The organism is Thauera butanivorans NBRC 103042 (assembly GCF_001591165.1).
Lineage (GTDB): Bacteria > Pseudomonadota > Gammaproteobacteria > Burkholderiales > Rhodocyclaceae > Thauera > Thauera butanivorans.
Genome location: NZ_BCUG01000032.1, coordinates 1 through 85,511 on the forward strand (window position 1 = coordinate 1; position 85,511 = coordinate 85,511).

Sequence of the window (85,511 nt, forward strand, 5' to 3'; positions counted from 1 at the left end):
CTGAAGCTTCATAAAGTCGTATGCGAACTCTCCCAAGCCAACTCGTCCTCGCTTTGCCCACTCCCAAGCATCACGATTGGCTAATGCTTCTTCCACCTGATAAATACGATGGTGGCGAAAAGCGCGTTTCAGTGGGTTGTATAGCGCACGTCCAATCTTGGCTTCGACTGAAAGTGCGTAGAGATCGAATTTGAAGTGAAAGCGTTCATGCTCTCGAAGGAATTCGTATGCTAACCGTAGTGACGACCCATACCCCGGATAAACAGTTTCAATTAATTCCTTTACCCGGTTTACACCATGCTCAAGATAGAAAATTCCCCATTTTCCGGGATAGGGGCGAGCGGCAATGTATCGACGTGATTTGTAAAAGGCGTAGACGTCGAGACCGGCTTCCCTAATTCCACCGTCGAGTAGATCACGCTCATCACCGCCAATAGGCGGTGTCTCTCTGTCGGCAAGACGTCTGGTGAGAACCTCAACCATCCATCTGTCTTCGACGGAAATTAGATAATCGTCGTCACTGGCAATCTTAGCCGGGTCGAAACCATCGTGCTCAGGATACTCTGGCCGCGGGAGATCTTGATCTGAGAGATCAGGTTGCGTTGGAATTCGGCTTGATGCTTCTTCAAAATAGCGATCAAGGATATTTGACATCTGCAACCCCTGTTGATTGGTGTTCTAGAGCCTGAGTTAAGCCGTATCGCAAAGCGGCGTCGGCTTGAATGAATTTACTCGACAAGCTTGCGTGCCAGTGCTTGAAGATGTCTTAGGGATGGAAAACGCGAATAACCAGTAAGAGCATCCTCTGGCTCGAAATACTCAAACTGTTTCCCGTCGTAAATCTCACTTGCCTTCTTCAGCAATTTCCACTCATCTTCGGAAAGAATTCTATATTCATTTGGAAGTTCTTCATATGCCTTGAAAATGTCATGCCCATACCTATATTTAACTTCTGGCTGACCCATTTTATTGAGATGAATAGACTTGATGGCTAGCTCAATAGCACGACAGAGCAAGAAATAACGAGCAGGCGAAAAACCATTGCCGGAATAATCCGCTTCGCACTGAAGGTAATGAGCAGCCCATTTCTCAAATGCATCAGGGGCTAGATCAGCGTTAACTCCTTGCCGTCTCAATTTTGCCGACTGCAGATTGCTCACAATGCTTCCCAACGTTTGTAGCACGAGTAGGATGGGTAGAGCGTAGCGAAACCCATCACCCCTGCTCCCCGCAAACGATGGGTTTCGCCTGCGGCTCTACCCATCCTACCCCGGCCGTGCGCGTCGTTCTCGAAGCACCGGTGCTTGATAGGCCATCTCGTCATACACAACTCCGCACCACCATACAGGCGCTACGCGATGAGGCTGTGTGAGTCGTGTATGACGAGATGTCTCAAACCACTTCGGCACGGCCGTTCGTTTCCAGCATAAGTATCGGGCCATGCCTATCGAATCAGATGTGAAGAAATTGGCAGTGCGGCGGATGGGCGCCACATCATGGCCCTGCATCCGAGTGCGGTGGCCCTGCCCCTGAAGCCCGACGATTGCAGCACACCAGCCTGGATGGACTTCAGGGTATGGAGAGCTACTATCACGAGGTATTACTGTGTGATGAGGAGCCGCCATGGCAACGTCTCTCAAGATCGACAACGCGCTGAAAGCTCGCGTCCAGCAACTCGCCAACCAGCGCCGCCGCTCGGCGCACTGGATCATGCTCGAAGCCATCCAGCAGTATGTCGAGCGCGAAGAATCCCGCGAGAGCTTCAAGCAGGAAGCCTTGGCCTCCTGGACTGCATACAAGGAAACTGGCCGTCACCTGACCGGGCAGGAAGTGCGCGACTGGTTGAACACCTGGGGCACCGATGATGAAAAGGCAGTGCCTGAATGCCACAGGTAATCGTTACTGAAGCCGCAGCCGAAGGTTTGGAGCGATGCCGGCGGTTTCTAAACATTTCTTTCAAGGCTGTGATCCTGCCGGGACCGGCTCGGCGGAATTCGGCGCCGCCTCCGCCGTCGGCACGGCGTTGCCGAAACCCAGGCGGCCGATCAGCGGCAGGCGCAGCGCGGGGCGGTTCAGGTCGATGCCGAAGCTGAGCCCGAGCAGGTTGAACTCCAGGCCTTCCTCGATGCCGACCGTGACCCCGAGCAGGCCGTACAGCGAGGCCTGCCAGCCGGTGCCGGAAACCGCGCGCCCGACCGGATGATCCAGCGGCCGCCAGTCCTTGCCGATCGCATTGGCCGGCATGTCGAGCTGCAGCGCCGGCACCTCGCGGCCGATGTGGGCGATGAAGGTATTGCTGTTGGGCCCGGGATAACTGCGGTAGGTGTCGGCATAGGGATAGGAGGCAACCGCGTCCTCGATGCGGTCGATCATCTCATCCACGCCCGCCCCGCGATGCTCGGCGAGCACCGTGGGCACGGCGCCGAACCACAGACCGTCGGCTACCGCATTGTTGCGCCTGACGACCGGGCCGCGGCTGCGGCCCCAGCCGGTCACTTCGTAGCGGGTGTAGGCGGTCTCGCCGCTGCGCTTGAAGATGATCCACGGATGGACGGCGAAATAGCCGCGCCAACCGTAGGTTGCGGCCGCATACACCTGCACGATGGCGGTGTCGGCGAAGGCCGCCGGATCGGGCGCCAGGCCGGCGGAATGGCGCGGCAGCGCGCGCCAGCCGCGCCCGTCCATGCCTTCGGCGCGGGGCGGGTTCGCCAGGCTGATGCCCAGCGGCAGGACCAGGATGAGAGACAGGGCGAGGGCGATACGCTTGAACGGAGGCACGGCGGGGCTCGATGGAAACGGGGCGCACGGGTCGACAGACCGGCGCGCCGGCGGCGAGTTCGCCACCGCCGGACGCGGTGCGGCTTCACGCCGGCCGGCCTAATGAAAATCATGAGGCCGCGCTCACGTTTTCCACGGCGACAGGAGCAGGCACAGGTTCTAGACTGCGGCCATCGCTGCCGCAAGAGCCGCCCGAGGAGACTTCGATCATGGCCCCCCCCTTTTCACTCAGCCTGCCACGGCCCAAGCACCTGCACTGTGCCTTGCTGTGCACACTGGCGGCAACGTCCGCCGCCGCGGCCGACGCCGAACAGACGCTCGGCACGGTGGTCATCACCGGCAGCCGCGTCGAGGCTTCGTCCTTCGACATGCCGTATTCGATCGACGCCGTGCAACTCGGCGGCGCCGCAGAAGGCCTGCGGGTGAACGTCTCCGAAGTGCTCGGCAGCGTACCCGGCGTGGTGGTGCAGAACCGCCAGAACTACGCCCAGGACCTGCAGATCTCGGTGCGCGGCTTCGGCGCCCGCGCGGCCTTCGGCGTGCGCGGGGTGAAGCTGATCGCCGACGGCATTCCCGCCAGCAATCCGGATGGCCAGGGCCAGGCCGCCACCTTCAACCTCGACACCGCCGAGCGCATCGAAGTGCTGCGCGGCCCCTTCGCCACGGTGTATGGCAACCATGCCGGCGGCGTCATCCAGTTGTTCTCGCGCGACGGCAAGGGCGCGCCGCGCATCCGCGGCAGCGTGTACGCCGGCGAGCACGGCACCTACAAGATCGGCATCGGCGCGGAAGGCGAAAAGAACGGTGTCGGTTTCGTGCTCGACGCCTCGCGCTTCGAGACCGACGGCGAACGCCGCTACAGCGCCGCGCGCCGCGACCAGAGCTTCGCCAAGATCACGCTGGCGCCGGATGAGGACAGCAAGCTGACGCTACTGTTCAGCAGCCTGCACCAGCCCGACACCGAGGACCCGCTCGGCGTCACCTGGAACACCTACAAGCGCGACGCGCGGGGCGTCGAGCCGATCGCGCTGCAGTACAAGACCCGCAAGTCGATCGACCACCTGCAGGGCGGCGCGGTGTACGAACGCCGCTTCGGCGAGGACCGGCTGCAGGTCCAGGCTTACGCGGGACAACGCAGCGTCACCCAGTACCAGTCGATTCCCGTCGCCGCGCAGGCCAATCCCCGCCACGCCGGCGGCGTGGTCGATTTCGACCGCGAGTTCCACGGCATCGGCGCGCGCTGGATCATGCAGCGCGGGATCGGCGCCGGCAAACTGACCCTGACCACCGGCGTGGACTACGATCGCGCCGAGGACGACCGCCAGGGCTACGAGAACTTCGTCGGCAGCACTTTCGGCGTCAAGGGCCGGCTGCGGCGCGACGAGACCAACACCGTCACCAGTACCGACCCCTACGTGCAAGCCACCTGGCAGCAGGGCGGCTGGGACTGGTCGCTCGGCGTGCGCCACAGCAACGTGCGCTTCGAGGTGGACGACGATTACATCGTAGGCCCGAACGGCGACGACAGCGGCTCGGTGCGCTACCGCAAGACCACGCCGGCCGTCGGTGTGCTGTGGCGCGCCACCCCACTGCTGAATTTCTATGCCAGTTTCGGCACCGGCTTCGAAACGCCGACGCTGGGCGAGATCGCCTACTCGAACTCCGGCGGCTTCAACCTCGGCCTGAAACCCTCGACCAGCCGCCAGTTCGAACTCGGCCTGAAGGCCTATGTCGGCGAGCGCACACGGCTCAATCTCGCCGCCTTCCAGATCAAGACCAGGGACGAAATCGTCAGCGCGGGCGCCATCGGCGGCCGCACCTCGTACAGGAACGCCAGCAAGACCCTGCGCGAGGGCCTGGAACTCGCGGTCGAGACCGAATTCACCGACAGGCTCAGCGCCCGCGGCGCACTGACGGTGATGCGCGCGATCTACGACGAATCCTTCAACACCGTCGACAGCGGCAACCGGATTCCGGGCGTACCCAGGGTTTCGGCCTGGGGCGAGCTGGCGTGGAAGCCGATGGCCGGACTCAGCACCGCGCTGGAAGCGGTGCATCGCAGCGCGGTCGAGGTCAACGACAGCAACACCGGCAAGGCTGCGCCGTCCTACACGCTGCTCAACCTGCGCCTGGTCGCGGAACAGCAATCCGGCCCCTGGACCTTCAGCCAGCTGCTGAGGCTGGACAACGTCTTCGACCGCAAGCACATCGCCTCGGTCATCGTCGGCGATGGCAACGGCCGCTTCTACGAACCCGGCCCGGGCAGAAATGTGTATGGTGGCGTACAGGCCAGCTACCGCTTCTGAACCCGAGTGAACACGACACGATTACTGCACCCCCGGTACCGGGATCTGCTCCGCCGCGGTACCGGGTTCTTTTTCGCCCTTTTCCTTGCCCTGCAGGCCGGCACGGCCGCGGCAGAGGCTGGTATCGTCACGCGGGAAATCGCCGGTGCCGAATTCGAGGACGTCGCCTTCGCACTCGTCGATGCGATCGCCGCCGAAGGCATCACGCCGCCGACGGTCAGCCAATTCGGCGACATGCTGCAGCGCACCGCGCCGGATCTCGGCCATTCGCCCGCGCTCTTCGACCAGGCCCGCATCTACACTTTCTGCAGCGCCAGCGCCGCCGCGCGCCTGAGCGCCGAATCGCCCCACCACATCGCCCTGTGCCCGCTGTCGATCGCGGTCTATCGGATCGCGGCCGACTCGCCGGAGGTCCATCTCGGCTACCGCCGCAGCGCGTCGACGGCGGGTGGTGTGGCGGTCGATGCCCTGCTCGAGCGCATCGTGGATCGCACCGCCGAGTCGCTGCGCTGACGCCACGCAGCGTCGATGGGTTTCGCCTGCGGCGCGACCTGCGCGGCCCGGCCCATCCGGCATTTGACGCGCAAGACGTCTCCACGCCCGACGCGAAAACCTCAACATTGCGGCGGTTAGAATGGAAGCCGCCCTGTGACCCGCCGGAGCCCACCGATGCCGAACGCCGCCCGCCGCAATCCTCTTCACTGGCTGTCCTGCCTGCTGCTGTGCGTACTGACGCTGGCCGGTTGCGCCAGCCTGGCCCACCGCGAGCCGGTGCGCATCAACGTCGTCGGCCTCGAGCCGCTGGCGGGGCAGGGCATGGAGATGCGTTTCACGCTGAAGCTGCGGGTGCAGAACCCGAACGACGCCGCGATCGACTTCGACGGTCTGGCGCTGGAGCTCGATCTCGACGGCAAGGCCTTCGCCACCGGCGTCAGCGACCAGCGCGGCACCGTGCCGCGCTTCGGCGAAACGGTGGTCAGCGTGCCGGTGAGCGTGTCGACTTCCGCGGTGCTGCGCCAGGCCCTCGGCATGATCGAGGGCCGCTCGATGACCGATGGCGTGCCCTACACCCTGCGCGGCCGGCTGGCCGGCGGCGTGCTGGGCAGCGTGCGCTTCTCGGACGAAGGCCGGCTGAACCTGCCCGACAGACTCAGGGCGCCGCGCTGAACGCCACGCGCCGCCCCCTGTCCATCCGCCTGCACTGCTTCCGGCCCTCCGAGCATGAATACCGCACCCTTCTTCGCCCCCGCCCTGTTCGACGATGCCGCCGCCGCCCTCGACCGCGTGCGCGAGATCCACGCTGCCAGCAGCCGCCACCTGCGCGATGCGCTGCAGCGCTATGTCGCCGGCGAGGACATCGGCCAGCATGTGCGCGCCTGCTATCCGCTGGTACGGATCCGCAGCAACACCGTGGCGCGGGCGGATTCGCGCCTGTCCTACGGCTTCGTCGCCGGCCCCGGCGTGTATGAAACGACGCTGACGCGGCCCGACCTGTTCGCCGACTATTACTTCGAGCAGTTCAGCCTGCTGCTGCGCAACCACCAGATGCCGCTGGAAGTCGGCACCAGCACGCAGCCGATCCCGGTGCATTTCGCCCTCGCCGAAGATGACCATCTCGAAGGCCAGCTCGGCCCCGACCGCCGCCTGCTGCTGCGCGACCGTTTCGACCTGCCGGACCTGGGCGCGATGGACGACGGCATCGCCAACGGCACGTTCGAGCCCGGCCCCGGCGAACCGCATCCGCTGGCGCTGTTCACCGCAGCGCGGGTGGATTACTCGCTGCACCGCCTGCGCCACTACACCGGCACGCGGCCCGAGCACTTCCAGAACTTCATCCTGTTCACCAACTACCAGTTCTACATCGACGAATTCATCGAGCTCGGCCGCGAGCTGATGGCCGATGCCGCCTCCGGCCACAGCTACGAAGCCTTCGTCGAGCCAGGCGAGGTGGTCACCCGCCGCCGCGGCCTGCCGCCCGGCGAGCGCGACGCGCTCGGTGCCGCGCCGCCGCGCCTGCCGCAGATGCCGGCCTACCATCTGGTGCGCGGCGACCGCAGCGGCATCACGATGGTGAACATCGGCGTCGGCCCGGCCAACGCCAAGACCATCACCGACCACATCGCCGTGCTGCGGCCCCACGCCTGGCTGATGCTCGGCCACTGCGCCGGCCTGCGCAACAGCCAGCAACTCGGCGACTACGTGCTGGCCCACGGCTACATGCGCGAAGACCACGTACTCGACGAGGAGCTGCCGCTGTGGGTGCCGATCCCGGCGCTGGCCGAAGTGCAGCTCGCGCTGGAAGCGGCGGTGGAGGAAATCACCCGCTTGTCCGGCTACGAACTGAAGCACGTGCTGCGCACCGGCACCGTCGCCAGCACCGACAACCGCAACTGGGAGCTGCTGCCCTCGCGCGGCATGGACAGCAGCCCGGAACGGCGCTTCAGCCAGAGCCGCGCGGTGGCGCTGGACATGGAGTCCGCCACCATCGCCGCCAACGGCTTCCGCTTCCGCGTACCCTACGGCACCCTGCTGTGCATCAGCGACAAACCGCTGCACGGCGAGATCAAGCTGCCGGGCATGGCCAACCAGTTCTACCGCGAACGCGTCGACCAGCACCTGCGCATCGGCATCCGCGCGCTGGAACGCCTGCGCGAGCAGGGCATCGACCGCCTGCACAGCCGCAAGCTGCGCAGCTTCGCCGAAGTGGCCTTCCAGTGACGTTTTCCGGCGGGCACCTCCCGGCAAGGCCCGCAAGCCGCCCATCACGAAAGGTGACAATTCCCGGCACTTGCGGCATGATTATTTTTCTTCAAACAAATCAAGGGCCAGGCGGGGCCGATAAAAACGGCTCCGCGCTATGAGTCAGCACTCCCTGTCGAACTCCGTTCCGCCCCCTTCCGAGCCGCCTCGCGCCGAGGATGAATCCTCGGCCGACGGCGACTCGACCGGGCGATCTTGCCCCGATCCAGCATCGCCAGCCACGGCCACCCACCGGTCGCCGTTGCGCGTCCCGCCGTATCCGGCCCGTCGGACGCACGCCCTCTCCCTGATGCAGGCCCCGCTCGCATGTCCTGCGCTGCGTGCCGCGCCGCGTGCCGAATTCCGCGCTGATTCCGGCGCCGGAATCGCTCCCCCAATGCCGTCGCTCACTGCATCCGCCCCGGCGCGGATGCACCCGCACGCCTGAACGCCGTACCGAACACTTCAATGGAAATATTCGTCCTCATCGCCCTCATCCTGCTCAACGGCATCTTCGCCATGTCGGAGATCGCGCTCGTCACCGCTCGCCGCGCGCGGCTGGCCAAGCTCGCCGAAGAGGGTGACAACGCCGCCGCCGTCGCCGTCAAGCTCGGCGAGGAGCCGACCCGCTTCCTGTCGACGATCCAGATCGGCATCACCTCGATCGGCATCCTCAACGGCATCGTCGGCGAAGCCGCGCTGGCCGGCCCGCTGGCCAGTTGGCTGCAGACGCTCGGCGTGGAACAGCGCACCAGCGAGATCGGCTCGACGGTGCTGGTGGTGGTGGTCATCACCTACGTGTCGATCGTGATCGGCGAACTGGTGCCCAAGCGCATCGGCCAGATCAACCCGGAAGGCATCGCCCGCCTGGTCGCGCGGCCGATGAACATGCTGGCGATCATCTCGCGCCCCTTCGTGCATCTGCTGTCGAACTCGACCGCGCTGCTGCTGCGCCTGATGGGCCAGCGCGAGATCAACGGCCCGAGCGTGACCGAGGAGGAAATCCGCGCGATGCTCGACGAAGGCTCGGAAGCCGGCATCATCGAGAAGAGCGAGCACGAGATGGTGCGCAACGTGTTCCGCCTCGACGAGCGCCAGCTCGGCTCGCTGATGGTGCCACGCTCGGACATCGTGTGGCTGGACGTCAACCGCCCGCTCGACGACAACCTGACGCTGATGGCCGAATCGACCCATTCGCGCTTCCCGGTGTGCCGCGGCGGCCTCGACGAAATCCTCGGCATCATCAGCGCCAAGCAGCTCTTCAACCAGACCCTGCGCGGCGCCGAAGTCGACCTGACCGAAGCGCTGCAGGCGCCGATCTACGTGCCCGAATCGCTGACCGGCATGGAACTGCTCGACCAGTTCCGCGCCTCCAGCACCCACATGGTGTTCGTCATCGACGAATACGGCGAGGTGCTGGGCATGGTCACGCTGCACGACCTGCTCGAATCCGTCACCGGCGAATTCCAGACCGACAACGCCGAGGAAGCCTGGGCCGTGCAGCGCGAGGACGGCTCATGGCTGCTCGACGGCCTGATCCCGATCCTCGAATTGAAGGACCGCCTGGCGATGAAGAACGTGCCGGAAGAAGACAAGGGCCGCTACCACACCCTGTCCGGCATGATGATGTGGCTGCTCGGCCGCCTGCCCGGCACCGGCGACATCGCCGTATGGGAAGGCTGGCGCTTCGAGGTCGTCGACATCGACGGCAAGCGCATCGACAAGGTCCTGGCCACGCCGGTGCCGGAAGAGATCGAAACGCCGCCCGGCGAAAACGCCGACGGCGAATGAGGAGGCACCAGGGAACCGCAGAAAAAGTCCGTCATGCCCGCGAAAGTGAGCATCCAGTGAATCCCGAGACCTTGAAATCAAAGTCCTTGGACTCCCGCCTTCGCGGAAGTGACGAAAAACACCGAATTGTTCAGGCTCCCTAGATGGCGCCGCCACGCCGCCGGCAGCGCCGCTCCACGTCCCGCAGCGACACCCAGGCGAACAGCAGGCCGACCGCCGCGCCGGCGGCGACGTCCAGCGCCACGTGCTGCCGCGTCGCCATCGTCGACCAGACGATGAGCAGGCAGGCCACCCAGTTCAGCCAATGAAGTGCGACCGGCACCTTCATGCCGCGCAGCATGTGCCGGGACCAGCAAGCGACGAAGACCGCCGAGGCCACATGCAGGGAAGGGCAGGCGTTGCCGCCGGCATCGATACCCTTGACCAGCGCCATGCTCGGGTACAGCGTCCAATCGATGTCCGCCGCCGGCACCTCGGTGGGGAGCAGCCAGAAGACGCCGAGGCAGAACAAGCACAGTGCGGCAACCCAGCAGCCGAAGCACACCAATGAGCGAAAACTGCCCAACAAGGCCGGCATCAAGGACACGTACAGCCACAGCGAGACATAGACCGGCAGCGCCAACTCGGTGAAGGGCACCCAGCGGTCCGGTGCCGTCACCGGCATCACCACCGCCGCGCGCAGAGGGTGCTCCAGCACGCTGAAGTAGCCCCAGAAGAACAGCGCCATGAACAGCGAGGTGCCCACCGCCTTGAGCGGCCAGAGCAGGGCGATCCGACTGGCAATCTGGCGGTACCAAGGCAACGCGCAGGTCGCGTCGGACAGTTGCAGGCGCATGAAAATCGGGCATCGGGAAGGGGCTCCATGGTAGCAAATCGAGTACAGAATTTTCACGGGTGCCGGCGCGGGTAAGTACAATCCTGGCCTGTCTTCGTTTTTTTCTGCACGTGACACGTCTGGCCCGCACCGCTACGCAGAGCCGACGGAGAACAACTGAATTCTTATTACAAACTGTTTCAGCTAAAATCCGCGCTCATGGAATCGATCGAACTCATCCGCGAATTTCTCAAGGACCGCATGGCCATCGACCCCGAAAAGGTCGTTCCGGAAGCCGTCTTGGCAGAGCTTGGCGTGGACTCCCTTAGCATGCTCGAACTAATCTTCGAGTTCGAGGATCGCTTCAAGATCGACGTCCCTGCCGATTCCGAACCGCCCAAGATCGTCGGCGAAATGGTGACACTGATGGACAGCCTGATCGCCGCTTCGCAGCAGTCCTGACGATGACGCAGCGACGCGTAGCCATCACCGGCCTCGGCCTGGTCAGCCCCTATGGCGGCGGCCTCGACGACTTCTTCGCCCGCCTGTGCCGCGGCGAATCCGCCATCCGCCAACTGGTCACCGGCGACGTGCCGCGTCCGCTGTCGATGCCCTTCGTCAGCTGCCTGGACTTCGATGCCGACGGCACGCTCGGCAGGCCGCTCGCGATCATGATGGATCGCTTCGCACAGCTCGCGATGGCAGCCACCTTCTCGGCCTGGGACGACGCCGGACTGGCACGCACCACGGATGGCGAGAACCGCGACTCCTGGGGCTGTGCCTGGGGCACCTCGCTCGGCGGCACGCTGGCCTTCGAGCGCGGCTACCGCGAAATGTGGCTGAACGGCCGCAGCCGCCTGCCCCCCTCGTCCGTCGTCATCGGCATGCACAACGCGGCCAACGCCCACATCTCGATCCAGCTCGGCCTCGGCGGCATCAGCATGAGCCATGCGGTCGCCTGCGCCTCGGCCTCGATCGCCATCGGCGAAGCTTTCCGTCGCGTGCGTTCGGGCGAGGCGACGGTGATGCTGACCGGCGGCTCCGACACGCCGCAAGCCTATGGCGTCGCCGCAGCCTGGGAAGCATTGCGGGTGCTCGCTCCCGGCGATGCCGACAGCGCTCCGCGCGCCTGCCGCCCCTTCTCCACCAACCGCCAGGGCCTGGTGCTCGGCGAAGGCTCTGCCGCGCTGGTGCTGGAAGACTGGGAGCACGCCCGTGCCCGCGGCGCCCGCATCCACGCCGAGTTGGTCGGCTACGGCACCAGTTGCGACCACAACCACCTGGTCAGGCCCAGCGCCGAAGGCCAGGTCCGCGCGCTGAACAACACCTTGGCCGACGCCGGGCTCGGCACCGCCGAGATCGACTACGTCAACGCCCACGGCACGGCGACAGCGGAAGGCGACCCGATCGAGATCTCTGCGCTGAAGACCGTTTTCGGCGAACACGCCGGCGAAGTCGCGGTCAGCGCGACGAAATCCATGCACGGCCATCTGCTCGGCGCCGCCGGCGCCATCGAGGCCATCGCCACAGTGATGGCGCTGCGCGAGCAGACCGCCCCGCCCACCGCCCACCTCGACGACATCGACCCCGCCTGCGCCGGGGTCGATCACGTCACCACTGCCAGCGCCCGTCCCCTGCGGGCCGCACTGTCCAACTCCTTTGCCTTCGGCGGCAGCAACGCAGTGCTTGCGTTCCGCGCCGTCGAACGCTGAACCCGGAAAGAAGCCCATGTCCTCGACGCCCACGCCCGAAGCTGTTGATGCCCTGCTGCCCGAAGTCGCCCAGTTGATCGTCGAAGCCCTCAACCTCGAAACGGCGGCCGAAGAGATCGAAGCCGGCGCACCGCTGTTCGGCGACGGCCTCGGGCTCGACTCGATCGACGTACTCGAAATCGCGCTGGAAGTCTCCAAGCGCTATGGCTTCCAGCTGCGCTCGGACGACGAGAACAACGTCCGCATCTTCGCTTCGCTGCACGCCCTGACGACACACATCGTCGCCAATCGAAGCAAATGAGGTCTGCGGACACGGCCGATCTGCTGCGCGGCCTGGCCATGTTGCCGCTGTTGGCCGTTTGGGCGCTGGCCTCGCATTACAGCAGCGCGGGCGATGTCCACCCCGCTTTCGGCGCCGTACTCGGCGTCGCACCGCTGGTGATCGCCACAGTGCTGTTGCTGTGGCGCATCCCGTCCGCGCCGCTGCGCTACGCTGCCTGTGCCGCTGGCGTGGTTCTGCTGGTGTGGCTGTGGCCGCAGTTGCTGCACAACATCGCGCTGCTCTATTACCTCCAGCATCTCAGCAGCCACGTCGCGCTCGGCATGGTGTTCGGCCATACCCTGATCGGCCCCGGCGAAGCGCTGGTCACTCAGCTCGCCCGCGCCATCCAGCCCGACGGCCAGCTCTCCGCACGCCAGATCCGCTACACCCGCCAGGTCAGCATCGCGTGGACGGCCTTCTTTTTCGGCAATGCGCTGCTGTCGACGCTGCTGTTCGCCTTCGCCCCCACCGCCGTATGGTCGATCCACGCCAACCTGCTGACCGGGCCACTGATCGGGCTGATCTTCCTGATCGAATACCTGGTCCGCTTGCGCGTGCTGTCGGTGGAAGAGCGCCCGGGCTTCGTTTCCGCGATCCGCGCCTGGCGCAACGCACCGCAATCGAAAACCTCCAGAACCGTTTCATGAATCACCGCCTGCCCCTGTTCACCCGCCACCATCCGGACGACATCCTGGCCTGGCGCAGCGACGGCCCGGTCAGCGTGCACCGCTTCCTCGCCGAAGCCCACGCCCTCGCGGCCAGGCTGCCTGCCGGCGACTGGCTGCTCAACGTGTGCAGCGACCGCTACCGCTTCGCCGTCGGCTTCGTCGCTGGCCTGCTGGCGGGCAAGACCAGCCTGCAGCCTGCATCGCAGACCCCTGGCACGCTGGCCGACATCGCCGCCCGCCATCCCGGCACCTGCTGCCTGCGCGACGACGGCTTCGCCGCCGCCGGCGAGCTGCCCTGCATCGACTTCCCCGAACTGGCACCTTCCTCCGCACACGAAGCCGCCGCAGCGGAAATGCCCGAGATCGACGCCGGGCGGATCGTCGCCATCCTGTTCACCTCCGGTTCCACCGGCAAGCCGCAGGCCCAGCACAAAACCTGGGGCAGGCTGGTCGCCAACGCCCAGGCCGGCGCCGATCGTCTCGGCCTGAACGAAGCGCCGATGAACATCGTCGCCACCGTGCCCGCCCAGCATAGCTACGGCTTCGAATCGAGCTTCCTGCCCGCCTTCCATGGCGGCAGCCCGTTCTGGGCCGGCAAACCTTTTTATCCGCAGGACGTCGCCAACGCACTCGCCGCCGTACCCCGGCCCCGGCTGCTGGTGACGACGCCCTTCCACCTGTCGACTCTGCTCGATGCCGGTATCCCGCTGCCGGGAATCGACGTGATCCTGTCGGCCACCGCGCCACTGTCCACCAAACTCGCCACCCGCGCCGAAACCCGCTGCAAGGCGCCGGTAATGGAAATCTACGGCTCGACCGAAAGCGGCCAACTCGCCAGCCGCCGCACCACCGACGGCCCCCATTGGACGCTGCTGGCCGGCGTGTCGCTGGCGCAGTCCGGCGACACCACCACCGCCAGCGGCAGGCACGTCGAAGGCGAAGTGCCGCTGGGCGACATCATCGAATGCCTGCCGGACGGCCGCTTCATCCTCACCGGTCGCCATGCCGACATGATCAACATCGCCGGCAAGCGCACGTCGCTGGCCTGGCTCAACCACAAGCTCTGCGCGCTGCCCGGCGTGCGCGACGGCGCCTTCTTCCTGCCCGACGTTGTGCCGGAACGGCACATCACCCGACTGGCCGCCTGCCTCTGCGCGCCCGGCATGGATCGCACCCAGGTACTGGCGGCGCTGCGGCCGCACATCGACCCGGCATTCATGCCGCGCCCGCTGATCCTGTGCGATTCGCTGCCGCGCAACACCACCGGCAAGCTGACGCGCGACGCCCTGCAGGCGCTGCTGACCAGGTCGAAGAAAGATGTCTGACACCGCCATCGTCTTCAATTGGGCAGTGCCGGCCGACCATCCCGCCTTTGCCGGCCACTTCCCCGGCAAGCCGATCCTGCCCGGCGTGGTACTGCTCGACCGCGCCCTGCTGCTGGCCGAAGCCGCCTTTCCCGGCAAGGCCATCCGGCAGATCGGCAACGCCAAATTCCTCAGCCCGGCCGCCCCTGGCGAACACCTGCGCTTCAGCTTCCGCCCGGGCGGGCGCGGCAGCATCGCTTTCGAGGTCGACTGCACCGGCCGCATTGTCGCCAGCGGCAGCCTGATACCTGCGTCATGACGGCGGGCAGCGGTGACTGGCGCCGGCAGCAAGAGCGCAGCAACCTCGCCATCCTGCGGCTGATGGTGTGGATTTCACTGACCTTCGGCCGCGGTATCGGCCGCATCGTGCTGCGTAGCATCGCCGTCTGGTATCTGCTGCTGGCGCCCCGCGCTCGCCGCGCCAGCCTGGACTACTTGGGCCGGGTGCTGGGCCGCAAGCCCGGCTGGCGCGACAGCTACCGCCACATCTTCAGCTTCGCCAGCACGATCCACGACCGCGTCTATCTGCTGAACGACCGTTTCGACCTGTTCGACATCGAAATCGTCGGAGCCGAAGCCTTGCAGGCTGCGCTTGCCCGCCAGCCGGGTGCGCTGCTGGTCGGCGCCCATTTCGGCAGTTTCGAAGTACTGCGCGCCGTGGGGCAGCGCCAAGCCGGACTCAAGGTGGCGATGCTGATGTACGAGGAAAACGCCCGCAAGATCAACAGCACGCTGAAGGCGATCAACCCACGCGCCGACGAGGACATCCTGCCGCTCGGCCGCTTCGATTCGATGCTGGCCGCACACGATCGTCTGGAACAAGGCTATCTGGTCGGCATGCTCGCCGATCGCGGCTTAGGCGACGATGCCCGCCTCCCATGCGACTTCCTCGGCCAGCCCGCTGCCTTCCCGGTCGGGCCGTGGCGGATGGCGGCGATGCTGCGGCGTCCGGTATTCTTCATGGCCGGCTTGTACCTCGGCGGCAACCGCTATCAAATACACTTCGAACCGCTGGCGGACTTTTCCGCAGTCGGGCGCGGCGAACGCGACGCGGCGATGCAGGCTGCGGCCCGCGCCTACGCCGAGCGGCTGGCGGACTTCTGTCGGCGCGCGCCCTGCAACTGGTTCAATTTCTTTCCTTTCTGGCATCAAGAATGATCAAGCTCCTGAGCACCGGACTGCTGCTGGGCCTGCTCGGCTTCCCGGCCTTCGCCGCCTTCGACATCGCGCAGTTGATGGAAGCGCTCGCCAGTCATCCGGGCGGCAAGGCCAGCTTCGTCGAAACCCGCCACCTCGCGCTGCTCGACGCCCCGCTCGTGTCCCGCGGCGAGATGCGCTATTCACCCCCCGACCGGCTGGAAAAGCGGACCCTCGAACCGACGCCGGAAACCCTGATCCTCGACCATGACCGGCTGACGCTGGAGCGCGGCAAGCAGAAGCTCTTGATCGACCTCGCCAGCCAGCCGCAGGCGATGGCCTTCGTCGACAGCATCCGCGGTACGCTGGCCGGCAAGCGCGAGGCACTGGAACGCAATTACGCCCTGCACCTGGCCGGCAGCGCAGACGACTGGACGCTGAGCCTGCACCCGAGTGACCCGCAGATCGCCGAGTTCGTGCTGCGCATCGACGTCAGCGGCAGCGGCGGCCAGGTCACCACGATCGAATACCTGCAGGCCGACGGCGACCGCTCCAGCATGCGCATCACGCCGCTCGACACACCATGAAAAGCCCCGCCCTGCGCGCCTTCCTGATCTGGCTGGCGGCAACGCTCATCGGACTGTTCATCGCCCTCAACAGCCGCTTCTCCGCCGACATGAGCTTCTTCCTGCCGTCGAAGCCGACGCCGGAGCAGCAGGTGCTCGTCGAACAGCTCAAAACCGGCGCCGTCACCCGGATGCTGATGCTCGCCATCACCGATGGCGAAGCCAGACAGCGCGCCGCGGTATCGCGCGAACTGCACCGCCACCTGGTCGACAGCGGCCTGTTCGTGTCGGTGCAGAACGGCGACAGCAAGCGCCTCGACGCCGACCGCGACCTGCTGATCGCCCACCGCTACCAGCTCAGCCCGGCCATCGCACCGGGGCGCTTCACCGTCGACGGCCTGCGCAGCGCCATCGCCGACAGCATCGGCATGCTGGCCTCGCCCGCCGGCGTGTTGCTCAAACCCTTCTTCACCCGCGATCCGACCGGCGAAGTGGTCGAACTGCTGACCGGCCTCGGCAACCCGCGCCAACCGGCCAGCCGTGAAGGCGTGTGGGCCTCGCGCGACGGCGAGCGCGCGATGCTGATCGTGCAGACCCGCACCGACGGCGCCGACACCGACGGCCAGGAAACCGCCATCAATACCATCCGACAGGCTTTCGACAACAGCGCCCAGGCCGTAGGCATCAGCGGGCTGGGTTTGACGCTGTCCGGCCCTGGCCATTTCGCCGTCCAGTCGCGCGGCAAGATCAAGCAGGAGATCTTCACCCTCAGCCTCATCAGTAGCACTGCGATCATTTTCGTACTGGCGCTGGTGTATCGCCGTCCACGTCCTATCGTCCTGAGCCTGCTGCCAATCATCAGCGGCATCGTCGCCGGCGTCGCCGCGGTCGGCCTCGCCTACGGCACGGTGTTCGGCATCACCGTCGGCTTCGGCGCAGCACTGATCGGCGAGTCGGTGGACTATTCAACCTATTACTTCATGCAGTCGGGCCGGCTCGGCCTCGCCACCTGGCGCGAGCGTTTCTGGCCGACCATCCACCTCGGCGTCACCACCTCGATCTGCGGCTTCGGCTGCCTGCTGCTCTCCGGCTTTCCCGGCCTCGCCCAGCTCGGTCTGTACTCGCTGGCCGGCGTCGGCGCCGCCGCGCTCGTCACCCGCTACACGCTGCCGCACCTGGCCGGCTCGATCGCGCCGGTCAACGTTTCGCCGCGCATCGACCAAGGCATCGACCGCGCCATCGACTGGCTGCAAAAGCTGCGCTGGCCAGTGCTGGCTCTGGCACTGGTCGCCACCGTCTGGCTGGCCAGCGAGCGCGACGAGCTCTGGCACCCCGACCTGTCGGTGCTGAGCACCGTCAACGAAGAGGAAGCCCGCCTCGACGGCGACCTGCGTGCCGACCTCGAAGCCCCTGATTCGCGCTATCTGGTCGTCGTCAACGGCCCCGACCGCGAAGCCGCACTCGCAGCCGCCGAACGTGCCGGCCGCGAACTCGACAAGCTGGTCGAGGCCGGCGTGATCGCTGGCTACGACAGCCCGGCCCGCTTCCTGCCCAGCCAGGCCACCCAGTTCGCGCGCCGCGCCGCGCTACCCGAGCCGGATCAGCTTCGCCAGCGGCTGGAAACGGCGCTGGCAGACTTGCCGCTGTCGGCCAGCCGCCTGGATGCCTTCATCGCCGACATCGCCGCCGCCCGCACAGCGCCGCCGCTGACCCGCGACGACCTCGCCGGCAGCAACCTCGCGCTCGCCGTCGATGCACTGACGCTGCAGCGCAAGCAGGGCTGGAGCGTGATGCTGCCGCTGCACCCCACCGAAGATGCCGATTTCTACATCCCGACCGAGCGCGTCCGCACCGCGCTGGCCGGCACCGGGGGCCTGTTCATCGACCTCAAAGGCGAGTTCGACAAGCTGTACGGCTCCTACCTCAGCGAAGCCATCGTGCTGTCGCTGGCGGGCGTCGCCGGCATCCTGCTGATGCTGGCCTGGAGCCTGCGTTCGCCGCGCCGCGTCGCCACCGTGACGCTGCCGCTGATCCTCGCTGTCATCTTCGTCATCGCCGGCCTGCACCTGCTGGGCGAACGCCTGCACCTGCTGCACCTGATCGGCCTGCTGCTGATCGTCGCGGTCGGCTCCAACTACACCCTGTTTTTCGACCGCGACGCCCGCCAGCCCGAGCCTGCACCGGAAATCCGCGCCTCAATGGGCATCGCCACACTGACCACCGCAATGGGCTTCGGCACCCTCGCGCTGTCGTCGGTGCCGGTGCTCAAGGCCGTCGGCCTCACCGTCGGCCCCGGCGCGATCATTTCGTTGCTGCTGGCGGCGATGTTCGTGCCGCGCTCCCAGCACTGAAGCCACCTACCATGCCCCGCCGCTGGATACCTTCCGCCATGCTCAAAGCCAGCCTCGCCGTACACGGCGGCGCGGCGCTGGGCCTGCTCGCCTCGCCCGGCCACTGGCCCTGGGCGGTCGGTGCGCTGGCGGCGAACCACGCCGTGCTCACCACCGCCGGCCTGCTGCCGCGCTCGCAACTGCTCGGCCCCACGCTCACCCGCTTGCCGCCCGCAGCGGCGGCACTGGGTCAGATCACGCTGACATTCGACGATGGCCCCGATCCCGAGATCACGCCCCAGGTGCTCGATCTGCTCGATGCCGCCGGTGCGCGCGCCAGCTTCTTCTGCATCGGCTGGCGCGCGCGCAAGCATCCCGCGCTGTGCCGCGAGATCGCCGAGCGCGGCCATCACGTCGAGAATCACGGCGACGCCCACTCCAACGTCTTCTCGCTGTTCGGTCCGGGCCGGATGCGCGCCGACATCAGCGCCGCCCAGGCCACGCTCGCCGACATTACCGGCCGCGCGCCGCGCTTCTTCCGCGCCACCGCCGGGCTGCGCAATCCTTTCCTCGATCCGGTGCTCGCTCGGCTCGACCTGCACCTGGCGGCATGGACGCGGCGCGCCTACGACACCCGCTGCGCCGACCCCAATACGGTCTACCGCCGCCTCGTCCATTGTCTCGGCTCCGGCGACATCCTGCTGATGCACGACGGCAACGCCCGCCGCGACGCCGATGGACAACCCATCATCCTCAGCGCGCTGCCACGCATCCTAGCTCGGCTGGCCGAGTATCCGCTCACCACCGTGCCACTCGGTGACGCCTACCCATAATCGTGGTGGCTCGCAGCGCGCGAGTTGTATGCTGATATCACGCCATAAGATGCGATCGCATCCATATCTTCCAAAAGAAAATGGGATGTGAAAAAATAGATACGATCCAATCTTTTTCCATGGCCATGCAAAAATCCATCCAATCCGTTGCCGACCTTGGCCTCGTATTGCGCGCCGTGCGCAAGAGCCAAGGCCTGCGCCTGGACGATCTGGCCGGCAGCGCAGGCGTGGGGCATGTGTTTGCCCGCGAGGTCGAGCATGGCAAGGAAACCGTGCAAATGGGCCGCGTGCTCCGGCTGCTTGAAGAAGCAGGTGTCAGGCTGAGCGTAGACATCTCCGTCGACGCCTTGCCCTACCTGGAAGCACTACAAGCAACCGGCCTCAAGCCCCTGAAGCCGCGAGCCCCCGGCAACCGAAAGAAAGCGCCTCGATGAGCGCCTCTCGCCACTTGCAGGTGCGTATCAACGATCAAGCCGTGGGTACGCTGCGCACGCAGGACGACATATGGCGCTTTGCCTATGCGCCACAGTGGCTCACGCACCCACGAGCATTCGCGCTGGCGCCGAGTCTATCTCTGGCGGCAGAGGAATATGTGGACGGCGCCGATCAGCGTCCGGTGCAGTGGTACTTCGACAACCTCCTGCCCGAAGAGAATCTGCGCCACGTGCTGGCCAGGGAAGCACGCATCGACGCAGCGGACGCCTTCGGCCTGCTGGCCTGCTTTGGCGCGGAATCCGCAGGCTCTTTGGTGCTGGAAGCAGCCGGCGCAACACCACTGGCCACAGGCCTGGTGCCACTTTCACTGCCGGCGCTGGACGCACGCATCAGCAACCTGCCGCGAGCCTCGCTGATGCAGGATGCGCCCAAGCGCATGTCGCTGGCAGGTGCCCAGCACAAGATGGTGGTGGTCTGGCAGGGCGACGCCCTGTTCGAGCCGAAGCCCGGCACGCCATCCACCCATATCCTCAAGCCCGATAGCCAATCCGAGAACTACCCTCACTCCGTCATCAACGAATACTTCGGCATGCGGTTGGCCTCAGCAGCGGGGCTGAACGTGCCTCGCATACATCGTCTGTACACACCGCAGCCCGTCTACATCATCGAACGCTTCGACCGCAGCGCCACCCCGGACGGCAGCTGCACATCATCGACACCTGCCAACTGCTGGGCCAGTCACGCGCCTTCAAGTATGAACGGGCCTCGCTGGATTCCCTGGCCTTGGCCGTGCAGCAATGCACCGCCAAGGCCGCCGCACGCCTACAACTCTACCGCTGGGTGCTGTTCAACTACCTGCTGGGCAACGGCGACAACCACCTCAAGAACCTCTCGTTCCACATCAGCCACGAAAGCATACAACTGGCCCCGGCCTATGATCTGCTGTGCACCGCTATCTACGACACGCAGGCCTTCAGTTCCAGGCCAAGCTGGCCCCGCGCGCCACTGGCGCTCAGCCTGGGTGAAGCCACCCGGTTTGACCAGGTGAGCCGGGTCACGCTGCTGCAGGCAGGTCAGACCCTGGGCCTAACGCCCGCCTCGGCACAGCGCGAACTCAACAGGATGCTCACCCGCCTAGCCACGCAAGCCGACCACCTGCTGGCCGAAATCGAAGCCGGCTACCCGGCCTGCATTGCCGCCAGCCCTGAACCGCAACAGGCGGCGCTACACCAAGCAGGCGAGCTGCGTCTGCTGCACGCCATACGGCATGTCGTTCTGGCCGACACCCTGGGCCGGGTGCAGGAATAAAGCCCCCATGTGCAGCAGAATTCAAACTTGAGTACCGCATCATGGCCACAAAGACCGTTCAAGCACTTCTTGATGATGTACACCTTCTCGGCAATGATCAGTACTCATTGGTCGAGTCTGTTCGCGCTCTCGTCAAGGGCCAGTTCCCGTCCGTATCGGAGGAAGTCAAATACGGCGGCGTACTTTTTTCTTCTGGCGTGCAGTTCTGCGGCGTCTTCGCCTACAAGGAGCATGTCTCTGTCGAGTTCAGCCACGGAGCCAGGATCACAGATCCCTTCGGCCACCTTGAAGGCAACGGCAAAGGCAGGCGGCACATCAAGCTGCGCACGACCAAGGACGTCGAGGCAAAGAATCTGGCTCACTATCTCCCGCTGGCGCTGGAGGCCGCAAGCCGCACTGCCTGACAGACCACTCACTACCCGTCCACTCGGCGACGCCTGCCCATGACCGATCAAGCTTTTCTGAACACCCTGCTCGACAAGGCCACCGACCGCTTCCGCGCCAGCGGCCGCTTCGCTTGGCACTACGCGCGCGGCAAGCTCTCCGGCGACTGCATCTTCCGCGAACTGCTGCGCCAGGGCATCTTCCCGGCGCAAGGGCATTTCCTCGACCTCGGCTGCGGCCAGGGTTCGCTGTTCTCGTGGCTGCTGGCCACCCGCGAGCTGTACGAACTGGGCAACTGGCCGACGGACTGGGCACCCGCGCCGAAGCCGCTGTCGCTGCGCGGGGTGGAGCTGATGCAGAAGGACGTCGACCGCGCCGCGCAGGCTTTCGGCGCGAATCATCCGGTAGTCGGCATCGTCCAGGGCGACATGTGCAAGACGGATTTCGGCCAGGTCGACGTCGTCACCATCCTCGACGCCTTGCACTACTTCGATCACGACGGCCAGCGCGACGTGCTCAGCCGCACCCACGCCGCCCTGCCACCCGGTGGCGTGTTCGTGACCCGCATCGGCGACGCCGCTGCCGGCCTGCCCTACCATCTGTGCAACCTGACGGATCACGTCGTCACCTTCATGCGCGGCCACCGCCTGCCGCGCCTGTATTGCCGCCCCCTGGCCGAGTGGGTGGCACTGCTGGAGGAGATCGGCTTCAAGGTCGAGCCGATGAAGATGAGCGAAGGCAAACCCTTCGCCAACGTCATGCTCGTATGCCGCGTGCCCGCAACCCGGGCCTGAACCGCGGCCGGGCATCCGCCCTGCGGCCCTCTGCTAAAATCCGAGCCTTCCCTGTTCCGGGCCAAGACGTGACGCCACTGCTGCTTTCTTCCTTCACCGCCACGACCTGCCTCGGCCGCGGCCTGGATGCGACGTGCGAGGCGCTGCGCCACGGGCAGAGCGGCTTGCAGCCCTGCGCCTTCGAGACCGTACAGTTGCCGACGTGGCTCGGCGAAGTCGGCGCGATCGATGACGAACGCTTGCCCGGGCACCTCGCCCATTACGATTGCCGCAACAATCGCCTGGCTCGGATCGGCCTGGAGACCGACGGCTTCGCCGGGCGCGTGCACGAAGCCATCGCCCGCTATGGCAGCAATCGGGTCGGCATCTTCGTCGGCACCAGCACCGCCGGCATCCTGCAGACCGAGCTTGCCTACCGCCGGCGCGACCCCTTGAGCGGTGCACTGCCGGCCGACTTCGACTACCGCAGGACGCACAATTCCTTTTCGCCGGCCGAGTTCACCCGCGACTATTTCGCGCTAAAAGGCATGGCGATGGCGATCTCGACTGCCTGCTCGTCCAGCGCCAAGGTCTTCGCCGCTGCCGCGCGGCAGATCGCGCTGGGCACGATCGACGCCGCCGTCATCGGCGGTGTCGACAGCCTGTGCCTGACCACGCTGTACGGTTTCGCCTCGCTGCAGCTGACCTCGACCCAGCCCTGCCGTCCCTACGACGCCGGCCGCGACGGCATCTCGATCGGCGAAGCCGCAGCCTTCGCCCTGCTCGAACGCGCCGACGAGGCCGTCGCGGGCGACATCCTGCTGCAAGGCTGCGGCGAATCCAGCGACGCCTACCACATGTCCTCGCCCCACCCCGAAGGCCTCGGCGCCCGACTGGCAATGACCGCCGCATTGCGCTCGGCGGCGCTGGATGCCGACGATATCGGCTACATCAATCTGCACGGCACCGCCACGCCCGCCAACGATGCCGCCGAAGGCAAGGCCGTCGCCGCGCTGTTCGGCAAACGCGTGCCATGCAGTTCGACCAAGGGCGCCACCGGCCACACGCTGGGCGCGGCTGGCGCGGTCGAAGCGGTCGTCTGCGCGCTGGCGCTGCAGCAGGGCTGGCTGCCCGGCAGTCCCGGTACCCGGCAGCCCGACCCGAAGATTCCGATCCAGTACCTCGTCGACACACGGCCCGCGGAACTGCGGCATGCGCTGTCCAACTCCTTCGGCTTCGGCGGCAGCAATTGCAGCCTGATCTTCGGAGTAGTGAGATGAATATGGCGACTACTAACACGACCGCGCCGTTGCGCGCCTGGGTGGACAGCATCGGCTTCATCGCCCCCGGCCTGCCGGACTGGCCTGCAGCGTGCGCCGTGCTGCGCGGCGAACAGGCCTGGCTATCCGCCCCTGGCATTCTCCCCGCGCCCGGCCTGCTGCCCCCCGCCGAGCGCCGCCGCGCCAGCCGGGTGGTCAAGCTGGCGCTGGCGCTCGGCCTCGAAGCCGCCACCCATGCCGAAGCCGACCCGGCCACGCTGGCGACGGTGTTCGCCTCATCGGGCGCCGACGGCCACAACTGCCATGCGCTGTGCGAGCAACTGGCCGGCGGCGACCGCCAGATCTCGCCCACGCGCTTCCACAACTCCGTGCATAACGCCGCCGCCGGCTACTGGGGCATCGCCACCCACGCGATGCAGCCCTGCCAGGTGCTCTGCGCCTTCGACGCCAGCTTCGGTGCCGGTCTGCTCGATGGACTGGCCCAGGTCGTCAGCGACTGCGTGCCGGTACTGCTGATCGCCTACGACAGCGAATACCCGCAGCCGCTGCATGCCAAGCGCGACACGCCCGACTGCGGCGGCGTCGCCATGCTGCTCAGTCCGGCGCCAACTGCGCACTCGCTCGCCGCCATCAAGCTGGACCCGACCGATACAGCCGCCGACCGGCTAAGCGATGCCGGACTGGAAGGCCTGCGCACAGCCATTCCGGCGCTGCGCTCCCTGCCGCTGCTGAAGCACCTCGCCTGTGGCAGCGCAGGCACGGTCGTCCTCGACTACCTGCCGCCGATGCAACTGCGCATCGACGTCCAGCCATGCTAGACCGCGACGGCATCGCCTCACGCATTCCCCATCAGGGCAGCATGTGCCTGCTGGACAGCGCCGTGGCCTGGGACGACGGACACATCCACTGCCGCGCCAGCAGCCACACCGCGGCGGACAATCCGTTGCGCGCCGACGGCCGCCTCGGTGCCGCGACCGGTATCGAATACGCCGCGCAGGCGATGGCGCTGCACGGCGCACTGCTCGCCAGCCCCGACGGTATGGCCCGCCAGGGCTATCTGGCAAGCGTGCGCAACGTGCAGTTGCATGCCGCCCGGCTGGACGATCTGCCCGGCCAACTCGACATCCGCGCCGAACGCCTGTCCGGCGACAGCGATACCATCCTCTACCAGTTCAGGCTCGAACACGCCGGCCGCAAGCTGCTCGAAGGCCGCGCCGTGGTCGTCATGGACGCCGAGCGTTCCACCCTGGAGCACTCCGCATGAAACGCGCCCTCATCACCGGCGGCAGCGGCGGCATCGGCGCCGCCATCTGCCAGCGGCTCGCCGCCGACGGCCTGCACGTCATCGTCCATGCCAACCGCAACCTCGACCGCGCCGAGGCCATCGCCGCCGACATCCGCAACAACGGCGGCAGCGCCGAAGCCGTCGCCTTCGACCTGACCGACGGCACTGCCACCACCGCCGCGCTCGAAACCCTGCTCGCGGCCGGCACCATCCAGGTGCTGGTCAACAACGCCGGCATCCACGACGACGCCGTGCTGCCCGGCATGAGCACCACGCAGTGGCACAGGGTCATCGACGTATCGCTGAACGGCTTCTTCAACGTCACCCAACCGCTCAGCCTGCCAATGATCCGCAGCCGCTGGGGCCGCATCATCAACATCTCATCGATCGCCGCCATCACCGGGAATCGCGGTCAGGTGAATTACTCGGCCGCCAAGGGCGCGCTGCACGCCGCCACCAAGTCACTCGCGCTCGAAGTCGCCAGCCGCGGTATCACCGTCAACGCCGTCGCCCCCGGCATCATCGCCACAGACATGATCGACGGTCATTTCGACCCCGATTCGATCAGAAAGCTAGTGCCGATGCAGCGCGCCGGACGGCCCGAGGAAGTCGCCGAACTCGTTGCCTTCCTCGCTTCGGACAAGGCTGCCTATATTTCCGGGCAGGTGATTTCGATCAACGGGGCGATGACCTGAAAGACAGGCGCCAGACCGTGACGGAAGCAAAGGAGCGGCTACTCAAGAACCATCCCGTCATCGAATTTCTGGTCGTCCTGATTTCCACCCTGCTGGCTCCGGGGGCCATTAGCACTGCGGCCATGTGGTTGAGCGTCAATGCTTTTACCTGGTGTTCAGTCCGGTCTCTGGGCGGCATCGGGGCCGGCGGCGGCTTTTCCATCGGCATCGATTCGCTGTTCCTCGCGTTCATGTTTGCCCTCGTGTGGCTGCAGTCATCCCTGATCGTTTTAAGTCAAATACCACCGGCAAAGCCGGTGGCTTGGATGGTGAGCGCCTCAAAGGCGCCCATGAAACCGTGAGCCGCCCTTGGCGGCTTACCCTATTTCCAGCTTCATCTGGTCGTAGCGCTCGCCCTCATCTTCCTGGTTGCGGATGTACGCCCGAACGATGTTCTCGTCCAATCCGACCGTCGAGACGAAGTAGCCCCTCGCCCAGAAATGCTCGCCGGTGAAATTCTTCTGTCGCCCGCCGAACTTGCGCACGATCTGAATCGCGCTCTTCCCCTTCAGGTAGCCCACCACATTCGACACTGCGTAATTCGGAGGAATGCTCAGGCACATGTGAACGTGATCGCCCATCAGATGTCCTTCGACAATCTTGGACTCCTTGTGCGAAGCCAGTTCGTGAAACAGTTCCCCCAAGTGACGACGCAACATCCCGAACACCCGCTTCTTGCGCCTCTTCGGTATGAACACCACATGGTACTTGCAGTCCCATCTCGTGTGACTCAGGCTCTGCTACTCTTTCATCGTGAATCTCCTTCTCTTGGCAGAGATCAGAAATTCACGCCGACCGTCGTAAAGGTCAAACCTTGGTGAGTCCCCCGGCACAGCCGGGGGCTTACCTCTATGAGTTACCGGAACGAGCCACCCTTCCCGGTGGAGCATCAGCGCCTGGCCAAGGATCTGATCGTCAGAGCCGTCCGCAACTGGATCCTGCGCGCCATTGAGGCCTTACCGCCCGTCCAGAATGCCAAACGGTAGAATCTCTCTCGGTCTTACACACCTTAAACCTCAAGGAAGCGGCGACCTTTGAACTCCCTTTTCTGAAGACCCGCCCCGCAGCCTCGGCACCACCTGCGGTACCGTCAGCATCGTGCTCGCCACTGCCATCAGCAGCAGCGCGGTGAAGGCTTCGCTGGAGATGATGTGGCGGTCGAGCAGGACGTTGCCGAAGATGATCATGATCAGCGCCTTGGTCTGCAGCAGCCAGCCGATGATCGAAGCTTCGCCCGGCGGCCATTTCAGGATGCAGCCAGCCAGTTGCGCGCCGATCAGTTTGCCGGCCACCGAGGCGGCGAGCAGCAGCGCAGCGGCGGCGAAGACGGTACCACCGCCGACTTCCCAATTCGTCCGCAGGCCGGTCGACAGGAAGAAGACCGGCATCAGCGCCAGCAGCACGTGATGGCGCAGCAGGTCCATCCTTTTCTGGTCGAACCACCTGGATTCCATCGCCGCGCCGGCCAGGAAAGCGCCGACCATGCTGTGCAGGCCGGCCCAGTCGGCGGCGAAGCCACACACCGCCAGCCAGATCAGCGCCAGATACCAGCGGTCGCGCTCGGCGACGGTTTCCATCAGCCGGCGAAACAGCCAGGTGGCGACGGCAAAGCCGATCAGGAAGATCACCTGCTTGCCCACCCGCTGCCAGTCCATCAGGATCAGCGCCAGCACCGCCCATATGGCGATGTCGTCCAGGCTGGCGTAGCGCAGGATACGCTGGCCAAGCGGCTGGCGCAGGATGTCCATCTTTTCCATCAGCAGGATCAGGATGGGCAGGGCGGTGACCGCGCAAGCCATGCCGACACCCAGCACGAACTGCCAGCGTTCCCCCTCGCCGCCGAGCCAGCCATTGCCCGTCAGCAGCATCACAACGGCCGCTGCGGCGCCGAAGACGAAGGGCACGCCAAGCGCCAGCCCCGCGGTGATGCCGCTTTCGCGGCGGTGCTGCCAGGCTTTGCCGAGGTCGAGTTCGATTCCGGCGATCATCACGAACAGCATCACGCCCCACCAGGCGATGCCGTTCAGGGTCTGCACCACCTCTGGCGTAAATACGAAGTGGTAATAGCCCGGAAAAGCCGTGCCGAGCACACCCGGTCCGAGCAGGATACCGGTCAGGATCTGGACGACAACCAGCGGCGCAAAATAGTCGGTGTTGCCGAGTCGCCAGATCAGCCACGGCACGGCGAAGATCATCGCCATGGCGATGAGGAACAGCTCGGCGGTGTTCATGCCTTGCGCCCGGTGTACTCCCGGAAGATGCCGAAGGTCAGCGCACAATCGACATCGACGAAGCCGGCGCACCGCAGCGTGGCCAAGATGGACTCCGGATCGGCGGCAGCGTCGATGGTGTCACCATAGTATTCCCACAAGCGCCGCACGTCGGCGGCCTGGCCGGACAGGCGCGTGACCATCGGTACGACACCGCCGATGTAGGCATGCAGCGCGAGTCGCCCGAGGCGGCTCGCCGGGCGGCTGATCTCCATGATGCAGACGCGGCCGCCCGGTTTCAGCACGCGGAAATACTCGCCGAACGCGGCGTCCATGTCGCCGACATGGCGCAGCGCATAGCCCATCGAGACGAAATCGACGCTTGCGTCGGGCAGCGGGATCGACTCGGCATAGGCGGTTAGAGTTTCGACGTCCAGCTTCTTCTTCAGCTCGGCCAGCATGCCCGGCGAGGGGTCGAGCGCCACCACCCGGCCTTGCGGCCCCAGCAGTTGGTGGGCTTCGACCGTGACCAAGCCGGTGCCGGCAGCCACGTCCAGCACCGCCATGCCGGGCCGCACGCCGTTCCTGCGCAGGACTTCGCGCCGATACCAGCGGCCGCTGCCGAGCGCAGCGATGCGGTCGGCCTGGTCGTAGCCGGCCGCAGCTTCGTCGAACATCTCCCGCGTCACGCTGCGCCGTTCACCTTCGTCGGCAAAATAGGCGCCCAGACGGGCATCGTCCTTGAGCGCGGAATTTTTCTTGGTCATCAGGGGAAATCTTAACGGGAAGGAAAGCGGCGCAGCAGCAGGGCGGGCAGGCGGCCGAGGAAGCCGAAGAACAGCCGCGTGTGCATGCCGGTCAGCAACACATTGTCGCGCAGGTAACGGAAATGCGACACACCACCTTCGCTGGCGCTGAGGTAGCGCACCGGTGCGTCGCGGTTGATCGGCCGCACGCCGGCCCAGCACAGGCGCACGACCGCCTCGGGGTCGAAGTCGAAGCGGCGCATCCAGCGATTGCCGCGCATGATGCGGATCAGCGGTGTCATCGGATAAACGCGAAAGCCGTACAGCGAGTCGCCGATGCCCATCCACAGGGTTTCGAAATTGGCCCACCAGTTCGACACCTTGCGACCGTTGACGCGCAGCGCCGGCGCATCGGCGCTGAACACCGGCTTGCCCAGCACCATCACGCTGGGCTCGGCCTGCGAAGCGACCATGAACTCGGGAATCAGCTCGGCAGGATGCTGGCCGTCGGAATCCATCGTCAGCGCATGGGTGAAACCCCGGGCGACAGCCTGCTCCATGCCTTCGAGCACCGCTGCGCCCTTACCGCGGTTCTCGGACAGCACGATCACGTGCAGGCCTTCGTCGTGTTCGGCGAGCGCCAGCAGGCGCTCGGCGCTGCCGTCGGTACTGCCGTCGACCACCACCCACACCGGCGACCACTGCGCGCGCGCAGCGCGCACCGTCTCCAGTACGCCGGGACCGGGATTGTAGCTGGGGATGAGGACGAGATGGGTGCACGAGGGCTGCTGCATGGTTCAGGCGCTGGCGGGTTGCGGGGCGGGCTCGGCCGTTTCGGTTGCGCCCAGTTCGGCGCGCAGGTGGGCTTCCAGCTCGGCGGTGAAGGCGCTGACATCGGTCGGCGGCGAAAAACACCGTCCCAGCCGGATACGGCAGGACAGTGGCAGCGACGGCGGTTTGGCCAGCGGCCAGGCCTTGCCCAGGTAAGGCGTGGAAAACTCGATCAGCAAGGCCTGCACCGGTGCCTTGGCTCGCGCCGCGATCAGGCCGGCGGTCGGCATGCAGCGGTCGAGCGGGAACAGGCGGGTGCGGCTGCCTTCGGGGAAGATCACCAGTTGCGCGCCTTCGGCCAGTTCCTTGCGCGCGTCGCGGATCATCTTGAAGGGCACGTCGTTGCGGATGTAGCGCGCCATGCGGGCGGCGGCGCCGAACAGGATATTGTCGAGGATGCTGGCCTTCATCACGCAGACGGCGTTGGGCAGGCGAGACAGGATCAGCACCGCGTCGAGCAGCGAAGGGTGGTTTGCCACCACCACCACCGGCCCGCCATGGCGCAGGCTGTCAAGTTCACCGAAGTCGAAACGGCAGGCACAGAGCACGCGCAGGATGATCAGATAGATGCGCAGCCCGATGAAGATCGCGTAGCGGCCGATGCGCTGGCCGATGCGCTGCGGCAACAGCGGACTGAGTACCATCGCGAAGGGCAACCAGGTCAGGCAGACCACGGCCAGTGCGCCCAGCCCGAGGCACATCGCCACCGCTTCGTAGGCGCGCCAGATGCGCGTGCGCAGACTCGTCATCGTGTCTGCAAGGCCATGGCCTCGATCTCGACCAGCAGATCGGCGCGGCATACGTCGGCTTCGAGGTAGCAGACTTCGGCCCCGCCAAGCATTTCGCGGACCAGAGCGTCGACCACCGGCAGATCCCCGGCATGACGCAGATAGGCGCGGCAGCTCAGGCCTTCCGCACGGAATGGCCCCGCCCGTGCGACACGATTAGCTTCCTCGAGCACGGTCAGAACGTTCAGCAGGCTTTCCCGCGTCTGCGCGGCGACGTCGTCGGCGTGTAACGTGCGGTGCCCGACGATGCTGGCAGTGCCGGAAATGAACAACACTTCCTGTCCCGGCGGATAGGCCAGCGCGGCGCGTGAAAAAGTCGGACTGCGCGGCCCGTAGTCCTCGGGATAACGCCAGGCGCTGATCTGGCGCGGGTTCTCGATCGGCACGATCGCTTCCCTGCCAGCCATGAAGGCGATAGACAGCGGGCCGTCCGCCAGCCCCAGCGCGCAGGCGGCCGGTATCCGGCAACCTGCGCCGCGGGCGGCATCGAACGCGTTCTGCCGCCCGATGTTGAACTGGCGGTAGCGTTCCAGGCCGCGCGTTTCGCGGTTGATTGCCGCCATGTAGTTCCATGCCCGCCACAGCTCGGGCAAGCCTTGGGCATCCAGCAGGCGGAAGATGCGGCGGTAGGCGGCCTCGGCAGCCGCTTGCAAGGGGCTGGCCGAGGCGCCGGCAAACCCGGCTTCATCCAGTTCGATCACACCATAGAGCAGATCGCCGGCCCGTCGCCAGGCAATGCCCTCGTCGTGCCCGCCGATGCAGGGTTGAAACGCCAGCCAGCACTCGCGCAGCAGTCCGGACTGGGCGGACGAGGCGGACAGCACCGCCGGCAGCGTCTGTTCGGGCCATTCCGCCGCTGTGATCGTGCCCAGGCGGGTGCCGCCCAGCACGCTGGCAGCATCGCAAGCAGGGTGAAGCGCCTGGGCTGCGGTCTGGAACGACAGGAAGCTCATGCCCTGGGTCACGCTTCGGTGTGCGGCGAAATTGGCGGAAGCGGGCGATGATACAGACATTCAGGCCGCCTCTTCCACCCGGCGGATGTTGAAGCGGCGACGCTTCCAGGCAGTCAATGCACGGCGGGGCTGGAGCACGTTGGCTACGTAATACAGCGCCTTGAAAGCCCACACCGAGGGCCAGATCGGCGTCTTGCCAAAAATGTCGCCCGCCAGCACCGAAAGCAGCGCCTCCTGGGTACGGAAGGCGTTTCGCGGCCCCATGAAGAAATCCCGCATGATCGGGTTTGTCATGCGGTAGATGAACCACGAGAACACCTTCGGTCCGTGCTTCATGCGGCGGTCAAAATGCTGCAGCGCCGCGCTCGCCCTGGCCGGTTCGCGCAGGCAGGTGTCGATGGTCTCGGACGCCATCAGCCCGCTGTTCATCGCCAACCAGACGCCGGACGAGAACACCGGATCGACGAAGGCGTAGGCGTCGCCCAGCATCAGATAATTGGGGCCGTGATTGCGCTCGGCGGCGTAGGAGAAATTGCCCGTTCCCTCAACGGCGTGTACCAGTTCGGCGTTCTCGAGCCGCTCAGCCAACGGCGGACAGCTTGCAATGCCGTCGCGCAGAAACTGCTCCAGGCTGCGCTCGCCGCGCGTCTTCATGAAGTAGGGCCAGGTCACCATGCCGACGCTGGTGACATCGTTCATCATCGGGATAAACCAGAACCAGCCGTGCTCGAACCAGAAGATGGTGATGTTGCCCTCGTCGCTGCCGCAGTTCCGGCGCGCGCCCGAGAAATGGCCGAACACCGCCGCACTGGTGTGCTTCGGGTTTCGGTTCTTGATCTTGAAGCGGTTGGCGAGAAAAGTATCGCGGCCAGAGGCGTCCACCAGGAAGCGTGCCTGCCAGTGCTGTTCCCGACCGTCGTCGTGGATCGCCTGCACCACCACACGGTCTTCGGCTACGAAATCCACCGATTTCGCCCGGCAGCCTTCGATGACTTCCACCCCGCGCCGGGCCGCGTTGCGCATCAGCACGGAGTCGAAGTCGGAGCGCAGCACCTGATAGGCGTAGGGCAGGGACTTGTTCCAGGCCTTGGAGAAATAAAAGGTCTGGGTATTCGGATGATGCGGGGAGACAAACTCCGCCCCCCGCTTCACCATGCCGATCTCACGCACCTCGTCGGCAATGCCCAGGCGCTCCAGCAAGGGCAGGTTGGCGGGCAACAAGGATTCGCCGATGTGGAAACGCGGATAGCGGTCCTTTTCCAGTACGACGACCTTGTAGCCCTTTTCCGCCAGCAGGGGCGCCGCCGTGGCTCCGGCCGGCCCCGATCCGATGACCAGGACATCGCACACACCGGATTCTTCATGCTGCATCTAGCCACTCCATCGGTAGGCCGTCCCCTTGGCTGGCCCTCGTTTGCACCAGCGGCGGAGTTTACTTCAATGCAGCCAGCGCAGCGGCGTAATCCGGCTCTTCCTTGATCTCGGGCACGAGCTGGGAATACACGACCTTGTCGTTCGCATCGATCACCACCACCGCACGCGCGGTGACGCCGGCCAGCGGGCCGGAGGTGATGGCAACACCGTAGTCGCGGGCGAAATCGGGGTTGCGGAAGGTCGACAGCGTCTTCACGTTCTTCAGGCCCTCGGCCTCGCAGAAACGGCCGGCGGCGAAGGGCAGGTCGGCGGACACGGCCAGCACCACGGTGTCGGCCAGGCTGCTGGCCTCGGTATTGAACTTGCGCGCCGATGCCGCGCACACCGGCGTATCGAGGCTGGGAACGATGTTCAATACCTTGCGCTTGCCGGCGAAGGCGTCGAGGCCGACATCGGCCAGATCGGCGCCGGTCAGCTTGAAGGCGGGGGCGGCATCACCCGCCTGCGGAAAACGGCCGGCGACATCGATCGGATTGCCGCCAAGGGTCACAGTGCTCATGCTTGTTGTCCTCTGTCTGGTATGGGATTCCACCGCCCGGCCTTGCGGCGGACCGGCGGGGACGGACAGACTACACCAAGCCAATGGCGTATGGGGCGATGGAGATCAGCGCGGCGGGCGATCTTCGCCCGGACCATCGCGCCCCGTACCTTCCTCGATCTCCACTTCGCGGATGATCTCGCCTTCGATCACCATGCCGCGCCCGGCCGGCGGATGATCACGCATCTGCTTGCGCAGCGCGCGGGTCTTCCACCACAGATAGCCCCAGGCCACGGCGCCGACGGTGACGACGACGGCGAAGAAGACGACCGAGAACATCAGCGCCACGCCGAACACGGCAACGGTGACGATCGCGGCGACGATCTTCTGCAGCAGACTGGGCGGCGTACCGCCGCGGGCGCCGAACTGGTTGAAAAGGCCTGAGAACTTCGGATCTCGATACATGGGGCATCCCATCAAGGTGTCGGGGCCGCTACGGCTGGCCGAAGCGGCAGGATACCGTCTCAGAGGCGCAGCCCGGACAAAAGATTCCGTCGCCCGCATGTTTCGCCATGCAACAGTGCGACGGCAGGCCGACGGGCGGCCTGCATCCGGTCACGGATGCCGCCAGAAGGCGAAGGACTGGAAGCGTTCCGCTGCCCACCACGCGCTGGCCGACACCCCGCGCGTGACGTTGCGTGTACCGGCCTGGGATTCGAGCGGACGCAGAACCTCGCCGTCGGCGGCATGCCGCGCTTCAGTCCCCTCCTGCTCGGGCACGACGGCGGTAATGTGGCCAGAGCTGTTGAGATCGCGGCGCTTGGCGACGATGACGCAGACTTCGCCGGCATTCGCTGCCGCCTGCAACAGGGTCAGGTCCAGTTCTCGCGCCCAGCCGAATTCGGCGCCATGCTCGTCGAGCCAGTCGTACAGGGAATTGGCGTTCAGTTCGCGCACCGTCTGGCCATAGGTCACCTCCACCGGCTCACCCAGCGCCAGGCGGCGCAGCGCGGAGTCGGTCCACCACACGCGCGGCAGGTAGGCGCCCGCCAGGTGGGCGTAATCGGTGGCGTAGATGTTGCAGAAAGTCATGCCGGCGCGCGGCTGGTAGCGCAGGTGATCGGCCTTGGCGACGTCGAGGTAATCGACGATCCGCGCCAGCCCGGCGGCACCGCGTGCGCCTTCGGGGCCACTGCGCGCGGGGCGGTCGGCCTCGCCGAGCGGGTAGGCCCGCCCGCCATCCCGCACGCGGGTGATGTCCGGCCGGTCGGCCTCCAGATGGACTGCAGGCAGCGCCGGCAGCGTCTCGGCAGCCGGTGCGGCACGCGAACGCGGGCCACCACGCGTACGCGGACGCGGCGCGTACGGTTCCAGGTAGCGCTCGGCCACCACGCCTTCGCGCACGACGCCATTGAGCAGCACCCGCACCTGTACCCAGCCCGCCACCGCGGTCGGGCCGCGCACTTCGACTTCGGTGCCCTGCACCAGCGGCGCCAGCAGGCTTGCCGGCGTCACCTGCGGCGTGGAACGCAGATTGAGCTGCAAGGGCAGGACACGATGCGTCGGCGCGAACGGAGACATCGCCGGCGCGAAAGTTCCGGCCAGCCCCAGGTCACGCAGCGCCTGGCGGGCCTTCTCGAGCAGTTCGCGGCGATCGGCAAAGCCGTTCAGGCCGCCGTTGATGCGGCGCGTCACCGCTTTCAGGTCGTCGACGTCGGCCAGCGCGTTGAGATTCTCCCGCTGCCAGAAGAACACCGCGGCATCGACCGCGAGGCTGCCGGCGACGAGATCCGGATCGGCCACCACGTCCTGGCCGCACCATTGCGCAAAGCTGCGGTAGTTGTCCTTGCCGGTCAGCTGAATCAGGCCGCGGCCACGGTAGCGCCAGCCGTCGCCGCTCGCCTCGGCGCCATTGCCCATGCGCCCGCCATAGACCTTGCAAGCGATCTTCTCCGGCTTGCGCGCACAGGCTTCCGCTTCGGCACGCGTGCCGAAATACCGCGGAAAGACTTTCAGCAATCCGTCCGCCGAATAATTGAGATTCTCGACGGTCAGCCGCAGACAGCCGGATTCGTGCATGACCTGGGCAAGAAAATGGGCGATGCGCGGCACCGTGTCGACGGCGTGGGCCACCATCGCGGCATTGAGCGCATCGACGTAGCGGTCGGCATTGGCGCTGGTCGCGCCCATCCGGGTAAGCACCTCGCGTGTGATCAACATGCTGCACCCCCTGAAAACGCCTGCCACAGGCATCCGCGCACTTTTACTAAAGTTCAGCGCGGGGCGCAATTCAAGCCGGACGACATCCCAGCCATGCACGGCATGCATAATGTTCCGCATCTCCCGAGGAGCAGAACGATGACGAAGCACCAGCCATGCCGATCGACCGCAGCGGTGATTGCCTGCCTCGCAGTGCTTGCCGCCGGCTCCGCCGTGGCAGCGGAGACCCGGATCATCTGCGCCGACCTGGACGACCCGGACCACACCCGGATCGTGCTTGGCATCGCGAGCGACGCAGCCGAAGCCGCCGGCGCGCCCCGCATCACCGGTCTGGAAATCGTCACGCCCGAATTCCTGTGGCCGGCCCCCGGCCAGCCGGAAACTGCGCGCTTCCCTGCGGGCAGCAGCGACGTGTCGCCCGACCTGGCACTGCTGGACACGGTGGCCATCCGCGCCACGGCGGATATGGACGGCATGCTGCGAATCGTGGATTTCGGCGTGCTCAGGCCCGATGCGCTCGGCCTCGAAGGCCTGCGCGGCTCACTGATGCTGCACGAGACGTGGCAGAACGGTCGGGCAATCGGCTCGCTGTACTACACCCATGAAGGCAGCCCGCCCACTGTCGCGGCGCTCGCCTGCCAGCGCTTCGACGAAGACTGAGACCGGCCGTCCCGGCTAGATCAGCCCGGCACTGCGCAGCATCATCACGCCCAGGCTGGTGGTCAGCAGCGAACCGAGCGTCGTCAGCGCGATGATGTTCGCCGCCAGCGTGGCGTTGCCGCCCATCGCCCGCACCATCACGTAGCCGGCTGCGGCCGAGGGCGCCGAAGCCATCAACATCAGGATGCCCAGCTCGAGGCCGCGGAAGCCGAGCGCCACCGCGCCCAGCGTCAGCAGCATCGGCACCACCACCAGCTTGCCGAGCGCGGCCAGCGCGGTGCTGGCGATTTCCGAGCGCAGGCTGCGGAAATCGAGCGAGGCGCCGGTGCACAGCAGGGCGAGCGGCAGCGTCATGTCGGCGATATACTGGGCCGAACTCAGCGCCAGCGCGGGCAGGCGGATTTCCAGCGCCGACACCGGCAGCGCGAGCAGGATGCCGATGATCAGGGGATTGGTGGCGATGCCGCGCACGATCCTGCCCACGCCTTGGCTGCGGTGCAACGAACGGCTGAGGGTGATGACCGCCAGCACATTGACCAGGATCGTCACCAGGCCGAGGTACAGCGAGGCCGCAGCGAGACCGGCATCGCCGTAGGCATTGACACAGTAGGCCAGACCGACGACGCCGAAGTTGGAGCGGAACGCCCCCTGCACCACCACGCCGCGGTCGCGTTCGGGCTGCACGGCGAACTTCGCCGCCCATTCCAGCACGACGTAGAGCGCCAGCGTCGCCACCAGGCCATAAGCGATCATGCCGGCATTGGCCGATTCGGCGATGCGCGTCCTGGCGATGCTGGTGAACAGCAGCGTGGGCAGGGCGATGGTGAATACCAGCTTCGAGCCGGCGTCGATGAAACCATCGGTCAGCATGCCGGTGCGGCGCAGCAGCACACCCAGGCCGAGCAGCACGAAGATCGGCCCGGTGACCGAAAAGGAAAAGCTCAGGATCGCGAGAAAGTCGGACATCGGCCAGCCTGGCACATGCCGCCCGGCGGCGGGAACCGCGGCATGCTACGCACTCGCGGCCACCACGGCAATGCTGCTCAGGGCCGCAGCAGGAACAGCAGCACCGTCAGCGTCAGCACCGACAGCAGCGTGGACAGGAATACCGCCGAGGCGACCGCGGACTGGCAGACGTTGTAGCGCTGGGCGAAGAGATAGGGCGTGATCCCGGCCGGCAGTGCCGCCAGCAGCACACCGGTCGCCACCCACAGCGGCGGCACGTCGAACACCTGGGTCGCCAGCAGCCACACCAGCAGCGGCAGCATCACCGTCTTCAATGCCACCAGCACCAGCGGCTCGCGCAGGTTGCCGCCCAGGCTGTAGCGCGTCAGCGAGGCGCCGAGCGCGAACAGCGCACAGGGCGTGGCTGCGGCCCCCAGGCCGCCGGCCACGGCATCGACCGGGCCGGGCAGCGGCATGCCCGACAGCGCGAACGCCAGCCCGCAGCTCAACCCCCAGATGATCGGCGTCGCCAGCACGCTCTTGCCCAGCTTCAGCAGCGTCGCCACCGCCGACTGCTGGCCGCCGCGCGCCGCCTCGATCAGCGCGGTGGCCGGCGGCAGCATCAGCAGGCTGTGGCAGGCGATCATGACGAACAGCGGCAGCGCCGCCGACGGGCCGTAGGCCGTCATCACCAGTGGAATACCGAGCATGCCGGTATTCGAGAAGCCGGCGCCGAGGCCGAGCACCGCCTGCTCGTCCAGCCGGCGCCCGAACAGCATCCGCCCGGCCAGCATCGCCAGCCCGAACACCACGAATGCGCCGATGTAGTACGACAGCAGGTAGCCCCAGGGCATCGCCTCGGGCAGTTCGGCCCGGGCGATGGCGCGGAACAGCATCAGCGGCAGCGCGAAGTTGAACACGAACAGCGACAGCCCGCGATTGGCCGCCTCGTCGAACACACCGCAGCGCGCCGCGACGTAGCCGAGGCCGAGCGTGCCGAAGACCGGCAAGATGATGCCGAAGATGATGTCCAAGACGGCTCTGCGGGCGGAAACTCAGGGGGTGCTCATGGTAACGCAGCCGAGCCCGGACCGATGCGCAGCGTGGCAGCCACGTTGCGGGCGGTGAGTTCGACGTTCGCCGCCGCCTCGCCCAGCGCCTCTTCGAGCGAGCAGGGACGGCAGAGCACGCTGAACACCGCGTCGATGCCATGCTCGTGCACGACGCCGACGTTCGCCCCCAGCGAGCCGGCGATGCCGATCACCGGCTTGCCGTGGCGCTTGGCGACGCGGGCGACGCCGATCGGCGTCTTGCCGTGGATGGTCTGGAAATCGATGCGGCCTTCGCCGGTGACGACGAGATCGGCATCGCGCACATGGCGGTCGAGATCGACCGCGGCGGTGACGATCTCGATGCCCGGCTTCAGCACCGCGCCGAAGAAGGCGAGCATCGCCGCCCCCATGCCGCCGGCCGCGCCGGCGCCCGGCACCTGGTCCACCGCCACGCCGAGGTCGCGCTCGACGATGCGGGCGAAGCGGCCGAGGTTGTCGTCCAGCACGCGCACCTTGTCGGGCGTCGCGCCTTTCTGCGGACCGAACACCGCCGACGCCCCGCGCGGGCCGGTGAGCGGGTTGTCCACGTCGCAGGCGACTTCGATGCGGCATTCGGCCAGGCGCGGATCGAGCGCGGAAACGTCGATGCGCGCCAGCTCGGCAAGCGCGCCGCCGCCCGTCCCCAGCTCACGGCCGTCGGCGTCCAGCAGCCGCGCGCCCAGCGCCTGCACCATGCCGGCACCGCCATCGTTGGTGGCGCTGCCGCCGATGCCGAGGATGAAGCGCCGTGCGCCGGCGTCGAGCGCGGCGCGGATCAGTTCGCCGGTACCGCGCGACGTGGTGCGCAGCGGATCGCGCTGCGCCGGCGGCACCAGCATCAGGCCGCTGGCGGCCGCCATCTCGATCACCGCGGTCGCGCCATCGCCGGTGAGACCGTAGAAAGCCGGCACGCTGTCGCCCAGCGGGCCGGTGACGGCAAGCTCCAGCCGGCGCCCGCCGGTGGCGGCCACCATCGCCTCGACCGTGCCTTCGCCGCCATCGGCCACCGGCACGAGCACGTATTCGGCCTGCGGAAAGACGGCGCGGAAGCCGGCTTCGACCGCTTGCGCGACTTCCAGCGCGGACAGGCTTTCCTTGTAGGAATCGGGGGCGATGACGATCTTTTTCATGGCAGCGGGCTCCAGACGGGGGATTGGATGCAAGACACGGCGGCACTTGCACGGCAGATGCAGATTAGAGCCGGATGCGCGCTGAAGTCTTCATAAAAATGCACAAATTCATATGAAAAATTTCATCTATTTTGTGAGTTTTACCTATCAGACAGCAAGGTGTATTCGCCGGTGGGGTGGCTGTGTGGACCTGCCAGGAGGAGATGAGCAGATAGAGCAGCAGGACGCCTGTGCATGGGAGGTGTCAGAGATCGTCCCAGGCGTCGGACCTGGGCGGTTTGCTGCACTCCCACTCCTTCAACTGCTGCAGAATCATGCGGTCGATGGCGGGGTAGTGGGGCATGTTGGCGCCGGCGATGTCATACACGGCCATCAACCCCCGGTAACGTAAGTCGCGTATACAAGTATATGCATCAGGTCGTTCGATGCCCCTGCTAAAACAGCTTCCCCATAGCCACTGTTCGCCTTGCATGTCAAGCGTGCCATCCACTGCGGGATGAACAAAATACCAGCGAGCGGAATAGGACCCAGTGCCGCTTATGAGGCGCGACATGCTGGTCACAGCATCAGGAATCAGCTCCAAGCTGGGAAACAGGTCGCGTCTTTCCGTAATGGTTCGTCTGAAACCGTCCAGCGGATGGGCCGGTGTAACGGTGACGTTGACGCCCTGCAGGCTTTCCCGGATATAGCTCTTACCATCCAGCGTACCTTTGACGGGAACGTGGGTATGAAACGCCGGTGCGTGGTGCAGGATTTGTTCAGAAGGAAAGGTGATACGGACATAGCCGCCGGGCTCGGAGACGTCATATCCGGGCTTGTCGGGAACATCACGTTCGGCAAAAACCACGTATTGCGGAGGGATGCAGAAGGTGTATTCACCGATGGGATGGCGGGTTTGGACCTGCCATGAAGGAATAAGCACGTAAAGTAGCGTGCCCCGCGAGCAATAACAGGATCAGATTGCGCATGACGGGGCGTCAAATGTCGTCCCAGCCGTCGGATTTGCTCGGCTTGCTGCATTCCCACTGCTTCAATTGCTGCAGAATCATGCGGTCGATGGCGGGGTAGTGCGGCATGTTGACCTCGGCAATACTGTATTGCATTGATAAGCCGGCATGGCGCAAGTACCGGAAACAATCAAAGCGCTCAGACTGTCTGGCTCCCCGTGCATAGCAACCCCCCCACAGCCACCGTTCGCCACGTAAATCCAGCGTTCCGTTCGGTAACGGATGGACAAAAAGCCATTCAGGATAAATCTGACTGTCGCCCATTAAGCGTGACATGCCGGTTGTTGGATCGGCAACCAAGTTCAGGTTTGGAAAGGTACCTTGCCCTGCCAAAATATTCTGTTTAAGCGCGTCTAATGAATGCGCGGCAGTGACCATGACGCTGATTTTTTGGTGGAAATACTCTGTGCTTGTGTGATCCGCAGAAGTCGGGATTTTTTTTTGGAATTCGGGTGCATGGTTCAGGATTTGTTCGAGGGGAAAGGTGATGAGCACCCAGCCACCAGGTTCCGAGACGTCATATCCGCTGCCGGGCTGGTCAGGGAAATTGCGTTCGGAGAAGACGACGTACTGCGGTGGAATGCAGAAGGTGTATTCGCCGATGGGATGGCGTGTCTGGACCTGCCAGGAGGGGATGAGCAGGTAGAGCAGCGGGCCGGCGAGCAGCAGCAGTGTCAGGTTGCGCATGGCGAGAGGTCAAATGTCGTCCCACGCGTCGGATTTGCCCGGCTTGCTGCATTCCCACTGCTTCAACTGCTGCAGAATCATGCGGTCGATGGCAGGGTAGTGGGGCATGTTGACACTGGCGATGTGGTACTTCATTGAGAGCCCTGCATGGCGTAGCTCCCGTCGGCATTTGTAGGCATCGGACTGCTTGGGTTCCCACACACTACAGCTACCCCACAGCCACCGCTCACCATGCAAATCCAGCGTACCGTCTGCAGACGGGTGGATGAAAAGCCACTCTGGATAGATTTGACTGCTGCCCATAAGACGCGCCATGCCGGTCGTCGGGTCAGGAACCAGTTCCAGGCTGGGAAATTGATCACGTTCTTTCCGGATTGTACGTTTGAGGCCGTCAAGCGTATGGGCCGCAGTAACAGTGACACTGATGCTTTGGTGAGAATACGCTGTAGCCGTGTAATCCGCAGGAGTTGGGATTTTGGTATGGAACGCCGGCGCATGGAGCAGGATTTGTTCAGGGGGAAAGGTGATGCGGACGTAGCCGCCGGGCTCTGAGACGTCATATTCGCTGCCAGGCTTGCCGGGAAAATCACGGTCTGAAAAAACGACGTACTGCGGTGGAATGCAGAAGGTGTATTCGCCGATGGGATGGCGTGTCTGGACTTGCCATGAAGGGATGAGCAGGTAGAGCAGCGGACCGGCGAGCAGCAGCAGGATCAGGTTGCGCATGTCAGCGTGCCGGACCGGGGTAGCCTTCGTCGCTGTCGCAGTCGTGGCAGTACAGAAAGCCGTAGATGCGGAATTCCATCTCGTCTGGCACCGCACGCAGCCAAGTACCGCCATAGTTGTCCGGCTGGATGTGAAATTCTGCAAATGCCTCGTGATGATAGTCAGCAACTTGTTGCTTGCTTAACAAGCCGCGAATTTTTCCATAAGAATACCGATAATCTGCTTTTACATAGTCGATATGCATTCTGGCGACAGCCTTCCCGACATTCCGTATCTTCTCCCGCTCCTGCCGCATGTTCCCCCTGAATCCCGCCTTGTTCAAGCCGACGCTGAGATTGACGATGGTGGTGCGGGTGATGCCCTCCCAGTAGGCGAAGCCCTTGTGGTCCCAGTACTCGGGGTTGCCGCGTTCGATGGCGGCACGATATTCCTCGGCGCTGCGGCTCCACAGGCCGAAGCCGATGCGGGCGACGGGGTCGAGCTTGTGCAGGCGGCTGAGCCAGAAAGCGCGGATGTCGCCTCGTTCGACGAGGGACTCCTCCTCGGCGGTGATCGCCAGATCGGGGCGCAGCGTGCCGCTGGCGGCATCGACCTGCACGGCCGGGCCGGCGCAGGCGTGGGATGCCGGTCCGTCCAGGCGCACCAGGACATGCACGCCGCCGTTCAGCAGGCGCTTGGCGCGGCGCAGCACTTCACGGTCTTCCGGGGCCTCGTCGAAATCGCGTGCCGGGTCGTTGGCGGCGACGAAGTCGAGCAGGGTACGCATTGCCCCCGGATCCGACAGGCCGGCGTCGAGCAGGCTGGCCGATTGCCGGGGCAGCGAGGCATGCAGTTCGCGGCAAACGGCGTGGCGCGGGCCGAGAAAATAGCTGTCGTGTCCAAGCTTGAGCGTGACAGAACGGCCGGGCATGTCGGTATCTCCTCTGAATGAGCCCTGCGGGTACGGGCAAAAACATTGTCGTATGGCAAACCGTGGATTCTGCACCCTGTTGAATGTTGATTCAATAATGACGCCCCGCTTTGCATGACGTCCCACCCTTGACGAAAGCCAGCATGCCGACTGAACGGCGGAGTTTCAAACCGGAGTCGGTTTCACGATCAAACCGAATCGGACGGATCGAGCTGCAGCGCGATATACAGCAGCAGGCAGTCGTCCAGCCGCGCCAGATCCAGCCCGCTCGACTCCCCGAGCCGGCGCAGGCGGTAGTCGAGGGTGTTGCGATGCACGCCCAGGGCGCGTGCGGCGGCGGCCGACTTCATGTCGTGCGCGAACCAGCTGGCAAGCGTGCGCCGCAGCAGGCCATCGCGGTCGTGCTGCGCCAGCCGCTGCAGCGGGCGGCGCAGTTCGTCCGCCTGCCAGCCTTCGTTCATGCCAGCCAGCAGCACGGCCAGCGTCTGGTCCGCATAGCAGTGCAAGGCACCACCACGCCGACGGCCGAGGCGCAGCACTGCGCACGCCGACTGGTAGGAGCGCGCCAGCCCGGCACGGCCCGGAAACACGCCGCCGAGCGCCAGCCGCGGCGGTGGATGGCCATCGCGCCGAAGGCGTGCAAGCAGGGCTTCGGCGCGCTTGCGCAGCCGCTGCACCTCGTCCGGCGCCGCCGAAACCGGCAACAGCACCACCACTTCGCGCAGCGACACCGGCGCGCACAGCACGCCCGGCTCGGCCGCCAGCACACCCAGCAGACGCTGCTGCTCGGCAAGCTGGGCAGCCGCATCGGCGACTGCCGTATCGGCGGCGGCAGGATCGGATTCAAGCAGCAGCACGACGCGCGGGCGTGCCGGATCGACGCCGAGCTGGCGCGCCCAGTCTTCCAGCGCCGGGGCCGGCGCGGCCAGGCCGACGAGCTGCAGCACCAGTTCCTCGCGCAGGCGGGCATCGCGCGCGATGATCTGCATCAGCCGCGCCTGCTCGATCATGGTTTCGGCAGCCATGCGCAGCAGTTCGGCGAACTGGCGGATGGCATCGGGTTCGCCGCTGAGCCCGATCACGCCGACGATGCCGCCTTCGGCGCGCAGCGGCAGGTTGATGCCCGGCCGTGCATCGTGCAGCCGGCGCGCCAGCACATCGTCGATCTCGACCGTGCGCCCCTGCGCCAGCACCATCATCGCGCCCTCGTGCGGGCTGCCGATGCGGGCCGCGTCGCCGCTGGCGATGATGACGCCGCGCGCGTCCATGACGTTCACGTTGGCATGCAGGATCTGCATCGTGCGATCGACGATGGACTGGGCAAGGGAGGCATCGAGCAGCAGCATGGCGGGAACGGGGCGCGGAAGATGCCCACATGCTGCCGCGTAAGGCCGGCGCGGACAAGCCGGAGCGTCGGGACGCACCCGGCGATGCCGCCGCTGCCTGCATGAACGAAAACGGCCCGGCTGGCGGACGAGCCGCCAGCCGGGCCGGTCGATCGACTGCTCAGGCGATCACGCGTCGGCGACAGCCGGCCTGCCGGCACGCTTGGCATTGTTCCGCCAGGTGCGATAGATCGGCAGGGCGATCATCGCTGCGATCAGGGTCCACACACCCCAGGTGATCGGGCTGGCGAACAGGATGCCGAGGCTGCCGTCGGAAATCGACAGCGCGCGGCGCAGGTTCTGCTCCATCAGCCCGCCGAGGATGAAACCGAGCAGGATCGCCGACAGCGGGAAGTCCAGCTTGCGCAGGATGTAGCCGGCCACGCCGATGATGATCATCAGGAACAGGTCGAAGGTGGTCGCATGCACCGCATAGACGCCGATCGAGGTGATGATGGCGATCGCCGGCACCAACGCCCAGTAAGGCACGGCGAGGATCTTGGTGAAGACCTTGATCATCGGCACGTTCATGACGATCAGCATGACGTTGGCGACGAACAGCGAGGCGATCAGCCCCCAGACGATGTCGGGCTGGTTCTGGAACAGCAGCGGGCCCGGCGTGATGTTGTACAGCGTCAGCGCGCCGAGCATCACCGCGGTGGTGCCCGAACCGGGCACGCCGAGCGTCAGCATCGGCACCATGGAGCCGCAGGCCGAGGCGCTGTTGGCGGTTTCCGGCGCGGCCAGGCCGCGCAAGTCGCCCTTGCCGAACTGGTTGTCCTTGTGTGCCAGGCGCTTCTCGCTCATGTAGGCCACGGCGCTGGCCAGCGTGGCACCGGCGCCGGGCAGGATGCCGAGGCCGAAACCGATGGCGCCGCTGCGCAGGTTGGTGGCCAGCACGAAAGCGCCTTCCTTGAGGTTGAACAGCATGCGGCCGCTGGCTTCGAGGGCTTTCTGGCCGCGGTGGGTATGCTCCAGCAGCACGAGGATCTCGCTGACCGAGAACAGGCCGAGCACCAGCACCACGAACTGGATGCCGTCGGCCAGGCCCAGGCTGCCGAAGGTGAAGCGATACACGCCACTGTTGGAATCGATGCCGACGCAGGACAGGAACAGGCCGATGCAGCAGGCGATGGCAGTCTTCATCGGCCTGTTGCCGGCCATGCCGGCCAGGCAGACGATGGCGAACACCATCAGCACGAAGTATTCGGCAGGACCGAAGGCCACCGCCCACTTCGCCAGCAGCGGCGCGAAGATCACCACGCCGCAGGTGGCGATGAAGCCGCCGAGGAAGGAGCTCCAGGCCGAGATCGACAGCGCCACGCCGGCCTTGCCCTGACGCGCCAGCGGATAGCCGTCGAGGGTGGTCATCACCGCCGAGGCTTCGCCGGGGATGTTCAGCAGGATCGAGGAAATCCGCCCGCCGTACTCGCAGCCCAGATACACGGCGGCGAGCAGGATCAGCGCGCTTTCCGGCGGCAGGCCGAGGGCGAAGGCGATGGGGATCAGCAGCGCCACGCCGTTGATCGGACCGAGGCCCGGCAGCAGCCCGACGACGGTGCCGATCAGCGTACCGCACAGTGCGGTGAACAGGTTGTAGGGGCTGAGGGCGACACCGAAGCCCTGGCCGAGGTAGCTGAGAGTATCCATGGTTCAGTTCTCCAGACCGGCGAGGATGCCGAGCGGTAGCGGTACGTCGAGGGCCTTGTCGAACAGCAGGTAGAGGCCGATGGCCAGGACCACGCCGGCAATCACGCTGGCGAGCCAGGAGCCCTCGTAGAGGCGGGCCATGACGATGCCGAACAGCATGCTCGCCGGAATGAAGCCGAGCGTTTCGAACAGTGCGGCGTAGACCGTCAGCACCACCACGCAGCTCGTCACCTTGATCAGGACATGGCGGTCCATTGGATGGTCATGCTCGTTGGCCGGCTCGTGAGCGCCCGCCGGCTTGACGGCGATCAGATAGATCGCCCCCAGCCCCATCAGCAGCAGCAACAGCAGCGGGTAGGAACGGGGCCCCACCGGCTCGTAGGAAAACGGCGCGTGATAGTCCCAGGCAACGATGCCCAGACCTATGCAGATGAGCAGCAGCACCAGGCCGAATATACGTTGGTACATGATGAGGGATTCCTCGTGATGGATTTCCTGCCGGGATGGCGATGGCGTGAACGACACGCTCTCCCGGGAACCATGTGCTACAGGATTCCGGGGCAGCCGCCATCGCCGGACAGCGATGGCGGCTGCCCCGATCGGCCTTACTGGATCAGATTGAATTCCTTCGCCAGTTTCCTGTACTCGGCAACCTGGTTCTTGACGTAGGCATCCAGTTCGTCACCGGTCATGGAGAACGGATAGAGCTCGCGCTGCTCGCGCAGCTTGGCGAATTCTTCCGAAGCGAGCAGCTGGTCGAACGCGTTCTTCCACCAGGCGTAGGCCTCGTCGCTGACCTTGGGGCCGACATAGAAGCCGCGGATCACCGGCCAGGACACGTCGTAGCCCTGCTCCTTGGCGGTGGGGATCTGGGATGCGATCTCGCCCGGCAGGCGCTCGTCGGAGAACACCGCGAGCAAGCGCATGTCCCCGCTTGCGATGTGCGGCACCGAGTCGGAGATGTCGGTACTGGCAACATGGATGTGCCCGCCGAGCAGGGAAGTGGCCAGTTCGCCGCCGCCTTCCATCGCCACGTAGCGCATCTTGCGCGGATCGATGCCGGCAGCGCGGGCGATCAGCGCGGTCTGCATCCAGTCCTGGCTGCCGACGGTGCCACCGGAGCCGATCACCACCTTGCCCGGATCGGCCTTGATCGCGGCGACGAGGTCATCCAGGTTCTTGTAGGGAGAGTCGCTGCGCACGGCAAGGGCGCCGTAGCTGGTGCCGACCCCGGCCAGCCACTTCACCGCGTTTTCGTCGAAGCGGCCGAACTTGCCCTGGGCCAGGTTCAGCAGCGAGCCACTGGAGAAGGCCGTGATGGTGCCAGCCTCGGCCGGACGCTGGGCAACCACCGCGTTGTAGGCCACCGCGCCGACGCCGCCGGGCATGTAGGTGACGCGCATCGGCGACGTCAGCAGCTTGCTCTCGACCAGCGCGGTCTGCGCCAGCTTGCAGGTCAGGTCGAATCCGCCGCCAGGGGCGGCCGGGGCGATGCATTCGGGCCGCTTCGGCTCGGAGGCCAGGGCCTGGCCGGCAATGGTCAGGCAAGCGGCTGCCAGGGTGGCACGGATCAGGGTAGTTTTCATGATGTTGTCTCCTATGTGTTTATATGTGACCCAGGCTTCATCAGCTCGGCAGGCCATCTGATGGTCGGGCGCTGTCCGTCTCTCTTGCAGATGAAACAACCCCGTCTGAATGCCTTTGGCATGCAGACTGGTAATTCGTCAGTGCGTCGCTTGGAATGGGTGCTGAATGCCGGTGCTGCGGGCCTCCGGGGCCTCCGGGGCCACCGGCGCGCTGCCCGCGAAAGCGGCTTCGCCCGGCGGCACGAACACCGTGCCCGCCGTGGCCGGGCAGCTCAGCCACAGGGTCGGCAATACCGGACGCAGGGCAGCGGTCATGCAGGTCTCCTCTCTTTTTTGTCATACCCGCGCATCGTCCGCGCGGGCCGTGTGCAGGGCAGTTCGAGCCGTCCTTTCACACGCTGCTAGGCTAGGGGCCTTGGCTTTCGCCAAGCTTTCACATCCGAAAGTTTTTGGCAGGCCGGACCGGGCGCTACACTGCGCGCTTCTGACGAGCTTCGTGGCAGGAGGTGGCCGTGCGGATTCTGCTGGTCGAAGACCATCCGCAACTGGCGGAGAGCATCGCCCAGGCGCTGAAGGGCGCCGGCTGGACGGTAGACGTGCTGCATGACGGCGTGGCCGCCGATCTGGCCCTGGCCAACGGGGGTTATGCGCTGGCGATCCTCGACGTCGGCCTGCCGCGGCGCGACGGCTTCCAGGTGCTGGCCCACCTGCGCGAACGCGGCGAGACGCTGCCCGTACTGATGCTGACCGCCCGCGGCGAAGTCAGCGACCGCGTCCGCGGCCTCAATCTGGGCGCCGACGATTACCTGGCCAAGCCTTTCGAGCTGTCCGAGCTGGAAGCACGCGTCAAGGCGCTGCTGCGCCGTTCGCGCCAGGGAGGAAATCGCCAGCAGCGCTGCGGCGCCCTGGTCTACGACCTGGACACCTTGCGTTTCAGCCTGCACGGAGCGACGCTGGCGCTGACCGCGCGCGAGCAGGCAGTGCTGGAAGCGCTGCTCGCCCGTCCCGGACGGGTGATGAGCAAGGAGCAACTGGCCTCCCAGGTATTCGGCCTCGACGAGGAGGCCAGCCCCGACGCCATCGAGATCTACATCCACCGGGTACGCAAGAAACTCGAAGGCAGCGGCGTACACATCGTCACTTTCCGCGGCCTGGGCTACCTGCTGAAGGCAGCCGATGGCTGAGCACGGCAGCCTGCGGGGGCGCCTGCTACGGCGCCTGTCGCTGCTGCTGGCGCTGATCCTGCTGGCAAGCAGCCTGAGTGCGTACTGGAGCGCCCGCCGCGCCGCCGACACCGCCTACGACCGCACCCTGCTGGCCTCGGCGCGCGCGGTGGGCGACGGCCTGCACAGCAACGACGGCCGGCTGCAGGCCAACGTGCCCTACGTGGCCCTGGACACTTTCGCCTACGACAGCGCCGGGCGCATCTACTACCAGGTGCTGGGCACGGACGGCGAACTGGTGTCCGGCTACGAGGATCTGCCCGCAGCGCCGCCGGGCACGCCGCGCACCGACGACTACCCGGCCCTGGCGCGCTTCTACGATGGCGTCTATCGCGGCCAGGGCGTGCGCGTGGTGAGCCTGCTGCAGCCGGTCAGCGAACCGGGCTTCAAGGGCATGGCGGAAATCCGCGTCGCCGAGACCCGGGGCGCACGCGAACGCATGGCGCGCGAACTGCTGATCGGCACGCTGTGGCGCATGGGCCTGCTGGCGGTGACCGCGCTGATCCTGGTGTGGCTGGCGGTGAGCGCCGCCCTGCGGCCGCTGGAGCGCCTGCGCACCGCGCTGGCGGAACGCACGAACAACGACCTGCGGCCACTGCCCGATGCCGGCCTGCCGCGTGAACTGCACCCGCTGGTGGCTGCGCTGAACCAGTTCAATGCCCGCCTGCGCGGCCTGTTCGAGCGCCAGTCGCAGTTCATCACCGAAGCCGCCCATGAACTGCGCACGCCGCTGGCCGCGCTCAAGGCGCGCATCACGCTGGGCCTGCGCGCCGAGCAGCCGGAAGCATGGCGCCAAACCCTGGAACAGGCTGCGCAGCACGGCGACGACCTGACCCGCCTCGCCAACCAGCTGCTTTCGCTCGGACGCATCGAAAGCGGGGCGCGGGCGATCAGCGAAGGCGGAGCACAGCGCATCGACCTGAGCCTGCTGACCCGCGAACTGGCGCTGGCGCTCGCCCCGCTGGCCCATGAGCGCGGTGTCGCGCTGGCACTGGAGGCCGACCAGCCGGTGTGGGTGGACGGCGAGCCCGTCCTGCTCAACGAGTTGCTCAACAACCTGATCGACAATGCCCTGGCCCACACGCCGGCCGGCAGCAACCTGGTGCTGCGGGTGCAGGCGCCGGCAGTGCTGGAGGTGGAGGACGACGGCCCCGGCATTCCCGAAGCGGACCGCGAGCGGGTGTTCGAGCGCTTCTACCGGCGCGGCACGCGGGAAGGCGGTGCGGGCCTGGGCCTGGCCATCGTCGGCGAGATCTGCCGCGCGCACGGCGCGACGATCAGCCTGCATCAAGGGACGCCGAACGGGTTGCGGGTACGGGTAGAGTTTCCCGCGCAGGCGGCCAAGCAGCCTTGAGCGTCGCCGGGACACCGGCGACGGCGGCGAAACACAGCATGCAGGCGCGCCCGGCATCCCGAAAACACGCAACTCCCGCTTTCGGCACGCCGCAGCCAGCCGCCAAGCTGCGTCCAAATGTTAAGGCGCCAGGCGCGGGCCGGGCGCGAAAGCCGCCGCGCCTGCCGCCAGTGTCCGCGGGAACGCCGCCGGCACGGCCTGCCGCACGGCCTCGAGGCTGAAACAAGTCGTCACGCTGAGCGCGGAGTTTTCCGCCCGCGCCGTGTTCCCATCCATGGACTCAGCGATCGGGGGAACGCGGTGTTCCCGCCGACCAACGGACACGAGACAGGAGTACAGCATGAAGATCCACAGCCTGATTCCCGCCATTCTGATCACCATCGCCGCAACGGGTTGTGCGACCTGGGACAACATGTCCTCGCGTGAAAAGAGCGCCGTCACCGGCGCCGCGGTCGGCGGCGTGGCAGGCGCGGTCATCACCGACGGCGGCGTCCTCGGCACCGTGGGCGGCGCGGCCATCGGCGGCGTCATCGGCGATCAGGTCGGCAAGAAGAAGTAGGTCCACACATCATCGCAGGGGCGGTCCCGGGGATCGGCCCTGCGGCTGCACTCGGCTGCCGGCACCGCATCGACCACACCTCATCGGCCATCGCCGACCGCTCCCGGCCAACCGCTCCTTTCTCCCTTTCTCCCTTTCTCCTCTGCTCCCGCCGTGGAGCCGCCTCGGGCATCGGCGCCCCCGCCTGGCGCCGATGCCCATTTTCTTGCCCGTTCCACGCCGCCGCTACCCGCACGGCGCCACGGCAGCCCGTCGCATCCTTGGTAGAATCGCCACCGCCCCGCCTCGCACCATTGCGCGCAGGCGGTTTTCTTTTCGCTGACGAATCCCGATGACGACCACCCCCTTCCCGCCCGAGCTGCTGCGCGACGTCGAAAAGCGCCGCACCTTCGCCATCATTTCCCACCCCGACGCGGGCAAGACCACGCTGACCGAGAAGCTGCTGCTGTTCGGCGGCGCGATCCAGCTCGCCGGCACGGTGAAGGCGCGCAAGTCCGCCCGCCACGCCACCTCGGACTGGATGGAAGTGGAGAAGCAGCGCGGCATCTCGGTGACCAGCTCGGTGATGCAGTTCGAGTACCAGGGCCACACCATCAACCTGCTCGACACGCCGGGCCACGAGGATTTCTCGGAAGACACCTACCGCGTGCTGACCGCGGTCGATGCCGCGGTGATGGTGATCGACGCCGCCAAGGGCGTGGAAGCGCAGACGATCAAGCTGCTCAACGTCTGCCGCATGCGCAACACGCCGATCATCACCTTCGTCAACAAGCTCGACCGCGAAGTGCGCGAGCCTTTCGACCTGCTCGCCGAAATCGAGGGCGTGCTGAAGATCACCTGCGCGCCGGTGACCTGGCCGCTGGGCATGGGCAAGGCTTTCCGCGGCGTCTACCACCTGCTGCAGAAGCAGGTGCTGACCTTCACGCCGGGCGAGGAACGCCGCAGCGACGGCGAGATCATCAAGGGCCTGGACAATGCCGAGCTCGACAGCCGCTTCCCGCTGGAGATCGGCCAGTTGCGCGAGGACGTGGAACTGATCGACGGCGCCTCGCCGCCCTTCGAGCTCGATGAATTCCTCGCCGGCCAACAGACACCGGTATTCTTCGGCTCCGGGATCAACAATTTCGGCGTGCAGGAGATCCTGCAGGCACTGATCGACTGGGCGCCGCCGCCGCAGCCCCGCATTGCGGGCACCCAGCCCGAAGGCACGCGCATGGTGCAGCCGGCCGAACCGGCCTTCACCGGCTTCGTGTTCAAGATCCAGGCCAACATGGATCCCAAGCACCGCGACCGCATCGCCTTCTTCCGCATCTGCTCGGGGCGCTACAGCTCGGGCATGAAGGTCAGGCACGTGCGCGCCGGCCGCGACATGAAGCTCGCCAACGCGCTGACCTTCATGGCCAACGAGCGCGTGATCATGGAAGACGGCGTCGCCGGCGACATCATCGGCATCCACAACCACGGCCAGCTGCAGATCGGCGACACCCTGAGCGAAGGCGAGAACATCGGCTTCAAGGGCATTCCGTACTTCTCGCCCGAACTGTTCCGTGCCGCCCGCCTGCGCGACCCGCTCAAGTCCAAGCAGTTGCAGAAAGGCCTGCAGGAACTGGGCGAGGAGGGCGCAATCCAGGTCTTCGAGCTGGAAGGCGGCCAGATGCTGCTGGGTGCCGTCGGCGTGCTGCAGTTCGAGATCGTCGCCCAGCGCCTGAAGGACGAATACAAGGTCGACGCGATCTTCGAGCCGGCCGACATCCACACCGCGCGCTGGCTGACCTTTCCGGACGATGTCACCCGCCGCAACTTCGAGCGCGAGCAAGCCCTGCGGCTGGGCAAGGACATCGACGGCAACCCGGTGTACCTGGCAAGCAGCCGCTACAACCTCGAAGTGACGGCGGAAAAATGGCCCAAGGTCACATTCCACGCCACCCGCGAGCACGGCCAGGTGCTGGCCTGATCAGCCGCCGGCGCCGGCAGGCCGCGATCCCCGTCCGGGGCGGCCAGCCGCCTCAGGCCACCGGCGCGTAGAGCGGGTAGAGCACTTCTTCCTCGCGCCGGATGCGGTCGGCCAGGGCCGCGCCCACGGCCTCGAGGTCGGCGGTGAAGCTGGCGGCCAGCGAAGGATCCTCGCCGAGACGGGCATAGCGCGCCAGGAAGGCGACGACCTTCTTGCCGATCTCGTCCATGTCGTGGCGGAACTCGTGCATCAGCGCATGGCTGGCGGGATCGCCCGCCAGCGTGTGTTCGAGATACACGTACAGCCGCACGTTCTCGACCAGCAGATGGCCGTGGAGGTCGGTACGGAAACGCTCCAGCAGCGGCGCGGCCTCGTCCAGGCGCCCGCTGCGTGCCGCACGGCTGATCTGGCCGACGCAGTCGAGCATGCTGCGGTGGTCGCGCACCAGATGTTCGATCAGGTCGGCGCTGTAGCGGATCGACGTGCCCGGCGCACAGGGCCCTACCTCCGGTGCGGCATGGGCAGGCGCGGCCTGCGGTTTGTCGTGGTGCCTGCCGAGCAGCCAGTCGAGCAGAAACATGGAAAGCTCCTGTGGATGGCCGCGCAACGGCGGCCGGTCGCGGAATGACTATCGACGCTAAGGCAGAACGCCGCGGGTTTCCATGCGATGGATCAAATCCATGCCGGCAGCAGGTGTATGCCGCCCGGACGCTCGCTCCGGCGGCTTGCATCGCAGAACACCGGATCATGATTTTCTCGATCTCCGATTGCCGATCCGGGCGATGCCGGACGCTGCGCATGCTGTGTAGGCTGCAGCCGGGCATGACCCATGACGAACGCGGCTCCGGCCCATCGCCGGGCCCGTTCCCGAGACGAGATCAGGAGGCGACGAAATGTTCAGGACACTGGCAATTGCCATCACCCTCGGCGGCGCTGGCACCGCGCTGGCCGCGCAGGACACCGGCCAGATTCCCTTCCCGGAAGACTACCGCAGCTGGCATCACCATCACTCGACCGTCAACCTCGACGGGCACGAGCCGGCCGGCAACGTCGGCATCCAGCACGTCTATGCCGATGCCGCCGCGCTGGAGGGCTTGAAGAGCGGCAAGTTCGCCAAGGGCGCCACCTTCGCCGTGGATCGCTTCGCCTATTCCGCGGACGGCAACCACTCGCTGTCCCAGGCCGCGCGCAAGGTCGTCGCCGTGATGGTCAAGGACGACGAGCGCTACCCCGAAACGGGCGGCTGGGGCTTCCAGGCCTTCAAGGGCGGCGACCCGAATGCCAGGGCGGTGACGGACGGCGGCATCCAGTGCTTCTCCTGTCACATTCCGCTGGCAGACAACGACTATCTATTCACCCGCGGGCAATAGCGGCCGAACCCGGATTGCCGAAACCGGACCGGGCGGAAGCGCGCAGCGGCATGAAGCACCGCCCGCCCCCCGGCCGCAGCATCCCGTGCTGCGGCCGGCACCGTCCGCTGATACCATCGGACGGTGACCCCGTCAGGAGAACATGGATGATCGAATGCTCCCGCCAGCATGGCGTTCAAGTCATCGAACTGAACCGGCCGGAGAAGAAGAACGCCTTTACCGGTGCGATGTACGACCAACTGCGTGAGGCGCTGGTCACGGCCGACGCGGATGCCTCCGTCTCGGTGATCCTGCTCACCGGCAGAGGCGACGCTTTCTCGGCGGGGAACGATCTCCAGGACTTCCTGGAGTACCCACCGGACAGCGTGGATGCGCCGCCCTTCCACTTCCTGAATGCACTCGTCCAGGTGAAAAAGCCGATTGTCGCCGCCGTCAATGGACTCGCGGTCGGCGTCGGCGCGACGATGCTGTTCCACTGCGACCTGGTCTATGCGCAGGACAGCGCCCGCTTCTCGTTTCCCTTCGTCGCCCTCGGCCTGATCCCCGAAGGCGCCTCCAGTCTGCTGCTGCCACGGCTCGCCGGCCACCGGCGCGCAGCCGAGGCCCTGCTTTTCGGCGACCCGCTGTCCGCCGGCGAAGCCCGGGAGATCGGTCTGATCAATCGGGTCGTCAGCGACCAGCCGGTGCTGGACTTCGCGCTGTCGCAGGCGCTGCGCCTGAGCCGGCTGCCCGCCGGCTCCGTGCTGCAGACCAAGGCCCTGCTCAGGAATACCGACGAAGTGCTCGCACGCATCGCGCTGGAAGCCGAAGCTTTCGTGCTGCGGACGAAGGGGCCGGCAGCCCGCGAAGCCTTCGCGGCCTTCCTCGAAAAGCGCAAGCCGGATTTCTCCGGCCTGGACTGATCCACTGCGGGCGGGCGCGGGCCCCATCCAGCCCCAGCCGACCGCCACACGCCACCGCCCTACCAGGGGATCGGCTTGTCCTGGTAATCGACGAATATCGTGCCGCGCTCACCCTGGTGTCGGGCAATGGTGTCGGCCAGCCCCTTCGCGCTTTCTTCCACGCTGATCGCCGCATCCGGGCCGCCCATGTCGGTGCGGACCCAGCCCGGCATCAATGCCAACACGGTGCGCTCGCCGCCGGCACGGGCGGTGTAGCTGCGCAGCAGCATGTTCAGCGTGGCCTTGCTGGCGCGGTACAGCTCGGAACCGCCTTCGGTATTGCCGGCGATGCTGCCCAGCCCCGACGACATCGCGGCGATGCTGCCCCGGGGCTTGACCAGCGCGGCCAGTGCTTCGATGACGCGCAAAGGGCTCAAGGCATTGGTCACCATCAGGCGCACGAATTCCTCGGTGGCGACCTCGCCGATGGGCAGCCGGGGGTTGTCGATCACGCCGGCATTGACGAGCAGGACGTCGAGCGACGTGCCTTGCAGGCGCTCCGACAAGGCAGCGATCTGTTCCGGCCGGTCGATGTCGATCGCTTCGACACGCAATGCGCCTGCCGACTCCTGCGCCAGGCGGTCCAGTGCAGAATCGGGGGAAGGCTTGCGCTCGGTGGCGATGACCCGCCATCCCCGGGACAGGTATTCACGCACCAGGCCAAGGCCGATGCCTCGCGATGCGCCGACGATGAGAATGGAAGGGACGGATGCGGTCTGGGTCATGATGAAGGCTCCTTTCAGGTCGAACGACTCGTGCCACGACGCGGAACTTGCGCTGGCCGCGACCAAGGCGCACATGTTAAGCGCTGTTCCCCATCGGGGAAACGTGCCCTCACCGCACGGGCGTCATGGGATGCCCGAAGCACTGTGCCGCATCGGGCGGACAGCGATCACTTGCTCACGCGCAGGCAATGAATGACCGCTTGGCTCGGGCGGCCGGAAACCGGTCCAGCCGTGCCGTCTATGCCACCTGCACAAGCGGGGGCGCTGCCCCGGCGGCGGCGCTCTCCGCCCAGCGGGCCTTGATCTGCAGAATCTCGTCCAAGCGGGCGATGAACAGCTCCACCAACGCGGGATCGAAATGGCGGCCCGCGCCTTCGCGCAGCGCGCCGATGGCCTTGTCCACCGGCCAGCCCGGCTTGTAGGGGCGCTCGCTGGTCAAGGCATCGAATACGTCGGCAATGGCGACGATGCGCCCTTCGAGTGGAATCGCTTCGCCCACGAGGCTGTTCGGGTAGCCGCTACCGTCCCATTTCTCGTGATGCGTGAGCGCGATGCTGCGCGCCATCGCCAGCAGCCCGGAATCGGGCTCCCCGATGATCTGGGCGCCGATCTCGCAATGCGAGCGCATGATGCGCCATTCGTCGTCGTCGAGCGGCCCTGCCTTGCGCAGGATCGCGTCGGGAATGCCGATCTTGCCGATGTCGTGCATCGGCGCAGCGTGCAGGATGTCTTCCGCCACGCGCGGCGGCAGCCCGGCAGCCAGCGCCAGCACGCGCGAATAGTGGCTCATGCGGATCACGTGCAGGCCGGTCTCGTTGTCCTTGAATTCGGCCGCCCGTCCGAGCCGCTGCACGATCTGCAGACGCGTGCTGGCCAGCTCTTCCATGCGCACCAGGGACAGATGGGTGCGCACACGTGCCCGCACCACGGGCGCGCTCACCGGCTTGGTGATGTAGTCCACCGCGCCGGCCTCGAAGCCTTCCACTTCATCCCTGGCATCAGCCAGCGCAGTGACGAAGATCACCGGGATGGCAGCGGTCGCGGCATCGGCCTTGAGCCACCGGCAGGTTTCCAGACCGGTGATGCCGGGCATCATGACGTCCAGCAGGATCAGCTCCGGCCGCTCGCTCGCGGCCAGCTCCAGCGCGCGCCGGCCATCCTTGGCATACAGCAGGCGGTAGTCCTGCTGCAGGATGTGGCGCAGCACCTGCAGGTTGGTCGGTTCGTCATCCACCAGCAACAGCTTGGGGCGGCAATCGAGGGCGGTCTGCATGGTCATGGTCCCGTGTTCGCGCCCGGCATTCCGGCGTGGAGCGTCCGCAGCATGGTCTGCACGGCGCCGAATTCGAAGTCGTCGATGACCTTGCCGATGCGCTCGGCCAGGGTCGAATGCCCATCGGCGTTCAAGCCGTCGAGCAGGCGGCGGACCAGTGCATCGTCGAACTCGCCATGTGCGAGCTGGCCGTCCAGCTCGCGTGCCAGCGAGGCGACGTCTTCGCCCGCGCCACGCGCCGGAGGGGCTTCGTTGCCGCCGCCCAGCCGGCCGTGGCTGGCCAGTTCGTTAGCAACGGCAGCCAGCGCCTGCCCCAGCTCGCCGCACAATCCGTCCAGCGCCTGCCCCTGGCCATGCGCGGCCTCGTTCTCGATACGCGCCGCAAGCCCGCTGACGGCCGGCAGGCACAGATTGGCCGCCGCGCCGCGCAGACGATGGCCGAACTGGCGAACGGCGTCGAAATCGGCCGCCGCCGCATGCTGCGCCAGCGTGGCGGCGCTGTCGCGATAGCCGTCCATGAAGTGGCACGCCGCGCGGCACAAGGCATCCGCGCTGCCCCATAGCTCGATGCCGCCCTGCCAGTCGATGACGGCGCCGGGCCGGGCCTCGATGCTGCGCCCGGAGTACGTGCGGCCCGGAACGGCCTGGCCGGTGACACGGGCGATCTCCGTCATCAGCCGCGGCATGTCCACCGGCTTGGAGGCGAAGCCGTCCATCCCGGCCTCGCGCGCGGCGAGCCGGTCCTGGTAGCACGCTGGCGGTCAGCGCGATCACCGGCGTCGGCGCCAGGCCGTTCAGACGCTCATGGGCACGGATGCGACGGGTCGCTTCCAGGCCGTCGGTCACCGGCATCTGCATGTCCATCAACACCACGTCGAAACGGCCCGCCAGGAAGGCCGCGACGGCTTCGTCACCATCGCCCGCGGTCACCAGCCGATGCCCAGCGCGGTTCAGGACCAGGGTCATCAATTCCAGGTTCTGCGGCACGTCGTCCGCGACCAGGATGTGCATCGGCGGCAGTTGCGGCATCGCCGTTTCCTGCTCGGCGCTGACGGGCTCCCCCGCGGGCAGGGGCAGTTCGACGATGAAGCGGCTGCCGACACCGACCTCGCTTTCCGCGTCCAGGCGGCCATGCATCAGCTCGGCCAGTTGGCGGGCGATGGTCGTGCCCAGCCCGGTACCGCCGAAGCGGCGGCTGGTGGACGCATCCGCCTGCGCGAAAGGCTCGAAGATCCTCGCCAGACGATCCGCGGCGATGCCGATGCCGGTGTCCGCCACCTCGATGCGCAAGGCGCCGGGCGCTCCGCCCACTTCGATCCGCACGCCCCCCTGCTCGGTGAACTTGACCGCATTGCCGACGAGATTGGTCAGGATCTGCTGCACCCGCAGCGGATCACCTTCGAAGAAGTCACCCAGCGCCGGATCGTAGGCCGTCTCCAGCGTCAGCCCCTTGCTTTCGGCAGAGAGTGTCAGCGAAGCCGCCACCTGATCGACCAGTTCGCGCAGCGAGAAGCTCACGTTCTCGATCCCCACCGCGCCGCGCTCGAGCTTCGCGGTGTCGAGGATGTCGTTGAGCAGGCCCAGCAAGGAGCGCGCCGAACGCCGCACCGTTTCGAGATGGCGCTGCTGCAGCGAGTCGAGGCGGGTGTCCAGCAAAAGCTCGGTGAAACCGAGAATGGCGTTCATCGGCGTGCGGATCTCGTGGCTCATGTTGGCCAGGAAAGCCGTTTTGCTCGCCGCCGCAGCTTCGGCCCGGTCGCGCGATTCGCGCAAGGCTTCCTCCATGCGCCGCCGTTCGCTGACGTCGAACACCACGCCATCCACCCAGGCGGGCCGTCCGTCCGCATCGGCCACCACCGAAGCGCTTTCCCACACCCACAGCCGGTGTCCGTCGCGATGGATCAGGCGGTACTCCACCGTGTAATCGCCACGGCCCTCGATGGCGGCAGCGACCGCCGCCTCGTGGCAGGCGTGGTCGTCGGAATGGATGAGATCGCAATAGCTGCGGCCACGCTCGACGAATTCGGCCGCATCCCATCCGGTCAGGCCGGCCACCGCATCGCTCACGAACAGGGTCGAACGGTCCTCGCCCAACCGGCGGCGAAACGACATCCCCGGAATGTTGCGCAGCAGGGTTCGATGCTGCTCCTCGCTGGCCCGCAAGGCCTGCTCCATGCTCTTGCGCTGGCTGATGTCGGTGATGATGCCCAGGAACAGGGATTCGCCCGGTATCTTCGCTTGGCCGATGCCCAGCCGGATCGGCATCAGCGAACCGTCGCGGCGCTGCGCCACCACCTCGCGCCCCACGCCGGCGGGGCGCGTCTGACCACTACTCAGATAGTTCGCCAGGTATCCGTCGTGCTGGCCCCGATGCGGTTCGGGCATCAGCATGTTGACGTTGCAGCCGATGACTTCATCCGCCCGCCAGCCGAACAGCTGTTCCGCTGCGCGGTTGAAGGTCTGGATGATGCCGCGCTCGTCGATCGTCACCATGCCGTCGATCGCGGTATCGAAGATCGCCTGGAGGCGCACTTCCCTGGACTCGATCTGCCGATACAACTGCTTGTAGCGGAGCAGGCCGTTGACCACCGCCACGATCGCCGTCAGCGCCAGCGTGATCAGCGCCACCGCGGCAGCGACGAAGCCCGTGTCCGGACCGCTGCCGCCTTCGACCGCGGTGCCGACGAAGCGCGCCGCAGCCATGCCCGTGTAGTGCATGCCGGCTACGGCAAAACCGAGCACGGTGCCGCTGATCACGATGCTGGCCCCGACGGACAGGCGCCGCCGCAGGCGGCGCAGCCGGAAACGCAGCCAGAGCGCGAGCACGGCAAGCGATATCGCGACGACGATGGACAGGCCGAACCACACCGGGTCGTAACGCAAGTCCGGCGCCATCTCCATCGCCGCCATGCCGCTGTAGTGCATGGTGCCGATGCCTGCGCCGACGAGCACGCCGCCAGTGACCAGTTGCCGCATGCTCAGGTGCGGACGCGCCAGCAGGGCCAGCGCCACCAGCGATGCACCGAGACCGGGCAGCATGGACAGCAGGGTGATCGGGCGCGAGTAGCCCACCGGCGTGCACAGATCGAAAGCCAGCATGCCGATGAAATGCATCGCCCAGATGCCCCCGCCCAGCGCAACGGCACCGCTGCCGATCAACAGGGCACGCTCCCGTGCGCCCGCCGCCCGCCGCCCGCCGTGCCACACCGGCCGCATGCAGCGCACTGATGGCGGCAAGGATCGCCACCGCCACCGACAGGGCAACCAGCCAGGGGTCGTGGCTGCCGTACAGCAGCAAGCCCGGATCGACGTCCGAGACAAAGAAAGGCCCTGCTTGGAACATTCCGCTTATTGCCACGCTCTCGGGGGGCCAGGCCACGGCTGACGTTCATCGGTCCATGGCAAGGCGATCGTTATATTTGCCTGAATGTCTTTCTATCCAATTCCCGGCAGGCTGGGCAAACTGGAATGTGCGGCGCCCGTGCAATAGTTTGCAGTCCTGCGCCGAAGGCGCGGAAAGCCGCCTTCATCGAAAAAAACCGCTGGCATCCCGCTGCACACCCCCCTCTGGAGCAATCCTGTTTGCATAGGGTAAACCTATGTCTTGTATTTCATAGGGTTTTATGCTGCCATTGAAGAAGCTGTCCGGTACAGCCCTGCAATCCAACGAAGATGGAGGGAGCCATGAACGTCTCGAGACGCGGATTCTTCAAGGTCTGCGCGGCGGGCATGACGGGATCGAGCCTGGCCACGATGGGTTTCGCGCCCACCGCAGCACTGGCCGAGGTTCGTCAGTACAAGCTCGCGCACGCCACTGAAACACGCAGCATCTGTCCATACTGTTCCGTATCCTGTGGAACGCTGGTCTACTCGATGGGCGACAAGTCGAAGAACGCCAAGGCGCGGATTTTCCACATCGAGGGCGACCCGGACAATCCGGTCAACCGGGGCAGCCTCTGTCCGAAGGGCGCCGGCCTGCTGGACATGGTCCACAGCCCGCTGCGCCTGACCCACCCCGAAGTGCGCGAACCCGGCAGCAACGAGTGGAAGCGCATTTCCTGGGACGAAGCCTTCGACCGCATCGCCAAGCACATGAAGGCCGACCGCGATGCCAACTTCATCGAGAAGAACGAAGCCGGCCTGACGGTCAACCGCTGGAACACCTTCGGTTTCCTCGCCAGTTCCGCTGCCTCCAACGAACCGGGATACCTCACCCACAAGGTCTTGCGCGGCCTTGGCGCGGTTGCATTCGACACCCAGGCACGCATCTGACACGCTCCCACGGTAGCCAGTCTGGCTCCGACCTTCGGGCGCGGCTCGATGACCAACCACTGGGTCGACATCAAGAATGCCGACCTCGTCCTGATCATGGGTGGCAACGCCGCCGAGGCCCACATCTGCGGCTTCAAGTGGGTGCAGGAAGCGAAGCAGGGCCGCAAGGCCAGGCTGGTCGTCGTCGACCCCCGCTTCACCCGCTCCGCGGCCGTGTCCGACTATTACGCGCCGATCCGCGCGGGCTCGGACATCGCCTTCCTGTCGGGCGTCATCCACTACCTGCTGGAAAACGACAAGATCCAGCACGAGTACGTGAAGACGCACACCAATGCGCCTTTCCTGATCAACCCCGACTTCGGTTTCGAGGACGGCCTGTTCAGCGGCTACAACGCCGACAAGCGCAACTACGACAAGTCCACCTGGAGCTACCAGATGGGCGAGGACGGCTACGCCAGGGTGGACCCGACGCTGCAGGACCCGAACTGCGTCTTCCAGCTGATGAAGAAGCACTTCGCCCGCTACGACGCCGACACCGTCAGCCGCATCACCGGCACGCCGAAGGATGCCTTCCTGAAGGTGTGCGGGATGATCGCCGAATGCTCGGCGCCCGATCGCACGATGACCATCCTGTACGCGCTGGGCTGGACGCAGCACTCGGTGGGTTCGCAGAACATCCGCACGATGGCGATGATCCAGCTGCTGCTCGGCAACATGGGCATGGCCGGCGGCGGCATCAACGCACTGCGCGGGCACGCCAACGTGCAGGGCATCACCGACATGTGCCTGTTCGGCGAGAGCCTGCCGGGCTATCTGCACGAGCCGACCGACGCCGAGCCGACGCTGGAGAGCTTCATCGCCAAGCGCACACCGAAGATGCTGCGCCCGGGGCAGATGAACTACTGGAGCAACTACTCCAAGTTCTTCGTCAGCCTGCTGAAGGCCTTCTACGGCCCGAACGCCACCGCCGGCAACAGCTTCGGCTACGACTGGCTGCCCAAGCAGGACACCGCCTACGACGTGCTGGCGATGTTCGAACGCATGCACCAGGGCCGCATGAACGGCTTCGCCTGCCAGGGCTTCAACCCGCTGGCCTCGGTCGCCAACAAGGCCAAGGTCTCGGCTGCGCTGTCCAAGCTGAAGTACCTGGTGGTGATCGACCCGCTGGCCACCGACACTTCCGAGTTCTGGAAGAACCACGGCGAGTTGAACAAGGTCGACCCGGCGCAGATCCAGACCGAGGTGTTCCGCCTGCCGGCGGCGCTGTTCGCCGAGCACGAGGGCAGCTTCACCAACTCCAGCCGCGTCATCCAGTGGCACTGGAAGTCGGCCGACGGCCCCGGCGAGACGCGCGAGGACACCGAAATCCTCGGCCAGCTGTTCACCCGGCTGCGGGCGATGTACGCCAGCGAGGGCGGCGCCTTCCCCGAGCAGTTGATGAAGCTGCATTGGCCCTACCGCATCGCCACCCATCCGTCCGCGGAAGAGCTGGCGCGCGAGATCAGCGGCTACGCGGTCAGCGACCTGGCCGACGCCAGCGGCAAGGTCACGGTGAAGGCCGGCGAACAGGTCGCGGGCTTCGCCGTGCTGCGTGCCGACGGCTCCACCGCCTGCGGGAACTGGCTGTATTCGGGCATGTGGTCGCAGGCCGGCAACCTCACCGCGCGGCGCGACAACAGCGATCCGACCGGCCTCGGCCAGTCTCTCAACTGGGGCTTCGCCTGGCCGGCCAACCGCCGCATCCTGTACAACCGCGCCTCCTGCGACGCCAACGGCAAGCCGTGGGACCCGAGCCGCAACCTCATCCACTGGAACGGCAAGGCCTGGGGCGGCAACGACGTGCCCGACATGCGGCCCAACGCGGCACCGGAAGAGGGCGTCGGCGCCTTCATCATGACCGGCGAGGGCGTTGCCCGCCTGTTCGCGCCCGGCATGGTGGAAGGGCCCTTCCCGGAGCACTACGAGCCGTTCGAGACGCCATTGGGCAAGAACCCGATGCATCCGGACGTGCCCGCGGTGGCCAGCAACCCGGCGGCACGGGTGTACCAGGGCGACATGGAGCTGTTCGGCAAGGCCGACGAGTTCCCCTACGTCGCCACCACCTACCGCCTGGCCGAGCACTTCCACTTCTGGACCAAGACCTCGAAGATCAACGCGATCCTCCAGCCGGAGCACTTCGTCGAGATTTCCGAGGAACTGGCCGCCGAGAAGGGCATCCGCAAGGGCGACGTCGTCACCGTGCGCTCCAACCGCGGCCACATCAAGGCCGTGGCGGTGGTGACCCGGCGCATTCCGGTGCTGACGGTGGAGGGCCGCAAGATCCATACGGTGGGCATCCCGCTGCACTACGGCTTCAAGGGTGAGACCAAACCGGGCTACATCACCAACACCCTGACGCCGTTCGTGGGCGACGCCAACAGCCAGACGCCGGAGTACAAGGCGTTCCTGGTGGACATCGAGAAGGCATGAGGGAGGCAGAGATGAGTACCCCCACACTCACTGTGTTCGTTGCCCCCCGAGGGGGCTACGCCTCCTTCGGGACGGCCCGTCAGGAGGCGTGACATGGCACTGCAATCGCTCGACATCGCGCGGCGCTCGGCGACCACCACCGAGACGCCCAAGGTGCGCGAAACCACCGAAGTCGCCAAGCTCATCGACGTGTCCGCCTGCATCGGCTGCAAGGCCTGCCAGGCGGCATGCATGGAGTGGAACGACATCCGCCCGGAAGTGGGCAACAACGTCGGCATCTACGACAACCCGCAGGATCTCGACGACAAGACGTGGACGCTGATGCGCTTCACCGAAGTCGAGGAGAACGGCAGGCTCGAATGGCTCATCCGCAAGGACGGCTGCATGCACTGCGCCGACCCCGGCTGCCTGAAGGCCTGTCCCTCGCCGGGCGCCATCATCCAGTACTCCAACGGCATCGTCGATTTCCACCAGGAGAACTGCATCGGCTGCGGCTACTGCATCACCGGCTGTCCGTTCGACATCCCGCGGCTGTCGAAGACGGACAACAAGGCCTACAAGTGCTCGCTGTGCTCCGACCGCGTCGCGGTCGGCCAGGCACCGGCCTGTGCCAAGGCCTGTCCGACCGGCGCGATCAGGTTCGGCGCCAAGGAGGACATGGTGCATTACGCCGAGGCGCGCATCGACGACCTCAAGGATCGCGGCTACCAGAACGCCGGCCTCTACGATCCGCAAGGCGTCGGCGGCACCCACGTCATGTACGTGCTGCACCATGCGGACAAGCCGACGCTGTACGCCGACCTGCCGGAGAACCCGCAGATCAGCCCGGCGGTGGCGCTGTGGAAGGGCGTCGCCAAGCCGCTCGCCCTGCTCGCGCTGGGCGCCACGGCCATCGGCAGCCTGTTCCATTACGTCATGAAGGGTCCGAACGAGGTCTCCAAGGAGCTCGAAGCGGAAATGGAAAAGGAGGACGCAAAATGATCCGCAATCCGCGTGACCTGCAGCGTTACAACGCCTCCGAGCGCGCCAACCACTGGATCGTGGGCATCTGCTTCATCCTGCTCGCGCTGTCCGGCCTGGCCTTCTTCCACCCCGCGCTGTTCCCACTGGTCAACCTGTTCGGCGGCGGCACCTGGGCACGCATCCTGCACCCCTGGATCGGCGTGGTGATGGCGGTGTTCTTCGTCATCATGTTCTTCCGCTTCGCCAGCCTCAACCTGATGGGCGGGAAGGACTGGGACTGGCTGTCCAAGGTCGGCAAGATGGTGGACGGCAACGACCACGACATGCCCGAGCAAGGCAAGTACAACGGCGGCCAGAAGCTGCTGTTCTGGCTGCTGACGCTATGCATGGTGCTGATCACGGTCTCGGGCGTGGTGATGTGGCGCAGCCAGTTCGACTTCCCGGTCGGGCTGGTGCGCGCCGCGGTGGTGGTGCATGCCGCCGCCGCCGCGTTCATGATCGGCCTGATCTTCGTGCACGTGTATGCCGCGATCTGGACGCGCGGCACCATCCGCGCCATGCTCTACGGCACCGTGACCCGTGCCTGGGCCAAGCAGCACCACCGTGGCTGGTACCGCCAGATGACGGGCAAGGACTGAACGGCCCTGTCCCCGACCCACGGCGGGCGGCGTCCGGTTTGACCGGGCCCCGCCCGCCGCGCCTTGTGAGGAAGCACATGAACCTGCCCCAAACCGCCACTGGCGCCAATCTGCAGCAGGGGCTCGAAGCGCCCGCGGTGCTGCAGCCCGTGGCGGCAAGCCTGTTCGCCGACCGCGCCGCGCGCTTCGAACGCCTGGCCGACGGCCACGCTTCGGGCGACTGGCTGGCCTTTCTCGCCCGCCTGAGCCGCATCCAGCATGAGCTGCTGCAAAGCCACCCGGCCGTGCCCCTGCCATCCGAGGCCGAACGCATACGGGCGCGCGAGCACGGCATGCCGGTGCTGCCAGCCAACGGCTGGCGGCGCGACCGGGTCTGGCGCCAGCATCTCGCCGCCCTGGCCGACGGCCTGCTGCCGCATGCGCCCGACGTACTGCGCCCGGTACTGGCCGGCCTGCCGGCGATCGGCGAGGCCGAACTCGAACGCCTGGCCGACGGCGTGCTGCGCACCGAATACGACCCGGCGCACAGCGCCCGCCTGCCCTTCATCGCCGCCGCGCTGCAGGTGTACTGGGCCTGGATGGCCGCGCAGCCCGCGCTGGCCGGCCTGGCCCGGCTCGACGTGCCCGGCGTCTGCCCCTGCTGCGGCAGCCTGCCGGTGGCCAGCGTGATCCAGGCCGGGCAATACGCCGGCGCACGCTACCTGCACTGTTCGCTGTGCAGCACCGAATGGAACCTGGTGCGCGCCAACTGCAGCAGTTGCGGCGAAACCGACAAGGTGTCGTACCGCGTGCTCGAAGCCGAGGGCGGCACCACCCGCGACACCGTGCGCGCCGAAGTCTGCGACGACTGCCACAGCTACCTGAAGCAGGTGCTGCGCGACAAGGACGCGAGCGCCGACCCGGTGGCGGACGACCTCGCCACGCTGGCACTGGACATCCTGGTCGATGAAGCCGGCTACTTGCGCAGCGGGCCGAATCCACTTTTCATTCCGGGCGGCGTCACCGAATCCCGGGCGGACGGCTGAGCACGGCAACGATGTTCGGGGCCGGCAATGCCGGCCCATCACCCGACAGAAGCACCGGCCGCCGGTGCGACCCAAGAAACCCGGAATCGACTACGCTTCAATCTTCGATAGACCTCGTTGCCCGGTTCGGGCCCAGGCCATGACGACATCCCCACTCGCCTCCCTTCCCGCGGTCGACCGCCTGCTCGCCGAGCCCTCGATCACCGCTGAAATTTCCGCCCACGGCCGCCAGTTCGTCACCGAAGCCATCCGCAGCGAACTTGCCGCGGTGCGCGGGGCGGCCAGGAACGGCAGCACACCAGCAGCTCTGCCGGCACTCCCTGCGCTGATCGACGCAATCCGCCAGCGCATCGCCCGCGACAGCCAGCCCCGGCTGCGCCAGGTATTCAACCTCACCGGCACCGTGCTGCACACCAACCTGGGCCGCGCAACCCTGCCCGAGGGAGCCATCGCGGCGATGGTCGAGGCCGCCCGCCACCCCTGCGCGCTGGAATACGACATCGACTCCGGCGGCCGCGGCGACCGCGACGACCTCGTGTCCGACCTGCTCGCCGAGCTGACCGGCGGCGAGGCCGCCACCGTGGTCAACAACAACGCCGCGGCGGTATTCCTGCTGCTGAACACGCTGGCCCAGCGCAAGGAAGTCGTCGTCTCGCGCGGCGAACTGGTCGAGATCGGCGGCGCCTTCCGCATACCCGACATCATGAAGCGGGCCGGCGCGCGGCTGGTCGAGATCGGCTGCACCAACCGCAGCCACGCGCGCGATTACGAGGACGCCATCGGCCCGCGCACCGCGCTGCTGATGAAGGTGCACACCAGCAATTACGCGATCGAGGGCTTCACCAAGTCGGTGACGCAGGCCGAAATCGCCGCCATCGCCCATGCCCGCGGCCTGCCCTTCGTCGAGGACCTGGGTTCGGGCACGCTGACCGGCCTCGAAGCCTGGGGGCTGCCGCACGAGCCGACGCCGCGCGAAGCCATCGCCGCCGGCGCCGACCTCGTCAGCTTCTCCGGCGACAAGCTGCTCGGCGGCCCGCAGGCCGGCATCCTGGTCGGCCGCAAGGAGCTGATCGCGAAGCTCAAGAAGAACCCGCTCAAGCGCGCGCTGCGCGTGGGCAAGATCACGCTCGCCGGGCTGGAAGCGGTGCTGCGCCTGTACCGCGACCCCGAGCGCCTGCCCGAGCGGCTCGAAACCCTGCGCCTGCTGACCCGCAGCCAGGCCGACATCCTCGCCCAGGCCGAACGCCTGCGCCCGGCGCTGGCCGCCGCGCTGGCGGACTGGCCGCTGACGGTGAGCGTGGAGCCGATGCGCTCGCAGATCGGCTCCGGCAGCCTGCCGGTCGACCGCCTGCCGTCCGCCGGCCTGGTGTGCCGCCCGCACAGGAAGGGCGGCGTGCTGAACCGGCTGGAAAAAGCTTTGCGCGGGCTGCCGGTGCCGGTCATCGGCCACATCGCCGACCAGGCCTTGTGGCTGGACCTGCGCTGCCTGCGGCAGGCTGACGAAGCCGGCTTCGCGGCCCAGCTCCACGAACTCGCGGCCAGGCCGCGCTGAACCACGCAGCAAGCGCACTGAAGCAGCCGGCACGCGGATCGGCATCGCTTCGACGAATTCGCACGGACGGCAGCCATGCCGCCCGCGCGACCGGACACATGCAGGCCGATCTGAACATCGGCCGTCCGGTACGGCGACACGGGTCGCCACCCCAAGGCCGGGCCTTCGCGCCCGGCCGATCAAGCCCCGGCGGCATCCCGCACCGGAGCGGCTGAACCATCATCGGGAGAAACACCATGACTGATCGACACAATGCTTCACGCCGCCGCTTCCTGGCGGCGAGCGGCGGCATCGCCGCGCTGGCAGCGCCCGGCCTGGCCCAGGCAGTGCCGCGCGCAGGCACCGAACGCCCGCTGCCGCCGCTGGTCGGCCGCAGCAGCGAAACCCTGCTCCCGCGCGGCAAGGCGCGCCGGGTGGTCATCTGCGGTGGCGGCTGGGGCGGCATTACCGCCGCCCGATACCTGCGCCAGCAGGTACCGCACCTGGAAGTGGTGCTGCTGGAGCGCAACCAGAACTTCTTCTCCTGCCCGATGAGCAACAAGTGGCTGGTGGACGTCGTCGACACCCAGTACCTGACCAAGGACTACCTGAAGGTGTCCGAGGAACTCGGCTACCGCTTCATCCAGACCGAGATCCTCGAAATCGAGCGCGGCACCAAGCGCGTCGTCACTGCCGCGGGCGCGCTGGACTACGACTACCTGATCCTGTCGCCCGGCATCCGCTACAACTACGAAGCCTGGTTCGGCAACGACCGCCGCGCGGCCGAAGCCACCCGCGCGCGCTTCCCGGCGGCCTACATCCCCAGCGCCGAGCACTTCCACCTCAAGCAGGCCATCCACGACTTCAAGGGCGGCGACCTGGTGATGACCCTGCCGCCGCCGCCGCAGCGCTGCCCGCCCAGCCCCTACGAGCGCGCCTGCCTGATCGCCTCGCTGTTCAAGGCCAAGAAGCTCAATGCCCGGATCATCATCCTCGACCACAAGGACGACGTGCGCCCCATCGGCCCCGGCTTCAAGGCCGCCTTCCAGGAGCTGTACAAGGACATCGTCACCTACGTGCCGAACGCCCACGTCAAGGAAGTCGACCCGTTCAACAAGCGCATCAAGACCGCCGCCGGCGATTTCGACTTCGACCACGCCATCCTGATGGCGCCACACCAGGCCGGCGACCTGGCCTGGAGAGCCGGCGTGGTCGGCCAGTCCTTCCAGGGCGGGCCGGACGGCTGGGCCGCGGTCGATCCGCTGTTCCTGCATGCCGAGGACGACAAGGACGTGTACGTGATCGGCGACGCGGTCGGCTACGTGTCGCCGCAGTTCTCCTTCTATCCCAAGGCCGGCCACGTCGCCAACCAGCACGCGCGCATCGTCGCCCACTACATCGCCGAGCGCGAGGCCGAGCGCGAACCGGGCTACCGCCTGCCCGACAACCTGTGTTTCATGATGGTCAGCACCCAGCCGCAGGAAGCCATCTCGGTGAAGTTCGACTACAAGGTCAATGCGATGGGCATCATCGAGCAGACCCAGATCGACTTCAACGAACGCAAGCCGGAAACCGTCGGCGAGGACTTCGAGTGGGCGCGGGGGATTTACGCGGACATGTTCGGCTGATCCGGACCCGGCAACACCGGCGAGGCCAGACTTCCTGAAGAAGTACGGCCTCGCCGGTTTCATTGTTCTCCCCATCAAGACGGACGGCGTACCCCGTCCAGCTTCGCGGTCCTCCTGTCGAAGCTCAGCAGCGGGCCACGCGCGGACTCGCTGACCAAAGCCAGATGCACGCAGTCGGCAAAATCCGGCGCCCCACCGGGGCGGTAATGCCACAGCGCGACCTCGACTGCGGATTCGTGCTGGAACTCAATTTCTTCCACTCCCAGCAAGGCATCCAGCGCAGCGAGCACGGACGCCTTGTCGAAGCCGTAGCAGGCGCGAAGCACCCATTCGAGTTCCAGGACGACCGTGACGGGCACGAACAATCGCGCTCTGTCCCGCAAATACTCGTCGAACATCGACGCCACGGCCTCGGCCTGTCCCGCGTCATCCACGACCAGCCAGCGCACCAGCACGTTGGTATCGAGTGCTCCCATCAGGGCTTGCCCGGATTCATGTCTTCGACGGCAACACTGACACCGGGCGCAGGCTTCAACATGCCCCTGAGCGCCTGAACGGACCTGGTCTTGGCCCTCAAGACCACCGTGCCATCAGGCATCAGCGTAAACGTGATGCGATCCTGTGCGCCGACGCCCAGGGAGCGCCGGATATCGGCGGGAATGGTGATCTGGCCTTTGCTGGTCAAAGTGGCTTCGGACATCCCAATCTCCTTACTTTTTAGCCAATAGTAAGAATTGAGGATGTATCCGTCAACGACCGCCCACCCTCCACACTTTCACAGGCCTCCACGCCAAGGGCGCACTAAACCCTATCCGTTATCGCCAACACGCACATCTGGAGCTTCCGCCATGCTGATCGGCACCGCCGGCCACATCGACCACGGCAAGACTACGCTCGTCCACAAGCTGACCATGATTGAGGCCAACCGGAGCGGTTAGTCGCATGGCCCCGGCGCGCACGCGCCGAACAAGGCCGACTGGGGAAAGGCAGTCTGTTCTGTCCTTGTCCATCGCGATGCCGGCAGTCCAGAAACGGTCACCCCCAGGCGTGATCAGCAGGAGAAGAAGATGCGCGCATGATCAACGGCTGCTGTCTGCAGAAAACAGTTGACGGGAAGTCTCTTGGGGAATTGTTAGCCATGATGTTCATAGGACTTGGAACTGGAAATGACTCGGCCGGTCAGCCCGGAGAACATGGCTTAATACTTTCAGCCGACCGCAGTAGGTGAAGTCCGTGTGATGGCGCTTACGGTGGAAGAGATGGAGTTCTTCTCCATTTTCTTGGGCGTTAAGCATGCGGTCCTGAGCAAAGTGGTCGGTTGGACTTTCCCAATCGAGGATATTGCCAAACAGGCGGTCAGCATACTGTTCGGCGGATGATTGCTTCTCTTCTGTAACGAAGATCACGACGGCGTGGATACCGACCGCCTGCCGGAGGAGAAGCAGCGCGGCATCAGACTGGGTCATGCCTATGCACCGCTGGCTGGCTCCGATGGCCATTCCCGCATTTCCACTCGTATCGGAAATGGCATGCGCGACAAAGTGGGCGTATAAACACATAAGCACTCACCTTCTGGAGCACCCGGTGACGACCACACGCTGGAACGTGGCGGTATCCGCCGAAACCGACCAGGCACTGCGAATGTTCCTTGCCAAGCCAAGGCGGCGGACGCAAGGGGGACTTGTCCCGCTTCATCGAGGAAGCAGTACGGGCACACATCCTCGAACTGAGTGCGGAAGAAGCCAAGCAGGCCAATGCCGACATCGGTGAGGCGGAACTTGCCGCCATGCTTGGCGAAGCACTCGACCGCTAATCGCCGAGCCGGCCTGTTGCAGCTTGGCCACCTGGGCCGCACACGTATCCTGACGCCCGCAGCATTCTGTGCCGAGGTACTGAATTCTTGAGCAAGACCGACCATCCTGCGAACATCCAGCAAAACCGGGATATTGAAGCCGGCTTTACTGGTTGCCAATCATTTTAAAGCGGGCTTTGAATCGGCTCTGGCTCGCGGGTCGATCATCCTGTGGCCCTCGGGTCTTGAGCGGCGATGATCACATCAGGACGACACAGGAAACCTCCCCATGCTCATCGGCACCGCCGGCCACATCGACCACGGCAAGACCACGCTCGTCCGCGCGCTGACCGGCGTGGACACCGACCGCCTGCCGGAGGAGAAGCAGCGCGGCATCACCATCGAACTGGGCTATGCCTATGCGCCGCTGGCGGGCGATGGCGAGGGGCGGACGCTGGCTTTCATCGACGTGCCGGGGCACGAGAAGTTCGTGCCGACGATGCTGGCGGGCGCCAGCGGCATCGACTTCGCGCTGCTGGTGGTGGCGGCCGACGACGGCGTGATGCCGCAGACGCGCGAGCATCTCGCCATCGTCCATCTGCTCGGCATCGGCCGTGGGGCGGTGGCAGTCACCAAGTGCGACCGCGTGCCGCCGGAACGCATCGAGGCGGTGCGGGACGAAGTAGCGGCGCTGCTGGCGCCGACCCGGCTGGCGGCAGCGCCGGTGTTCGCGCTGTCGGCGCAGAGCGGGGAGGGCGTGGCGGCGCTGCGCGCCCATCTCGACGCGATCGCCGCGGAGGAGGGCGCGCGCAGCGTGCAGGGTGGCCTGCGCCTGGTGGTGGACCGCCGCTTTGCCATTGCCGGTGCAGGCGCGGTGGTGACCGGCACCGTGCATGCCGGCCGGCTGCGAGTGGGTGACACCGTGCTGCTGGCGCGGCCGGGCGGCGAGGTCCGCGAACTGCGGGTGCGCGGGCTGCACGTCAACAACCGCAAGGCCGACGTCGGCGATCCGGGCAGCCGCTGCGCGGTGAACCTGGCCGGCATCGAATACCGCGACATCGAGCGCGGCGACTGGCTGCTGTCGCCCGGCCCGGTGCGCGCCACCGATCGCCTCGACCTGCGCCTGCATCTGTTGCCGGAGCTGCGGCGCAAGCTGGGGCAATGGGCAGGCGTGACGCTCCACCATGCCGGTGGCCACGCGATGGCACGGCTGGTGCTGCTCGATGGCGCGCTGGAGGCGGGCGGCCTGACCGGAGGCAGCAGCGGCCTGGTACAGGCGGTGCTCGACCGGCCGCTGTTCGCCTGCTGCGGCGACCGCATCGTGATCCGCGACGCCGCCGGCCGCGAGACACTGGGCGGCGGCGCCGTGCTCGACCCCTTCCCGCCCGCGCGACACCGCCGCCGGCCGGAACGCCTGGCCCTGCTGGCAGCGCTCGAACATCGTGATGTCGACGTCCGCCTGCGCGCGCTGGTCGACGCCGCCGCCCTCGGTGCCGATGCCGACGAACTGGCCGCGGCCCACAACCTGCACGGCACCGATGCGCCGTCCTGGCAGCAGCGCCTGCCCGAGGTGCAGGTGGTCGCGGCCAAGGGCGGCACCCGGCTGTTCTCGCCCGCGGCCTGGGATGCGCTGGCCGAGCGCATCCTCGCCCGCCTGGCAGCGCACCATGAAGCTTTTGCCGACGAACCGGGCGTGGAGCGCGAACGCCTGCGCCGGATGTGCGCACCGCAACTGCCGCCGGCCGTCTTCCTCGCCCGCCTCGAAAGCCTGCTGGCCGACGAGCGCCTGCGCCGCGCCGGCTCGGCCTGGCACCTGCCGACGCATACCGCCGAGCTTTCGCCCGCCGAACGGCTGCGCGCCGACGCAATCCTGCTGCGCCTGGCCGACGGCGCCTTCGATCCGCCCTGGGTGCGCGATCTCGCCGCGAGCTGCAACATGGAAGAGGCCGAAGTCCGCCGCCTGCTGCGCCGCATGGCGATGCGCGGCGAAGTGTTCCAGATCGTCCGCGACCTGTTCTACCCACGCGCGACCGTCACGCAGATGGTCGGCATCGTCCGCGAACTGGCCGCCGGCAACGACGGCCGCATCCGCGCCGCCGGCTTCCGCGACCGCATCGGCGGCGGCCGCAAGCGCGCCATCCAGATCCTCGAGTTCTTCGACCGCGTCGGCTTCACCCGCCGCGTCGGCGAAGGCAGCCAGCGCGCCCACATCCTGCGCGGCGAGCCGCCTGTCACCGAGGACACCTAGCGGGCTACAATCCCCGCTCCGATGGAAGAGAGGCGTTCCCCGGTGGGGCGACTGGTCTTCAAAACCAGGTGGGGCCGTCAGCCGGTCCCAGGTGGGTTCGACTCCCATTCTCTTCCGCCATACCTCTTCTGCCATCCTTCTCGACGACGCGCCATGGCTGAACTTCGCGGCTGCCGCTTTCCGGAAGACCTCCGCTACGACCCGGCGAACCACCTGTGGTTTGCCGCCGAGGCGGACGATGTCTGGCGCGTCGGCGTGACGCCTTTCGGCGTCGCCATCGCCGGCGAGATTCTGCTGTTCACGCCCAAGCCGGCCAGACGCACGCTGACCGCCGGGCGCGCCTTCGGCCTGCTCGAAGCAGGCAAGACCGTGTTCCCGGTGAAAACGCCGGTCGACGCCACGCTGGTCGAAGGCAACGACGCCCTGTCGCACTCCGCCGCGCTGATGAACACCGATGCCTACGCCGCCTGGCTGGTGCGGCTACGCATCGCGCCGGCAGATGCGACCAGCCACTTGCTGAGCTGGGAAGAAGCCCGTGCCGGCATCACTGTGCAGATGGACCTGTGGCGCTTCGACGACCTGCAGGGCTTTCAGGCGCCCTTGCTGGGCGAAGGCGCGAAGGGCCTGCACGGATGAGCGCACACCTTGCCATCCTCGTCTGGGCCGCCGACCCGGACAGCCCGCAGCTGTGCGCCACGCCTTTCCATTTCGCCGCCGCCGCCGCGGCGATGGACGCCGAAGTCGAGATGTACTTCACCGCCCGCTCGGTCCGCCTGCTGCTGCCTGGCGTTGCCGAAACGCTGTATCCGGGCGGGCAGGGCAGCGGCCTGCCGCCGCTGTCCCACTTCCTGCACGAAGCCGTCCGCTACGGCACCCGCCTGTACGCCTGCCCCGCCGCGATGCAGGCGCACGGCGTGGCACCGGAAGGCCTGCGCACCGAAGTCTGCGGCCAGGCCGGCGCCGCCGCCTTCATCGGTCGCACGCTCGACCCGGCATGGCGGACGCTGACGTTCTGAATGGCTGATCCCGGTCACCCCTCGGCCGACTCCGGTGTCGCCAGCAGTGCCTCGAAAGCCAGCGCCGCGGGGCTGACCGGGCGGTGCGGCAGGCGCAGGCGGTAGAGCAGGCGCTCGATCGGGCCGCTGACGGGGACGTGGCGGCGGACGCGGCCGAGCGCAAGTGCGTCGCGCGCACAGATTCTCGGCACCACGCCGAAGCCGATGCCGGCAGCCACCGCCTGCACGATGGCTTCGTTGCTGCCCACCTCGATGATCTCCCCGGCTTCCACTCCCATCCGGCGCAGCAGCGCCTCGGTGGCGTCGCGGCTGCCAGAGCCTCGCTCCCGCATGATCCATGTCGCCTGCAGTCCGCAAAGCCCGGCCTCATCGCCAACAGCCGCCAGCGGCGCCCCGCGCGGTGAGATCACGATCATCTCCTCGCTGCGCCACAGGCGCACCTCTACCCGCGCATCGTCGATCCGGCCCTCGACCAGGGCCACATCCACCTGGCAATCGAGCAGGCGGGCGGCGATCTGGCGGGTGTTGGCAGCCACGACCTGCAGCCTGACGCCCGGATGGCACTCATGGAAGCGGCGCAGGAAAGACGGTAGCCAGTAGGTGGCGATCGTGGTGCTCGCGCCGATACGCAGGCGGCCGCGGCCGAGGCCGTTGAATGCGCGCAGCGCTTCGTCAGCTTCGCGCTCCAGCGCGAACAGGCTACGGCCGTATTCCAGCAGGACCTGACCGGCTTCGGTGGGCTCGAAGAAGCGCCCACGGCGCTCCAGCAGGACGACATCGAGCTGGGATTCGAGTTCACGCACCGATTTCGACGCCGCCGGCTGGCTGATGCCGAGCTTTTCGGCCGCGCGCGAAAAGCTGTTCTCTTCGGCCACATGGACGAAGACCTTGAGCAGATGGAGGTTCATGCATAACCCTGAAGAATTCAAAGTTAACTTTCATTCTCTACAAGAATTCTAGGCTCCGCTCTATCGTTATGCCCAGCAAAACTAAACATAGAGCCGGAAACGATAATGACCGCCATCCTGCGCCCGGAAGCCCGTACCGGCCTTCTGACCAGCTTTGCGCTCGCCGCCGCTGCCGCCGGGTTGGCTACGCTTCCCACGCTGGCCAGCCATGGGCTGGGATGGCTGCCGCTGGCGATCGTGCTCGGCATGGCAGTCGGCAACCTGTGGCCGGGCCTGGTGCAGTCCGGCGGCAGCGGCCTGGGCCTGGCGCGCGGCGTGATCATGCGTGCCGGCATCGTGCTATACGGCCTCAAGCTGAGTTTTGCCGACTTGTCCTCGGTGGGCTGGCAAGGGCTGGCGCTGGCCTGCGTCATTGTCGCCTCGACGCTGTTGCTGGCGCGCCTGCTGGGCCGCCGCCTGGGACTGGAGCCGGGTCTTGCCCTGCTGATCGGCGCCGGTAGCGCAATCTGCGGCGCGGCGGCTGTCGCCGCGGCTGACGGCGTGCTGGGCGCGCGTGCGCGGCAGGTGGCATCGGCTGTGGCCACCGTAGTAATCTGCGGCACGCTGGCGATGTACCTGATGCCGCTGCTGATGCCGCTGACCGGCCTGTCCGGCGCCGATTCCGGCCTGTGGATCGGACTCACCGTCCATGAACTCGGGCATGTCGTCGCTGCTGCGGCGATGGTCGGCCCCGACGCGGCCAGCACCGCGCTGGTCGAGAAGATGCTGCGCGTGATGCTGTTGGCTCCCGCCGTACTGTGGATCGCGCTGCAGGGCAACCAACGGCAGGAAGGCATCGGCGCACGCGTCGAGGTGCCGGTTTTCCTGTGGCTTTTCCTCGCCGTGCTGCTGCTCAACCTCAGCGGGGTCGTACCCGAATCCCTGCGCGAGCTTGGCGCCCTGGTCGCCGATATGCTGCTGGCAACCGGACTGGCGGCACTCGGCATGCTCACCCGTATCGCCGACATCAGGGCGACAGGGGCGAGAGTCTGGGTGCTGGCCCTGCTGCTGTGGTCCTACCTGCTGGTAGCCGGCTTCGGACTGGTGAAGTGGTTGTCGCACTGAGCGTCGGCGCCGCGACGGGCAGCAGCAAGTCATCCGCCCCACGGCACATTGATGCCGCACGTTGCTAACCGGGGTGCCAAGGCCTGACGCCACAATTCCCGCGTCAAAGGCTTGACATGAGCCTTGGCGGGCGCGCGCCAGCTTCATCATCTTCTTTGCGCTGCTTTATCCAGCGTCGTGTGCATTTCTGCTGCTGTCAGGATTGATATCGGATTCGATCCTTCTCTTCGGCGCGGTGCTGCTTCCCCTATTCCATATTGGCGGCTCGTTTGGCGTGAAGCTGTACCGGAACATCGAACGACGCCTGCTCCACCACCTGGTTCTGTTCGCGAGGGCAATGGCAGAACTGTCTGCCGCACTCGATTCCGCATCATTTCCTCAGCACTGATCTGTTTTTTCAGATTCGTTTCCACGATTGTCTTGAACTGATGTGGTGCGTGTCGCACCGCAGTAGTGCGCACCATTCGTGCGGTGCAGCGATGCATACTCGGCAAAAAATAAAAACATCTTTCAAATCAATTGTTTATATTTTATTGTGCAACGCAGAAAACTGGCATTGCAATTGCTAGATATAACCTGTCATGACAAGTTGAGCGATTCAGGTGATCGATATGCCACAAATCGGAAACATGCAGCCCAGTCAGAACCGTCAGCAGGCCAAGGACAGCGTGATGCCGCTTTCTCCGGTTCCGCTCCATACCCAGATCCGGGAAACGCTGAGGCACTACATTCTCGATGGGCGATGGCCGCCGCATACGCAGATTCCGTCCGAAAGCCAGATGATGAGTTCGTTTGGCGTGAGCCGGATAACGATTCGCCAGGCATTGGGCGATCTGCAAAAGGAAGGATTGATCTTCAAGATCATAGGCAAGGGCAGCTTCGTCGCAAAACCCAAGGTTTTTCAAAGCCTTTCCCGCCTGCAGGGCTTCGGTGAAGCGATGTCGCCAGCGGGTTACGAGACCTGTTCCAAGCTGTTGAGCGCCCGCGAAACCGAAGCCAGCCCTGCCGTTGCCCAGCGCTTTTCGCTCAAGCCGGGAAGCCGCGTTTTCGAAATACAGCGCCTGCGCTATCTGAACAGGGAGCCCATTTCGGTGGACGTCAGCTATTTCCTGCTGGATATCGGACGTCGCCTCGTCCAGGAAGACCTGGTCACGCGCGACATATTCATGATTCTCGAAAACGATTACGGGCTCGATCTCACCCATGCCGATCTCCAGATCGAGGCCATCTGCGCCGACGAGTTTCTGGCCCGCCAGCTCGGCATCGCCGAAGGCGCGCCATTACTGAGGATGGAGCGCATGACGCATGCCGGCGACACACCCGTCGATTTCGAATTTCTCTATTACCGTGGCGATGCCTTCCAGTATCGCCTGCGCATAGACCGCAGTTGAGGCCGAATGCCGTGGGCGCCCGACTTACTCCCGGCAATGGAATCGATTTCAATTCATATTGGTTCGGAAGCGAACCGGGCCGGCGTAAGGTGCACGCCCCGACGGGCGGCCGCAGGCGCAGGCGCAGGCGCAGGCGCAGGCGCAGGACAACAGAATGAACATCGCCGACAGCACGAGGATGTGATGCCGGCACAAAGCGCGGGAACCGATGCCGGGCAGCAGGACCGTGCCCACCACGGGAACCCGTCTCATCAACACCGCAAGACGTACTTCCTACCCAAGGAGCAAGCAACAATGAAACGCATCGACATGGAATTCGACCTGGTGGTGATCGGTGGCGGCACCGGCGGCCCGATGGCAGCCGTGAAGGCGAAGGAGAAGAATCCCAAGCTGAAGGTCCTGCTGATCGACAAGGCCCACGTCAAGCGCAGCGGCGCCATTTCGATGGGCATGGACGGCCTCAACAATGCCGTCATCCCCGGCCACGCCACGCCCGAGCAATACGTCAAGGAAATCACCATCGCCAACGACGGCATCGTGGACCAGGCAGCGGTGATGGCCTATGCCGCCAACAGCTTCGACATGATCCAGGAGCTGGACCGCTGGGGCGTGAAATTCGAGAAGGACGAAACCGGCGACTACGCGGTGCGCAAGGTGCACCACCTCGGCAGTTACGTGCTGCCGATGCCGGAAGGCCATCACATGAAGAAGATCCTCTACCGCCAGTTGAAGCGCGCGCGGGTGGAGATCACCAACCGCGTCGTCGTCACCCGCCTGCTGACCGGCGCCAACGGCGAAGTGAGCGGCGTGATGGGCTTCGACTGCCGTACCGCCGACTTCTACGTCATCCGCTGCAAGGCCGCGGTCATCACCACCGGCGCGGCCGGACGCATCGGCCTGCCGGCCTCGGGCTACCTGATGGGCACCTACGAGAACCCCACCAACTCCGGCGACGGCCACGCCATGGCCTATCACGCCGGCGCGGCGCTGGCCAACCTCGAATGCTTTCAGATCAACCCGCTGATCAAGGACTACAACGGCCCGGCCTGCGCCTACGTCACCGGCCCCTTCGGCGGCTATACCGCCAACGCCAGGGGCGAGCGCTTCATCGAGTGCGACTACTGGAGCGGCCAGATGATGCTGGAGTTCCATCGCGAGCTGCAGAGCGGCAACGGCCCGGTGTTCCTGAAGCTCGACCACCTCGCCGAAGAGACCATCAGCGAGATCGAGCACATCCTGCACTCCAACGAGCGCCCCAGCCGCGGCCGCTTCCATGACAAGCGCGGCAACGACTACCGCAAGCAGATGATCGAGATGCACATCTCCGAGATCGGCTTCTGCAGCGGCCACAGCGCTTCCGGCATCTGGACCAACGCCCGCGGCGAAACTTCGGTGCCCGGCCTGTACGCCGCCGGCGACTGTGCCAGCGTGCCGCACAACTACATGCTCGGCGCCTTCGTCTATGGCCGCATCTGCGGCCACAACGCCGCCGAATATTGCGGCGCGGTCGCGGACAGGGCGATCGACGAGGGCGCAGTGGCGGCCGAGCAGGCGCGCGTGTCGGCGCCGCTGCAGCGCAGCGAAGGGCCGACGCCGTTCCAGATCGAGTACAAGACCCGCCGCCTGGTGAACGACTACCTGCAGCCGCCGAAGATCACGCGCAAGTACGAGATCGGCCTGCGCCGCTTCGACGAGGTGCGCGAGGACGCCCAGGCCATGCTGGCGACCAACCCGCACGAGCTGATGCGCGCGATGGAAGCGATGTCGATCATCGACTGCGCGGAGATGGCTGCGCGTTCGTCGATGTTCCGCGCAGAAAGCCGCTGGGGCCTGTACCACTACTGCGTCGACCACCCCGAGCGGGACGACGCCAACTGGTTCTGCCACACCCTGCTCAGCAAGGGTGCCGACGGCAGCATGACGATGGCCAAGAAAGCGGTCGAGCCCTACATCGTGCCGATCGACGACGAAGAACGCGACGCCTACCAGCGCCTGCGCGTCGAACGCAAGGCCGAAGCCGCCTGACCCGCCGCCCCTCCCCGACACCCCTACAGAACAGAGGATTCCGCCATGAGCATCGCCACCACCCTGACCCAGGCACCGGTCAAAGTCCATGAAGACAAATGCATCGCCGAAAAAGGCTGCACGGTATGCGTGGACGTCTGCCCGCTCGACGTACTGGCCATCGACCTGGTGAAGAAGAAGGCCTTCATGCAGTTCGACGAATGCTGGTACTGCCTGCCTTGCGAGACCGACTGCCCCACCGGTGCGGTCGAGGTCAGCATCCCCTACCTGCTGCGCTGAGGAGAGGACGATGACGATCAGCCTGAGTCCGATGGCCGAACGCCTCGCCAGCGCCGACGCCGAAGTGCGCCGCCTGGCAGTGATCGACCTGCCGTACAGCGACGAGGACGACATCGTGCCGCTGCTGCTGCCACGCCTCACCGATGAAGTCGCCGAAGTGCGCGCCGAAGCGGTGCGCGCGCTCGAAGGCTTCGAGGAGCCGGAAGTCGTGGCCGCGCTCGCCGCCCGCCTGCTCGACGCCGACGAAGCCGTGCGCGACGCCGCCGGCGAAGTGCTCGCCGAACTGAAGCACAGCGCCTCGGCCGAACACCTGCTGCCCTATTTGAGCGGACACGGCACGGCGGTGCGCATGCTGGCCTTCCGTGCCGTGCGGGCCCTGCGCGTCATCGACGCCTTCGAGCCCGCGCTCACCGCGCTGCGCGACCCCGATCCGGGCGTCCGGCGCGAGGCGGTGGGCGTGCTCGGCTACCTGCGCCGTGCCGAGGCAGTCGGCGAACTGGCCGAAGTCGCCGCCCACGACCCGGATGCCGAAGTCCGCCGCATCGCCGTCGGCGCGCTCGGCTACACCTCCGAGATCAGCGTGCTGCCAGCGCTGACCCGGGCGCTCGGCGACAGCGCCTGGATGGTGCGCGACGAAGCCGCCCAGACCATCGGCAAGCTCGGCCTCGGCCCGGCGATCCCCGATCTGGTCAAGGCGATGAACGACACCTACTGGCAGGTGCGAGTCAAGGCCGCGCGCAGCCTCGGCGTGCTGAAGGCCTCCGCCGGGCTGCCGGCGCTGGTGGAGGCGCTGTCGCACACGATCAGCAACCTGCGCAAGGAAGCCGCCATCGCGCTCGGCGAGATCGCCGACCCGCGGGCGATCCCGGCGCTGGAAAAGGCACTCGAAGACCCCGATCCCGACGTCCGCAAGCTGTCCCGGCTGGCGCTGACCGCGATCGAGCTGGCGCGCAAGTGAAAGGAGAACGGACATGGCATTCGTCGTCACCGAAGCCTGCGTGCGCTGCAAATACACCGACTGCGTGTCGGTGTGCCCGGTCGATTGCTTCCATGAAGGGCCGAACTTCCTCGTCATAGACCCCGACGGCTGCATCGACTGCGGCGTGTGCGTGCCCGAATGTCCGATCGGCGCCATCTACGACGCCTCGGAGCTGCCGCCCGATCAGATGGAGTTCGTCGAGATCAATGCCCGGCTCGCCGCCGAATGGCCGGTGATCGCCGAAGCACGCGAACCATTGCCCGAAGCCGAAACCTGGGCGGAAGTGAAGAGCAAGCGCCAATACCTCGAAGAGCGCGCTGCGGTCTGAGCACCGCCTTCCCACCTGCCCCCTCCCCACTGGATTCACCGGAAAAGGACGCACATCATGACTGCACATTCCAGCATCACTGCCCAACCCGGCAGGAAAAGCCTCGCCGGCCGCCTCGTCGCTCTCGCCCTGGGCTGTTGCCTTGCGCTGCCCACGGCGGCCGAAGTCCTCACCATCGGCATCGGCACGCAGAACACGACCACCAACACCGTGACCGGCGGCATCGTGCTGAAGGAACTCGGCCTGCTCGAAAAACACCTGCCCAGGACCGGCAAGTACCAGGACATCGAGTTCAGAATCCAGTGGCAGAACTTCACCTCCGGCCCGCCGATCACCAACGGCATGGTCGCCAACACCTTGCAGATCGGCATGATGGGGGACTATCCGCTGCTGGTGAACGGCGCCACCTTCCAGAACGCCAACGGCACCAGCAGCCGGCTGGTCGCGCTGATCGCCTACAACGCCGACGGCGCCGGCAACGGCGTGGTGGTACACAAGGACTCGCCCTACTACGAACTGGCCGACCTGAAGGGCAAGAAGCTGTCGGTGCCCTTCGGCTCCGCCGCCCACGGCATGCTGCTGAAGGCCTTCGAGGACCGCGGCTGGAAGCCCGAGGATTTCGAACTTTCCAGCCAGAGCCCGGAAGTCGGCACCTCCAGCCTGCAGGAAAAGCGCATCGACGGCCATGCCGATTTCGTGCCCTTTGCCGAGCTGCTGCCCTACCGCGGCTTCGCGCGCAAGATCTTCGACGGCGTCGAGACCCGGGTGCCGACCTTCCACGGCGTGGTGGTGCGAGAGGACTTCGCCGCCAAGTACCCTGAAGTGGTGGTCGCCTACATCAAGGCGCTGATCGAGGCCAACGACTGGGTGCGCAAGGATCCGGCCGGGGCCGCGGCCCGGATCGAACAATGGACGCGGGTGGAAAAGGAAGTGGCCTACATCTTCCTCGGCCCGGGCGGCGTGCATACGCTGGATCCGACAATCAAGCCGAAGTGGGTCGAAACGATCAAGTACGACCACGGCGTACTGCAGCGCATGGGCCGGGTGAAGGACTTCGACGCCGACGCCTGGGTGGATGAAAGCTACCTGCGCCAGGCCCATGCCGAACTCGGCCTCGATTACGAGCAGCAGCGTGCCCGTCTCGACAACTATGAGATCAGCGGCACCGACCCGCTGTGCGGCGGCGACATAGAACAGCCGCGCGAAGCCGGTGAAGTGTGGATCGACGGCGCCGGCATCACCGCCTACAAATCGACGGCCTGCACGCTGGCGGCGGTGAACAAGGCCATCGGCGAAGGCCGCAAGATCAGCGCCAGCTACGTCTTCGACCACACGACCCGGATCAAGCTGTTCGCCGACAAGGCCTTCTACGCCCTCGCGACTGCCAATGGCCGGCCCGCGGTACTGGCCTTCCTGCTGAAGAAGGATGCCGAAGCCCATGCCGCCGCCAACGGCGGCAGGGTCGGCAGCTACGAAGATGCGCTCGCGCTGGTCGGGAGTTGAGCCATGGCAAGCGCAATACCGATGAGAGCCGTCGGCCCCCAGGCCGACGCCGCCACGGCACGCACGGCAGAACTGCACAAGGTGGAGGAAGGCATGAATCCGCCGCTGCTCATCAAACGCCGCGATCTGCACCGCGCGCCGCCGACGCCAGCCGGCCTTCCGCCCGGCACCGGCGCCCGGCTGCTCGGCCTGCTGCGCGCCCAGCTCGGCTCCTTGGCGCTGAGCGTACTGTCGATCGCGCTGCTGCTCGGCTTCTGGTACCTCGGCACCGAGTACCGCTGGGATTTCTACATCCGCTTCACCAACGTACCGAGCCCGGGCGAGGTGTTCACCGAGCTGATGGGCCTGGTCGGCAGCACCCAGTTCCAGACCAACATCGGCACCTCGGTGGGGCGGATCCTGTCAGGATTCTGCATCGCCACCGCGCTCGGCGTGGTGCTGGGACTGCTGTGCGGGCGCTACGCGGTGCTGAAGGGGCTGCTGTTTCCCGCCCTCGAAGTACTCCGGCCCATCCCGGCGATCGCCTGGGTGCCGATCTCGATCATGCTGTGGCCAAGCACCGAGACCAGCATCATCTTCATCACCTTCATCGGCGCCTTCTTCCCGATCCTGCTCAACACCCTGCACGGCGTCGCCTCGGTCGACCCGGTGCTGATCCGGGCGGCGCGCTGCCTGGGCGCGGGCGAACTGGCGCTGCTGGTCCGCGTCATCCTGCCCGGCGCACTGCCGCACATCTTCACCGGGCTGGCGGTGGGCATGGGCGTGGCCTGGGTATCGCTGATCGCGGCCGAAATGATCTCCGGCCAGTTCGGCGTCGGCTATTTCACCTGGGAAGCCTATTCCCTCATCGAGTATCCCCACATCGTCATCGGCATGCTGGTGATCGGCGTTCTCGGCCTGCTGTGCAGCGGCGGCATCCGCCTGCTGGCCAGGCTGGCGATGCCCTGGCAGCGGGCCGGCCACAAGGAGAATGGATGATGGCAAGCGACGGCAAAGGCCCGGCCAGGGGCCATATCGACCTGCGCGACATCCGCGTCAGCTTCATGCAGAACGGTGCGGCACTGGATGCGGTGAGCGGAGTCACGCTGGACGTCGAACCGGGCGAATTCGTCTCGGTGGTCGGCCCTTCGGGCTGCGGAAAATCCACGTTGCTCAACATCGTCGCCGGCTTCCTGAAGCCGAGTGCTGGCAAGGCGATGGTAGACGGCAAGCCGATCGACGGGCCGGGCTCGGAGCGCGGAGTCGTGTTCCAGCAGTACTCCTTGTTCCCGTGGCTGAAGGTGCGCGAGAACGTCGAGTTCGGACTCAGGATGCAGGGCATGGGGCGAGCCGAGCGTGAATCCAAGGCCCGCACCCTGCTCGGGCTGGCGGGGCTGCTGTCCTTCGAGAACCACTATCCGGACCAGCTTTCCGGCGGCATGAAGCAGCGCGTCGGCATCGTCCGTGCGCTCGCCACCGGCCCGCAGGTGCTGCTGATGGACGAACCCTTCGGTGCGCTCGATGCCCAGACACGGGTGGTGATGCAGGAAATCCTCACCAACATGTGGCAGCAGCTGCGTCTGTCGGTGCTCTTCATCACCCATGACATCGAGGAGTCGATCTTCCTCTCCGACAAGGTCTATGTCATGACCGCACGCCCGGGCAGGATCAAGGCCGAGATTCCGATCCCGCTGCCCCGCCCGCGCACGCCGGAGATGACCGCATCGCCGACCTTCATGGCGCTGCACCGCCAGCTGAAGGCCCTCATCCGCGAGGAAAGCCTGGCCGCGATGGGCGGCGAACTGAGGGACGGCGGCCTGGGCCAGGACTGGCATCTGGGCAGCCAGGACGACGTGCGGGCGGTGTTATGAACGCCACCACCACCTCGTCCTGCCTGCCGGTGCAGATCACCGACAGGCGTCGCTCCGGCCTGCTGGTCATCGAATGGAGCGACGGCGCTTCGAGCGTGCTGCATCACGGCAGGCTGCGCCAGCAGTGCCGCTGCGCCGCCTGCACCCAGCGCCGCCGCAGCGGGCAGGCACCCGCAGCTCCAGCTGCGCTGGCCGACATCCGGCCGGTCGCAGACAAGGGACTCAACCTGGTCTTCGCCGACGGCCACGACCGCGGCATCTATCCCTGGGCCTATCTGCGCGAACTCGGCGACGAACGCGCCTGAATCAAAAGGAAGCCATCATGAGCAGTCTCACTACCGAACGCGTGCTGCACGTCCATCACTGGAACGACTCCCTGTTCAGTTTCCGCACCTCGCGCAGCGCCAGCCTGCGCTTTCGCAACGGCCACTTCGTCATGATCGGCCTGCCCGGCGAAAACAGGCCGCTGCTGCGCGCCTACAGCATCGCCAGCGCAAACTACGACGAGCACCTGGAATTCTTCAGCATCAAGGTGCCCGACGGCCCACTCACCTCGCGCCTGCAGCACTTGCTCCCGGGCGACGAACTGATCGTCGGCAGCAAACCGGTCGGCACCCTGGTGATCGACGACATCAACGACGGCCGCAACCTGTTCCTGCTCGCCACCGGCACCGGCCTCGCCCCTTTCCTCAGCATCATCCGCGACCCGGAGACCTACGAACGCTTCGAGCGCGTAGTGCTGGTGCATGGCGTGCGCCAGGTCAACGAGCTGGCCTACGTGGATTTCATCGAACGCGAGCTGCCGCAGGACGAATTCCTCGGCGAACTGGTCAGCGCAAAGCTGCTGTACTACCCGACGGTGACGCGCGAACCCTTCCGCAACCAGGGACGGCTGACCGACCTGCTGGATTCCGGCAAGCTGTGCGCCGATCTCGGCCTGCCGCCGCTCGACGCAGCACACGACCGGGCGATGATCTGCGGCAGCCCGGCGATGCTGGCCGACACCTGCAAGCTGCTCGATGCCCGCGGCTTCCGCATCAGCCCGCGTCAGGGCGAGCGCGGGGACTACGTGATCGAGCGCGCCTTCGTCGAGAAATGAACAGCCGCGGCCCTCAGGCCGCGGCTTTCCCCAACCGAAAGAGAAACCAGCAACGATGAAGATCCTGG

87 protein-coding genes, 1 tRNA gene and 4 pseudogenes are annotated in these 85,511 nt (G+C 66.3%); 56 read left to right on the forward strand and 36 right to left on the reverse strand.

Going from position 1 to position 85,511, the window contains the following annotated elements:
• A partial coding sequence (locus tag TBU01S_RS23905; protein ID WP_157659143.1) for a hypothetical protein occupies positions 1 to 654 on the reverse strand: 654 nt, incomplete at its 3' end.
• 74 nt (positions 655 to 728) lie between these two features.
• A complete protein-coding gene (locus TBU01S_RS23910) occupies positions 729 to 1,160 on the reverse strand; it encodes a hypothetical protein (protein ID WP_157659144.1) in 432 nt (143 codons plus the stop codon).
• A 463-nt stretch (positions 1,161 to 1,623) separates the two neighbouring features.
• Between TBU01S_RS23910 and TBU01S_RS13535 the strand changes: the two genes are divergently transcribed.
• On the forward strand, positions 1,624 to 1,896 hold the full coding sequence (locus TBU01S_RS13535) for a CopG family ribbon-helix-helix protein (RefSeq protein WP_068637159.1): 273 nt from the start codon (positions 1,624 to 1,626) through the stop codon (positions 1,894 to 1,896).
• Between the two features lie 60 nt (positions 1,897 to 1,956).
• Here the strand turns inward: TBU01S_RS13535 and TBU01S_RS13540 are convergent, their stop codons facing one another.
• On the reverse strand, positions 1,957 to 2,778 hold the full coding sequence (locus tag TBU01S_RS13540) for a DUF3750 domain-containing protein (RefSeq protein ID WP_068637160.1): 822 nt from the start codon (positions 2,776 to 2,778) through the stop codon (positions 1,957 to 1,959).
• A gap of 209 nt (positions 2,779 to 2,987) precedes the next feature.
• Between TBU01S_RS13540 and TBU01S_RS13545 the strand changes: the two genes are divergently transcribed.
• From TBU01S_RS13545 to TBU01S_RS13565, 5 genes are all read left to right on the forward strand, one after another.
• Positions 2,988 to 5,084, forward strand: a complete 2,097-nt coding sequence (locus tag TBU01S_RS13545) for a TonB-dependent receptor family protein (protein ID WP_068637161.1) — start codon at positions 2,988 to 2,990, stop codon at positions 5,082 to 5,084.
• Positions 5,085 to 5,090: 6 nt separating this feature from the next.
• On the forward strand, positions 5,091 to 5,597 hold the full coding sequence (locus tag TBU01S_RS13550) for a DUF302 domain-containing protein (RefSeq protein ID WP_088178880.1): 507 nt from the start codon (positions 5,091 to 5,093) through the stop codon (positions 5,595 to 5,597).
• 156 nt (positions 5,598 to 5,753) lie between these two features.
• Positions 5,754 to 6,251, forward strand: coding sequence for an LEA/WHy family protein (locus TBU01S_RS13555; RefSeq protein WP_068637162.1), 498 nt, complete (start codon positions 5,754 to 5,756; stop codon positions 6,249 to 6,251).
• Positions 6,252 to 6,305: 54 nt separating this feature from the next.
• Positions 6,306 to 7,802, forward strand: coding sequence for an AMP nucleosidase (locus TBU01S_RS13560; RefSeq protein WP_068637163.1), 1,497 nt, complete (start codon positions 6,306 to 6,308; stop codon positions 7,800 to 7,802).
• A 489-nt stretch (positions 7,803 to 8,291) separates the two neighbouring features.
• Positions 8,292 to 9,614 carry a hemolysin family protein gene (locus tag TBU01S_RS13565; RefSeq protein WP_068637164.1) on the forward strand — a complete coding sequence of 441 codons (1,323 nt, stop codon included), beginning with the start codon at positions 8,292 to 8,294 and terminating at the stop codon, positions 9,612 to 9,614.
• A gap of 139 nt (positions 9,615 to 9,753) precedes the next feature.
• On the opposite strand, the gene TBU01S_RS13570 is transcribed toward TBU01S_RS13565, so the two are convergent.
• A complete protein-coding gene (locus TBU01S_RS13570; protein WP_068637165.1) occupies positions 9,754 to 10,449 on the reverse strand; it encodes a phosphatase PAP2 family protein in 696 nt (231 codons plus the stop codon).
• A 198-nt stretch (positions 10,450 to 10,647) separates the two neighbouring features.
• Between TBU01S_RS13570 and TBU01S_RS13575 the strand changes: the two genes are divergently transcribed.
• From TBU01S_RS13575 to TBU01S_RS13665, 20 genes and pseudogenes are all read left to right on the forward strand, one after another.
• Positions 10,648 to 10,890: an acyl carrier protein gene (locus TBU01S_RS13575; protein WP_068637166.1), complete on the forward strand. Its 243-nt coding sequence runs from the start codon at positions 10,648 to 10,650 to the stop codon at positions 10,888 to 10,890.
• A 2-nt stretch (positions 10,891 to 10,892) separates the two neighbouring features.
• Positions 10,893 to 12,140 (forward strand): beta-ketoacyl-[acyl-carrier-protein] synthase family protein, encoded by a 1,248-nt coding sequence (locus tag TBU01S_RS13580; RefSeq protein WP_068637167.1) that lies wholly within the window; start codon positions 10,893 to 10,895, stop codon positions 12,138 to 12,140.
• A gap of 16 nt (positions 12,141 to 12,156) precedes the next feature.
• Positions 12,157 to 12,441, forward strand: a complete 285-nt coding sequence (locus tag TBU01S_RS13585; protein ID WP_068637168.1) for a phosphopantetheine-binding protein — start codon at positions 12,157 to 12,159, stop codon at positions 12,439 to 12,441.
• On the forward strand, positions 12,438 to 13,109 hold the full coding sequence (locus TBU01S_RS13590; protein ID WP_068637169.1) for a COG4648 family protein: 672 nt from the start codon (positions 12,438 to 12,440) through the stop codon (positions 13,107 to 13,109). Before TBU01S_RS13585 ends, TBU01S_RS13590 begins: the two co-directional genes overlap by 4 nt.
• Positions 13,106 to 14,455: an AMP-binding protein gene (locus tag TBU01S_RS13595; RefSeq protein WP_068637170.1), complete on the forward strand. Its 1,350-nt coding sequence runs from the start codon at positions 13,106 to 13,108 to the stop codon at positions 14,453 to 14,455. Before TBU01S_RS13590 ends, TBU01S_RS13595 begins: the two co-directional genes overlap by 4 nt.
• A complete protein-coding gene (locus TBU01S_RS23570) occupies positions 14,448 to 14,753 on the forward strand; it encodes an ApeI family dehydratase (RefSeq protein ID WP_068637171.1) in 306 nt (101 codons plus the stop codon). The genes TBU01S_RS13595 and TBU01S_RS23570 overlap by 8 nt, the downstream gene beginning before the upstream one ends.
• Positions 14,750 to 15,652, forward strand: coding sequence for a lysophospholipid acyltransferase family protein (locus TBU01S_RS13605; protein ID WP_068637172.1), 903 nt, complete (start codon positions 14,750 to 14,752; stop codon positions 15,650 to 15,652). Before TBU01S_RS23570 ends, TBU01S_RS13605 begins: the two co-directional genes overlap by 4 nt.
• Positions 15,649 to 16,218 (forward strand): LolA-related protein, encoded by a 570-nt coding sequence (locus TBU01S_RS13610; protein ID WP_068637173.1) that lies wholly within the window; start codon positions 15,649 to 15,651, stop codon positions 16,216 to 16,218. Before TBU01S_RS13605 ends, TBU01S_RS13610 begins: the two co-directional genes overlap by 4 nt.
• Complete coding sequence (locus TBU01S_RS13615) at positions 16,215 to 18,548, forward strand: MMPL family transporter (protein ID WP_068637174.1); 2,334 nt, start codon at positions 16,215 to 16,217, stop codon at positions 18,546 to 18,548. The genes TBU01S_RS13610 and TBU01S_RS13615 overlap by 4 nt, the downstream gene beginning before the upstream one ends.
• 38 nt (positions 18,549 to 18,586) lie before the next feature.
• Positions 18,587 to 19,360 carry a polysaccharide deacetylase family protein gene (locus tag TBU01S_RS13620; RefSeq protein ID WP_245650923.1) on the forward strand — a complete coding sequence of 258 codons (774 nt, stop codon included), beginning with the start codon at positions 18,587 to 18,589 and terminating at the stop codon, positions 19,358 to 19,360.
• Between the two features lie 119 nt (positions 19,361 to 19,479).
• Positions 19,480 to 19,794 carry a helix-turn-helix domain-containing protein gene (locus TBU01S_RS13625; RefSeq protein WP_217999616.1) on the forward strand — a complete coding sequence of 105 codons (315 nt, stop codon included), beginning with the start codon at positions 19,480 to 19,482 and terminating at the stop codon, positions 19,792 to 19,794.
• A pseudogene (locus TBU01S_RS25110) lies at positions 19,791 to 20,462 on the forward strand (HipA N-terminal domain-containing protein); the annotation flags it as partial. The gene TBU01S_RS13625 and the pseudogene TBU01S_RS25110, both read left to right, overlap by 4 nt.
• A complete protein-coding gene (locus TBU01S_RS24800; protein WP_281178451.1) occupies positions 20,375 to 21,103 on the forward strand; it encodes a HipA domain-containing protein in 729 nt (242 codons plus the stop codon). The pseudogene TBU01S_RS25110 and the gene TBU01S_RS24800, both read left to right, overlap by 88 nt.
• Before the next feature lie 41 nt (positions 21,104 to 21,144).
• Positions 21,145 to 21,507: a DUF1801 domain-containing protein gene (locus TBU01S_RS13635; protein ID WP_068637176.1), complete on the forward strand. Its 363-nt coding sequence runs from the start codon at positions 21,145 to 21,147 to the stop codon at positions 21,505 to 21,507.
• 39 nt (positions 21,508 to 21,546) lie between these two features.
• Entirely contained in the window at positions 21,547 to 22,281 is a 735-nt protein-coding gene (locus tag TBU01S_RS13640; RefSeq protein WP_068637177.1) for a class I SAM-dependent methyltransferase, read from the forward strand.
• Between the two features lie 68 nt (positions 22,282 to 22,349).
• Entirely contained in the window at positions 22,350 to 23,540 is a 1,191-nt protein-coding gene (locus TBU01S_RS13645) for a beta-ketoacyl-[acyl-carrier-protein] synthase family protein (RefSeq protein WP_068637238.1), read from the forward strand.
• Between the two features lie 2 nt (positions 23,541 to 23,542).
• On the forward strand, positions 23,543 to 24,358 hold the full coding sequence (locus tag TBU01S_RS13650) for a beta-ketoacyl synthase chain length factor (protein WP_068637178.1): 816 nt from the start codon (positions 23,543 to 23,545) through the stop codon (positions 24,356 to 24,358).
• Positions 24,352 to 24,804, forward strand: a complete 453-nt coding sequence (locus TBU01S_RS13655) for a hotdog family protein (RefSeq protein ID WP_068637179.1) — start codon at positions 24,352 to 24,354, stop codon at positions 24,802 to 24,804. Before TBU01S_RS13650 ends, TBU01S_RS13655 begins: the two co-directional genes overlap by 7 nt.
• Positions 24,801 to 25,520, forward strand: coding sequence for a 3-oxoacyl-ACP reductase FabG (gene fabG / locus TBU01S_RS13660; protein WP_068637180.1), 720 nt, complete (start codon positions 24,801 to 24,803; stop codon positions 25,518 to 25,520). The genes TBU01S_RS13655 and fabG overlap by 4 nt, the downstream gene beginning before the upstream one ends.
• 17 nt (positions 25,521 to 25,537) lie before the next feature.
• Positions 25,538 to 25,861 (forward strand): hypothetical protein, encoded by a 324-nt coding sequence (locus TBU01S_RS13665; RefSeq protein ID WP_068637181.1) that lies wholly within the window; start codon positions 25,538 to 25,540, stop codon positions 25,859 to 25,861.
• A 15-nt stretch (positions 25,862 to 25,876) separates the two neighbouring features.
• Here the strand turns inward: TBU01S_RS13665 and tnpA are convergent, their stop codons facing one another.
• From tnpA to TBU01S_RS13715, 10 genes are all read right to left on the reverse strand, one after another.
• A complete protein-coding gene (gene tnpA / locus TBU01S_RS13670; protein WP_157659149.1) occupies positions 25,877 to 26,293 on the reverse strand; it encodes an IS200/IS605 family transposase in 417 nt (138 codons plus the stop codon).
• Between the two features lie 282 nt (positions 26,294 to 26,575).
• Positions 26,576 to 27,790 (reverse strand): cation:proton antiporter, encoded by a 1,215-nt coding sequence (locus TBU01S_RS13675; protein WP_068637182.1) that lies wholly within the window; start codon positions 27,788 to 27,790, stop codon positions 26,576 to 26,578.
• On the reverse strand, positions 27,787 to 28,536 hold the full coding sequence (locus TBU01S_RS13680) for a class I SAM-dependent methyltransferase (RefSeq protein WP_068637183.1): 750 nt from the start codon (positions 28,534 to 28,536) through the stop codon (positions 27,787 to 27,789). The genes TBU01S_RS13675 and TBU01S_RS13680 overlap by 4 nt, the downstream gene beginning before the upstream one ends.
• 11 nt (positions 28,537 to 28,547) lie before the next feature.
• Positions 28,548 to 29,309 carry a glycosyltransferase family 2 protein gene (locus tag TBU01S_RS13685; protein WP_068637184.1) on the reverse strand — a complete coding sequence of 254 codons (762 nt, stop codon included), beginning with the start codon at positions 29,307 to 29,309 and terminating at the stop codon, positions 28,548 to 28,550.
• Between the two features lie 3 nt (positions 29,310 to 29,312).
• On the reverse strand, positions 29,313 to 30,095 hold the full coding sequence (locus TBU01S_RS13690; RefSeq protein ID WP_068637185.1) for a lysophospholipid acyltransferase family protein: 783 nt from the start codon (positions 30,093 to 30,095) through the stop codon (positions 29,313 to 29,315).
• Positions 30,092 to 31,147 carry a chorismate transformation FkbO/Hyg5 family protein gene (locus TBU01S_RS13695; RefSeq protein WP_217999619.1) on the reverse strand — a complete coding sequence of 352 codons (1,056 nt, stop codon included), beginning with the start codon at positions 31,145 to 31,147 and terminating at the stop codon, positions 30,092 to 30,094. Before TBU01S_RS13695 ends, TBU01S_RS13690 begins: the two co-directional genes overlap by 4 nt.
• Positions 31,148 to 32,458: an NAD(P)/FAD-dependent oxidoreductase gene (locus TBU01S_RS13700; protein WP_068637187.1), complete on the reverse strand. Its 1,311-nt coding sequence runs from the start codon at positions 32,456 to 32,458 to the stop codon at positions 31,148 to 31,150.
• Between the two features lie 61 nt (positions 32,459 to 32,519).
• Positions 32,520 to 33,020 (reverse strand): thiol peroxidase, encoded by a 501-nt coding sequence (gene tpx, locus TBU01S_RS13705; RefSeq protein ID WP_068637188.1) that lies wholly within the window; start codon positions 33,018 to 33,020, stop codon positions 32,520 to 32,522.
• Positions 33,021 to 33,125: 105 nt separating this feature from the next.
• On the reverse strand, positions 33,126 to 33,464 hold the full coding sequence (locus TBU01S_RS13710; RefSeq protein WP_068637189.1) for a hypothetical protein: 339 nt from the start codon (positions 33,462 to 33,464) through the stop codon (positions 33,126 to 33,128).
• A 150-nt stretch (positions 33,465 to 33,614) separates the two neighbouring features.
• Positions 33,615 to 35,219, reverse strand: coding sequence for a glycoside hydrolase family 19 protein (locus TBU01S_RS13715; protein WP_068637190.1), 1,605 nt, complete (start codon positions 35,217 to 35,219; stop codon positions 33,615 to 33,617).
• Positions 35,220 to 35,357: 138 nt separating this feature from the next.
• On the opposite strand from TBU01S_RS13715, the gene TBU01S_RS13720 reads away from it, so the two are divergent.
• On the forward strand, positions 35,358 to 35,879 hold the full coding sequence (locus TBU01S_RS13720; RefSeq protein ID WP_068637191.1) for a hypothetical protein: 522 nt from the start codon (positions 35,358 to 35,360) through the stop codon (positions 35,877 to 35,879).
• A 15-nt stretch (positions 35,880 to 35,894) separates the two neighbouring features.
• Here TBU01S_RS13720 and TBU01S_RS13725 read toward each other — a convergent pair whose 3' ends face one another.
• The 12 genes from TBU01S_RS13725 to TBU01S_RS23925 all read right to left on the reverse strand — a co-directional run bounded on the left by TBU01S_RS13725 (position 35,895) and on the right by TBU01S_RS23925 (position 47,311).
• Positions 35,895 to 36,845 carry an AEC family transporter gene (locus TBU01S_RS13725; RefSeq protein WP_068637192.1) on the reverse strand — a complete coding sequence of 317 codons (951 nt, stop codon included), beginning with the start codon at positions 36,843 to 36,845 and terminating at the stop codon, positions 35,895 to 35,897.
• Positions 36,846 to 36,922: 77 nt separating this feature from the next.
• On the reverse strand, positions 36,923 to 37,858 hold the full coding sequence (locus tag TBU01S_RS13730; RefSeq protein ID WP_068637193.1) for an AEC family transporter: 936 nt from the start codon (positions 37,856 to 37,858) through the stop codon (positions 36,923 to 36,925).
• 32 nt (positions 37,859 to 37,890) lie between these two features.
• Positions 37,891 to 39,045, reverse strand: a complete 1,155-nt coding sequence (locus TBU01S_RS13735) for a glycerate kinase (protein WP_068637194.1) — start codon at positions 39,043 to 39,045, stop codon at positions 37,891 to 37,893.
• A 244-nt stretch (positions 39,046 to 39,289) separates the two neighbouring features.
• Positions 39,290 to 39,967 (reverse strand): hypothetical protein, encoded by a 678-nt coding sequence (locus TBU01S_RS23920; protein ID WP_157659145.1) that lies wholly within the window; start codon positions 39,965 to 39,967, stop codon positions 39,290 to 39,292.
• 55 nt (positions 39,968 to 40,022) lie between these two features.
• Complete coding sequence (locus TBU01S_RS13750; protein WP_068637197.1) at positions 40,023 to 40,739, reverse strand: hypothetical protein; 717 nt, start codon at positions 40,737 to 40,739, stop codon at positions 40,023 to 40,025.
• A gap of 9 nt (positions 40,740 to 40,748) precedes the next feature.
• Positions 40,749 to 41,465, reverse strand: a complete 717-nt coding sequence (locus TBU01S_RS13755; protein ID WP_068637198.1) for a hypothetical protein — start codon at positions 41,463 to 41,465, stop codon at positions 40,749 to 40,751.
• A gap of 1 nt (position 41,466) precedes the next feature.
• Positions 41,467 to 42,501, reverse strand: coding sequence for a hypothetical protein (locus TBU01S_RS24520; RefSeq protein ID WP_217999620.1), 1,035 nt, complete (start codon positions 42,499 to 42,501; stop codon positions 41,467 to 41,469).
• Between the two features lie 62 nt (positions 42,502 to 42,563).
• Positions 42,564 to 43,721 (reverse strand): sugar diacid recognition domain-containing protein, encoded by a 1,158-nt coding sequence (locus TBU01S_RS13765; RefSeq protein WP_068637199.1) that lies wholly within the window; start codon positions 43,719 to 43,721, stop codon positions 42,564 to 42,566.
• A 168-nt stretch (positions 43,722 to 43,889) separates the two neighbouring features.
• Complete coding sequence (locus TBU01S_RS13770) at positions 43,890 to 45,410, reverse strand: tripartite tricarboxylate transporter permease (RefSeq protein WP_068637200.1); 1,521 nt, start codon at positions 45,408 to 45,410, stop codon at positions 43,890 to 43,892.
• Between the two features lie 3 nt (positions 45,411 to 45,413).
• Positions 45,414 to 45,878 (reverse strand): tripartite tricarboxylate transporter TctB family protein, encoded by a 465-nt coding sequence (locus TBU01S_RS13775; protein WP_083953610.1) that lies wholly within the window; start codon positions 45,876 to 45,878, stop codon positions 45,414 to 45,416.
• 137 nt (positions 45,879 to 46,015) lie between these two features.
• Positions 46,016 to 46,996 (reverse strand): Bug family tripartite tricarboxylate transporter substrate binding protein, encoded by a 981-nt coding sequence (locus tag TBU01S_RS13780; protein ID WP_068637201.1) that lies wholly within the window; start codon positions 46,994 to 46,996, stop codon positions 46,016 to 46,018.
• Between the two features lie 138 nt (positions 46,997 to 47,134).
• A complete protein-coding gene (locus TBU01S_RS23925) occupies positions 47,135 to 47,311 on the reverse strand; it encodes a hypothetical protein (protein WP_157659146.1) in 177 nt (58 codons plus the stop codon).
• A 197-nt stretch (positions 47,312 to 47,508) separates the two neighbouring features.
• Between TBU01S_RS23925 and TBU01S_RS13785 the strand changes: the two genes are divergently transcribed.
• From TBU01S_RS13785 to TBU01S_RS13805, 4 genes are all read left to right on the forward strand, one after another.
• Positions 47,509 to 48,180, forward strand: coding sequence for a response regulator (locus tag TBU01S_RS13785; protein WP_068637202.1), 672 nt, complete (start codon positions 47,509 to 47,511; stop codon positions 48,178 to 48,180).
• Complete coding sequence (locus tag TBU01S_RS13790; RefSeq protein WP_068637203.1) at positions 48,173 to 49,573, forward strand: sensor histidine kinase; 1,401 nt, start codon at positions 48,173 to 48,175, stop codon at positions 49,571 to 49,573. The genes TBU01S_RS13785 and TBU01S_RS13790 overlap by 8 nt, the downstream gene beginning before the upstream one ends.
• 340 nt (positions 49,574 to 49,913) lie before the next feature.
• Positions 49,914 to 50,132, forward strand: coding sequence for a YMGG-like glycine zipper-containing protein (locus TBU01S_RS13800; RefSeq protein ID WP_068637205.1), 219 nt, complete (start codon positions 49,914 to 49,916; stop codon positions 50,130 to 50,132).
• A 331-nt stretch (positions 50,133 to 50,463) separates the two neighbouring features.
• The gene (locus tag TBU01S_RS13805) at positions 50,464 to 52,086 is read left to right on the forward strand and encodes a peptide chain release factor 3 (protein WP_068637206.1); all 1,623 of its coding nucleotides are present in this window, start codon (positions 50,464 to 50,466) and stop codon (positions 52,084 to 52,086) included.
• A 52-nt stretch (positions 52,087 to 52,138) separates the two neighbouring features.
• Here the strand turns inward: TBU01S_RS13805 and TBU01S_RS13810 are convergent, their stop codons facing one another.
• Positions 52,139 to 52,666 carry a hemerythrin domain-containing protein gene (locus TBU01S_RS13810; RefSeq protein ID WP_068637207.1) on the reverse strand — a complete coding sequence of 176 codons (528 nt, stop codon included), beginning with the start codon at positions 52,664 to 52,666 and terminating at the stop codon, positions 52,139 to 52,141.
• Positions 52,667 to 52,979: 313 nt separating this feature from the next.
• Here TBU01S_RS13810 and TBU01S_RS13815 point away from each other — a divergent pair, with 313 nt between their 5' ends.
• Both TBU01S_RS13815 and TBU01S_RS13820 read left to right on the forward strand, forming a co-directional pair.
• Entirely contained in the window at positions 52,980 to 53,456 is a 477-nt protein-coding gene (locus TBU01S_RS13815; protein ID WP_068637208.1) for a cytochrome P460 family protein, read from the forward strand.
• 146 nt (positions 53,457 to 53,602) lie between these two features.
• Positions 53,603 to 54,358 carry an enoyl-CoA hydratase gene (locus TBU01S_RS13820; protein ID WP_068637209.1) on the forward strand — a complete coding sequence of 252 codons (756 nt, stop codon included), beginning with the start codon at positions 53,603 to 53,605 and terminating at the stop codon, positions 54,356 to 54,358.
• 59 nt (positions 54,359 to 54,417) lie between these two features.
• Here the strand turns inward: TBU01S_RS13820 and TBU01S_RS13825 are convergent, their stop codons facing one another.
• From TBU01S_RS13825 to TBU01S_RS13840, 5 genes and pseudogenes are all read right to left on the reverse strand, one after another.
• Complete coding sequence (locus TBU01S_RS13825) at positions 54,418 to 55,122, reverse strand: SDR family NAD(P)-dependent oxidoreductase (protein ID WP_068637210.1); 705 nt, start codon at positions 55,120 to 55,122, stop codon at positions 54,418 to 54,420.
• Positions 55,123 to 55,360: 238 nt separating this feature from the next.
• Complete coding sequence (locus tag TBU01S_RS13830) at positions 55,361 to 56,401, reverse strand: HD-GYP domain-containing protein (RefSeq protein WP_369404212.1); 1,041 nt, start codon at positions 56,399 to 56,401, stop codon at positions 55,361 to 55,363.
• On the reverse strand, positions 56,398 to 56,724 hold the full coding sequence (locus TBU01S_RS24320; protein ID WP_068637211.1) for a hypothetical protein: 327 nt from the start codon (positions 56,722 to 56,724) through the stop codon (positions 56,398 to 56,400). The genes TBU01S_RS13830 and TBU01S_RS24320 overlap by 4 nt, the downstream gene beginning before the upstream one ends.
• Positions 56,725 to 56,742: 18 nt before the next feature.
• Positions 56,743 to 57,111 (reverse strand): annotated as a pseudogene (locus TBU01S_RS25115) (Hpt domain-containing protein); the annotation flags it as partial.
• 49 nt (positions 57,112 to 57,160) lie between these two features.
• Positions 57,161 to 59,611 (reverse strand): annotated as a pseudogene (locus TBU01S_RS13840) (PAS domain S-box protein); the annotation flags it as partial.
• 468 nt (positions 59,612 to 60,079) lie between these two features.
• Between TBU01S_RS13840 and fdnG the strand changes: the two are divergent.
• From fdnG to TBU01S_RS13875, 6 genes are all read left to right on the forward strand, one after another.
• Positions 60,080 to 63,136 (forward strand): formate dehydrogenase-N subunit alpha, encoded by a 3,057-nt coding sequence (gene fdnG, locus TBU01S_RS13850; protein WP_157659148.1) that lies wholly within the window; start codon positions 60,080 to 60,082, stop codon positions 63,134 to 63,136.
• A 93-nt stretch (positions 63,137 to 63,229) separates the two neighbouring features.
• Positions 63,230 to 64,117, forward strand: coding sequence for a formate dehydrogenase subunit beta (fdxH, locus tag TBU01S_RS13855; RefSeq protein ID WP_068637215.1), 888 nt, complete (start codon positions 63,230 to 63,232; stop codon positions 64,115 to 64,117).
• A complete protein-coding gene (locus TBU01S_RS13860) occupies positions 64,114 to 64,737 on the forward strand; it encodes a formate dehydrogenase subunit gamma (protein ID WP_068637216.1) in 624 nt (207 codons plus the stop codon). Before fdxH ends, TBU01S_RS13860 begins: the two co-directional genes overlap by 4 nt.
• Before the next feature lie 77 nt (positions 64,738 to 64,814).
• The gene (gene fdhE, locus TBU01S_RS13865) at positions 64,815 to 65,762 is read left to right on the forward strand and encodes a formate dehydrogenase accessory protein FdhE (RefSeq protein WP_068637217.1); all 948 of its coding nucleotides are present in this window, start codon (positions 64,815 to 64,817) and stop codon (positions 65,760 to 65,762) included.
• 139 nt (positions 65,763 to 65,901) lie between these two features.
• Entirely contained in the window at positions 65,902 to 67,314 is a 1,413-nt protein-coding gene (gene selA, locus TBU01S_RS13870; RefSeq protein WP_068637218.1) for an L-seryl-tRNA(Sec) selenium transferase, read from the forward strand.
• A 236-nt stretch (positions 67,315 to 67,550) separates the two neighbouring features.
• Positions 67,551 to 68,921: an FAD-dependent oxidoreductase gene (locus TBU01S_RS13875; RefSeq protein WP_068637219.1), complete on the forward strand. Its 1,371-nt coding sequence runs from the start codon at positions 67,551 to 67,553 to the stop codon at positions 68,919 to 68,921.
• A gap of 74 nt (positions 68,922 to 68,995) precedes the next feature.
• Here the strand turns inward: TBU01S_RS13875 and TBU01S_RS13880 are convergent, their stop codons facing one another.
• From TBU01S_RS13880 to TBU01S_RS13890, 3 genes are all read right to left on the reverse strand, one after another.
• A complete protein-coding gene (locus TBU01S_RS13880) occupies positions 68,996 to 69,397 on the reverse strand; it encodes a type II toxin-antitoxin system VapC family toxin (RefSeq protein ID WP_068637220.1) in 402 nt (133 codons plus the stop codon).
• The gene (locus tag TBU01S_RS13885) at positions 69,397 to 69,621 is read right to left on the reverse strand and encodes an AbrB/MazE/SpoVT family DNA-binding domain-containing protein (RefSeq protein ID WP_068637221.1); all 225 of its coding nucleotides are present in this window, start codon (positions 69,619 to 69,621) and stop codon (positions 69,397 to 69,399) included. Before TBU01S_RS13885 ends, TBU01S_RS13880 begins: the two co-directional genes overlap by 1 nt.
• 445 nt (positions 69,622 to 70,066) lie before the next feature.
• Complete coding sequence (locus TBU01S_RS13890) at positions 70,067 to 70,420, reverse strand: hypothetical protein (protein ID WP_068637222.1); 354 nt, start codon at positions 70,418 to 70,420, stop codon at positions 70,067 to 70,069.
• Between the two features lie 25 nt (positions 70,421 to 70,445).
• On the opposite strand from TBU01S_RS13890, the pseudogene TBU01S_RS25235 reads away from it, so the two are divergent.
• The 6 genes and pseudogenes from TBU01S_RS25235 to TBU01S_RS13910 all read left to right on the forward strand — a co-directional run.
• A pseudogene (locus tag TBU01S_RS25235) lies at positions 70,446 to 70,544 on the forward strand (hypothetical protein); the annotation flags it as partial.
• Positions 70,545 to 70,602: 58 nt separating this feature from the next.
• The gene (locus tag TBU01S_RS25240) at positions 70,603 to 70,734 is read left to right on the forward strand and encodes a ribbon-helix-helix domain-containing protein (RefSeq protein WP_439654551.1); all 132 of its coding nucleotides are present in this window, start codon (positions 70,603 to 70,605) and stop codon (positions 70,732 to 70,734) included.
• A gap of 268 nt (positions 70,735 to 71,002) precedes the next feature.
• Positions 71,003 to 72,961 carry a selenocysteine-specific translation elongation factor gene (gene selB / locus TBU01S_RS13900; protein ID WP_068637223.1) on the forward strand — a complete coding sequence of 653 codons (1,959 nt, stop codon included), beginning with the start codon at positions 71,003 to 71,005 and terminating at the stop codon, positions 72,959 to 72,961.
• A gap of 23 nt (positions 72,962 to 72,984) precedes the next feature.
• Positions 72,985 to 73,081: transfer RNA gene (locus TBU01S_RS23935), tRNA-Sec, on the forward strand.
• A gap of 33 nt (positions 73,082 to 73,114) precedes the next feature.
• Positions 73,115 to 73,597, forward strand: coding sequence for a glycine cleavage system protein H (locus tag TBU01S_RS13905; RefSeq protein WP_068637224.1), 483 nt, complete (start codon positions 73,115 to 73,117; stop codon positions 73,595 to 73,597).
• Positions 73,594 to 73,977 carry a DsrE family protein gene (locus TBU01S_RS13910; RefSeq protein WP_068637225.1) on the forward strand — a complete coding sequence of 128 codons (384 nt, stop codon included), beginning with the start codon at positions 73,594 to 73,596 and terminating at the stop codon, positions 73,975 to 73,977. Before TBU01S_RS13905 ends, TBU01S_RS13910 begins: the two co-directional genes overlap by 4 nt.
• 14 nt (positions 73,978 to 73,991) lie before the next feature.
• Here TBU01S_RS13910 and TBU01S_RS13915 read toward each other — a convergent pair whose 3' ends face one another.
• Positions 73,992 to 74,885 carry a LysR substrate-binding domain-containing protein gene (locus TBU01S_RS13915; RefSeq protein WP_068637226.1) on the reverse strand — a complete coding sequence of 298 codons (894 nt, stop codon included), beginning with the start codon at positions 74,883 to 74,885 and terminating at the stop codon, positions 73,992 to 73,994.
• Between the two features lie 105 nt (positions 74,886 to 74,990).
• On the opposite strand from TBU01S_RS13915, the gene TBU01S_RS13920 reads away from it, so the two are divergent.
• The 11 genes from TBU01S_RS13920 to TBU01S_RS13970 all read left to right on the forward strand — a co-directional run bounded on the left by TBU01S_RS13920 (position 74,991) and on the right by TBU01S_RS13970 (position 85,443).
• Positions 74,991 to 75,989 (forward strand): YeiH family protein, encoded by a 999-nt coding sequence (locus TBU01S_RS13920; protein WP_068637227.1) that lies wholly within the window; start codon positions 74,991 to 74,993, stop codon positions 75,987 to 75,989.
• Between the two features lie 611 nt (positions 75,990 to 76,600).
• Entirely contained in the window at positions 76,601 to 77,380 is a 780-nt protein-coding gene (locus tag TBU01S_RS13925; RefSeq protein ID WP_088178882.1) for a GntR family transcriptional regulator, read from the forward strand.
• A 294-nt stretch (positions 77,381 to 77,674) separates the two neighbouring features.
• The gene (locus TBU01S_RS13930; protein WP_068637228.1) at positions 77,675 to 79,405 is read left to right on the forward strand and encodes a fumarate reductase/succinate dehydrogenase flavoprotein subunit; all 1,731 of its coding nucleotides are present in this window, start codon (positions 77,675 to 77,677) and stop codon (positions 79,403 to 79,405) included.
• 45 nt (positions 79,406 to 79,450) lie between these two features.
• Positions 79,451 to 79,684: a 4Fe-4S dicluster domain-containing protein gene (locus tag TBU01S_RS13935; protein ID WP_068637229.1), complete on the forward strand. Its 234-nt coding sequence runs from the start codon at positions 79,451 to 79,453 to the stop codon at positions 79,682 to 79,684.
• 10 nt (positions 79,685 to 79,694) lie between these two features.
• Positions 79,695 to 80,642: a HEAT repeat domain-containing protein gene (locus TBU01S_RS13940; protein ID WP_068637230.1), complete on the forward strand. Its 948-nt coding sequence runs from the start codon at positions 79,695 to 79,697 to the stop codon at positions 80,640 to 80,642.
• 13 nt (positions 80,643 to 80,655) lie between these two features.
• Positions 80,656 to 80,991 (forward strand): ferredoxin FdxA, encoded by a 336-nt coding sequence (gene fdxA, locus TBU01S_RS13945; RefSeq protein ID WP_068637231.1) that lies wholly within the window; start codon positions 80,656 to 80,658, stop codon positions 80,989 to 80,991.
• Between the two features lie 57 nt (positions 80,992 to 81,048).
• A complete protein-coding gene (locus TBU01S_RS13950; RefSeq protein ID WP_068637232.1) occupies positions 81,049 to 82,494 on the forward strand; it encodes an ABC transporter substrate-binding protein in 1,446 nt (481 codons plus the stop codon).
• Positions 82,495 to 82,497: 3 nt separating this feature from the next.
• Entirely contained in the window at positions 82,498 to 83,472 is a 975-nt protein-coding gene (locus TBU01S_RS13955) for an ABC transporter permease (RefSeq protein ID WP_217999622.1), read from the forward strand.
• Complete coding sequence (locus TBU01S_RS13960) at positions 83,469 to 84,344, forward strand: ABC transporter ATP-binding protein (RefSeq protein WP_068637233.1); 876 nt, start codon at positions 83,469 to 83,471, stop codon at positions 84,342 to 84,344. The genes TBU01S_RS13955 and TBU01S_RS13960 overlap by 4 nt, the downstream gene beginning before the upstream one ends.
• Positions 84,341 to 84,649 (forward strand): DUF971 domain-containing protein, encoded by a 309-nt coding sequence (locus TBU01S_RS13965; protein ID WP_068637234.1) that lies wholly within the window; start codon positions 84,341 to 84,343, stop codon positions 84,647 to 84,649. The genes TBU01S_RS13960 and TBU01S_RS13965 overlap by 4 nt, the downstream gene beginning before the upstream one ends.
• A 17-nt stretch (positions 84,650 to 84,666) precedes the next feature.
• Positions 84,667 to 85,443, forward strand: coding sequence for a ferredoxin--NADP reductase (locus tag TBU01S_RS13970; protein WP_068637235.1), 777 nt, complete (start codon positions 84,667 to 84,669; stop codon positions 85,441 to 85,443).
• Positions 85,444 to 85,511: the final 68 nt, after the last annotated feature.

What these genes read in the sequence shown, in the direction of transcription:
- fabG (WP_068637180.1), top strand. Translation starts at nt 24,801, where the DNA reads ATGAAACGCGCCCTCATCACCGGCGGCAGCGGCGGCATCGGCGCCGCC.
- TBU01S_RS13565 (WP_068637164.1), top strand. Translation starts at nt 8,292, where the DNA reads ATGGAAATATTCGTCCTCATCGCCCTCATCCTGCTCAACGGCATCTTC.
- TBU01S_RS13800 (WP_068637205.1), top strand. Translation starts at nt 49,914, where the DNA reads ATGAAGATCCACAGCCTGATTCCCGCCATTCTGATCACCATCGCCGCA.
- TBU01S_RS13535 (WP_068637159.1), top strand. Translation starts at nt 1,624, where the DNA reads ATGGCAACGTCTCTCAAGATCGACAACGCGCTGAAAGCTCGCGTCCAG.
- TBU01S_RS13610 (WP_068637173.1), top strand. Translation starts at nt 15,649, where the DNA reads ATGATCAAGCTCCTGAGCACCGGACTGCTGCTGGGCCTGCTCGGCTTC.
- TBU01S_RS13710 (WP_068637189.1), bottom strand. Translation starts at nt 33,464, where the DNA reads ATGTATCGAGATCCGAAGTTCTCAGGCCTTTTCAACCAGTTCGGCGCC.
- TBU01S_RS13935 (WP_068637229.1), top strand. Translation starts at nt 79,451, where the DNA reads ATGAGCATCGCCACCACCCTGACCCAGGCACCGGTCAAAGTCCATGAA.
- TBU01S_RS13960 (WP_068637233.1), top strand. Translation starts at nt 83,469, where the DNA reads ATGATGGCAAGCGACGGCAAAGGCCCGGCCAGGGGCCATATCGACCTG.
- TBU01S_RS13680 (WP_068637183.1), bottom strand. Translation starts at nt 28,536, where the DNA reads ATGACCAAGAAAAATTCCGCGCTCAAGGACGATGCCCGTCTGGGCGCC.
- TBU01S_RS13735 (WP_068637194.1), bottom strand. Translation starts at nt 39,045, where the DNA reads ATGAAAAAGATCGTCATCGCCCCCGATTCCTACAAGGAAAGCCTGTCC.
- TBU01S_RS13825 (WP_068637210.1), bottom strand. Translation starts at nt 55,122, where the DNA reads ATGACCCAGACCGCATCCGTCCCTTCCATTCTCATCGTCGGCGCATCG.
- TBU01S_RS13685 (WP_068637184.1), bottom strand. Translation starts at nt 29,309, where the DNA reads ATGCAGCAGCCCTCGTGCACCCATCTCGTCCTCATCCCCAGCTACAAT.
- TBU01S_RS13750 (WP_068637197.1), bottom strand. Translation starts at nt 40,739, where the DNA reads ATGCGCAACCTGACACTGCTGCTGCTCGCCGGCCCGCTGCTCTACCTG.
- TBU01S_RS13875 (WP_068637219.1), top strand. Translation starts at nt 67,551, where the DNA reads ATGACTGATCGACACAATGCTTCACGCCGCCGCTTCCTGGCGGCGAGC.
- TBU01S_RS13560 (WP_068637163.1), top strand. Translation starts at nt 6,306, where the DNA reads ATGAATACCGCACCCTTCTTCGCCCCCGCCCTGTTCGACGATGCCGCC.
- TBU01S_RS13725 (WP_068637192.1), bottom strand. Translation starts at nt 36,845, where the DNA reads ATGTCCGACTTTCTCGCGATCCTGAGCTTTTCCTTTTCGGTCACCGGG.
- TBU01S_RS13545 (WP_068637161.1), top strand. Translation starts at nt 2,988, where the DNA reads ATGGCCCCCCCCTTTTCACTCAGCCTGCCACGGCCCAAGCACCTGCAC.
- TBU01S_RS13715 (WP_068637190.1), bottom strand. Translation starts at nt 35,219, where the DNA reads ATGTTGATCACACGCGAGGTGCTTACCCGGATGGGCGCGACCAGCGCC.
- TBU01S_RS13675 (WP_068637182.1), bottom strand. Translation starts at nt 27,790, where the DNA reads ATGAACACCGCCGAGCTGTTCCTCATCGCCATGGCGATGATCTTCGCC.
- TBU01S_RS13920 (WP_068637227.1), top strand. Translation starts at nt 74,991, where the DNA reads ATGACCGCCATCCTGCGCCCGGAAGCCCGTACCGGCCTTCTGACCAGC.
- TBU01S_RS13950 (WP_068637232.1), top strand. Translation starts at nt 81,049, where the DNA reads ATGACTGCACATTCCAGCATCACTGCCCAACCCGGCAGGAAAAGCCTC.
- TBU01S_RS13655 (WP_068637179.1), top strand. Translation starts at nt 24,352, where the DNA reads ATGCTAGACCGCGACGGCATCGCCTCACGCATTCCCCATCAGGGCAGC.
- fdhE (WP_068637217.1), top strand. Translation starts at nt 64,815, where the DNA reads ATGAACCTGCCCCAAACCGCCACTGGCGCCAATCTGCAGCAGGGGCTC.
- TBU01S_RS13940 (WP_068637230.1), top strand. Translation starts at nt 79,695, where the DNA reads ATGACGATCAGCCTGAGTCCGATGGCCGAACGCCTCGCCAGCGCCGAC.
- TBU01S_RS13555 (WP_068637162.1), top strand. Translation starts at nt 5,754, where the DNA reads ATGCCGAACGCCGCCCGCCGCAATCCTCTTCACTGGCTGTCCTGCCTG.
- TBU01S_RS13925 (WP_088178882.1), top strand. Translation starts at nt 76,601, where the DNA reads ATGCCACAAATCGGAAACATGCAGCCCAGTCAGAACCGTCAGCAGGCC.
- TBU01S_RS13625 (WP_217999616.1), top strand. Translation starts at nt 19,480, where the DNA reads ATGGCCATGCAAAAATCCATCCAATCCGTTGCCGACCTTGGCCTCGTA.
- TBU01S_RS13815 (WP_068637208.1), top strand. Translation starts at nt 52,980, where the DNA reads ATGTTCAGGACACTGGCAATTGCCATCACCCTCGGCGGCGCTGGCACC.
- TBU01S_RS13890 (WP_068637222.1), bottom strand. Translation starts at nt 70,420, where the DNA reads ATGGCCATCGGAGCCAGCCAGCGGTGCATAGGCATGACCCAGTCTGAT.
- TBU01S_RS13930 (WP_068637228.1), top strand. Translation starts at nt 77,675, where the DNA reads ATGAAACGCATCGACATGGAATTCGACCTGGTGGTGATCGGTGGCGGC.
- TBU01S_RS13880 (WP_068637220.1), bottom strand. Translation starts at nt 69,397, where the DNA reads ATGGGAGCACTCGATACCAACGTGCTGGTGCGCTGGCTGGTCGTGGAT.
- TBU01S_RS13955 (WP_217999622.1), top strand. Translation starts at nt 82,498, where the DNA reads ATGGCAAGCGCAATACCGATGAGAGCCGTCGGCCCCCAGGCCGACGCC.
- TBU01S_RS13595 (WP_068637170.1), top strand. Translation starts at nt 13,106, where the DNA reads ATGAATCACCGCCTGCCCCTGTTCACCCGCCACCATCCGGACGACATC.
- TBU01S_RS13820 (WP_068637209.1), top strand. Translation starts at nt 53,603, where the DNA reads ATGATCGAATGCTCCCGCCAGCATGGCGTTCAAGTCATCGAACTGAAC.
- TBU01S_RS13690 (WP_068637185.1), bottom strand. Translation starts at nt 30,095, where the DNA reads ATGACGAGTCTGCGCACGCGCATCTGGCGCGCCTACGAAGCGGTGGCG.
- fdxA (WP_068637231.1), top strand. Translation starts at nt 80,656, where the DNA reads ATGGCATTCGTCGTCACCGAAGCCTGCGTGCGCTGCAAATACACCGAC.
- TBU01S_RS13915 (WP_068637226.1), bottom strand. Translation starts at nt 74,885, where the DNA reads ATGAACCTCCATCTGCTCAAGGTCTTCGTCCATGTGGCCGAAGAGAAC.
- TBU01S_RS13580 (WP_068637167.1), top strand. Translation starts at nt 10,893, where the DNA reads ATGACGCAGCGACGCGTAGCCATCACCGGCCTCGGCCTGGTCAGCCCC.
- selA (WP_068637218.1), top strand. Translation starts at nt 65,902, where the DNA reads ATGACGACATCCCCACTCGCCTCCCTTCCCGCGGTCGACCGCCTGCTC.
- TBU01S_RS13700 (WP_068637187.1), bottom strand. Translation starts at nt 32,458, where the DNA reads ATGCAGCATGAAGAATCCGGTGTGTGCGATGTCCTGGTCATCGGATCG.
- TBU01S_RS23570 (WP_068637171.1), top strand. Translation starts at nt 14,448, where the DNA reads ATGTCTGACACCGCCATCGTCTTCAATTGGGCAGTGCCGGCCGACCAT.
- TBU01S_RS13720 (WP_068637191.1), top strand. Translation starts at nt 35,358, where the DNA reads ATGACGAAGCACCAGCCATGCCGATCGACCGCAGCGGTGATTGCCTGC.
- TBU01S_RS13810 (WP_068637207.1), bottom strand. Translation starts at nt 52,666, where the DNA reads ATGTTTCTGCTCGACTGGCTGCTCGGCAGGCACCACGACAAACCGCAG.
- TBU01S_RS13765 (WP_068637199.1), bottom strand. Translation starts at nt 43,721, where the DNA reads ATGCTGCTGCTCGATGCCTCCCTTGCCCAGTCCATCGTCGATCGCACG.
- TBU01S_RS13620 (WP_245650923.1), top strand. Translation starts at nt 18,587, where the DNA reads ATGCTCAAAGCCAGCCTCGCCGTACACGGCGGCGCGGCGCTGGGCCTG.
- TBU01S_RS13640 (WP_068637177.1), top strand. Translation starts at nt 21,547, where the DNA reads ATGACCGATCAAGCTTTTCTGAACACCCTGCTCGACAAGGCCACCGAC.
- fdxH (WP_068637215.1), top strand. Translation starts at nt 63,230, where the DNA reads ATGGCACTGCAATCGCTCGACATCGCGCGGCGCTCGGCGACCACCACC.
- TBU01S_RS13575 (WP_068637166.1), top strand. Translation starts at nt 10,648, where the DNA reads ATGGAATCGATCGAACTCATCCGCGAATTTCTCAAGGACCGCATGGCC.
- TBU01S_RS13590 (WP_068637169.1), top strand. Translation starts at nt 12,438, where the DNA reads ATGAGGTCTGCGGACACGGCCGATCTGCTGCGCGGCCTGGCCATGTTG.
- TBU01S_RS13780 (WP_068637201.1), bottom strand. Translation starts at nt 46,996, where the DNA reads ATGAAAACTACCCTGATCCGTGCCACCCTGGCAGCCGCTTGCCTGACC.
- TBU01S_RS13615 (WP_068637174.1), top strand. Translation starts at nt 16,215, where the DNA reads ATGAAAAGCCCCGCCCTGCGCGCCTTCCTGATCTGGCTGGCGGCAACG.
- selB (WP_068637223.1), top strand. Translation starts at nt 71,003, where the DNA reads ATGCTCATCGGCACCGCCGGCCACATCGACCACGGCAAGACCACGCTC.
- TBU01S_RS13965 (WP_068637234.1), top strand. Translation starts at nt 84,341, where the DNA reads ATGAACGCCACCACCACCTCGTCCTGCCTGCCGGTGCAGATCACCGAC.
- TBU01S_RS13830 (WP_369404212.1), bottom strand. Translation starts at nt 56,401, where the DNA reads ATGACCATGCAGACCGCCCTCGATTGCCGCCCCAAGCTGTTGCTGGTG.
- TBU01S_RS13860 (WP_068637216.1), top strand. Translation starts at nt 64,114, where the DNA reads ATGATCCGCAATCCGCGTGACCTGCAGCGTTACAACGCCTCCGAGCGC.
- TBU01S_RS13885 (WP_068637221.1), bottom strand. Translation starts at nt 69,621, where the DNA reads ATGTCCGAAGCCACTTTGACCAGCAAAGGCCAGATCACCATTCCCGCC.
- TBU01S_RS13970 (WP_068637235.1), top strand. Translation starts at nt 84,667, where the DNA reads ATGAGCAGTCTCACTACCGAACGCGTGCTGCACGTCCATCACTGGAAC.
- TBU01S_RS13775 (WP_083953610.1), bottom strand. Translation starts at nt 45,878, where the DNA reads ATGTACCAACGTATATTCGGCCTGGTGCTGCTGCTCATCTGCATAGGT.
- TBU01S_RS13635 (WP_068637176.1), top strand. Translation starts at nt 21,145, where the DNA reads ATGGCCACAAAGACCGTTCAAGCACTTCTTGATGATGTACACCTTCTC.
- tpx (WP_068637188.1), bottom strand. Translation starts at nt 33,020, where the DNA reads ATGAGCACTGTGACCCTTGGCGGCAATCCGATCGATGTCGCCGGCCGT.
- TBU01S_RS13650 (WP_068637178.1), top strand. Translation starts at nt 23,543, where the DNA reads ATGGCGACTACTAACACGACCGCGCCGTTGCGCGCCTGGGTGGACAGC.
- TBU01S_RS13905 (WP_068637224.1), top strand. Translation starts at nt 73,115, where the DNA reads ATGGCTGAACTTCGCGGCTGCCGCTTTCCGGAAGACCTCCGCTACGAC.
- TBU01S_RS13770 (WP_068637200.1), bottom strand. Translation starts at nt 45,410, where the DNA reads ATGGATACTCTCAGCTACCTCGGCCAGGGCTTCGGTGTCGCCCTCAGC.
- TBU01S_RS13585 (WP_068637168.1), top strand. Translation starts at nt 12,157, where the DNA reads ATGTCCTCGACGCCCACGCCCGAAGCTGTTGATGCCCTGCTGCCCGAA.
- TBU01S_RS13910 (WP_068637225.1), top strand. Translation starts at nt 73,594, where the DNA reads ATGAGCGCACACCTTGCCATCCTCGTCTGGGCCGCCGACCCGGACAGC.
- TBU01S_RS13805 (WP_068637206.1), top strand. Translation starts at nt 50,464, where the DNA reads ATGACGACCACCCCCTTCCCGCCCGAGCTGCTGCGCGACGTCGAAAAG.
- TBU01S_RS13605 (WP_068637172.1), top strand. Translation starts at nt 14,750, where the DNA reads ATGACGGCGGGCAGCGGTGACTGGCGCCGGCAGCAAGAGCGCAGCAAC.
- TBU01S_RS13695 (WP_217999619.1), bottom strand. Translation starts at nt 31,147, where the DNA reads ATGTCTGTATCATCGCCCGCTTCCGCCAATTTCGCCGCACACCGAAGC.
- TBU01S_RS13570 (WP_068637165.1), bottom strand. Translation starts at nt 10,449, where the DNA reads ATGCGCCTGCAACTGTCCGACGCGACCTGCGCGTTGCCTTGGTACCGC.
- TBU01S_RS13790 (WP_068637203.1), top strand. Translation starts at nt 48,173, where the DNA reads ATGGCTGAGCACGGCAGCCTGCGGGGGCGCCTGCTACGGCGCCTGTCG.
- TBU01S_RS13755 (WP_068637198.1), bottom strand. Translation starts at nt 41,465, where the DNA reads ATGCGCAACCTGATCCTGCTGCTGCTCGCCGGTCCGCTGCTCTACCTG.
- TBU01S_RS23925 (WP_157659146.1), bottom strand. Translation starts at nt 47,311, where the DNA reads ATGACCGCTGCCCTGCGTCCGGTATTGCCGACCCTGTGGCTGAGCTGC.